The sequence below is a fragment of the Mucilaginibacter sp. P2_D11 genome, assembly GCF_056404435.1.
This window is the reverse complement of sequence record NZ_JBFUEA010000007.1, coordinates 1-115,343: the sequence shown is the minus strand read 5'-3', so window position 1 is coordinate 115,343 and position 115,343 is coordinate 1. Positions and strand designations below refer to the sequence as shown.

99 protein-coding genes and 6 tRNA genes (1 of these 105 running past the window's edge) are annotated in these 115,343 nt (G+C 46.7%); 48 read left to right on the top strand and 57 right to left on the bottom strand.

From position 1 onward, the window contains the following. From AC1DXC_RS12690 to AC1DXC_RS12670, 5 genes are all read right to left on the bottom strand, one after another. On the bottom strand, positions 1 to 78 hold the beginning of the coding sequence (locus AC1DXC_RS12690) for an alpha-amylase family glycosyl hydrolase (RefSeq protein ID WP_477459515.1). 1,293 nt of this gene lie to the left of the window's left edge; only the first 78 of its 1,371 coding nucleotides appear in the window; it begins with the start codon at positions 76 to 78; its stop codon lies beyond the left edge, outside the window. Between the two features lie 67 nt (positions 79 to 145). Further along, the gene (locus AC1DXC_RS12685) at positions 146 to 1,225 is read right to left on the bottom strand and encodes a SusE domain-containing protein (protein WP_477459514.1); all 1,080 of its coding nucleotides are present in this window, start codon (positions 1,223 to 1,225) and stop codon (positions 146 to 148) included. 15 nt (positions 1,226 to 1,240) lie between these two features. Continuing rightward, the gene (locus tag AC1DXC_RS12680) at positions 1,241 to 2,725 is read right to left on the bottom strand and encodes a RagB/SusD family nutrient uptake outer membrane protein (protein WP_477459513.1); all 1,485 of its coding nucleotides are present in this window, start codon (positions 2,723 to 2,725) and stop codon (positions 1,241 to 1,243) included. A gap of 7 nt (positions 2,726 to 2,732) precedes the next feature. Next, entirely contained in the window at positions 2,733 to 5,687 is a 2,955-nt protein-coding gene (locus AC1DXC_RS12675; RefSeq protein ID WP_477459512.1) for a SusC/RagA family TonB-linked outer membrane protein, read from the bottom strand. Between the two features lie 348 nt (positions 5,688 to 6,035). Beyond that, a complete protein-coding gene (locus AC1DXC_RS12670) occupies positions 6,036 to 7,769 on the bottom strand; it encodes a DUF6377 domain-containing protein (RefSeq protein ID WP_477459511.1) in 1,734 nt (577 codons plus the stop codon). 269 nt (positions 7,770 to 8,038) lie between these two features. Between AC1DXC_RS12670 and AC1DXC_RS12665 the strand changes: the two genes are divergently transcribed. The 5 genes from AC1DXC_RS12665 to AC1DXC_RS12645 all read left to right on the top strand — a co-directional run bounded on the left by AC1DXC_RS12665 (position 8,039) and on the right by AC1DXC_RS12645 (position 12,305). Further along, positions 8,039 to 8,971, top strand: a complete 933-nt coding sequence (locus tag AC1DXC_RS12665) for an outer membrane protein assembly factor BamD (RefSeq protein ID WP_477459510.1) — start codon at positions 8,039 to 8,041, stop codon at positions 8,969 to 8,971. A gap of 26 nt (positions 8,972 to 8,997) precedes the next feature. Next, positions 8,998 to 9,330, top strand: a complete 333-nt coding sequence (locus tag AC1DXC_RS12660) for a DNA-directed RNA polymerase subunit omega (RefSeq protein WP_477459509.1) — start codon at positions 8,998 to 9,000, stop codon at positions 9,328 to 9,330. A gap of 435 nt (positions 9,331 to 9,765) precedes the next feature. Continuing rightward, on the top strand, positions 9,766 to 10,968 hold the full coding sequence (gene coaBC / locus AC1DXC_RS12655) for a bifunctional phosphopantothenoylcysteine decarboxylase/phosphopantothenate--cysteine ligase CoaBC (protein ID WP_477459714.1): 1,203 nt from the start codon (positions 9,766 to 9,768) through the stop codon (positions 10,966 to 10,968). Continuing rightward, the gene (porD, locus tag AC1DXC_RS12650; protein WP_477459508.1) at positions 10,965 to 11,855 is read left to right on the top strand and encodes a type IX secretion system protein PorD; all 891 of its coding nucleotides are present in this window, start codon (positions 10,965 to 10,967) and stop codon (positions 11,853 to 11,855) included. The genes coaBC and porD overlap by 4 nt, the downstream gene beginning before the upstream one ends. 174 nt (positions 11,856 to 12,029) lie before the next feature. Next, on the top strand, positions 12,030 to 12,305 hold the full coding sequence (locus tag AC1DXC_RS12645) for a DUF4342 domain-containing protein (RefSeq protein WP_477459507.1): 276 nt from the start codon (positions 12,030 to 12,032) through the stop codon (positions 12,303 to 12,305). 173 nt (positions 12,306 to 12,478) lie between these two features. On the opposite strand, the gene AC1DXC_RS12640 is transcribed toward AC1DXC_RS12645, so the two are convergent. After that, positions 12,479 to 12,781, bottom strand: a complete 303-nt coding sequence (locus AC1DXC_RS12640) for a hypothetical protein (protein WP_477459506.1) — start codon at positions 12,779 to 12,781, stop codon at positions 12,479 to 12,481. Between the two features lie 179 nt (positions 12,782 to 12,960). Here AC1DXC_RS12640 and AC1DXC_RS12635 point away from each other — a divergent pair, with 179 nt between their 5' ends. Further along, positions 12,961 to 13,893, top strand: a complete 933-nt coding sequence (locus AC1DXC_RS12635) for a tetratricopeptide repeat protein (protein ID WP_477459505.1) — start codon at positions 12,961 to 12,963, stop codon at positions 13,891 to 13,893. 70 nt (positions 13,894 to 13,963) lie between these two features. Here AC1DXC_RS12635 and AC1DXC_RS12630 read toward each other — a convergent pair whose 3' ends face one another. From AC1DXC_RS12630 to AC1DXC_RS12615, 4 genes are all read right to left on the bottom strand, one after another. Then, entirely contained in the window at positions 13,964 to 14,389 is a 426-nt protein-coding gene (locus tag AC1DXC_RS12630; RefSeq protein WP_477459504.1) for an aspartyl protease family protein, read from the bottom strand. 130 nt (positions 14,390 to 14,519) lie between these two features. After that, positions 14,520 to 16,778: a translocation and assembly module lipoprotein TamL gene (gene tamL, locus AC1DXC_RS12625; protein WP_477459503.1), complete on the bottom strand. Its 2,259-nt coding sequence runs from the start codon at positions 16,776 to 16,778 to the stop codon at positions 14,520 to 14,522. Then, positions 16,775 to 21,898 carry a translocation/assembly module TamB domain-containing protein gene (locus AC1DXC_RS12620; protein ID WP_477459502.1) on the bottom strand — a complete coding sequence of 1,708 codons (5,124 nt, stop codon included), beginning with the start codon at positions 21,896 to 21,898 and terminating at the stop codon, positions 16,775 to 16,777. Before AC1DXC_RS12620 ends, tamL begins: the two co-directional genes overlap by 4 nt. A 156-nt stretch (positions 21,899 to 22,054) precedes the next feature. Continuing rightward, positions 22,055 to 22,681 carry a hypothetical protein gene (locus AC1DXC_RS12615; protein ID WP_477459501.1) on the bottom strand — a complete coding sequence of 209 codons (627 nt, stop codon included), beginning with the start codon at positions 22,679 to 22,681 and terminating at the stop codon, positions 22,055 to 22,057. A 106-nt stretch (positions 22,682 to 22,787) separates the two neighbouring features. Between AC1DXC_RS12615 and dnaE the strand changes: the two genes are divergently transcribed. Next, a complete protein-coding gene (dnaE, locus tag AC1DXC_RS12610; protein ID WP_477459500.1) occupies positions 22,788 to 26,378 on the top strand; it encodes a DNA polymerase III subunit alpha in 3,591 nt (1,196 codons plus the stop codon). 54 nt (positions 26,379 to 26,432) lie between these two features. Then, a complete protein-coding gene (locus AC1DXC_RS12605) occupies positions 26,433 to 26,840 on the top strand; it encodes an EthD family reductase (protein WP_477459499.1) in 408 nt (135 codons plus the stop codon). 26 nt (positions 26,841 to 26,866) lie between these two features. On the opposite strand, the gene AC1DXC_RS12600 is transcribed toward AC1DXC_RS12605, so the two are convergent. Beyond that, complete coding sequence (locus tag AC1DXC_RS12600; protein ID WP_477459498.1) at positions 26,867 to 27,343, bottom strand: winged helix-turn-helix transcriptional regulator; 477 nt, start codon at positions 27,341 to 27,343, stop codon at positions 26,867 to 26,869. A gap of 130 nt (positions 27,344 to 27,473) precedes the next feature. Between AC1DXC_RS12600 and AC1DXC_RS12595 the strand changes: the two genes are divergently transcribed. Then, positions 27,474 to 28,229: an SDR family oxidoreductase gene (locus AC1DXC_RS12595; protein ID WP_477459497.1), complete on the top strand. Its 756-nt coding sequence runs from the start codon at positions 27,474 to 27,476 to the stop codon at positions 28,227 to 28,229. Here the strand turns inward: AC1DXC_RS12595 and AC1DXC_RS12590 are convergent. Then, the gene (locus AC1DXC_RS12590) at positions 28,224 to 28,577 is read right to left on the bottom strand and encodes a hypothetical protein (protein ID WP_477459496.1); all 354 of its coding nucleotides are present in this window, start codon (positions 28,575 to 28,577) and stop codon (positions 28,224 to 28,226) included. The genes AC1DXC_RS12595 and AC1DXC_RS12590 overlap by 6 nt on opposite strands. Positions 28,578 to 28,759: 182 nt before the next feature. Between AC1DXC_RS12590 and trxA (AC1DXC_RS12585) the strand changes: the two genes are divergently transcribed. Continuing rightward, positions 28,760 to 29,080, top strand: a complete 321-nt coding sequence (gene trxA, locus AC1DXC_RS12585) for a thioredoxin (RefSeq protein WP_477459495.1) — start codon at positions 28,760 to 28,762, stop codon at positions 29,078 to 29,080. A gap of 103 nt (positions 29,081 to 29,183) precedes the next feature. Here the strand turns inward: trxA (AC1DXC_RS12585) and AC1DXC_RS12580 are convergent, their stop codons facing one another. The 3 genes from AC1DXC_RS12580 to AC1DXC_RS12570 form a co-directional block, all read right to left on the bottom strand. Beyond that, positions 29,184 to 29,888: a head GIN domain-containing protein gene (locus AC1DXC_RS12580; RefSeq protein WP_477459494.1), complete on the bottom strand. Its 705-nt coding sequence runs from the start codon at positions 29,886 to 29,888 to the stop codon at positions 29,184 to 29,186. 214 nt (positions 29,889 to 30,102) lie between these two features. Then, a complete protein-coding gene (locus AC1DXC_RS12575; protein ID WP_477459493.1) occupies positions 30,103 to 31,755 on the bottom strand; it encodes a M1 family metallopeptidase in 1,653 nt (550 codons plus the stop codon). A 179-nt stretch (positions 31,756 to 31,934) separates the two neighbouring features. Then, complete coding sequence (locus tag AC1DXC_RS12570) at positions 31,935 to 33,800, bottom strand: CocE/NonD family hydrolase (protein WP_477459492.1); 1,866 nt, start codon at positions 33,798 to 33,800, stop codon at positions 31,935 to 31,937. Positions 33,801 to 33,915: 115 nt separating this feature from the next. On the opposite strand from AC1DXC_RS12570, the gene AC1DXC_RS12565 reads away from it, so the two are divergent. Beyond that, entirely contained in the window at positions 33,916 to 34,488 is a 573-nt protein-coding gene (locus AC1DXC_RS12565) for an SMI1/KNR4 family protein (RefSeq protein WP_477459491.1), read from the top strand. Positions 34,489 to 35,081: 593 nt separating this feature from the next. Here AC1DXC_RS12565 and AC1DXC_RS12560 read toward each other — a convergent pair. From AC1DXC_RS12560 to AC1DXC_RS12540, 5 genes are all read right to left on the bottom strand, one after another. Next, on the bottom strand, positions 35,082 to 35,978 hold the full coding sequence (locus AC1DXC_RS12560; protein ID WP_477459490.1) for a LysR substrate-binding domain-containing protein: 897 nt from the start codon (positions 35,976 to 35,978) through the stop codon (positions 35,082 to 35,084). Continuing rightward, on the bottom strand, positions 35,975 to 36,766 hold the full coding sequence (locus tag AC1DXC_RS12555) for a hypothetical protein (RefSeq protein WP_477459489.1): 792 nt from the start codon (positions 36,764 to 36,766) through the stop codon (positions 35,975 to 35,977). Before AC1DXC_RS12555 ends, AC1DXC_RS12560 begins: the two co-directional genes overlap by 4 nt. Before the next feature lie 18 nt (positions 36,767 to 36,784). After that, entirely contained in the window at positions 36,785 to 37,030 is a 246-nt protein-coding gene (locus tag AC1DXC_RS12550; protein WP_477459488.1) for a type II toxin-antitoxin system HicA family toxin, read from the bottom strand. A gap of 14 nt (positions 37,031 to 37,044) precedes the next feature. After that, positions 37,045 to 37,251 carry a type II toxin-antitoxin system HicB family antitoxin gene (locus tag AC1DXC_RS12545; RefSeq protein WP_294948821.1) on the bottom strand — a complete coding sequence of 69 codons (207 nt, stop codon included), beginning with the start codon at positions 37,249 to 37,251 and terminating at the stop codon, positions 37,045 to 37,047. Positions 37,252 to 37,327: 76 nt separating this feature from the next. Next, positions 37,328 to 38,335, bottom strand: coding sequence for an aspartate-semialdehyde dehydrogenase (locus AC1DXC_RS12540; RefSeq protein WP_477459487.1), 1,008 nt, complete (start codon positions 38,333 to 38,335; stop codon positions 37,328 to 37,330). Positions 38,336 to 38,588: 253 nt separating this feature from the next. Here AC1DXC_RS12540 and AC1DXC_RS12535 point away from each other — a divergent pair, with 253 nt between their 5' ends. The 14 genes from AC1DXC_RS12535 to AC1DXC_RS12470 all read left to right on the top strand — a co-directional run bounded on the left by AC1DXC_RS12535 (position 38,589) and on the right by AC1DXC_RS12470 (position 49,483). After that, positions 38,589 to 39,539, top strand: coding sequence for an NAD-dependent epimerase/dehydratase family protein (locus AC1DXC_RS12535; RefSeq protein ID WP_477459486.1), 951 nt, complete (start codon positions 38,589 to 38,591; stop codon positions 39,537 to 39,539). An 89-nt stretch (positions 39,540 to 39,628) separates the two neighbouring features. Further along, positions 39,629 to 40,354, top strand: a complete 726-nt coding sequence (locus tag AC1DXC_RS12530; RefSeq protein ID WP_477459485.1) for a YebC/PmpR family DNA-binding transcriptional regulator — start codon at positions 39,629 to 39,631, stop codon at positions 40,352 to 40,354. A 154-nt stretch (positions 40,355 to 40,508) separates the two neighbouring features. Further along, positions 40,509 to 40,724 carry a DUF2442 domain-containing protein gene (locus AC1DXC_RS12525; protein WP_477459484.1) on the top strand — a complete coding sequence of 72 codons (216 nt, stop codon included), beginning with the start codon at positions 40,509 to 40,511 and terminating at the stop codon, positions 40,722 to 40,724. 82 nt (positions 40,725 to 40,806) lie between these two features. Beyond that, positions 40,807 to 41,853, top strand: a complete 1,047-nt coding sequence (locus tag AC1DXC_RS12520) for a hypothetical protein (RefSeq protein WP_477459483.1) — start codon at positions 40,807 to 40,809, stop codon at positions 41,851 to 41,853. Positions 41,854 to 41,887: 34 nt separating this feature from the next. Further along, a complete protein-coding gene (locus AC1DXC_RS12515; RefSeq protein ID WP_477459482.1) occupies positions 41,888 to 42,289 on the top strand; it encodes a hypothetical protein in 402 nt (133 codons plus the stop codon). Positions 42,290 to 42,394: 105 nt separating this feature from the next. Further along, complete coding sequence (locus tag AC1DXC_RS12510) at positions 42,395 to 42,904, top strand: phosphoribosyltransferase family protein (RefSeq protein WP_477459481.1); 510 nt, start codon at positions 42,395 to 42,397, stop codon at positions 42,902 to 42,904. A 17-nt stretch (positions 42,905 to 42,921) separates the two neighbouring features. Further along, positions 42,922 to 43,167: a hypothetical protein gene (locus AC1DXC_RS12505; protein WP_477459480.1), complete on the top strand. Its 246-nt coding sequence runs from the start codon at positions 42,922 to 42,924 to the stop codon at positions 43,165 to 43,167. A 389-nt stretch (positions 43,168 to 43,556) separates the two neighbouring features. Next, the gene (gene recJ, locus AC1DXC_RS12500; RefSeq protein WP_477459479.1) at positions 43,557 to 45,266 is read left to right on the top strand and encodes a single-stranded-DNA-specific exonuclease RecJ; all 1,710 of its coding nucleotides are present in this window, start codon (positions 43,557 to 43,559) and stop codon (positions 45,264 to 45,266) included. Between the two features lie 161 nt (positions 45,267 to 45,427). Further along, entirely contained in the window at positions 45,428 to 46,168 is a 741-nt protein-coding gene (gene lptB / locus AC1DXC_RS12495; RefSeq protein WP_477459478.1) for an LPS export ABC transporter ATP-binding protein, read from the top strand. Positions 46,169 to 46,267: 99 nt separating this feature from the next. After that, entirely contained in the window at positions 46,268 to 47,803 is a 1,536-nt protein-coding gene (locus tag AC1DXC_RS12490) for a GH3 auxin-responsive promoter family protein (RefSeq protein WP_477459477.1), read from the top strand. A 57-nt stretch (positions 47,804 to 47,860) separates the two neighbouring features. After that, positions 47,861 to 48,250, top strand: coding sequence for a hypothetical protein (locus AC1DXC_RS12485; protein WP_477459476.1), 390 nt, complete (start codon positions 47,861 to 47,863; stop codon positions 48,248 to 48,250). A 21-nt stretch (positions 48,251 to 48,271) separates the two neighbouring features. After that, entirely contained in the window at positions 48,272 to 48,655 is a 384-nt protein-coding gene (locus tag AC1DXC_RS12480; RefSeq protein ID WP_477459475.1) for a hypothetical protein, read from the top strand. A gap of 17 nt (positions 48,656 to 48,672) precedes the next feature. Then, positions 48,673 to 49,062 carry a hypothetical protein gene (locus AC1DXC_RS12475; RefSeq protein ID WP_477459474.1) on the top strand — a complete coding sequence of 130 codons (390 nt, stop codon included), beginning with the start codon at positions 48,673 to 48,675 and terminating at the stop codon, positions 49,060 to 49,062. 22 nt (positions 49,063 to 49,084) lie between these two features. Continuing rightward, positions 49,085 to 49,483, top strand: coding sequence for a hypothetical protein (locus tag AC1DXC_RS12470; RefSeq protein ID WP_477459473.1), 399 nt, complete (start codon positions 49,085 to 49,087; stop codon positions 49,481 to 49,483). Between the two features lie 8 nt (positions 49,484 to 49,491). Here the strand turns inward: AC1DXC_RS12470 and AC1DXC_RS12465 are convergent, their stop codons facing one another. Together AC1DXC_RS12465 and folP are read right to left on the bottom strand one after the other, a co-directional pair. Beyond that, a complete protein-coding gene (locus AC1DXC_RS12465; protein ID WP_477459472.1) occupies positions 49,492 to 49,971 on the bottom strand; it encodes an N-acetyltransferase family protein in 480 nt (159 codons plus the stop codon). Continuing rightward, on the bottom strand, positions 49,958 to 50,830 hold the full coding sequence (gene folP, locus AC1DXC_RS12460) for a dihydropteroate synthase (RefSeq protein ID WP_477459471.1): 873 nt from the start codon (positions 50,828 to 50,830) through the stop codon (positions 49,958 to 49,960). Before folP ends, AC1DXC_RS12465 begins: the two co-directional genes overlap by 14 nt. A gap of 200 nt (positions 50,831 to 51,030) precedes the next feature. Here folP and AC1DXC_RS12455 point away from each other — a divergent pair, with 200 nt between their 5' ends. Genes AC1DXC_RS12455 through AC1DXC_RS12445 form a run of 3 tightly spaced genes read left to right on the top strand, consistent with a single transcriptional unit; the run spans position 51,031 to position 53,173 of the window. Beyond that, positions 51,031 to 51,513, top strand: a complete 483-nt coding sequence (locus AC1DXC_RS12455; protein ID WP_477459713.1) for a DUF1599 domain-containing protein — start codon at positions 51,031 to 51,033, stop codon at positions 51,511 to 51,513. After that, complete coding sequence (locus AC1DXC_RS12450; RefSeq protein WP_477459470.1) at positions 51,510 to 52,664, top strand: BT_3928 family protein; 1,155 nt, start codon at positions 51,510 to 51,512, stop codon at positions 52,662 to 52,664. The genes AC1DXC_RS12455 and AC1DXC_RS12450 overlap by 4 nt, the downstream gene beginning before the upstream one ends. Further along, on the top strand, positions 52,661 to 53,173 hold the full coding sequence (locus AC1DXC_RS12445) for a shikimate kinase (RefSeq protein WP_477459469.1): 513 nt from the start codon (positions 52,661 to 52,663) through the stop codon (positions 53,171 to 53,173). Before AC1DXC_RS12450 ends, AC1DXC_RS12445 begins: the two co-directional genes overlap by 4 nt. Before the next feature lie 193 nt (positions 53,174 to 53,366). On the opposite strand, the gene gyrB is transcribed toward AC1DXC_RS12445, so the two are convergent. After that, entirely contained in the window at positions 53,367 to 55,325 is a 1,959-nt protein-coding gene (gyrB, locus tag AC1DXC_RS12440; protein WP_477459468.1) for a DNA topoisomerase (ATP-hydrolyzing) subunit B, read from the bottom strand. 319 nt (positions 55,326 to 55,644) lie between these two features. Here gyrB and AC1DXC_RS12435 point away from each other — a divergent pair, with 319 nt between their 5' ends. Both AC1DXC_RS12435 and AC1DXC_RS12430 read left to right on the top strand, forming a co-directional pair. Next, positions 55,645 to 56,241: an OmpH/Skp family outer membrane protein gene (locus AC1DXC_RS12435; RefSeq protein ID WP_477459467.1), complete on the top strand. Its 597-nt coding sequence runs from the start codon at positions 55,645 to 55,647 to the stop codon at positions 56,239 to 56,241. A gap of 120 nt (positions 56,242 to 56,361) precedes the next feature. After that, positions 56,362 to 56,832 (top strand): nucleoside deaminase, encoded by a 471-nt coding sequence (locus AC1DXC_RS12430; RefSeq protein WP_477459466.1) that lies wholly within the window; start codon positions 56,362 to 56,364, stop codon positions 56,830 to 56,832. A gap of 121 nt (positions 56,833 to 56,953) precedes the next feature. Here the strand turns inward: AC1DXC_RS12430 and kdsA are convergent, their stop codons facing one another. From kdsA to AC1DXC_RS12410, 4 genes are all read right to left on the bottom strand, one after another. After that, positions 56,954 to 57,733: a 3-deoxy-8-phosphooctulonate synthase gene (gene kdsA / locus AC1DXC_RS12425; protein WP_477459465.1), complete on the bottom strand. Its 780-nt coding sequence runs from the start codon at positions 57,731 to 57,733 to the stop codon at positions 56,954 to 56,956. Next, entirely contained in the window at positions 57,720 to 58,466 is a 747-nt protein-coding gene (kdsB, locus tag AC1DXC_RS12420; RefSeq protein ID WP_477459464.1) for a 3-deoxy-manno-octulosonate cytidylyltransferase, read from the bottom strand. The genes kdsA and kdsB overlap by 14 nt, the downstream gene beginning before the upstream one ends. Before the next feature lie 6 nt (positions 58,467 to 58,472). After that, positions 58,473 to 59,408 (bottom strand): KpsF/GutQ family sugar-phosphate isomerase, encoded by a 936-nt coding sequence (locus tag AC1DXC_RS12415; RefSeq protein WP_477459463.1) that lies wholly within the window; start codon positions 59,406 to 59,408, stop codon positions 58,473 to 58,475. Positions 59,409 to 59,685: 277 nt separating this feature from the next. Beyond that, positions 59,686 to 60,981: a nucleotide sugar dehydrogenase gene (locus AC1DXC_RS12410; protein ID WP_477459462.1), complete on the bottom strand. Its 1,296-nt coding sequence runs from the start codon at positions 60,979 to 60,981 to the stop codon at positions 59,686 to 59,688. 472 nt (positions 60,982 to 61,453) lie between these two features. Here AC1DXC_RS12410 and AC1DXC_RS12405 point away from each other — a divergent pair, with 472 nt between their 5' ends. The 3 genes from AC1DXC_RS12405 to AC1DXC_RS12395 all read left to right on the top strand — a co-directional run bounded on the left by AC1DXC_RS12405 (position 61,454) and on the right by AC1DXC_RS12395 (position 67,881). After that, entirely contained in the window at positions 61,454 to 62,326 is an 873-nt protein-coding gene (locus tag AC1DXC_RS12405) for an ABC transporter ATP-binding protein (RefSeq protein ID WP_477459461.1), read from the top strand. Between the two features lie 4 nt (positions 62,327 to 62,330). Then, positions 62,331 to 63,908 (top strand): hypothetical protein, encoded by a 1,578-nt coding sequence (locus AC1DXC_RS12400; RefSeq protein ID WP_477459460.1) that lies wholly within the window; start codon positions 62,331 to 62,333, stop codon positions 63,906 to 63,908. 292 nt (positions 63,909 to 64,200) lie between these two features. Then, the gene (locus AC1DXC_RS12395; RefSeq protein ID WP_477459459.1) at positions 64,201 to 67,881 is read left to right on the top strand and encodes an ABC transporter permease; all 3,681 of its coding nucleotides are present in this window, start codon (positions 64,201 to 64,203) and stop codon (positions 67,879 to 67,881) included. An 82-nt stretch (positions 67,882 to 67,963) separates the two neighbouring features. Here the strand turns inward: AC1DXC_RS12395 and AC1DXC_RS12390 are convergent, their stop codons facing one another. The 3 genes from AC1DXC_RS12390 to AC1DXC_RS12380 form a co-directional block, all read right to left on the bottom strand. Beyond that, positions 67,964 to 68,383 carry an RNA-binding S4 domain-containing protein gene (locus tag AC1DXC_RS12390; RefSeq protein ID WP_477459458.1) on the bottom strand — a complete coding sequence of 140 codons (420 nt, stop codon included), beginning with the start codon at positions 68,381 to 68,383 and terminating at the stop codon, positions 67,964 to 67,966. 13 nt (positions 68,384 to 68,396) lie between these two features. Continuing rightward, on the bottom strand, positions 68,397 to 68,906 hold the full coding sequence (locus AC1DXC_RS12385) for a hypothetical protein (RefSeq protein ID WP_477459457.1): 510 nt from the start codon (positions 68,904 to 68,906) through the stop codon (positions 68,397 to 68,399). 149 nt (positions 68,907 to 69,055) lie between these two features. Further along, positions 69,056 to 69,577, bottom strand: coding sequence for a hypothetical protein (locus tag AC1DXC_RS12380; protein WP_477459456.1), 522 nt, complete (start codon positions 69,575 to 69,577; stop codon positions 69,056 to 69,058). Between the two features lie 293 nt (positions 69,578 to 69,870). On the opposite strand from AC1DXC_RS12380, the gene AC1DXC_RS12375 reads away from it, so the two are divergent. From AC1DXC_RS12375 to miaA, 6 genes are all read left to right on the top strand, one after another. Then, positions 69,871 to 70,686, top strand: a complete 816-nt coding sequence (locus tag AC1DXC_RS12375; protein ID WP_477459455.1) for a 2,3,4,5-tetrahydropyridine-2,6-dicarboxylate N-succinyltransferase — start codon at positions 69,871 to 69,873, stop codon at positions 70,684 to 70,686. Positions 70,687 to 70,799: 113 nt separating this feature from the next. Next, positions 70,800 to 71,927: a glycosyltransferase family 4 protein gene (locus AC1DXC_RS12370; RefSeq protein ID WP_477459454.1), complete on the top strand. Its 1,128-nt coding sequence runs from the start codon at positions 70,800 to 70,802 to the stop codon at positions 71,925 to 71,927. Then, the gene (locus AC1DXC_RS12365) at positions 71,920 to 72,486 is read left to right on the top strand and encodes an L-threonylcarbamoyladenylate synthase (RefSeq protein ID WP_477459453.1); all 567 of its coding nucleotides are present in this window, start codon (positions 71,920 to 71,922) and stop codon (positions 72,484 to 72,486) included. Before AC1DXC_RS12370 ends, AC1DXC_RS12365 begins: the two co-directional genes overlap by 8 nt. A gap of 385 nt (positions 72,487 to 72,871) precedes the next feature. Beyond that, positions 72,872 to 74,284, top strand: coding sequence for a CCA tRNA nucleotidyltransferase (locus tag AC1DXC_RS12360; protein ID WP_477459452.1), 1,413 nt, complete (start codon positions 72,872 to 72,874; stop codon positions 74,282 to 74,284). A 36-nt stretch (positions 74,285 to 74,320) separates the two neighbouring features. Continuing rightward, the gene (locus tag AC1DXC_RS12355) at positions 74,321 to 74,977 is read left to right on the top strand and encodes an IS1096 element passenger TnpR family protein (protein WP_477459451.1); all 657 of its coding nucleotides are present in this window, start codon (positions 74,321 to 74,323) and stop codon (positions 74,975 to 74,977) included. A 121-nt stretch (positions 74,978 to 75,098) separates the two neighbouring features. Further along, positions 75,099 to 76,016: a tRNA (adenosine(37)-N6)-dimethylallyltransferase MiaA gene (gene miaA, locus AC1DXC_RS12350; RefSeq protein WP_477459450.1), complete on the top strand. Its 918-nt coding sequence runs from the start codon at positions 75,099 to 75,101 to the stop codon at positions 76,014 to 76,016. 138 nt (positions 76,017 to 76,154) lie between these two features. On the opposite strand, the gene rfbA is transcribed toward miaA, so the two are convergent. The 19 genes from rfbA to AC1DXC_RS12255 all read right to left on the bottom strand — a co-directional run bounded on the left by rfbA (position 76,155) and on the right by AC1DXC_RS12255 (position 93,891). After that, complete coding sequence (gene rfbA / locus AC1DXC_RS12345) at positions 76,155 to 77,015, bottom strand: glucose-1-phosphate thymidylyltransferase RfbA (RefSeq protein WP_477459449.1); 861 nt, start codon at positions 77,013 to 77,015, stop codon at positions 76,155 to 76,157. Positions 77,016 to 77,027: 12 nt separating this feature from the next. Continuing rightward, positions 77,028 to 77,891, bottom strand: a complete 864-nt coding sequence (gene rfbD / locus AC1DXC_RS12340) for a dTDP-4-dehydrorhamnose reductase (protein ID WP_477459448.1) — start codon at positions 77,889 to 77,891, stop codon at positions 77,028 to 77,030. A gap of 52 nt (positions 77,892 to 77,943) precedes the next feature. Continuing rightward, on the bottom strand, positions 77,944 to 78,879 hold the full coding sequence (locus AC1DXC_RS12335) for a GDP-L-fucose synthase family protein (protein WP_477459447.1): 936 nt from the start codon (positions 78,877 to 78,879) through the stop codon (positions 77,944 to 77,946). A 92-nt stretch (positions 78,880 to 78,971) separates the two neighbouring features. Beyond that, the gene (locus tag AC1DXC_RS12330) at positions 78,972 to 79,289 is read right to left on the bottom strand and encodes a DUF3467 domain-containing protein (protein WP_477459712.1); all 318 of its coding nucleotides are present in this window, start codon (positions 79,287 to 79,289) and stop codon (positions 78,972 to 78,974) included. Between the two features lie 69 nt (positions 79,290 to 79,358). Further along, on the bottom strand, positions 79,359 to 83,645 hold the full coding sequence (rpoC, locus tag AC1DXC_RS12325; RefSeq protein ID WP_477459446.1) for a DNA-directed RNA polymerase subunit beta': 4,287 nt from the start codon (positions 83,643 to 83,645) through the stop codon (positions 79,359 to 79,361). A gap of 119 nt (positions 83,646 to 83,764) precedes the next feature. Next, positions 83,765 to 87,568, bottom strand: coding sequence for a DNA-directed RNA polymerase subunit beta (gene rpoB / locus AC1DXC_RS12320; protein WP_477459445.1), 3,804 nt, complete (start codon positions 87,566 to 87,568; stop codon positions 83,765 to 83,767). A 219-nt stretch (positions 87,569 to 87,787) separates the two neighbouring features. Then, positions 87,788 to 88,171, bottom strand: coding sequence for a 50S ribosomal protein L7/L12 (rplL, locus tag AC1DXC_RS12315; RefSeq protein ID WP_073405423.1), 384 nt, complete (start codon positions 88,169 to 88,171; stop codon positions 87,788 to 87,790). Between the two features lie 61 nt (positions 88,172 to 88,232). Beyond that, positions 88,233 to 88,751: a 50S ribosomal protein L10 gene (gene rplJ, locus AC1DXC_RS12310; protein WP_477459444.1), complete on the bottom strand. Its 519-nt coding sequence runs from the start codon at positions 88,749 to 88,751 to the stop codon at positions 88,233 to 88,235. 2 nt (positions 88,752 to 88,753) lie between these two features. After that, a complete protein-coding gene (gene rplA, locus AC1DXC_RS12305) occupies positions 88,754 to 89,452 on the bottom strand; it encodes a 50S ribosomal protein L1 (RefSeq protein ID WP_133231749.1) in 699 nt (232 codons plus the stop codon). A gap of 103 nt (positions 89,453 to 89,555) precedes the next feature. Continuing rightward, positions 89,556 to 89,996, bottom strand: coding sequence for a 50S ribosomal protein L11 (gene rplK / locus AC1DXC_RS12300; protein ID WP_128531932.1), 441 nt, complete (start codon positions 89,994 to 89,996; stop codon positions 89,556 to 89,558). A gap of 204 nt (positions 89,997 to 90,200) precedes the next feature. Next, on the bottom strand, positions 90,201 to 90,743 hold the full coding sequence (gene nusG, locus AC1DXC_RS12295) for a transcription termination/antitermination protein NusG (RefSeq protein ID WP_133231747.1): 543 nt from the start codon (positions 90,741 to 90,743) through the stop codon (positions 90,201 to 90,203). Between the two features lie 14 nt (positions 90,744 to 90,757). Continuing rightward, positions 90,758 to 90,952: a preprotein translocase subunit SecE gene (gene secE, locus AC1DXC_RS12290; RefSeq protein WP_133231745.1), complete on the bottom strand. Its 195-nt coding sequence runs from the start codon at positions 90,950 to 90,952 to the stop codon at positions 90,758 to 90,760. 18 nt (positions 90,953 to 90,970) lie between these two features. After that, a tRNA-Trp gene (locus tag AC1DXC_RS12285) sits at positions 90,971 to 91,041 on the bottom strand. A gap of 127 nt (positions 91,042 to 91,168) precedes the next feature. Next, positions 91,169 to 92,356, bottom strand: a complete 1,188-nt coding sequence (gene tuf / locus AC1DXC_RS12280; protein ID WP_133231743.1) for an elongation factor Tu — start codon at positions 92,354 to 92,356, stop codon at positions 91,169 to 91,171. Between the two features lie 65 nt (positions 92,357 to 92,421). Further along, a tRNA-Thr gene (locus AC1DXC_RS12275) sits at positions 92,422 to 92,493 on the bottom strand. Between the two features lie 94 nt (positions 92,494 to 92,587). Next, positions 92,588 to 92,660: transfer RNA gene (locus AC1DXC_RS12270), tRNA-Gly, on the bottom strand. Positions 92,661 to 92,742: 82 nt separating this feature from the next. Then, positions 92,743 to 92,823 (bottom strand) — tRNA-Tyr (locus AC1DXC_RS12265). Between the two features lie 63 nt (positions 92,824 to 92,886). Further along, positions 92,887 to 92,959 (bottom strand) — tRNA-Thr (locus AC1DXC_RS12260). Positions 92,960 to 93,357: 398 nt separating this feature from the next. After that, positions 93,358 to 93,891, bottom strand: coding sequence for a DUF6886 family protein (locus AC1DXC_RS12255; RefSeq protein WP_477459443.1), 534 nt, complete (start codon positions 93,889 to 93,891; stop codon positions 93,358 to 93,360). A gap of 117 nt (positions 93,892 to 94,008) precedes the next feature. Here AC1DXC_RS12255 and AC1DXC_RS12250 point away from each other — a divergent pair, with 117 nt between their 5' ends. Together AC1DXC_RS12250 and AC1DXC_RS12245 are read left to right on the top strand one after the other, a co-directional pair. Then, the gene (locus AC1DXC_RS12250) at positions 94,009 to 94,674 is read left to right on the top strand and encodes a phosphatase PAP2 family protein (RefSeq protein WP_477459442.1); all 666 of its coding nucleotides are present in this window, start codon (positions 94,009 to 94,011) and stop codon (positions 94,672 to 94,674) included. A gap of 70 nt (positions 94,675 to 94,744) precedes the next feature. Continuing rightward, complete coding sequence (locus tag AC1DXC_RS12245; RefSeq protein ID WP_477459441.1) at positions 94,745 to 95,938, top strand: acetyltransferase domain-containing protein; 1,194 nt, start codon at positions 94,745 to 94,747, stop codon at positions 95,936 to 95,938. A 126-nt stretch (positions 95,939 to 96,064) separates the two neighbouring features. Here AC1DXC_RS12245 and trxA (AC1DXC_RS12240) read toward each other — a convergent pair whose 3' ends face one another. Further along, positions 96,065 to 96,364 carry a thioredoxin gene (gene trxA / locus AC1DXC_RS12240; RefSeq protein ID WP_477459440.1) on the bottom strand — a complete coding sequence of 100 codons (300 nt, stop codon included), beginning with the start codon at positions 96,362 to 96,364 and terminating at the stop codon, positions 96,065 to 96,067. 275 nt (positions 96,365 to 96,639) lie between these two features. Here trxA (AC1DXC_RS12240) and ispG point away from each other — a divergent pair, with 275 nt between their 5' ends. Together ispG and AC1DXC_RS12230 are read left to right on the top strand one after the other, a co-directional pair. Then, positions 96,640 to 98,766, top strand: a complete 2,127-nt coding sequence (ispG, locus tag AC1DXC_RS12235) for a (E)-4-hydroxy-3-methylbut-2-enyl-diphosphate synthase (protein ID WP_477459711.1) — start codon at positions 96,640 to 96,642, stop codon at positions 98,764 to 98,766. Further along, on the top strand, positions 98,756 to 99,250 hold the full coding sequence (locus tag AC1DXC_RS12230; RefSeq protein WP_477459439.1) for a hypothetical protein: 495 nt from the start codon (positions 98,756 to 98,758) through the stop codon (positions 99,248 to 99,250). The genes ispG and AC1DXC_RS12230 overlap by 11 nt, the downstream gene beginning before the upstream one ends. Positions 99,251 to 99,325: 75 nt before the next feature. Here the strand turns inward: AC1DXC_RS12230 and AC1DXC_RS12225 are convergent, their stop codons facing one another. Next, positions 99,326 to 99,790: a GNAT family N-acetyltransferase gene (locus AC1DXC_RS12225; RefSeq protein ID WP_477459438.1), complete on the bottom strand. Its 465-nt coding sequence runs from the start codon at positions 99,788 to 99,790 to the stop codon at positions 99,326 to 99,328. Between the two features lie 275 nt (positions 99,791 to 100,065). On the opposite strand from AC1DXC_RS12225, the gene AC1DXC_RS12220 reads away from it, so the two are divergent. Beyond that, positions 100,066 to 101,226, top strand: a complete 1,161-nt coding sequence (locus tag AC1DXC_RS12220; RefSeq protein ID WP_477459437.1) for a helix-turn-helix domain-containing protein — start codon at positions 100,066 to 100,068, stop codon at positions 101,224 to 101,226. Positions 101,227 to 101,467: 241 nt separating this feature from the next. After that, entirely contained in the window at positions 101,468 to 102,547 is a 1,080-nt protein-coding gene (locus tag AC1DXC_RS12215; protein ID WP_477459436.1) for a hypothetical protein, read from the top strand. A gap of 82 nt (positions 102,548 to 102,629) precedes the next feature. Here AC1DXC_RS12215 and AC1DXC_RS12210 read toward each other — a convergent pair whose 3' ends face one another. Then, the gene (locus tag AC1DXC_RS12210) at positions 102,630 to 103,169 is read right to left on the bottom strand and encodes a hypothetical protein (RefSeq protein WP_477459435.1); all 540 of its coding nucleotides are present in this window, start codon (positions 103,167 to 103,169) and stop codon (positions 102,630 to 102,632) included. Positions 103,170 to 103,386: 217 nt separating this feature from the next. Between AC1DXC_RS12210 and dnaK the strand changes: the two genes are divergently transcribed. Then, positions 103,387 to 105,282, top strand: a complete 1,896-nt coding sequence (gene dnaK / locus AC1DXC_RS12205; RefSeq protein WP_477459434.1) for a molecular chaperone DnaK — start codon at positions 103,387 to 103,389, stop codon at positions 105,280 to 105,282. A 373-nt stretch (positions 105,283 to 105,655) separates the two neighbouring features. Here the strand turns inward: dnaK and AC1DXC_RS12200 are convergent, their stop codons facing one another. After that, on the bottom strand, positions 105,656 to 108,043 hold the full coding sequence (locus AC1DXC_RS12200; RefSeq protein WP_477459433.1) for an outer membrane beta-barrel protein: 2,388 nt from the start codon (positions 108,041 to 108,043) through the stop codon (positions 105,656 to 105,658). A 264-nt stretch (positions 108,044 to 108,307) separates the two neighbouring features. Here AC1DXC_RS12200 and AC1DXC_RS12195 point away from each other — a divergent pair, with 264 nt between their 5' ends. After that, on the top strand, positions 108,308 to 109,096 hold the full coding sequence (locus AC1DXC_RS12195; RefSeq protein ID WP_477459432.1) for a DUF4261 domain-containing protein: 789 nt from the start codon (positions 108,308 to 108,310) through the stop codon (positions 109,094 to 109,096). Positions 109,097 to 109,110: 14 nt separating this feature from the next. Here the strand turns inward: AC1DXC_RS12195 and pth are convergent, their stop codons facing one another. The 4 genes from pth to AC1DXC_RS12175 all read right to left on the bottom strand — a co-directional run bounded on the left by pth (position 109,111) and on the right by AC1DXC_RS12175 (position 111,690). Then, complete coding sequence (gene pth / locus AC1DXC_RS12190) at positions 109,111 to 109,671, bottom strand: aminoacyl-tRNA hydrolase (protein ID WP_477459431.1); 561 nt, start codon at positions 109,669 to 109,671, stop codon at positions 109,111 to 109,113. Positions 109,672 to 109,805: 134 nt separating this feature from the next. Then, positions 109,806 to 110,390 carry a 50S ribosomal protein L25/general stress protein Ctc gene (locus AC1DXC_RS12185; RefSeq protein ID WP_477459430.1) on the bottom strand — a complete coding sequence of 195 codons (585 nt, stop codon included), beginning with the start codon at positions 110,388 to 110,390 and terminating at the stop codon, positions 109,806 to 109,808. Between the two features lie 135 nt (positions 110,391 to 110,525). Beyond that, complete coding sequence (locus tag AC1DXC_RS12180; protein ID WP_477459429.1) at positions 110,526 to 111,470, bottom strand: ribose-phosphate pyrophosphokinase; 945 nt, start codon at positions 111,468 to 111,470, stop codon at positions 110,526 to 110,528. 149 nt (positions 111,471 to 111,619) lie between these two features. Continuing rightward, positions 111,620 to 111,690 (bottom strand) — tRNA-Gln (locus AC1DXC_RS12175). A 214-nt stretch (positions 111,691 to 111,904) separates the two neighbouring features. Here AC1DXC_RS12175 and AC1DXC_RS12170 point away from each other — a divergent pair. Continuing rightward, complete coding sequence (locus tag AC1DXC_RS12170; protein ID WP_477459428.1) at positions 111,905 to 115,051, top strand: glycosyltransferase family 117 protein; 3,147 nt, start codon at positions 111,905 to 111,907, stop codon at positions 115,049 to 115,051. The last annotated feature ends 292 nt before the right edge of the window (positions 115,052 to 115,343 follow it).

Below are 115,343 nucleotides of genomic sequence, written 5' to 3'. Positions count from 1 at the left end.
AATGGCGGGGGTTTTATCATCCTTTTTGCAAAAGCTGAAAAAAGTAATAACAAACGCCAATAACGTATTAGTTATCATTTGTTTAATGTTATGGCTCATTTTTTGTTGGCTAATATCGGGCGGCAGCAAGCCGCCGCCCGATGCGTTAATTTTTCTTTAACTTGTAAGTGTAGTTGGTTGGGTCGTGCAGATCCAGCGTAATGGTGTAATTGCCGCTTGTTGGCACGCTCAGGTTATCTAAATCCCCATTGTAACCAAATACCGGGTTATCTGCGTAAACTAATTTGCCCTCGCCTTTAGTGATACCAAAATCTATCACCCACTGGTGGTTCGCCCTGAATTTGAAGGACCCGGTAGATAGCATATCGCAGGTAAGCGTCCACACTTGTTTGGCAGGATCGTAGCTCATATCCGTATCGCCGCCCCATCCGCCTGGCGTAGCATCGCCAATGATGCCCCATGTGGTAGGCACTGCGCTCCAGGTTTTAGCATTGAGGTTGATCGCAACCTGCACGTAGCCAGGACCCGGCGAAACCAGGCCACCGGCCAGGCCATCTTCGGTAATGGTGCCGCCGCCTGCATCGCCATAGTTAATATGGTCCCAATCGGGCGAGCTGGTGAATTTGAAGTAGTAGTTATCTGCCGTAGGCATGTACACGTAGCCTTCGTAAATCTTAGGCTTCAATGCTGCCGCCACCGGCGCCGTACCCGGCGACCAGCCCTGGTAAGCACCCGGTATGTACAGCACCGGTATAACAGGCGCTGCCGCATAAGGCGTTACGGCTACCACTACCGGTTTGGTAAAAGCATATTGGTCCTGGTAAGCGCGTACCCTGAAAACCAGCGTACCAGCTGCGCCCGTTGCCAGCCCTTTTGATATGGCCAGCGCATTAAGGTCCTTGCCTTTGTATGATTTGCTTAGCGCATCGTTACCGATGGTAATGTTGCTGGCGTTTGCCCAGGCTGCTGTACCTACGGTATCGGCGGGTACATCTACCTGTAATGTATAGGTAACCGATGCTTTGATGGGATAGGCAACGGCCGGCCACGACAGCGTGAGCACCGATGTGGTATCATTGGCGTTGGTGAGGGTTACTGCGCCGGTTGAGGCGGTAATCGACGAACCGAAGCCCACCGTTTGCAGCTTGGTGAGCACAGCATCTTTTTTGCAACCATATGCCAGGCAGCATAATATTGCTAATGAGAGATATATGAACTTTTTCATAATGGATATCATGGGTTAATAACCTGGATTTTGTTTCAACGATGGATTGGTGTTCAACGCCGAGGTAGGGATAGGGAACAGCTTGCGGAAATCGGCCACGGCAGGCACAAAGCCATGCGCCAGGGTAAACGTTCCGAACCTGATCATATCCTGCCTGCGGTGGCCTTCCCAGTTAAGCTCGAAGCCACGCTCGTTGTATATATCGGTAAGCGTTGGGTTTGCGCCTAAGGCACCTAAGCCTGCGCGCTGCCTCACCTGATCTACAAATGGCTTGGCCGCACCGGCATTACCCAAACGCACGTTGCATTCGGCCTGCATCAGCAATATATCGGCATAACGGTAAATAGGGAAATCGTTTGACGCGCCGCCGCCGTTCATAGGGGCAACAGGGTAAAACTTAAGGTCGCGTACGCCCTCGTTGGGTGCCGCGCCCGGATCATCCAAAGAGCTTACGGTTTCGCTGTAATTCACCCCGCCCGATTGCGCGCCTATCAGGAACTGCTTCTTGCGGATGTCGGCGTTGTCGTACCTATCGTAATACTCCTGCGGGATAATCGAACCGTTCCACCCGCTGTAACCGAAGGTTGCCTGGAAGTTAGGCCCGTTCAAACTGCGTATGCTGAGGATGTTGCGCGATACGATATCAACCGTTACGTAAATAGACAGGATGGTTTCGTCGGTAGGGTTTTGGTTGCCGAAAAGCTCGTAATACTGGTAACCCAGCGGACTAGCAGCGTTTGCACCACCCGGATGCAGCGAAAAACCGCCGGTTGCTATCTTGTTGCAGGCATTAAGGCAATCTTGCCAATGCGCGGTGCCCGTGTACACTTCGGCATTAAGGTAAACCTTTGCCAGCAGTGCGTAGCCCGCCCATTTATTGAACCTGCCGTAGTATTCGCCGCCTTTGGTTTCAGATAGCTTATCTATGTTCTCTGTAAGTTCCTTTACAACGAAGTTGTACACGTCGGCGCGACTGGCCTGCGGCAACTTATCTACTGTGATATTGTTATCGGTATAGAAAGGCACCGAGCCAAAATCGTCTATCAGCAAATAGTAGAAGAAAGCGCGCAGGGTTTTAGCTTCGGCAATTTTTGATGCGTCGGCGCCCGAGCTGGTCAATTGGTCTACCGCCAGGTTTGCGGTGTAGATAGATTTGTACAGCCAGTTCCAGGTGTTGCTGATGATGCCCATGTTGGGCAGCCATTGGCGCTGGTAAAGTATGGCAAAATCAAGCTGCCAATCGCCGGTGTTGCGGTGGGGTATCACCTGCTCATCGCTGCTCATGGCGTTAAGATCGTACCAGCCGTTATCCGCGCCGGCATAGCCCACGCCGCCCCAGTTGCCGCCTACTTGTGAATACACATTCGCCAGCGCAACATCGGCCCCCTTTGCAGAGCCATAGAACTCCCCTGCCGGGTATTTATCATACACCTTTTCATTAACCTTGGTGCAACCTGCGCCAAGGCCTATGATTAAAATGCTCGTTAATATTTTTTTCATGATCGTATTATTTTAAAACCACATTTAATCCAACAGAGAAAGTACGCGTACGCGGGTAAATACCGCCATCGTAGCCGGTGCCGTTACCGCCGCTCAGGTTTATCTCGGGGTCCACGCCGGTGTAGCCCGTTATCAAGGCCAGGTTTTGCCCGGTCAACGATACGCGCAGCGAACTGATGTATTTGTTGTTAGCCGTGTTGATGCTGTAACCGAACGAGAGGTTCTCGAAACGCAGGAACGCGCCGTTCTCTAACCACAAATCCGACCCGTATTGCGAGGTAAACAAGCCCAGCGGCACAGCACTCGCCAGCACGTTAGATTTTCCCAGGTTTTCGAAATAGCTGAAGCTTGGGCGTATGCCGTTGTAGATTTTGTTGCCGCCAGACCCTCTCCACACCATAGATGCATCGAAGTTTTTGTACCGGAAGCTTGGCGTAAATGCGTAGGTATAAGTAGGCATGGCCGAACCCTCAAACACTCTATCCGGGCTTTGGTTACCCTGATCGATGATGCCATCGCCGTTCTGGTCTACTACTGTTTCGGCGTTGGAGGCATCCTTACCTTTGTGCTGCAAAATGTAGTAGGTGCCAATCGGTTTGCCTTTGATGAGGTACGAATTGCCGCCCCAGCCCACGTAATCGGTATTCAACGGTACGCCGTTGATAGAGCCACTTAGGTTAAGCACCTTGTTTTTAATGTACGATGCGTTGCCCGCAAGCGTAAGCGTAGTAGTAGCGTTTTTGATGGCGGTGTAGCTTAAAGTAAGTTCTACACCGCGGTTTTGCAGGCTACCTACGTTGGCTGCGATGCTGCCATAAGGATATGGCGGCTGCGGAACAGCATAGTTGTATAACAGGTTGTCTGTTTTTGCGGTATAGGCATCAATAGTACCGCTCAGCCTGTCGTTCAGGATAGCGAAATCTATACCGATGTTAGCCTGCTTACGGGTTTCCCAACGCAAATCCGGGTTAGCATTCTGGCTGATGACGAAGTTGGTGATGCTTTGTCCTCCGAAGTACGTAACGCCCGAGTAGCCAACCAGTTGCAGCGAGTTTTGCGGGGCAAGGCCCTGTTGGTTACCGGTAACACCATAGCCGCCTCGCAGTTTCAATGAGCTGAACACGCGCTGGTTCTTCATGAAACCTTCCTGATCCAGCCGCCAGGCGATAGATGCCGATGGGAAGTTACCGAACTTGTGGTTAGCACCGAATACCGATGAACCATCCCGGCGGAAACTGGCTGTAAGCAAGTATTTATTAGCGAAAGAATAGTTTACGCGGCCCAGATATGATAGCAAACTACGGTCGTTTTTGTAGGATGAGAAATCGCCGGGGGTTACTTTACTCAGGTCACCTAATTGCAGGGCGTTATAGGTGGCGATGTCGTTGATAAAGCCTTTAGCCTGCGAGAAATTGCCGTTGTACGTTTGTATCTGGTACTCGTAAACCGCTATCGCATCTAAATGATGCTTGCCGAAATCTGTTTTGTAACTTAAGCTGATATCGCTCAGTTTCTCGTCCTGATGATAGTTGCTGATATTGGCAATACCCTGATTATCGATAGCTGTAGATACGGTAGACATGGCCGGCAAATAATAACCGGTGTTGCCATCTACCTTGCGCCAGTTGCCAAACCAACCTGCAGACAGGCCTTTGTATAGCTGCAAATCGGCACGTAAGCTACCGAACAGGCTGTTGGCCTTTACATCGTTCTTTACGGTTTGCGCCACCGCATAAGGGTTGATGTACTGAAAAACGTTAGGATCCGAATAATAGCTCCCATCGGCATTCAGTACGGGGTCGGTCGGCTTAGAAACGTACGCGTTGCTGATAAGGTTAGATGTAAACGCCGCACGGCCTATGCTTGGCGGGCTGTAGCGGGCGTTATCTATACCGCTGTTCAGGTTCATTGTCAACGTAAGCCTATCATCCAAAGCCTTTTGGGTAGCGGTTATCCTGCCGATATAGTTTTTGTAGTTGGAATTGATAACGATACCATTTTGCAAAATAGCCGTTAACGATGCACGGTAGTTGAAGCTGTTTGCCCCCCCGCCGAAGGCCAGCGTATGGTTTTGGGTGTAGCCGTTGCGGGTAAGCAGGCTAAACCAATCGGTATTAGAGCCGTGGTTGGCAGATGCCGGCACACCGTAATTCTGGGCCTGCTCCCACCACTGGTCGGCGTTCAGCAAATCCAGTTTCTTGCCGATTACGTCAACAGAAACGCTGGTAGAATACTCCACGGTAGATTTACCGTTGCGGTTCTTTTTGGTAGTAACAATGATAACACCCGGCGCACCACGTGAGCCGTAAATAGCTGTAGCAGAGGCATCTTTCAACACATCTACTGATTCTATTTCGCTTGGGGGCACTTGTTTGAACAGGTCCATATTACCCTGTACGCCGTCAATCACCACCAATGGGTCGTTCCCGCCGATAAGCGAAGTGGTACCACGGATGCGCACGCTCGGTGCTGTGCCGGGTTCGCTGCCCGTTTGGGTAACATTTACGCCTGCGGCTTTACCTGCCAGCTGCTGTAGCGGGTTGGTAATTGGCCCGGGGTTCAAGTCCTTGCTGCCGATGGTTGATACTGAACCTGTTAAGTCGGTTTTCTTCACCGTTCCGTACCCCACTACCACTACTTCGGCAAGCGAACGTTGGTTAGGTGCAAGGGCAACTTTAAGTGGCTGATTTGCAACCAGTACCCTTTCCGCAGCATCATAACCCAAAAAGTTGATGGTTACAGTAACCGTTTGCAGGTTGCTGTTGGCGATGCTGAAAGCGCCATTTTTATCGGCCGAAGTGGTTTGGCCGGTTTCTTTTACGGCCACGGTTGCGCCCGGTAAAGGCAGGTTATGCTCATCTACAACAGTGCCGCTGAAGCGCGCTTTCTGGGCAAAAGTTGTTAACGTGCAAATAAGGAACAGCACGGACAGGCCGTACTTAAATAAGTAAACTTTGTTCATAGAAAATTGGTTTTTTAATTGGTTTACCAGCCGACAGATCGCGTCGGTTTGGCTTGTCCAAAGATATAGGAGGGCTAAGGCTGTTGTTTACGTAGCCGGAGGGCTATATTAAAAATAATTGGTCAACGCTCTTTTTATAACGCTATAAATCAATTATTTAAAAGATAAAATCGCGTCAGAATATATAGAAAATCGCGATGCATGAAAAACCGGAAACCTGTGTTTTCCCGAGTTTTTTCGGTGTTTTTCTTTAAAAATCTGTGCTTTTAAAGGCTTTTTGAGCCTCGGAAAATGGCTTTTGGCGTGCGGGCGTCGCGGCTTCGGATGGAGAGGTGCCGGTGCCGGCAGTTAAATAAAATCGGGGACTTCTTTTACCGCCTTTATCAGCATGATGCGTTCCTCGAATTCTTCGTTGGGTACGAAGGAACGGTTCTTCACTTTGGTTTTGTAGGTGTAGATGGTGTTGAGCGAGTAGTTCAAAATTTTGGCGATGGTTTCGTTTTCGTCTATCCCCAAACGTATCAGGGCGAAAATGCGCAGCTCGGTGTTGAGCAAGTCGCCGTTGTGGAGATGCACCCGTTGATCGGCATGGAACAGGGCGTTGAAATCGTCAACGAAGTTGGGGAAGATATTGAGGAATACCTTATCAAAGCTATGCGAGAGGTTCTCGCGCTCGAAGTTAGTGTTGAGCTTATTGATAATCAGCGTAACCTCTTCGTACCGCTTCTCTTTCATGTTCTTATCGATGCTGCGTTTCAGCCTGTCGAGCTTTTCGATGTAATCTGAGTGGATATTGAAGAAGTAGCCGATGTACTCATCCTTAATCATGTTGGCCTCATCCAGCTTGGTGTTCATGCCTGATAAAGAGCGGTTTGTGGCATCGAGCACTTTGTTTACCTGCGTAAGCGAGTTGTTGGCCACGTTCAGTTCCTGGTTCTTGTTCACGATAACCTCATCGGCTATGCGCAGCTTTTTGAGCTGACGCACCGTGATAACGCTGAATATGATAACCACCACGATGAGCGATGTAATGATGGATGCGTATATGATGAGCGATTGCTTCTGCTTTTCTATTCCGTTTATCTTCTCCGTTTGGATAATGGGCATAATGCTGCTTATCTGCGCCTCGCGGTGGCGGGCACCGTAAAAGTTCGCATCATCTATCGCGCTGTTGATATAAGTAAAGGCCGTTTTAGCATCGCCCTGCTGGTAGTAGTATTCGGCCAGGTTGGTAAGGGCAACCGCCTCTTTGGTAGAATGGGTGTTATCGATGATGGCCGCCCGCATCAGGTTACTGAGGGCCAGTTGCGGTTTGTTGAGTTCCTTGTATATATAACTGAGGCAACTGAAGTTGATTGCACTATCCTGGTACGATTGCGGCATCCGCATTATTTTGGTGTAAGGCTCCAGCGCAAACTGGTAGCGACCGGTGCGCAAGGCCTTGAGCCCAATGGCCGATAGGTACTCATAGGTGCCGGGCCGGGTGGAGTTGATGATAGAATCGCAATAGGCAAGACCGATAGCACTGTACTTTTGGTAATAATCGTCTATCTTATCGTAATCGCCGAGGTCGAAATGGCTGCGGGCCTGCAGAAACAGGTATTCGTAACGCTGGGCAGCATCCAGTTGCTTTACTTCTACCCTGTTCAGGGTATCCAGCCCTTCTTTGAACATCCCGGCAGAAACCAGCACGAAGCTCATATTCACCTTAGCATAGTTTATTTTATTGGCATCTTTAAGTAGGTGGGCGCAGGTGTTTAGCCGCTGGCAGTATACATAGGCAGAATCGTGCACGAAGGATTTATAGGCATCGAACAAACGCTGGTAATTAACGTAGCGTGCGCTCAAATTGGTATAATCTTTTGCTAACTGCGTTTTTAAGGTTTGGATATGCCGCAATTTTGCCTGCTCGGTTTGGGGCTTATTTTCGATGGCACGGTTCAAAACCCGCTGCAGGCTGTCGATATCATCGGCGGCGCTTAGCTGTCCGGCAAAGCTCAGCCCAAACAACAGGCAGGCCGATACACAAAACCGACCTATGGCCCTACCCTTCCTAACTACTTGCTTGCCTGTACGCTGCATCCTTATGTTACTGTAAAACCAAAGTTAATAAATAAGATGAGAGTTCATCGTTGATGGTTTATGACCCCCCCAACCGTTAAAAGATGTTAAATACATGCGCCATATATGCAAGGAGCGGAAACGTCGTTATATATTCGTCCGTTAAAGCGGTTCCCCGGCCGTGCGCGGCAGCAACCCGCACAAGAAGAGGAATGGAGAACTTAAAAAGCAATCCCCGGGCTACTAAATAAATAATTGACTGATTTATAATATTCAACTATCTTTGCAAAATGTTTAAAAAGCAACTTCACTTTGTTTCGGGCGTAATGCTGTTATTACTTATTGCCCTTGGCAGTTGTAAAAGCAAGTACGAGAAACTAAAAGCGAGTAACGATAACGCCAAGAAATACTCCGAAGCGGTAAAGTTTTATAACAAAAAGGATTACAGCAAGGCCCTTGGCTTGTTTGAGGATCTGGTTACCATCTATCGTGGCCGTGCCGGCGCGGAAGACCTGTATTACTATTACGCTTACACCAACTATAAGCTGAAAGATTATACCTCGGCACGTTACCATTTTAAAACGTTTGCCGATACCTACCCTACCAGCCCACGTGCTGAAGAGTGCCGCTTTATTGCCGCGTATTGCTTCTACCTCGATTCGCCAATATACTCGCTGGATCAGGAAAACACTACCAAAGCCATCGAAAGCCTGCAGTTGTTCATTAACCTTTACCCTAAGAGCGACCGTGTTACCGAGGCAAGCAAGCTGATACAGAACCTGCGCGACAAGCTGGAACGCAAAGCTTACGAAAATGCTAAGCTTTACCTAACCATCGGAGATTTCCAGGCAGCAACTATAGCGTTCAACAACACCCTGCGCGATTACCCGGATACCAAATATGCCGAGGAACTTGAGTTTTTAACTATTAAAGCACAGTACGAATACGCTAAAGTGAGCAGCGAGCAACGCCAGGAAGAGCGTTTTGGCCTGGTAATAACTTATGCCGATCAGTTTACAGAAAAATACCCGGCCAGTAAATACTTAAAAGATGCTGCCGATTATAAAAAAGACAGCGAGCAAGGCATCGTAACTGCCAAAAGGATACTTGCCGAACTGGCGTTCAACCCAAAACTGGCCGCCAAAGTAGCTAATAAAGATACTACCGCCGGCTCGCAGCCGCCATCTATAAAAGATAGGGACAAGCAAAAAATACCGAATTAATACATAAAGAATTTTAAATAACAGATATGAGCACCACCAACACCACTAAGCCAGCTGTAGCCAGCAGCACCGTAACACGTGACCTGCGTGAACTGGATGTGAAAACCGACAATATTTATGAGTCGCTCGTAATTATGTCAAAAAGGGCAAACCAGATATCGAACAACATAAAGGAAGAATTACACCAGAAACTTTCTGAATTTGCATCGGCAAACGATAACCTGGAAGAAGTTTTCGAAAACCGCGAGCAGATAGAGATATCAAAATACTACGAAAAATTGCCTAAACCTACCCTGGTAGCCGTTCAGGAATTTTTGGAGGATAAGATATACTACCGTAACCCGGCAAAAGAAGTATAGTCGCCCCCGGTCTCCGCTGGTTAGCGGTAGCGCTTGGAAGCACGCAGATATTAAAAACTCCCTATGGGAGTTTTTTTGTTTACTTTTATTTTTTAATATCGGATGCTGAATGTCGGATAATGATTGCCGAAGTTAAGGCTTGAAGTGTTCGAAACCTTAAAGCTGATGTCCGCGCGGTGAGTCGACTCACCCCCCTCCCCCTCTCTGCTTCGCAAAGAAGGGGAGAAATTGGGGCTACTTTTGCTTCTTTCTTCACCCTCTTTGCGCAGCAGAGAGGGTCGACGCCCCGTGTATACGGGGCCGTCGGGGTGAGTAAAATATGCGTGCGACAAGAAACGAACTTTAAGTCTCCGAACACTTATGAAGCTAAACACTTCATTATTCGACATTCAGCATTCGGTGTTCGATATTACCCCCCCTTCGGGGCTTGCCATTATGCTTGAATCTAAAAAAATCATCCTCGCTGTTTGTGGCAGCATAGCAGCTTATAAAACGGCTACGCTGGTGCGCCTGCTGGTGAAAGCCGGGGCGCAGGTGCAGGTAGTGATGACGCCCGATGCCACCAACTTCATCACGCCGCTCACGCTCTCTACCCTATCAAAACGCCCCGTTTACAGCGAATACTTCAAACCCGAAACCGGCGAATGGAACAACCACGTGGAGCTTGGCCTTTGGGGCGATCTGATGATCATTGCCCCTGCCAGCGCCAACACCATGGCTAAAATGGCCGGCGGATTGGTAGATAACCTGCTTACCGCCGTTTACCTTTCGGCAAAATGCCCGGTGTACTTTGCCCCTGCTATGGATCTGGACATGTGGAAGCACGATGCCACCCAGGATAATATTGGCAGGATACAGGCATTCGGCAATATCCTCATCCCACCCGGCAGCGGCGAACTGGCCAGCGGCTTGCATGGCGAGGGTCGCATGGCAGAACCGGAAGAGATCGTAGCCTTTATAGAGGCCGACATCAAACAGAAACTTCCCTTAGTAAATAAAAGAGTTTTGGTTACAGCCGGCCCTACCTATGAGGCTATAGACCCCGTTCGCTTCATTGGCAACCACTCATCGGGCAAAATGGGCTTTGCCATTGCCGATGAATTGGCTGCGCTTGGTGCCGACGTTACCCTAATAGCAGGCCCGACAGCCCAGCAAAGCCGGCAGCGGGGCATAAAGCGCATAGATGTTACCAGCGCGGCAGATATGCTGAACGCATGCCTGGCGAACTTTGACCATATAGATGGCTGCATTATGAGCGCAGCCGTGGCCGACTACACGCCGCTGGAAGTAGCCGAACAAAAAATAAAGAAGCAGGATGGCGGGCTTAATATCGAACTGAAGAAGACTACCGACATCCTAAAAACCCTTGGCCAGCAAAAGCGCGCCGGGCAGGTGTTGGTTGGCTTTGCCCTGGAGACCAATAACGAGGAAGAGTATGCTATCGCAAAGCTGAAAAGCAAGAACCTGGATATGATTATCCTCAACTCCCTTAACGATGTCGGGGCTGGTTTTAAGGGCGACACCAACAAAATTACGATGATTGATAAGGCCCTGGTGAAAACCACCTTCGGCCTCAAAAATAAAAATGAGGTGGCAAAGGATATTTGTGCTAAATTTATCCAACTGCTAAAACCATGAAACGCTGCCTGCTCATCACCGCCCTTTTGTTCTGTTGCTGCCTCGCGCAGGCGCAGGATTTGAACGCGCGGGTAAAAATACTTACACCCAAGATACAGGTAAGCAACAAACGCGTTTTCAGCACGCTGGAAACTGCCATGAAAGATTTCCTCAACGGCCGCAAATGGGCCGCCGATGCCATTGCCCCAAACGAGCGTATCGATTGCAACTTTGTACTCAACATTACCAGTTGGGATGGCGGCAGCAATTTCAGCGGAGAGCTGCAGGTGCAATCATCGCGCCCCGTATATAACTCCAGCTATACCAGCACGCTGCTCAACATTAACGACAGAGACGTGGATTTTAGCTATACCGAGGGCCAAACCATCGATTACAGCGACCAGAATTTCCAGAACAATCTTAGCTCGGTAATGGCTTTTTACGCTTACGTCATCGTGGGCTTAGATTATGATTCCTTTTCGCGCTATGGTGGCAGCCAGTACTTCGCGCAGGCGCAAACCGTAGTTACCAATGCGCAAACCGCATCCTTTAAAGGCTGGAAAGCTTTCGACAGCAACCTTAACCGGTACTGGTTATCAGAGAACCTGAACAACAAGCTGTACAACGGCCTCCGCAGCTTTATATACGATTATCATCGCAACGGCCTGGATATGATGGCCAACAATGCTGTGCTGGCCCGCAAATCAATCAGTGCCATATTGCCGCAGCTTACACAGGTAGATCGTAAACGCATCGGCTCCTATTTCCCGCTGGCGTTTTTTACTGCTAAGGATGATGAGTTTGTTTCGATCTTTAGCAAAGCCTTTGGCCCCGAAAAGGCGCAGGCCATGAACATACTGCTGCAGGCCGACCCAAGCAACGGAAACAAGTACGAAACGTTGAAATAATTAGAGACAAGAGATAAGAATCAAGAGACAAGAATAGCAAATTTGTGAATCACAGTTTTCCTGTCTTGGTTCCTGGCTCTTGATTCTTGCTTCAATCTTCCGCTGTAACAATTCTGCTGCCCCCCAGTCCAATAATAAAAACGCAAAACATTTAAAACCAATTACCTATATATTATGGCAACAAAAGAATCATTCTCTATCAATGGAGAGAGCATCGTAAAAAAAGTAAAAGAATTAATAGCAGAAGGCAACGTAACCAAAATCACCATTACCGATAGCCATGGCAAAGAAATCATGAGCTTCCCGGTTAACTACGGCCTGGTTGGCCTGTTGGTAGCGCCAATTTTTGCAGCAGTAGGTGCAGCAGCGGCTTTGTTAACCGAGTGTACCATCACCGTAGAACGCAAAGGCGACGCGCCGGAGGAAAAGGAAGAGATTACTAAGTTTTAAGTAAAAGCCTGATAAGGCAACGTACTATAAACTATGTCATTGCGAGGAGCGGCGCGGGATAGTGTTGTAGGAGCGACGCGGCAACCTCATTGGATAAGCGCCAATGCTTTGCATGGCCGTTAAATGTCCTATGGGGTTGCCACGCTATCGCTCGCAATGACATTTCTTTAATTTTATAACACCTCCCCTTCAATCAAAACGATCTTCTCCACCGCCCTATCCTTCATTTCCATAAAAGCCAGGCGCTTCGGGTCGGTTTTATAGCCTTCGAAATCGGCTTTACTGCCGAAGGTTACCAGGTGGATTTCGTAGGGTAATGGCTCGTTACTTTCCACAAACGCACCTGCATCCGGCCTGATGCGGTACACCAGCACGCCATTATGATTTCTTAATAGCGGCAATACCTTATCCTCGAATGCATGGAACTCCTCCTCGCAGCCTGGTTTTATAAAAATGAGTTGGGTGTAATAAAGCATGGACAGGATTATAGTGGTTTTGGTTAGCAAAATAGGGAGAAAAAAACATCTATCAATGCTCTCTGCTGCAAGCGCCCCGGCTTGTGGGCCCTTTGCAAAGTTACGGCAATGTTTAGCGATTATACGAGTTGTTGTTTTCATAACCAAAAGCTATCTTTAAGCACCTTATCGCCCTCGAAATGAAGAAAACATTATTTATTGCCGTAATTACCCTCTGTTTAGTCGGAAAAAGCTTTGCGTGTTTGAACGGCGAGATGCTAAAGCTGTGGGATGGCAGCTTTTTGTATATGGATTATAACAATGCAACTCCGCAAGGCCATAATTTCAGAGAACGTAGCCGGGCAGATTTACAAAGAACAGTAGCAAGGCTCGATAGCCTGTACCGGATAAACGAAGATATCCGCATCCTATCAGACGAAGGGCTGGTGCTCATTGTACTTGGCGAATACAAAAAAGCAATCTCCCTTTATCAGGAAATTGAAATGACGGAACCCAACCGCTATTCAACAGCTTCTAATATAGGCACTGCATACGAACTGGACGGACAGAACAAAAAGGCTTTATTTTGGATAGAGAAAGCCCTTAGTCTTGATCCCCAATCGCACAATGGCTCGGAATGGATACACGTCAATATCCTAAAAGCCAAAATCAATGGCGAGCCGTTTACCAATTCTAAATTTTTGTTGAATACCGATTTTGGAACGGATAGCATACCCCGTACCGACCTGAGGTTGAAAGCACTGGACTCTTTGTCTTCGGCATTATACTACCAATTGAATGAACGGATTTCATTTGTAAAACCAAAGGATAAAATAGTAGGGCAACTGTTGTTTGATTTGGCCAACATTACCTTTTTACGGGGGCAATATCGTGTGGCGATAGCAGATTACGTGTTGGCGAGAGAATACGGTTACAGTGACGATAAACTGCTCAATTTGCGGTTGGCAACTTGTAACGCGTACAGCAAACAGTCAAAAAGCATATCCGTTCCCAATATTGTTTATAAGAAAAGCAATACGCGAACTTACGTTTACGCCGGCTTGGGGGCGGTGATTGGTATCATTCTGGCGTTCATTGTGTGGAAGAGAAAAGCGGCAGGTAACGTCGCTTAGTCGGGTTTTCGTCTTCCGAGATTCGTGCATACATACGGAGACCCAACGGAGTTTCTGGGAATTTGCAGCATCATTCCAGCACCAACACCTTTTTTCCAAAGTCTATCACTGCTTTGTGCATCACCAGAATATCGCTGCCGATAACGCCTAAAACTTCCGGGTGGCCCATTTGGCTGTAAGCGATATTAATGGTAGATAAATCAAGCACGGCAATCTCTATTTCGGGGATGAGCAAGCTGCCAATCCATAAATTATGGATGATAGCCGTGGCAGATTCCATACTGTTTGTACCCAACCCCGTAGACAAGCGCTCGCTCGCGGTTATGTCCGCATGTTCATTCGCAGCCAAAAGCAATTCCCGGTCGAATGCCGTACGGGATGCACCCGTATCTAAAACCACTTTAAATGGCTTGCCGAATAGCATAATATCAAGCAATGGATGGAAGCCATCGCCATGCAAGTCTATCATTTGCAAGGGCACAGTAATTTTGTTCATTGGTTCACTCGTTCATTAGTTCATTGGTTTGACGTGGCAAACCTTGGCAGGTTACAAACATAATTCCCTAATCCGTCATTCACTAATTCACTCCTTCACTCACTAATGAACCAGTGAACTAATGAACTAATTAAAAAGGGTAACCTATCGCAATGTTCAATATGGCTTTATTGAAATTTAAAGGCACGCTGCGGCTTCCGGTGCTGTTGATGTAGGGCGTCATTAGCGGGAAACCAAGGTCAGTACGCAATACCAACACGGTGGCATCGAACCTTAAGCCGAAGCCTGCATCTACCGCCATCTGGCTCAGGAAATTCGGCCCGAAGGTACCGCCCGCCTGGTGCGGCTTGGCGTTCCAAACGTTACCGGCATCGGCAAACAAGGCCCCGTAAACAATGCTGAAAAGCCGGGTGCGGTATTCCAGGTTGGCCTCCAACTTAATATCGCCCGACTGATCTGCAATGAAACCGCCATTAAGCGAACTTGCATCAACCGTGCCAGGCCCTATAGAGCGCGCCCTAAAGCCCCTGAGGCTGTTAGGCCCGCCGATGAAGAACTGCTGGTTGTATGGCAATATGGTAGAGTTGCCGTATGGCAGGCCCAGGCCCACCAATACCCTTGCGGCAATTTTGCTGCCCACGCCCAACTTGTGAAAGAAACGTACTTCGGTCTCCAATTTGGCATATTGGTTAAACGTGCTGCCCAGGAATTTTTTATCCTTACCGGCAAGCGTATCCGCACCTGTTAGCAAACCGTAGATGTTGTTAGATAAGCTGAGCTTGCCACGGTAGAAAAAGCTGTTGGTGCGGTAATCCTCGGTAGTATTATCGTAGGTATAGGCATAGCTTGGTCCCCAGGTAAACTGCGGATCTATCACGTGCTTAAGCGCGGGGTTGCGGTTTTTGGGGTTTCTGATGCTATCGGTGTAAAGCAGGCTTACGTTGCGGGGCTTTACATAGGTAATCTCCAGCAAATTAAGCTCATTCAGCTTATGCGGACTGGTTTTGAACTGGTACCCAAACGAACCGCTGAATGAATTGAGGGAGTATAATTTACTACGCACAACCGAAGTATAATTGAGCGTAAGTGTGGTACGCGGTATATACGCATTATCTGCCTTTAAGTTGAAGGGCCCGATGATGCGCGGCCAGGAAACCGAAGGTTGAATACCATACTGAAACACGTTGAAGCCACCGTTTTGCCCGCCTACCTGCACATCTGTACTGGCAAAAAGGGTAACAGCAAACAGCTCGCCGCCTTTAAAAGCGTTGCGGTTTTTCCAGCTGAGGTTTATTTGCGAGCCTGTGTAGCTGGCAGAAGTAGTGCGGCCCAATAACTCCAGCTGCAAGGATTTTCGCTTGTAGGGCGTAAGGAAGTAGTAAACATCCAGCTTTGGCGAATCGGGCGTTACATCCTCGAAACGGTTTTTAACATATTGGTAAGGCCCCAGGTTGATGAACCTGTTGAGCGAATTATTATGCGTTGTGCGGCTATAAGTATCGTTGGGATGCAGCAATACTGTGTTGGCAAATATGAATGGGCGCACGGATTTGCGCGGGTCTATGAGGTTGTACCAACGATAGGGCACCGCCTGGTCCAGCTTCAACGAGGTATCGCGTAGCGAGTAGTTAGGGTACACATAAATATTGCGAATGCTGTAGATTTCCCGGGCCCTTTCGGATGTGGTGGGCTTGATGCTCACGATAAGGTCTACCTGGTGATTGATGATGGTGCTATCTACCTTGATGATCAGCTGCTCGGGTGCGAAAAAGAAGAAGCCCTCCTCCTTTAAACGCGCATCAATGCGGATGCGCTCGGATTTGATTACATCCAGGTTGTACTTATCGCCTGCTTTCAATAACGTTTGTGCCATGGTTCCCCTTACGGCTGTATCCAGGCTATTATCAGTAGCTATGGGGAACGCTACATTGCGAATGGTGTATGCCGGCCCGGCAGTTACCGTAAACTCGGCTCTTGCTGTTTTGGGCTTGCCGATGGTATCGCCAATTACGGTCGACTGGAAATAGCCTTCGTTTTGCAGGCGGCTTTGCATAATGGTGCTGTTCTTCTCCAGGTTTACCTGGCTCACAAATACCGGCGGCTCGCCATACTTGCTGAAGAATTTTTGGATGAAGCCTTTGCGCGCCTTGGTTTTATAGTATAGCCACAGCTTTATGCGCAGGCCCAGCAGCTTTGCATTTGGCTGCGGGCGTATCAATGTCTTCATTTCGGCACTGATGGCTTTGGCATCTGCTTTTTTGATGTCTTTATCTGCCACTTTTACACTGCCGCCCGTGTACAGTTTCTCGCCTTTGGGCAAGTATTTGGTGGTACTGCAGGCACTTAGCAGTACGGTTACCAACAGCAAATATGTTATACGTTTTATCATTGTGTAGTTGTGGTCTGCGTTCTGGCCCTGTCTTCTTTATCTTTTTGCTGCGAGGCTTTGTCCTGCGCGTCTTTCAGTTTCTGCTCCTCGTTGTAGCGCTTGCGCATCTCTTTCTCGGCGTCCGTCCGTTTGCGGAAAATCTCGCGGAAGCGGTTATAATCTACCGTGAGCGAAAAGCCCAGCCCGGTTTCGATGATCTGCCCCTGTATCACCACGTACTCATCTTTACGGTAAGCCCGCAATGAGTAGCGGCCATCCTTGCTTAGTTTATAGTTAACAGACACATTGCCCGCTATGTTCGATGTTTTTTGCCCCTGCTGCGCCCCTTCCAAATTGAAGTTGTTGCCTACGGATACCGTAAGCCTGTCGTTGAGGAAACGCTTGGATACCCCTATGTTCAGGTCCGTTCGGTTCTGCGCCGTGCCCGAGGAATAATCCTGCCCGGAGGTTAAGCCGAAGTCAAGGTCTACGCCTGAGATGAGGCCACCGGCAAGGTTGTTCAACTGATCCGTAAGTAAGCTGCTTACGCTGCTGCGGATGGCTCCCTCAACCCCTGCGTTGCCACCCCGGCTTTGCAGCGGGTTATCGCCTATAAAGTGGCCAAGCACCAGTACGCCAAGCACTTGTTTGTTCAGTTCATTAGGATCTTGCCGTACCTGGTTAAGGCGGGTGTTTACCGTGCTGGTCACCTCGCCGGATACGTTGTAGTTGCTATCGGGCAGGGTGATATCGAAACTGATTTCGGGTTTCAGCAACTCGTTACGCAGGTTAAGGTCTACGTGAAAGGGTAGTTTTTGCTTGTACTGCGTGTTGTTGGCATCGCCAAGCTGACTGGCCACCAAATCTATAGGTGGCACGTTGGCTACGTAAATGGCCGTAAGGTCGATGTTGGCACTGGTTGGGTCGCCCGTCCATGTGATGGTACTACCCGGCTTAAAGTTGAATTTGCGGCTAACGGTTGCATATTGCAAATTGTACGAACCCTGGTTCACTACGTAGGTACCCGTAAGGTTGATTTTGCCGCTCGGGTCTATGCCCCCGTTAAGGTGGGCTTCGCCTTTGAGCTGCACTACGTCGCCGTTGCGTTCATCTATCACAATGGTGAAGTTTGCATTCTTATTTATGTTCACCGTGGCAGTAACGTCGAGGCCACGCAGTTCCGATTTCTTGAGCGAATCCAGCTGTTTGGCCAGCAGGATAGAATCCATCTTCGGTGCGCTTTGGTCTATAAACTCTACCACGCCTTCGCGGTCTTCGGCCGCCGGGTCGGCTGTAGGCAGTACGAAAACCATATCCGTTTTTTCGTTCACGGTGAGCGTGGCATCTACCACAGGTTTGGCCATATCGCCGCGTACCTTCACGTTGGCATCCATAAACAACTTGCCGTAAAACAGTTGGTTATCTGCCTTGGTAGAATTTATCATCCGAAAGTTATCCGCCCTGATATCCATGCCGAATTTGAAATCGGTATAGGTTTTGGTATAGATGGTACCGGTGATGATGGCCTTATTATTGGTAGAATCTACCAAAGTAAAATCGTTGAAGCGGATGCCCTCGTCATTAAACGTGATGCTCTCCTTGGGCATGGTAAAGTACGAATTGAGCATGGATACGTTGAATGCTACCTTATTGAAGTTGATATTCCCCCGTACCGCCGGTGCCGCCGTCGTCCCGGTTATTTTTAATGCGCCAGTAATATTGCCGCTGGAGTTGCGAATGGCGCCGAAACTGAACCCTTCGATGCTCTTCACACCCAGGTTCACGATGTTCAGGTTCAGGTCGAAACGGCCTTCAGGAGCGGTGTAATACATGCCGTTCAAATCTACCTGGTTTCCTTTGCCCGTGATGCTCATCTGCGCAGCATAGGCGTTAGCGGTTTGGTTGTTTACCTTGAGCGCGATGTTGCCTACGGTATCGCCTTTAAAGTTGAAATCGCTTACGTTGATGGCCGCTTCGAAAACGGGCGATTTTTGGAAGTTGCTCACCACCGCATTGCCGTTGATGGTACCGCCTACCAGCAAGGAATCCTGCTTGGCCATTTTGGTGATGGTCTCTATTTTGAAGTTCTTGAAGTCGACGTTAATAGGCGCATTGTATTGTCCCGATGGCGTATTAATACTCAGCACCTGGTTGCTGTTGGTAAGGCTGAAATTGCGCGCCAGGATGCCTTTGTTGCCGAATTCCAGCGCATTGTTGGGGTTAACGGCCCAGGCGGTATAATCCAACATTACGCCATCCTGCAAAAAGCTAAACTGGTATTCGTTTGGTATTACACTGAATACGCCGGCAACACGGTAACGCTCTTTTTTGGCAGCATCGCGCACCTGCAGGCTAATGCCCAGCTTGTTGTTCTGCGCCGAGCCGGTTACGCTGGTGTATAATAAATCTAACGATGAGCCCACCTTTATCTCATCTGCCGTAAGGCTGTAATTAAGGGCATTATTGCCGGTGTTAATAGCCAGTTTCATGTTGTTTACGGCATTGGTGCCGTAAATAACCTTCGGCATCGAGCCATTAACTACCAATTCGCCGGTTGTACTGTTGAAGCGGCCGTTTATCAATACCGGATCCAGCTGTTTGAGGTCGGGCGCGAATTTATCTATCAGCGGGGTTTTCACCAGCCGCGCATCAAACGTGAATTGCTGCGGCGAGTATTTGATTTTTGCTGCCGGTGTGCCGGTCACCAGGTTGGTATTGTAATATTTATTGATCACATCCAGCACCGCAGGGCCAACCTGCGTTAGCTTATACTTGCCGCCCATATGCGCATAAAATACAGGCGTTTTTAGGCGCAGGCTGCTGCTATCGGCATTGGCGGTAGATATCAGGCTAACGGTATCTAAATTAATGCGCTTGCCTGCATTGTTCACCAGCAATTCGGTAGCCATAATATTGGCGTTGAGGTAATCAGGATCGGCAGTGGGTACATCGGCCACTATCTTGCCGTGGAAACGCATTACATCTTTGGTAAAGCCCAGTTTCTGTAAGTCAATGCTGTCTACCATCAGTGTAGCGTTTACCGATGGGTATTTCTTGTTCATGTTGGCCTTGGCATCCAGGCTGAAATTGATGTTAGGATCGGCCATGCGGGCGTTGGCCACGTAGGCACCATTGCTGGCCGTGCCTTTCATTACCAAATTTTTATAGGTATAGCCCTTAACGTAAGCGCTGGCCACATTGCCGTTGAACTTGAGACTGGCGGTCTTCGGGTCGAGCCCCGCACCGCTAATGTTGGCGCTCATGGTAACCATGCCCACCATCTGGGGCTGCTTGGTCAACGCGCCCACATTAAGGTTATTGGCTTTTATATTGGCCGAATAAGTTTCGCTGCCTTTGCGCCTGCCGCTTTTTAATGCAGCCACCAAATCTACCGCGCCGTAACTGCTGCGCAATTTCATGTTTGTACTGAAGTTTTTCATGGTGCCTTTAAATGTACCCTTCAGGTTCATACTCTCGGGGATGCTCACCGTAGGCGGTATGGTGCCTTTTGGCGCCAGCCGTACGATATCGCCGCGACTGGTGCGAAAATCGTTTATTGTAAGGTCGAGATAAGCCTTATCCACATCGGGCAATCCTTTGGCAATAGCCGATGCCTTGATATAGGTGCTGCCAAAACCGCTTACTTCAATATTGGGTATGCGCAGGTTATCAACCGTGCCGGTAACGCGGCCGTTTATTTTAAGCACCGTATTGGGCGAGGATTTGAATGGCTCCATTGACGACATGGTAGGCATCAGCAGCAATATATCGCGCAGGCCCAATTTGCTGCCATCTAAATTGGCATTGATGCTTAGCTTGCCCAGGTTATTGGTGAGCGCATCGATGGAAGGGTAACCCACAATCAGTTCTTTTTGGATGACGGAGGTAGGTGTCTCGGCCAATAAATCTTTCAGGTAAGCACCTTTCGGCCCGTAGAAAAAGCTGGTGTGGAACTTATTCAGCTTCAGCCCGCTTTTCTCGTTGAACGTAACCGAATTAATCCTTCCCAACAGGCTATCAGGATGATAGGCCAGGTTTTCGATATCGGCATTCAGGTTCTTGATGCTCATGTGCGCAAAATCAATCCCGCGGGGTAAAGCTTTCTGCGCATCGTTATCGAATTTGATGTTATCGTTCACCAGGGTTATCCTGCCCAGGTTGGCAGTCCAGCCTTTGGCGGTTTGCCTTGCCGATACCAGGGTATCCAGTTTTTTGATGGCTTTATCTATAGCCTTAGCAACGGTTTTGGGTTTTTCGAATATCACGCCTGCATCTGTGTTGGTCAACTCTACGGTTTTAACGCCTATATGCTGGTTGCGCAGGTCAATCTTATCCATATTCACCAAAAACTTGCCCAGGTTTACCGAGGCCGCCATCTCGCCGCTGCGGTAATCAACCTTTACCTTATCTACGTTTATCTCACTCAGGGTCAGGTCCATATTCAATGGGGTGACGGCCGTATCAACCGCTGCGGCCTGCGCAATAGATGAACCCGCCGGCGTTTGGATGATTTTGGCGTTCACCCCGCTCAGGTTTATCTTGGGGATGGTGAACTTCATCTTATCCAGATCGAAATCTTTGATGCGGGTATCGAAATGGCCCAGCAGGAATTTAACATCGTTGCCTGTAGTGGCATCTTTATAGGATACGTTTATCCTGTCCAATATGATTTTGTCCAACGAGAACTTCATGGTAGAAGCCGTATCGGCTGGCTTCACCTCTTTTTTCTGCTCGCCTACGAATGCCTTGATGATGTAGTCGAAATTGAAGAGGCTATCCGGTCCGCGGCTTATCTTAGCGGTGATACCCTCCAGGTTTATTTCGTTTATCTCAACCTTATTTTGCAGCAGTTTAAGCAGAGTAATATCTACTTTCAGCTTATCGCCTGCTATCAGGGTGTCTTTTTTCTGGTCTTCGAAATAAACATCCTCCAGCACCAGCAATTTAGGCAGGCCCAGGCTAATGTGGCCTATTTCTACCTTGGTATGGATTTTATTCTGCAAAAAAGTAACCGCCTTGTCTTTTGCATAATTCTGCACGGCGGGTACCTGTATTAAAATAACTACAAGCAACACCAAAAAAATGATGCTGCCGATTATCCAAAGTATTGTTTTGAGGGCTATACGTCCAAATCGTTCCAAATCTGTAAAGGTTAGGGGTAATTATGGCCCGGTGCAAGTCATTTGCCAAGGCGTTCCCTGTATTTTGCCAACACGATTATAGCGAGAATGTTTTTTGCAAGCGGGTTTGATAGCTAAGAAAATGACTGATTTAACACTTGTAATGCAAAAAATAACTCAGTTGGAGAGATGCCAGCCCTTGCTCTTTAAAAATGCGGTGCATGATTTGCAAAATCCGGTCTCTTCATCTAAATAATTGCCGCCTTCGGCATCGCGCATAAAACAGGTTTTACTAGGGCAATGGGGCAATCCTTGCGTATGGGCTAACTCATGCAAAGCAAGCTTATAAAACTGGCTTGCGATTTTAGTTTTATGAAGACGATAGGTAGATATCACACAAGCGTTTCCCGGCTGAAAACCGAGGCCCATAACGCCCCAATCGACTATGTCACCATTTCGGGTACTGATGTCCTCGTTGGTTAGTCCGATGATAGCCGTATCGGCGTTGCCGAATTTAGCGAGATAACTGATGATAGAATCGGCCCGGTAGCGGTTCCTGGGTCTATAATAAGCGTTTAGGGGCAAAGCAATTGGGGGTTGTAATACCAATTGGGGATTTACTTTTAACAGTTTCTCACACACTATTTTTATATCCTCCGTTGATATACCCTTAAACGGTTGCACAACGAACACTCTATTTGCAGGCGGTAAATTTGGCTGACACCCTGCACCTGTTAATAACATCGCTATAGCAAAAACAAACAAAAATCCTGATCTGATTGGCGACAAGGGCACTATTTGCATCCGTGTTTTTTTGTGTTAAAGATAGCCGATGATTTTTCCACAAAACGGTATTTCGTATCGATTTTTGATAAATTTGTAATCTACACGATACGGAGAGAAAGATACCATGCCCGAATTTTCGCACTTACACGTACACACCCAATTTTCGTTGCTCGACGGCGCCGCCGATATAACCAAGTTATATAAAAAGGCCGCTGCCGATGGCATGAAAGCCCTGGCCATTACCGACCACGGGAACATGTTCGGCGCCTTCAAATTCGTGGCCGAGGCGGGAAAGCATGGCGTAAAACCGATAGTGGGCTGCGAGTTTTATGTGGTAGACGACCGGCATAAAAAGCAGTTTACCAAAGAGAAAAAGGATAAGCGTTACCATCAGCTGATGCTGGCCAAAAACGCCGAGGGTTATCAAAACCTGATTAAGTTATGCTCTTTAGGCTATATGGAGGGCCTTTACAGCAAATGGCCACGTATAGATAAGGAACTCATCTTAAAATACCATAAAGGCATCATCGCCACAACGTGCTGCCTGGGCGCATCCGTTCCGCAGGCTATTTTGCGCGATGGCGAGGCGGCTGCCGAGATTGAATTTAAATGGTGGTTAGATTTGTTCGGCGAAGATTTCTACATAGAAATGCAGCGCCACGATATCCCCGAGCAAAACACGGTAAACCTGGTGCTGGCCAAATTCGCCAAAAAATATAATGTAAAGGTAATCTGCTCCAACGATTCGCACTACGTGGATCAGCAGGACTCTAACGCGCACGATATTTTGCTTTGCGTAAACACCGGCGATTTGCAAAGCACCCCCATAGCGACCGACGAAGAGGGCGGCAAGGGCTACCGCTTCGGCTTTACCAACGATCAGTTTTATTTTAAGACTCAGGCCGAAATGGGCAAGCTGTTCCATGATATCCCCGAATCATTGGATAATACCCAGGAGATTGTAGATAAGGTGGATGTGCTGAAGCTGAAGCGCGACATCCTCCTCCCCAACTACGTTATCCCCCCCGAATTTAAGATACACAGCGACCTTACGCCCGATGCCGATACCCTTAACCAGTGGGAATACCTTAAACACCTTACCTTTTTAGGTGCCAAGGAACGTTATAAAGATATCAGCCCCGAGGCTGAGGAACGGATCAACTTCGAGCTGTTCACCATCCGCACCATGGGTTTTGCGGGGTACTTCCTTATTGTGGCAGACTTCATCAAAGCCGGGCGCGATATGGGCGTATTCATCGGTCCGGGCCGTGGTTCGGCCGCCGGTTCGGTAGTGGCTTATTGTACAGGTATCACCAATATCGACCCGCTGAAGTATAACCTCCTGTTCGAGCGTTTTTTGAACCCCGACAGGAAAAGCATGCCCGATATTGATACGGATTTCGACGATGCAGGCAGGCAAAGGGTTATCGATTATGTGGTTGATAAATACGGCAAGAACCAGGTGGCCCAAATTATCACCTACGGCTCTATGGCCGCCCGCACCAGCATACAGGATGTTGGCCGCGTGCTGGATATGCCACTTGCCGATGTGAACGCCCTGAAAAAGCTAGTGCCCGACACGCTGGGCATCAACCTTAAAACGGCCATAGAACAGGTGCCCGAGCTGCAGGCCATTTACAAATCAACCGAGCTTAAAGGCATCGTGCTCCGCGAAGCGGAGAAATTGGAGGGTTCGGTACGTAATACGGGCGTGCATGCGGCGGGTATCATCATTGCCCCTTACGATTTAACAGACATCGTTCCCGTTGCCACCGCCAAGGACTCTGACCTGCTGGTTACCCAGTACGATGGGCGCGTGATTGAAGATGCAGGCGTTATCAAGATGGACTTTTTGGGCCTTAAAACGCTCACCATTATCAAGGATGCCCTGCGCATGATCAAGCAGAACCATGATGTACATATCGATATCGATTATATACCGCTTGATGATGTTCAGACCTACGAACTTTACCAGCGCGGCGATACCAACGGTACTTTCCAGTTTGAAAGTGACGGCATGCAGATGTACCTGCGCGATCTGAAGCCCGATAAATTCGAGGATTTAATTGCCATGAACGCCCTGTACCGCCCGGGGCCGATAGAGTACATCCCTAACTTTATCAAGCGTAAGCATGGGCAGGAACCTATCGTTTTCGACCTGGCAGATATGGAAGAATACCTGGGCGAAACCTACGGTATCACGGTGTACCAGGAGCAGGTGATGCTTTTATCGCAAAAGCTCGCCGGCTTCAGCAAAGGCGATGCCGACGTTTTACGTAAGGCCATGGGTAAAAAGCAAATTGAGGTACTCAACAAAATGGAGTCTCAGTTTATGGATGGGGCCATTGCAAAAGGTCACCCTAAAGATAAGCTCACCAAAATATGGACGGATTGGAAAGCATTTGCCCAGTACGCGTTCAATAAATCGCACTCTACCTGCTATGCTTTCGTGGCATACCAAACGGCCTACTTAAAAGCGCATTACCCGGCAGAATACATGGCGGCAGTATTGAACAACCAAAACAACATGGAGAAGATTACCTTCTTTATGGAAGAATGCCGCCGCATGGGCGTGCAGGTTTTGGGGCCCGATATCAACGAAAGCGATATGGCCTTCGCCGCCAATAAAAAAGGCGTTATCCGCTTTGGAATGGCTGGCGTTAAGGGCGTGGGCGAAAAGGCCGTAGAAAGTATCATAGAAGAACGCAACGAGCGCGGCCCTTACACCAGCGTATATGATTTTGCGCAGCGAAGCAACACCCGATCGGTAAACCGTAAATCCTACGAAAACCTGGTTTATGGCGGGGCCTTCGATGGCTTTGGCCTTTGCCGGGCGCAGTTTTTTGCCAAGACGGAGAACGGTCTGCTTACGGGCATAGAACGCCTGATTAAATACGGTAACGACTACCAGAACACCAAAAACAGTTCGCAATCGTCGTTATTCGGTGGCGAGGTAGCATCGTATATCCCCGAGCCAGCCATGCCCGATGCAGAAGAATGGCCATTAATCGAGCGTTTGAAATATGAGAAAGATGTTATAGGCATCTACCTCACCGGCCACCCGCTTGATAACTATAAGCTGGAACTGGAGAAATATTGCAACACCACTTTAGCAGAGCTTAAGGTAGTGCAAAAGGCTCGTTCGGGCGAGGGCGGCGAAGAAATAATGGCCAAGTTTGCCGATCTGCGCAAGCGCGGCGAAATATGTATTGGCGGCCTGGTAGGCAACGTGCAGCATAAAACGACCAAAATGGGCAAACCCTTTGGCACCTTCGTGCTGGAAGACTACGATGAATCGTACGAGTTTGCGTTTTTTGGCGAGGATTACGTCAAATTCCGTAACCTGATGATGGATGGGTATTTCCTGCACATCAAAGGCAATATAGAAGAAAAATTCAGACAAAAAGATAACTGGGATTTGCGTGTAACTGTGATGAGCTTATTATCGGAGATGCGCGAGAAACTCACCAAATCCGTAACCGTAAGCCTGGATATAAACGCCGTGAACGACCAGGTGATAGCAAGCCTGTTACAGATGGTAGATACCAATAACCAGAAATACCCATCGCGCAGTTGCCTGCTCAAATTCAAGATAAACGACGGAGAGGAATCGATGTTTGTGAACCTGGCATCTAAAAGCCACAAAGTAAACCCTAGCGATGATTTGATGGCCGAGATATTAAGCCTGACGAGTATGAATGCGGTGCTGGCGTAGGACTTGGTAATGTGCAGGTTATCATTTAAATTCGGGCAACCAATTTAAATGATCATGAAAAAACAAACCGCCCTACTAATTTTAGCGTTAGTCTTAGTTTTTGGCTGCCTGTCTGTTAAACAAGCAGTTGCGCAATCCGTTAAAAAAGGCATGATAAAAGTAACTATACTTTACCCCAACGGCGAGGGCAAAACCTTTGATATGGATTATTACGCAACCAAGCACATCCCTATGGTAAAACGTCTGTTTGGCGATGACATGAAAGGCGCCACCATAGACAAAGGCATTGCGGGAAGTGCTCCCGGCGCGCCGGTACCATATTTGGCTATAGGCACACTATATTTCGACAACATAGCCGCTTTTCAAAACGGCATGAAAGCCTATGCACAAGAAATTCGCGCGGATATCCCCAAATATACCAACACTACGCCGATAATCCAGATAAGCGAGGTGGTTGAATAGTAGTCGAGAAAAACGGAACTGAGAAATTATAATTCCTTTAACAAATCGTCGAAATCTCTTGCCTCTACTTTTCCCGCTTTAACATCATTCAATTCTTTAACGGCATCCTGTAATTTTACCACTATTGCAGGCTCCCTAAACGTGTAGCAACTTTCATCCGCAACCTTTATGCTATCGCTGTTTACGGTTAAAAAGTGGGCGCCCCATTTTTCGAGGGCGTAGAATATCGAAGCGAGTTCTTTGCCTAAATCGGTAAAGGCGTATTCTACGCGCGCGGGTACTTCGGGGTAAACCTTACGGGTAAGTATCTTGTCTTCTTCCAACTCGTGTAGTTGCTGGGTAAGCATCTTCTCAGTCATGCCCTCAATGTTGCGGCGTATCTCGCTGTAGCGTTTCGGGCCATCTAAAAGCTGGTTCAGTATCTTCACTTTCCACTTGCCGCTTATCACACTCAGGGCAGCTTCCATACTGCAGGTGTACAGGGGATGTCTTTGTTTTGTCATATAAAAAATTGCGGATTGGCTTTAACGCAAATGCGCCCATAACCTACTAAAAGGTGCGTTCCGTACAAAATGGTGCATTCTTGACGGGGGCCTGCGCCCGCCGTACATTTGAGTCATCAAAACAAAGATAATGAAAAAGCTAAGCAATAAAATAGCAGTAATAACAGGCGGCAACAGTGGTATAGGCCTGGCCACCGCACAAGAATTTATAGCACAGGGCGCAAAGGTTATCATCACCGGCCGCAACCAAAAATCTATAGACGAGGCCATCGCTTTATTAGGCGATAACGCCTACGGCGTAATTGCCGATAGCGGCAACATGGCACAAATAAAAACCCTAAACGAGCAGGTTAAAGCCATCGCTCCTAACATCGATATCATCTTCGTGAATGCCGGCATTGGTAAATTCAACTCGGTTGAGGCGATGGAAGAAGAGATGTTCGATGATATCATGGATATCAACTTTAAAGGTGCCTATTTTACCTTGCAGCAGTTGCTGCCATTGGTAAACGAAGGCGGTTCTATCATCTTCAATACCTCTATCAATGCCCACATCGGCATGGCAGGTGCAAGCGTTTACGCAGCAAGCAAAGCAGCCTTGTTATCGTTGACTAAAAACCTGGCGGTAGAGTTATTACCACGCAAAATACGCGTGAACAGCGTAAGCCCCGGCCCGGTAGGCACGCCATTGCACAGCGCCGATAAACTGGGTATCACTGATGACCAGCTACAGCAAATGGGCGAAGGCATACTGAAACAAATCCCTATTGGCAGGTTCGGTACATCCGAAGAACTGGCCAAAGTGGTAACCTTCTTCGCCTCGGACGATTCCACCTTCCTGTTAGGCTCTGAACTGATTGCCGATGGCGGGATGTATAATTTATAAGTTGATTGGTTTGTTTGGGATAGTGGCCGGGGCATCAGCCTCGGCCGTTTTTTGCAGATAGCGGTTGATGAAATAGCAGATCATGGCAATTATAGGCGTGGTAACAATAGTGATGAATATACCGCAAAAAAGTGCAGCCATACCTGGCATGCCGCATATTCCCTCTCCATGCGCTTTTCGAGACATCGCATCCAAAATAATTTCCATGGCTATAAAAGAGCATATAATGCCTGCAAAAAGCGCAAACCCGAAAATGGCGAATAAGGGCAATTGTATCTTGCGCACCAGCCTTAATACCGAAAGGATAATCTGCAGAAAAGGTGCCACAAACAATAACAGGAACTCCATAACCAGCTTTTTAATTGATACCTTAAGTAGTAAAAAGGTAACCTTAAACCCACTGATTATTACACATCTGTCAATATTATCCACATTATCAATAGAATTGTCACATTGTCAGGCACCCACTTGTGGCAAGCTATTTGAATAGTATATATTTGTACACTAAAAATTTTAAATATAAAAATATCATGGCTTTAGAAATAACAGATGCAAACTTCGAAGAACTTGTTCTTAAATCAGATAAACCAGTACTTGTTGATTTTTGGGCAGAGTGGTGCGGTCCGTGTAGAATGGTTGGCCCTGTAGTAGAAGACATTGCTAAAGAATATGATGGCAAAGCCATTGTAGGTAAAGTAAACGTAGATAACAACCCAGGCATATCCATGAAGTACGGCATCCGCAACATCCCGGCTTTATTATTCTTTAAAGGCGGCGAAATTGTAGACAAACAAATTGGCGCTGTACCAAAATCAGTACTGACCGAAAAACTAGCTAAGCAATTAGTATAAGTTTATCTATCATATATAAAACACAAAAGGCTTCGGGTAAATCCGAAGCCTTTTGTGTTGAACTGTCTTTTCTCTTTCAGTCTTTTCTCTTTCGTCTGATAGGTTACATCCTACTTACGCTGCCGCTGCCGGCTTTTGAGGTATTGATGCTTTTAGGCGAACCCGTGTAGTGCACGTCGCCGCTGCCTACTACCGAGGCATCTAATCTATCAGAAACGTTTACGGTGGCATCGCCAGAGCCTGCTACGCTTACTTTAGTGTTGCCGGTAGTCATGCCCCGGGCGGTAAAATCGCCCGACCCTACTACGCTAACAGACGATACGTCGGCACTACCGCTGATGGTAATATCGCCCGAACCTGCAATGCTGCTGTCCAGATTCTTCACGTTCAGTTTACCGGTGATATCGCCGCTGCCCGATAATTTCAATTTCAACGAAGTTGCTTTCAGGCCTTCTTTAAAAAAGATATCGCCGCTCCCTGCAAGGGTAATAGCGTTAACGTCCCTAAGGGCTACGTAAATCACTACTTTTTTATCGTGCCAGCTCCAGCTGTTGTTGTCATCGCGCTTGGTGTAAATTTTTAAGGTGCCGCCCTCTACTTCGGTTACTATGCGGCCGATGATATCGGCAGGGGCGTCAACCTTTACCGATTCTGACGAACCCTGGGTGATGTACACATCGAAAGAGCCGGCTACGTTTACCGCGTTGAAGCCTGTTAAATGACGGTCTTCCGTATTATTTTTGGCAAATGCCGATGCGCTTATAACCACCATTACGGCAGCCAGTATAAAATTTTTTAATGATCTCATGTCTTTTAGTTTTTGTTCAATCTATCAGACGCACTTTGTTTTTGATAAGTTGCACCAATCAAAAAATATTTTTCACGGTGCCTAAAATTCACCGTAAAAAACCTTTGAAAATCTTCAAAAATCTGTGTTTTTCTGTGCTTTTTCCGGGGCGTTCTTTGGCTTTTTAAAATATTGATTATTGCCGTTTTTAAACCGGTAATTGGCACCTAAAAAATTAATCAACCAGCACCCCGATGTAATAATTAAAAGTGTCGGCCTCGATGTTGTCTTTTGCGGCACCGTCGATATTCACCGGTTTAAACCGGTCGGTCGGTGTAATGAATTTGTACTCGCCACCTTTTACCCTCACTTTTACCGGCATGTTGAAACCAGGAGTTTCGGCCACCCAGCGGGCCATCAGCTTGCCTTGTATGGTATCGAATTCGAGCACCGGCAGTTTTACATGCTTTAGGTACTGCTCAAACACCGGCGAAAGGTTTATACCGCTTTGGGCGTTGATGTAGCCCACCACATCATCATAGGTAACCGTTTTATGGTAAAAGGTTTTGTTGAGGCCGCGCAGGATGCTGCGCCATTTATCATCGTCGTTAATAATGGTGCGCACCATGTTGAGCAGGTTGCCGCCTTTGTAGTACATATCGCTGCTGCCCTCTTTGTTTACGCCGTAAGCACCTACAATCGGGCCATCGTTCTGGATGTTCATGCGGGTGCCGTGCACGTATTCCTGCCCGGCCTGTTTGCCGTAAAAGGTTTCGATGAACAATGATTCGCTGTAGTTGGTGAAGCTTTCGTGTATCCACATATCGCCCAGATCTTTACTGGTGATGTTGTTGCCGAACCATTCGTGCCCGCTCTCATGCACCACGATGAAATCCCACTTCAATCCCCAGCCTGTGCCCGATAGGTCGCGACCGAGGTAGCCGTTGCGGTATTTATTGCCGTAAGCCGTACCGCTCTGATGCTCCATGCCCAGGTGCGGCGTTTCTATCAGTTTATAGCCATCTTCATAAAAAGGGTAAGGACCAAACCAATGTTCGAAGGCTTTGAGCATGCGGGGGGCATCCAGTCCCCATTGTTTTTTGGCTTTCTCCAGGTTATAGCTCAGCGGCCAGAAATCCATCTCCAGTTTGCCTTTTTCGCCCTGGTAAACGCCGGTGTAGTGCGCATAATCGCCTATGTTGGCTTCCAGGTTGTAGTTATTGATGGGGTTGGCCACAAACCAATCGAAACGCGTGTAGCCGTCCTTTAGCTTGGTAACCTTGCGCAGGTGCCCGTTAGATACATCCTTTAAGCCGTTGGGGACGCTGATGCTTACCATGGCGCTATCTACCTCATCGTCCTGCACATCTTTGGTTGGCCACCAAACGCTGGCCCCCATGCCCTGGCAAGCGGTTGCCACGTGGGGTTTGCCTAAGGAGTCGGTAGCGTATTGCACGCCGCCATCCCATGGTGCGCGTTTGGCTATGGTTGGGTTGCCGCTATAGTAAACGGTAAACTCGTCCTTGCTGCCCTTACTGATGGTTTTGGGGAAGCTAAGGAACACGGCATTAAACTCGCGGGTATAACTAAGTTCCTGGCCTTTGTAAACCACCTTTTCAATTTTAAGGTTGTTCCAAAGGTCGAACTGTAGTTTGGTAAAATCTGCCGCAGCGGTAAACTTGAATTGCACGTTGCCACTGATGTATTTTTTATCGATATCGAACTTGATATCCAGATGGTAATAGTTGATATCGTAACAGGTACGCAGCGGCGTAGTGAGCGAACCGCGAAGGGTATCGGCACGGGTAAAGATTTCTTTTGGCGTGCCGAGTTGGGCATGGGCGTTGATGCTGGTTATTGCTAATAATGCCAGAAGACGTAATTTCATATTGTTTATTTATAAGTCATTATTTAAACTCCGTCATTGCGAGGTACGAAGCAATCCTCGGCAAGCAGAGCCGCTATGCATACGGCTTGTCCTCCGTAGAGATTGCTTCGTGCCTCGCAATGACGTTGTGATGATGTGTGGCGAAAAAAAAACATTCACCACTCACCATTCACCAACGCCTACTTCAGCACCTCCACATCAAAATAGCTATCGTTGAATATGGTTTCGGTAGCTTTTATGTAATCGCTATCATTGGCTTTGTAGGGGTTATCCAAAAATGTTTGCGGGTTACGGGCAAACAGCGGAAAGGCGGTGCTTTGCACCTGTATCATAATACGGTGGCCCTTTTTAAAGGTGTGCAGCACATCCTGTACGCGGAAATTGATATCCGTTTTCTGGCCTGCTACCAATGCCTCGGGTTTTTCGAAACTGTTGCGGAAACGGGCCGGCATCACCTCGCTGCGTACCATTTGCTGGTAGTTGTTCAGCGTGATGCTTTTGTTGGGCATGTAGGGATTGTTCGGCTCATCGGCAGGGTAAACATCAATCAGTTTCACAAAGAAATCAGCATCGGTGCCGGTGCTGGCCACTTTAAGGTGCGCCATTATCTCGCCACCCAGGGTAACGTCATCGGTCAACACATCCGTCTGGAAAACCAATACATCGGTACGGCGACCGGCAAAGCGCTGGTCCTCGCTCATATAATTATGCGGGGTAAAGCCTATGGTGGTTGGCAGGTCTTCGGTGTAAGGAACGGGTTTCAGCGGGTCGCTGATGTAGCTGGTTGAACCTGCAGTTGCCGGTTGCGAAGCGGCCAGTTTACCGTCGTTATTCAGGTAAAACTTTACATGCTCTGCGCCGGGCGATGGCCATTTATCGAACGTACGCCACTCGTTTTTGCCGGTATTGAACATATAGGCTTCGGGCAGGCCGCTGTTTTTATCGCCATTGCCTTTAAGGAAATGGTTGAAGAATTTCTGCTCGATGTTGCGTTGGTAGAAGGTAGCGATGCTATCGCCGAAGTAGATATTGCTGTGCATAGTGTGCCCCGTCTCGCGCGACCACCTGCCATGCCCGAAAGGCCCCATCACGATGGTGTTGTAACCATCCGGATTCTTCTGCTCGATGGCTTTGTAAATAGCCAGCGGACCGGTTAAATCTTCGGCATCAAACCAGCCGCCTACGGTCATTACCGCGGTTTTTGTTTTGCCGTAATGTTTTGGCAAGCCGCGTTGTTGCCAAAAAGCATCGTAGCTGGGGTGGTTGATGGTTTCCTGCCAGTAAAAATTGTCTTTATAGTATTTGTCGGCATTTTTTAGCGGCCCCATATCCAGCAAAAACTGGTAGCCATCTTTAGTGTGCGGGTTTATCATCTGGCTGTTATACCAGGGCGTTGCGGTAGTGTCCTTTTTTTGCACGCCGAACACCGGGTAGGTGAAGAAGTAGCTTTCTAAAAGCGCGCCGTTGTGATGAAAATCGTCGAAAAAGAAATCGGAGATTGGCGCCTGCGGCGATGATGCCTTCAGGGCCGGGTGGTTGCTCAGGATACCCGCAGCGGTATAAAAACCAGGGTAGCTGATGCCCCATTGCCCTACGCGGCCATTATTGCCGGGCAGGTTTTTGATGAGCCAGTCGATGGTGTCGTAAGTATCCGAGCCTTCATCCACGTCGGTTTTTTTCTTTTTGTTATCGATGACGGGTGTCATGTTAGTCCAGGTGCCTTCGCTTTTCCAGCGGCCACGAACGTCCTGATAAACGAAAATGTAGCCTTCCTGCATCATGTATTTTGAGGGACCCAATTGGCCGGCGTATTTTGTTTCGCCGTATGGCGCAACGCTGTAGCAGGTGCGCTGCATCATAATGGGGTATTTGTTGGCAGCAGAAGCGTCCTTAGGCGTGTAGATAGAGGTGAACAGCTTTACGCCATCGCGCATGGTGATGTACACATCTTTTTTGGTGTAATGCTCTTTTACATCGTAACTCTGCGCAAGGGCAGCGGTGCAGGCGGTAGCCAGCAGGAATAAAACGGTGAAGATTTTTCTCATGATTATCAGTATTAGCAGAGGCTAATTTAGCAAGTAAATCAACAATTTACTAACCGTGGCAGGGTTGTTACAAAAGGAGGTAATAATTAGTTATTTTGCATCAAAATACAAGCATATGGCCGGCAACAAAGTAGAAGAAATTATAGAGAAGTATTTGCAAAGAGAAGTTGAACGCGGGTTGAATCAACTTCCCGGGTCGATTGAGCCGGAAATGCTAGCACCCGGCCAGGAAACCAACCAGGAATGGAAAACATGGCTGCCAATTGCCAGTACGGTTACGGATAAAGAAGTTGCTGCACTTGAAGAAAAAATAGGGTGCAAACTCCCGGCTGCTTATGTGCGTTTTTTAAAATACAAGCACTTTTATGAGTTACATATCGGCGAGGCTGCTTTTTGCAGGCATCCCATCCAAACCTGGCAAAATTCATTGGAGAAAATGATATTTGATGGCTATCCACAGGAATATCTTTACGATATGGGCCTGATTCCCTTTGCCGATTGGAGCGATTGGGGATTGCTTTGCTTTGATACGAGGCGCAATTATTTTACCGCCGATTACCCAGTTGTTTTATGGGATCACGATGTAGCGGATTATTATACTGATTACAGTATGAACTTTAATATGGCTATAAAGAAATTGGATAAGGAGGATGAGAAAAGCTGGGCGCAGCAGGCGGACGAGGGATAGTATTGCCGAACCATCGTAGTCAAATCAGGTACCATTAGGCTTTGAACGTTTTGTGCTAAATGAAATCATCGACTGCTCATTGCCGCAGGGGCTATTACTTTTTTCGCAGTTGTTTATTTTTAAAGGTGCTCAAGAGGGCTTCGCCGTTTGCTGCGCCAAAAGTAACAAAAGCGCTTTCAGCAATCAGGCTTCTTTGCCGCACAGGCCTTTGCCCTGCAAACCAGGCAGAACCGCGGGCTGCAAAATCTTGCCCCGCTGGCGCGCCCCGCATGCCTCTCCCTTCTGCAAGTATTGCTATGCCCCTCCCGCCCACAGGCCACCATGTTCTGCCCGCTTTCACCCGAAGCTTAGCTGCTGAGAATTGTCTGAACTCGAATTTTAAAGAATTAACGAATTAACAGAATTGGCTATAAACCCTGCATTTTGCCCATTCCATAAATTCAGAAAATTCGGGTTCAGACAATTCTTCTTTGGAGCATGATTAGCTTGATGGAAGGATGAATTGATTTTGAAAAACAAGAAAGGAATCAAGAAATCCTTTAATCCCACGAATCATGGTTCAGACAATCAACGAAATCATTTAATCAGTAAAATCAGCGGTTAAACTTCGCCGCATAATTCATAAAATTACCCGTAAGCCCGTTATCTTCCGTGCCTTTACGGCGGATGAAGTAAAAATCGCGGGTTATGCTGAGACCCTCTATGGGTACCTCAACCAGGTCGCCTTCGGCTAACTGGCGAATGATGGAGGGGCGGGGCATAAAGCCGAGGCATTGGTCGGCCAGGAGGAAGTTCTTGAGTGCCTCTGTGCCACCGAGGCGTATTTTGATAGACAGGTCGGCGGGTTTGACATGCAACGCCGAGAGGGCCTTTAATAGGGCTGTTAAAGTACCCGAGCCCCGTTCCCTCACCGCAAGTGGCGTTTTTACGAATTGTTTCAGACTGAGCGATTTCCCCGCCAACGGACTTTTTGCCGAGCACACAGGTATCACCTCGTCGCTCATGAAATGGGTGTAGGTAACGGTAGTGAGCTTGGTTTCGGCCTCGATGATGCCGAGGTCAACCTCGTGCCGTAGCAGGGCATCCAGTATATATTCCGAGTTCCGGTTCACTAATTGCACGCCCACATTGGCGTATTCCTGCTGGAAGCCCGAGAGGATATACGGCAAAATGTATAAGGCGATGGTAGTGCTTGCCCCCAGGCGCAGGTGCCCTGCGGCATTGGCGGCGTTGCTGAGGATGGAGAGCTCATACTCGGCCTTACGCTCAATTTCGGTAGCCTGTTTCAGGTAATCGTTCAGTTTTATACCTGCGTCGGTAAGTGAAATGCTATTGCCTTTGCGCTCGAAAAGCGGCATCTTGTACTGGTCTTCCAGTGCTTTGATATGCTTGCTGATGGCCGGCTGGGTAATAAACAGCACCTGCGCCGCCTTAGAGAAACTAAGGTTGGCGGCAACTTCCATAAAAACGCGGTGACTGAAGGATATCATTTGGCTAAGATAACCTTTTCGAAATATTGCCCGTTGAATTTGTAGGTGATGATTTTCGCGGTGATGTTACCCTTTGTATCGACCAATGGCATACGAATGGTTTGTGTGACAGCATCAAAGGTAATGGTGGGCCGTTTTCCATAAGGGATATGAGCTATCGAACCAAAATCGTACTCGTACGAAATCTCATTCTTCAATCCCGAGCCTGTTTTGAGCAGCTTTACATTGGTATTTAGCTTACCATTTTCGATAGCAAATATTTTAATGCCCGTACCCGCATACCGCGATGATTCTATAATGCCCGTAATCCCAAGATAATACGTTTTGTTGACTGCTTTAAAGGTGTATAGGTTTGAATAAAAAGGCACGCCAGTCTCTTGGGAACTGACAAACAGTTCTGACTTTGTTGTATTTCCGGTTTTATACTGCATCAGGTTCTCAAATTCGCGCATGGTGCCGCCACCACCCATATCCCATGAATAAATTCTAAACAGTCCGTCGGAAGATGTGAAAATATCCAAACGCTCTTTTTTTAATGAAGCAAAGGATTGAGCAATTGTAGCCGGATATTTTTCTGTTGCTTGTTTTAGTTTCTCCCCAAAAACTTCGTTTGCGTTGTCGAGGGAATCGCTTGCGTTAACAGTCGTATCGCTTAGTCTTTGATCCCAATAGGCTATTTTCTCGAATGACTTGAGCAGGTCGGCTTCGGTAGATTGAGGTGTTTGGGCAAAAAGGGCTGCAGGTGCCAGGAAGCAGCTGATAAGCAGGAATAATTTAAGGGCTCTCATGTATGATAATCGAAATCGTTAAAGACTATTCAATAATTCATCTTTGCTAATTCTTAAATGTTCAGCAGCGTCGCTAATGATAGAATTCAATGTCCCTAAACGCAATGGATTGTGATTGGGTATGGTTAAATGATGTTCGCCAATATCTGAAACCCTGGTTACTCTAATATGGCTTCCTTTTTGGCGGGTAACCTTGTAGCCGTAGTTTGACAATAGTTTTATTAGCTGCTGGCCCGATAAATTACGGGGAAGTTTTGGAGACATTTGATACTAAAGAACTACACAGTGATAATTTCCTCTTTAACTAAATGCAAACGAATTATTTTGGGGATGTTTTCGTCGTCGAAATGGCACTGTACAGCCTCCCTGATGTTCGCCTTCAATTCGTCCATAGTATCACCTTCGGTAAATATAGATTCACCGATAGCCTTGGCAGTATAACCACCCTCTAAAGCCTCTTCCACCAGGAAAAATATTTCGTTCATATCCAAATTTAAGGATTTTATTTAACAAAAAAGCCGCGCAAATATTGCGCGGCTTTTAAAATCATTAAGGGGAAGCTTACACCTCCACAGCCTGCCCTATCAAATGCTTAGCCACCAGATACTCGGCAATCTGCACGGCGTTGGTTGCGGCGCCTTTGCGCAGGTTATCAGATACTATCCAGCAGTTTAGCGTATTCGGCTGGGTTTCGTCGCGGCGGATGCGGCCAACAAAAACTTCGTCTTTATCATGCGCGTCAAGCGGCATCGGATATTTCAGGTTCGCGATATCATCAGTTACTACAATGCCCGGCGATTTTGCAAGCAGTTCTTTCACTTCTTCTACATCGAAATCATTCAGGAACTCGATGTTAACCGACTCTGAGTGGCCACCCATTACCGGGATACGCACCGTAGTAGCGGTAACCTTGATGCTGGCATCGCCCATTATCTTAACGGTTTCTTTCACCATTTTCATTTCTTCTTTGGTGTAGCCGTTCTCAGTAAAAACGTCAATCTGCGGGATAACATTCAGGTCGATAGTGTACGGGTATGCCTTTGGCCCATCGATACCTTTACGCTCGTTAAACAACTGGTCAACCGCTTTTACGCCGGTACCGGTTACCGATTGGTAGGTAGAAACCACCACGCGTTTTATTTTATATTTATCGTGCAGGGGCTTTAAGGCCACTACCATTTGTATGGTTGAGCAATTAGGGTTGGCGATGATTTTGTCATCGGCAGTAAGCACATCTGCATTCACTTCGGGCACAATTAACTTCTTGCTTGGGTCCATACGCCAGGCCGATGAGTTATCTATCACGGTTGTGCCAACTTCGGCAAACATAGGGGCCTGCTCCAGGGAAGCACTGCCACCCGCGCTAAACAGGGCAACATCGGGCCTTTGCTTTATCGCATCCTCAACAGAAACCACCTTATACTGCTTACCCTTAAAAGTAATTTCTTTACCAATACTTTTAGCGGAAGCTACGGGGAATAATTCTGTAACGGGGAAGTTGCGCTCCTCAAGGATCTGCAACATTTTAGTGCCTACCAGCCCGGTGGCACCTACTACTGCGACTTTCATTTTGTGTGTTATGTATGTATAATTAAACTAAACTCCAAATATGCGATTTTTTTTGCGAATGTCTACTAAACTAGTATGCGAAATATTGTCTGAACTCGGATTTTAACGAATTAAAGGAATGAGCAGAAATAAAAATGGCACATCGCTTCGGGCTTTATTCCGTCACTTCTAAAAATTCCCCCAAATTCGAGTCCAGACAATAAATTCGAGTTCACCCAAAAAAATTTACCTTTGTACCCAAACCTGCATCTGCATGAGCGAAAAGATTTTAGTGATAGGCGCCAACGGACAAATTGGTACCGAACTGGTTACTGCTTTGAGGAATATACACGGGGCCGAGAACGTGATAGCATCGGATATCAACAACCCCAACTATGCTATCCGCAACAGCGGTCCGTTCGAGTTTGCCAACGTGCTGGATAAAGATAACCTGCACCATATATTCGAGAAACACCGCCCTACGCAAGTGTACCTGCTGGCGGCCATCCTTTCTGCCGTAGGCGAGCAAAAACCACGTATGGCCTGGGATTTGAACATGACCGGCCTTTTGCATATTCTTGATTTTGCCGTAGAGTTTAAAGTTGCGAAGGTTTTCTGGCCCAGTTCTATAGCCGTTTTCGGCCCGCACTCGCCACAATATAATACGCCGCAATACTGCATAATGGACCCTAACACGGTTTACGGTTTCAGCAAACTGGCCGGCGAGCGCTGGTGCGAATATTACTATACAAAATACGGGCTGGATGTGCGCAGCCTTCGTTACCCGGGCTTGATAGGCTGGCGTGCCAACCCGGGCGGTGGCACTACCGATTACGCCGTTCACATCTTCCACGAGGCATTAAAAAAAGGCAATTACCAAAGCTTTTTGAAAGAAGGCACCGCCCTGCCCATGATGTATATGGATGATGCCATACGCGCTACCATTACCTTAATGGATGCACCGGCCGAACAAATAAAAATACGCAGCAGCTATAACCTGGCGGGCATCAGCTTTACGCCCGAACAATTGGGAGATGAAATTAAAAAGCATTTGCCTAATTTCGAATTGAATTATGCAGATAGCGACCCGCGCCAGGCCATTGCCGATAGCTGGCCAAAATCGATAAACGATAGCCAGGCAACCGAAGATTGGGGCTGGCAAATAGAGTACGACCTTGGTAAAATGACCAGCGACATGCTCGAGAATTTAAAGAAAGTAATATAAAACGTAGATAAGAATAAAAGTCACGGTATTAGCTAGATAGCATCGGTGAAATCGGTGAAATCAAAATAAATCGGTGTAATCACAAAAAAATGGGAAGAGCATTCGAATTCCGTAAGGAAAGGAAATTTAAGCGCTGGGCCAAAATGGCGGTGCAGTTTACGCGTTTGGGTAAAGAAATTGTAATGGCGGTTAAAGCCGGTGGCGGCGACCCGCACACCAACTCGCGCCTGCGCACGGCCATCCAAAACTCAAAGGCCGTTAACATGCCGAAGGACCGTGTGGAAGCAGCCATAAAACGCGCTACCAGTCGCGACGAGAAAGATTACGAAGAACTGGTGTACGAGGGTTATGCGCAACACGGCGTAGCTATATTGGTAGAAACCGCTACCGATAACATCAACCGTACCGTGGCTAACGTACGTAGCTACTTTACTAAATACGGCGGCACGCTGGGCAAAACCGGTTCGCTGGATTTTATTTTCAGCCGTAAATCGGTTTTCACTTTCGACCCGGGCGACCGCGACCTGGAAGAACTGGAATTTGAATTGATTGATGCCGGTTTAGAAGACCTGTTTGTAGATGCAGACGAAGAAGGAAATGAAATTGCCGTATTGCACGCCGCTTACGAAGATTTCGGCAAGATGCAAAAAGCGCTGGAAGCCTTAGGCATCGAAACCAAATCGGCCAAACTGGAGCGTGTTGCGCAATCAAACATCGCTGTAACCGAGGAGCAATCCGTAGATGTATTTAAAATAATAGACCGCCTGGAGGAAGACGACGACGTGCAGGCCGTGTACCATAATATGGCGGAGTAATTTTGATTTCGGATTTCGGATTTTCGATTTCGGATTCTATTTTACCCCCGCGTCATTGCGAGGAACGAAGCAATCTCCCGATTAGCATATCCACAATGCAAAGCTTAGAGATTGCTTCGTTCCTCGCAATGACGAGTTTATTAAATTTAAAACAATGCCCCTAACATCAACCCGCAAACAAGAACAAAAAGTAAAGGTAACCTTTGCCAATGGTTTACTTTTTGTGGAGAAAGTAGATGGCAAACAACAGGCTTTCCCGCTGGAATGGTTCCCCAGGTTACTGAACGCTACCGACGAGGAGCGTGAAGATTGGGAGCAAACAGCAACAGGGATACGGTTTAATAAACTGGGGGTTGACGTTGCGATATAGATATGAGATGTTAGATATGAGATTTGAGATTAAGAGGCGACTGTCTCACATCTCAAATCTCATATCTCAAATCTAAAAAACCATGACTTTCGAAGAGTTTTTTCAGAAAAAGAGGATAGACCTTACCCGCCTGCAAGCGGGCGAGCCAGCCTTGTTTTTTGAATTTAAAACCCATTTCGAGCAAATGGGCGAGAAAAGTTTCGACCATACCAAAAAATACTGGTTCAATAAGTTACGTCTGCAATACCACCTGGCAGCCGAACAAAAGCCTGAGAAGGTACACGTAGAAAACCGCCTGGCCGAGCAAACCATTGTGGAAACGCTTACAGAAAGTATTCGCGCGCCATCGCCAAAAGTTGGCTTTAAGCCGAGGTTTAATTCCGGCGTTGCGAATGGGGAGAACGGCACACCGGAAGCTTTGGTTCCCGATGTTCCGGCAGAAATCCCGGCAGAGCCCACAGCACCAAAACCCGCCTTTAAGCCGCGCTTTAACCCAAAAATGGTTGCGCCAAAGGAAGCTGAAAGCGAAAAGCCGAAAGCCGAAAGCACGGAAGAAACACCTGCCGTTCCTGCTACGGAAACTACTACACCAAAGCCCGGCTTCAAACCACGCTTCAATATGAAGATGGCACCAAAACCTGCCGAGCCCGTTGAGGATAAAATTGAAGAGTCTGCCCAGGCAGATGCACAGCCGACAGTTACGGAAACACCTCCTACCCCTGCTGAAACAACTGCACCAAAACCCGGCTTCAAACCACGCTTCAATATGAAGATGGCACCGAAACCTGCCGAGCCCCTTGAGGATAAAGCAGAAGTACCCGCACAACCTGAAGCACTGCAGCCTATTGAAGAAACACCTGCCGCTCCTGCTGAAGCAACTGCACCAAAACCAGGCTTCAAACCGCGCTTCAATATGAAAATGGTAGCGCCAAAACCTGCGGACGCAGAACAACCGAAAGGAGACGATGCCGCACCATCTGCTGAACCCGCGCCTACTGCAACAATTGAAGTTAAGGCAGAAATACCTGTAACGCCGGATGCGCCTGCGGAGGAACCTACGCCCAAACCTGTCGGCTTTAAGCCCCGCTTCAACGCCGCCAAAATGAAGCCCAAACCACCGCAGGAATAATTAATTATTTTAGAACCCATAGTACCCAATATATATGGACCCCGAAGAATTGCTGAACGAAAACGGCACAGAACCCAATAAACCCAAAAAGGAAAGCCCCCTGGTAAGCCTCGAACGCGACCTTAAATTCTTCAACGAATCTATCCGGGAGGTAGCCGTTGAAATTATGCTCGAAGGTTTATCTATGCACCCCATATTCGTTGCCCATCAGCATGAGCTGAAACTCGGCGAAGTAATCCTCGACCGCAACGAACTCAACACCGAATGGAGTATCCACGCATCAACCATCGAAGAATTTACCGAGCGCGGCATTATCAAAACAGAGCTGAAAGAACGCTTCCTTGGCACTTACAAAAACCCGCACGATTTTATGTGCCTGTTTGTGGTAGTGCCCGAAGGGGCTAACTTTGTATATTATCCTTACATCAAAAGTTGAAACGTTGTAAGGTTGAAATGTTGTAAAGTTGTTACCTTTATATCTGTTATAGTCGACAAGGAACATTTCAACCTTCCAACTTTACAACCTTCCAACAACAAAACCATGCCCGATAAAAAACTCCTGATATTAAACAGTACGCAAATACAGCAAAAGATTGATCGTATTGCTTACCAGATACTGGAAGATAATTTCGACGAAACGGAGATACTTATCGCCGGCATACTGCCCCGCGGCAACCATGTGGCCAGGCGGTTGAAGGCTGTGCTGGATGAGATAGCGCCGTTTACTACCTCTCTGCTTACTATCGAACTGGAAAAGGACAGCACCAGCCTGAGCGCGCGCATCAATTTCGACGTGGAGGAATGCAGTAACAAGGTAATTATTTTGGTTGATGATGTGTTGAACAGCGGCAAAACCCTGGCCTATGGCTTCGGCGTTTTCCTGGATGTGCCCCTCAAAAAACTCCGCACCGTGGTATTGGTAGATCGTAACCACAAAAGCTTCCCCGTTGCTACCGATTATGCCGGCATGGCCCTTTCTACCGTTATCAAAGAACACGTTAACGTGGTTTTGGATGTGGAAGGTGAGGAAGATGCGGTTTATTTGGTGTAGAATAATTAAATTTGTGTATGTCAGCAGCAGAAGTACAAGAAACCAAAACGAGTTTGATAGCCTGGATAGAGCAGCTATCCGATTTGGAGATGCTTTCTATGTTGGAGGGCTTAAAGAATGCCAAGATAGAAGATGCAGGAAAAGATTGGTGGGATGAACTTAGCCCCGCCCAAATAGAAAATATAAACGCAGGCTTAGCGGAAGCCGAAAGCGGCAACGTAATGTCATCCAAAGAATTTTGGTCGAAGCTGAAAGATGCCTGAAGTTTTCTATGCGCCAAGAGCCCTACGCAACGCTGCCGAAATAAAAAATTATATCCTATACTATTTTACGCAGCGTGAGGTCAACAATTTTTCAAGGTTATTAAATAGGTTTGAACAGAACGTTAGCTTCTTTCCGTTACTTTATCGAAAAGCAGCAGGAACTCCAAAGTACATCGTGCCGTTTTGAGTAAGCAACTTTCAGTTTTCTATATCCTGAAAAACGGTCAAATTACGGTAATCGCCATAATGGATAACAGGATGAGCGAAACTAAATGGCCATAGGCCTCGACATCTCAACCTATTAATTCCCCCGCCGTAATCTCCGCTTCTTCCCGCTCTTGCGCTCTCTTTTTCCTATCTTTACACCCTAAAAAATCTACAAAATATCTATGTCCAAACGGTGGGTGATAAAAGATGCAGCTGATGCAGATGTGGTGAAGGCGCTTGCCGAAGAGCTTAACATCAGCACCGTATTAGCCAATATGCTGGCCCGGCGCGGTATAAGCAATTTCGACGAAGCTAAACTCTTCTTCCGCCCCAGCGTGCTCCACCTGCACGACCCTTTCCTGATGCAGGATATGGAAAAAGCTATCGACCGCATAGATGCCGCCATCGCCCAAAATGAAAAGGTGATGGTTTATGGCGATTACGATGTGGATGGCACTACCGCCGTGGCCCTGGTGTACAGTTTCTTTAAAAACCACCACGCCAACATCGAATATTACATCCCCGATAGGTATAAAGAAGGCTACGGCATCTCAACAGCAGGAATAGATTACGCGGCGGCCAATGGCATCACGCTCATCATCGCGCTGGACTGCGGGATCAAATCAGTCGATAAAATTGCTTACGCCAATACCCTCGGTGTAGATTTCATCATCTGCGATCACCACTTGCCCGGTGAAGAATTGCCCGCCGCCGTTGCCATCCTCGACCCTAAACGCGCCGATTGCCAATACCCATACAAAGAACTTTCCGGCTGCGGCATAGGCCTTAAGCTAGCCCAGGCCTACGTTGAAAAACACGATTTACCTTTCGAAGAAGTAAGTGCCTATTTCGATCTGGCATGCATCAGTATAGCTTGCGACATCGTGCACATCACCGGCGAGAACCGCGTGCTGGCCCACTTAGGCCTGCAAATGATAAATGAGAATCCCTGCATCGGCGTAAAAATGCTGATGGAAGTAGCTGGTCGTAAAGGCCCATACACCATAAGCGATGTGGTATTTTTATTGGGCCCGCGCATTAATGCCGCCGGGCGCATCAACGATGCCAAAGATGCCGTACAGCTATTAATTGCCTGCCACGAAGACGATGCCAAAGAAAAAGGCCTGCTCATTAACGAGCGTAACCAGGAGCGCAAGGAATACGATGTACAAATTACCGAAGAGGCCTTGAGCCTGATAGATAATGACGAGGTACTTATCGGCCGTAAGTCTACCGTGGTATTCAACGAGCGTTGGCACAAAGGCGTTATCGGCATCGTAGCGTCGCGCCTTACCGAAAAATATTACCGCCCCACCGTGGTGCTCACCCGCAGCAACGGGCATGTGGCAGGTTCGGCACGATCTGTACTGGGGTACGATTTGTACGAGGCCCTTTGCGGCTGCAGCGATTTGTTGTTGCAGTTTGGTGGGCATAAGTATGCCGCCGGGCTTACCATGCAGCCCGAGCAAGTGCCAGCGTTCATACAACGGTTTGAGGAAGTGGTGAGCAGCACCATTACCGATGAGCAATTGATACAGCAGGTGCTGATAGATGCGGAGCTGCAGTTGAACGATATCGAACCGAAATTCTTCCGAATATTGAACCAGTTTGCACCCTTCGGACCGGAGAACATGGCACCGGTATTCCTGAGCAAAAATGTGTATGTTAGCGGCAACGCGGGCCTGGTAGGCGGCAACCATGTAAAAATGAGCGTAATGCAGCCAGGCTCGGCGGCGTTCAGCTGCATAGCCTTTAACCATGCCGAATACCTGCCGCAGTTAAAACCCGGCGTACCATTCGATATTTGCTACGCTATAGAAGAAAACGTGTGGCGCGAGCAAAGGACGATACAGTTGAATATAAAAGGGATAAGGTTGGAGAGTGGTGATTAGTGAGCAGAGAGTGGTGAGCGGTTAAAACCCAATGTCACGCGTCATTGCGAGGCACGAAGCAATCTCCCGATAGGACAAGCGGTCATGCATAGCTTAGAGATTGCTTCGTTCCTCGCAATGACGAGGATAGTTTTCCGTTATAGCGGTAATAATTTAGAAATATGATTCTTCGGGCAGAAAATTTAGTAAAGAAATATAAGCAGCGCAGCGTTGTGAACGATGTAACATTTAACGTAGCGCAGGGCGAGATAGTAGGCCTGCTTGGGCCGAATGGTGCCGGCAAAACCACCTCTTTTTACATGATTGTAGGGCTGGTAAAACCCAATGAAGGCCAGATTTATCTAGACGATGAAGAGATAACCGGCGACCCCATGTATCGCCGCGCACAAAAAGGCATAGGCTACCTGGCACAGGAAGCATCGATTTTCCGCAAGCTTTCGGTAGAAGATAACATCAAAGCCGTGCTGGAGATGGGCAAGATGCCTAAGGATAAGCAACGCGACAAACTGGAAGAACTGATAGACGAATTTAGCCTGCACAAGGTGCGCAGGAACCGCGGCGACCTGCTTAGCGGTGGCGAGCGCCGCCGTACAGAGATTGCCCGCGCCCTGGCTGCCGAACCCAACTTCATCCTGCTGGATGAGCCCTTCGCCGGCGTAGACCCTATCGCCGTAGAAGAGATACAAGCCATGGTAGCCAAGTTAAGGCATCGCAACATTGGCATATTGATAACCGACCATAACGTACAGGAGACCCTCTCAATAACCGACAGAGCGTACCTGCTTTTCGAGGGCAAGATACTGGAATCGGGCGTACCCGAAGTACTGGCTGCCAACGAGATGGTGCGTAAAGTTTACCTCGGTGCTAATTTTGTATTGAAAAGAAAAACCTTTGCTCAATAATTTTCTTTAGTTTTAATCTGCATTTCTATCCGCAAGTTCTATTCGCAATAATGTGACTGGATAGCGGGATGTAATTAAACGCAACCAATTGTCCAATTTATGGCCATTATAAACTCTGTTTTTACCTGGTTCATGAAAAAGCGTATCCACCAGATAGAGCTTTTTATGAAATATCCGAACGAAGTGCAGGAAGAATGGTTTGAGCAACTTGTGGCCGGTGCAGAAAATACCGAATGGGGCAAACAGCACCACTACAAAAGCATCGAGAACCTGGCCGATTTTAAGCGGCAGGTGCCTATCCAAAATTACGATACGCTGAAACCCTATATCGAGCGGATGCTGAAGGGCGAGCAAAACGTACTATGGCCATCTGAGATACGCTGGTTTGCCAAATCATCGGGCACCACCAGCGATCGCAGCAAGTTTATCCCCGTAAGCGAGGAATCGTTGGAAGAATGCCATTTTAAAGGTGGCAAGGATATGCTTACCATATACTTCAACAACCGCCCCAACGCCCGCATTTTCACCGGCAAAAGTTTAACCCTTGGCGGCAGCCACCAAATAGGTCAGCTAAATGCCGATACTTCTTTCGGCGATCTATCAGCGGTAATCATGAAAAATCTGCCCCTTTGGGCCGAGTTTTACCGCACCCCGCATTTGGATATCGCCCTGTTGGAAAACTTTGAAGAGAAGATTGAGAAGATGGCGCACGCTACCAAGGATGTAAATGTAACCAGCATCAGCGGCGTGCCCACCTGGAACATATTGCTGTTTAAGCGCATCCTGGAGATTACGGGCAAAAGCAACCTGTTGGAGGTATGGCCCAACCTGGAGCTTTACTTTCATGGCGCGGTAAACTTTACGCCCTACCGCGAGCAGTTCAGGAAGTTGATACCCAACACGGATATGTACTACCTGGAAACCTACAATGCATCAGAGGGTTTCTTTGGCATACAAGATCTGGAAGAGCCCGGCGATATGCTGCTGATGCTGGATTATGGCATCTTCTACGAATTTATGCCGCTGGAATACCTGCACCATGAAGACCCCAAAACCCTTACGCTTGATGAGGTAGAGTTGGATAAGAACTACGCGCTTATCATCAGTACCAATGCCGGTCTTTGGCGGTATTTAATCGGCGATACCGTAAAATTCACCTCGCTTGCGCCCTATCGCATCGCCATTACCGGCCGCACCAAGCATTTTATAAACGCTTTTGGCGAAGAACTCATCATAGACAACGCCGAACGCGCCCTGGCCGAAGCCTGCTCGCTGACAGGTGCCATCATCCGTGATTATACCGCCGCACCGGTGTACTTTAATGGCGACCAATGCGGCGCGCACGAGTGGCTGATCGAATTCGAGAAGAAACCAGCTGAATTCGAGCGTTTTGTAGACTTGCTAGACCTAACCCTCCGCCGTATAAACTCCGATTACGATGCCAAACGTTTTAAAGATATGGCCCTGCGCCGCCCCCAGGTGCGCAAGGTTGCCGAAGGTACATTCTTCAATTGGATGAAATTGAAAGGCAAAATTGGCGGGCAGCACAAAGTACCCCGCCTTGCCAACAACCGAGAGTACATCGATTCGATATTGAAAATGTTGGATGGTGTAGTAGTGCCTTCTAAAAATTAAACACCTGTTGTAGCGTTTACCAAGAAACGCCCGTAATAGTAATAAAACCAATTGCTTATGAAGAGGGCTTTACTGTTGATTGCTATTGCCACCACATTATCCGCCTGCGAAAAGGAAGGTGCGGTTAACGCCAGCGTATTTGGCAAATACGAATTGCGGGCAAGCTATGGCGGCTTCAGCTATCATTACGATAAATTCCCGGCCGGAAACGGCCGTATCTTCCAGTTTAAAAGCGACAGTACCTATATACGATATGCCGACGGCGCCGTTGTCGCCAGTGGCGTTTACCATATTAAGATCACCGGTGCCGAAAACGGCGCCAGGTACGGCTCAATGGCTTTCGATAACCCGGATTACCCCGAGGCTTTCAGAATAAAAGGCGATACTATTACCATTGGTACTACTATAACCGATGGCATTGCTGCTGATTACGTTAAACTAAAGTAGTAGACTAAAGCAAAACAGGATATGAAAAAAGCATTGTTTTTTATTGCGCTGGTAGCCGTTTTGGCGTCGTGCAAAAAGGAAAAAACAGCCCCGGCTTATAGCATCGTTGGGAAATGGGAGCTGCGTCACAGCACAGGAGGCGGCCTGCCGGCTACACCCGCAGGTAATGGAAATGTTTATGAGTTTAAGGCCGATAGTACTTTTGCGAGATACGTTAACAACGCCGTTTCCGCCACCGGCCAATACCATGTCCAAATCTCCGACAGGACAAGCGCCAGCACTTACGGCAGGATAGTGCTTACCAGCGATAGCTATTCAGATTCGTTTAAATTGACCAGTGATACGCTTATTTTGGGGGTAGCCAGCCCTACCGGTATCTCTCATGTTTACGTTAAGTTAAATTAACCTGTAAAGTTTTTACGATGAAAAAGGGGTTGTTATTTATTGCTGTATTGATTTGCATGCTAGCCTGCAAAAAAGAAGGGAACCCTAAAGTCAACTCCGGGCTTTTTGGCAAGTGGGAACTGGCTTGGGTAAGTGGCGGCTTGCGCCCCTCGGTTCGCGTTACAAACAGCGGAAATATGTACCAATTCAACAGCGACAGCACCTACATAAAATATCTTGATAATAAAGTAGTCGCCAGCGGCAAATTCAGCATTAGGATTATTGAAACACAAGATACCGTAAAGTTCGGTACCGTTACGCTCACCAACCCCGATTACCATGATGCTTGGGCAGAAACGCCTAATACAATAACCATCGGCACGTCGGCTTTTGATGGGCCATCCTACGAGTACCATAGAGTGAAATAGTATAACCCTTCAATAAATCATCATGAAGAATTTCCTGTACATACTAACGGCTATTGCAGTTTTTGCATCCTGTAAAAAAGCAGACTTGCCGGTTACATCTACCGGTTACAACGGCACCTTTGAGTTACGTGCCAGATATGGCGGCATTGCCGGCATTAGCGAAAAATATCCGGCGGGTAACCAAAGCCTCCTACAGCTGAATGCCGATAGCACTTATAAAATGTTTGTGAAAGGGGCGCAGACCTCGGCGGGGAAATTCAGGATAACAAAAAATGCCTTTATTTATGGCAATATTGTTTACGACAGGATTTATTTCGATGCTGATACTTACGGCACAGAAGCAAAGTTACACGGCGATACGCTTACCTTGGGTACCGATATTACAGACAATATCGCCGCGGATTACAAAAGGATAAAATAAAGCCCTTTTTACACCTCGTCGATATTTCCCCAAAATATCCAATGCTGGTTAAGGTAGTCGCCGCCATGCTTAAGATAAAAGTATTGGTAAGGGTTGCCGGGTGATACCCCTACGCACAAGCTACCCGCTCCAAGTTTTTTTAGCCATTCAAGCGCAGCGTTGAAAAGGTTAAGCCCGATACCCATCCGCTGGTATTGTTTCAAAACATACAAGGATTGTATTTCAGCATCCATATCATACCTGGTGGTGAGGTGTACAGCTATATAACCTATCATCTCATCATCGGCAATCACCTTAAATACGACGCGTTCTGGCCGGGCGCTTACCGGCGACTGCTCCGCAAAATAAGTCTTCCAACGGTACTCGCGGGTAGGGTAATCTATGTCAACATCTTCAACCAAATCAGGAAATGATTGCAGTTTACTTGCTATCTCCACGCTGGTAATTTGGGGGATATCCGCTTCGCTGGCTGTCTCAATCCGTATCATTCCAATCTCCGTTACAGGCGTACCATATTTTTACTGCTTCTACTGCTTCCTTTACATCGTGCACACGCAATATGTTTGCGCCTTTGGTAAGGGCGATGGTGTTTAAGGCAGTGGTGCCGTTCAACGCATCCTCGGCAGTGCTACCCAGCAAGCCGTATATCATCCGCTTGCGCGAGATACCTGCCAGCACCGGCAACTGAAGCCTTTCGAATTGCTGCATGCAGCCCATCAGTTCGTAGCCCTGTTCCGCAGTTTTGGCAAAGCCGAAGCCAGGATCGAGGATGATATCGTGCAGGCCCAATTGCCTCAAATGGTATATTTTCTTCACGAAGTAATCGTACACTTCGGCAAAAACATCATCGTATTGGGCCTGCCGCACCATGGTTTGCGGCGTGCCTTTCATGTGCATCAATATATAAGGCACCTGGAGGCGGGCCACCGTGGCAAACATATCAGCATCCAGGCTGCCGCCCGATATATCGTTGATGATATGCGCGCCCGCTTTTACAGCCGCTTCGGCTATGCTTGCGCGGAAAGTATCGACGGACATAATAGCCTCCGGAAAATCTCTTGCAATGGCTTCAACAGCAGGCAATAACCTTTCTGTTTCTTCCTCAACCGAAATATCTACTGCCCCCGGGCGGGATGAGTATGCCCCCAAATCAAGGAACGTAGCGCCATCGGCCAGCATTTTTTTGGCCTGCTGCAGCACCGACGTGGTATCGGTCACCCTGCTGCCTGCAAAAAACGAATCGGGCGTGATGTTGATAATGCCCATCACTTTCGGAGTTGATAAGTCTATCAATTTGCCACCGGCGTTCAGGCTTAATTTTTTCTGAAAAAATGTATCTTTAGCCACTGGATTTGTTGGAAGGTTGAAATGTTTTAAAGTTGTAAAGTTAATCGACTTTGCCAGTACTCTCTGCGTTAAATACAAACATTTCAACCTTACAACATTCCAACTTTAAAACGTCTTGGCAAAATTTCAACTTTACAACACTCTTGAGCAACACCGCAACCGAATATAAAGCCGTTATTGACCTGTGCAAGGGCCTTTTTATGAAAAAGACCCGCGATTACGGCACCGCCTGGCGCATTTTAAGGCCTTCATCCATCACCGACCAGATATTCATCAAGGCGCAGCGCATCCGCACGCTCGAAGAAAAGAAGGTATCTAAAGTAGGCGACGATATCACCGGCGAATACATCGGCATTGTAAATTATTGCCTCATTGCCATGATGCAACTGGATAGTACCGACGAAACACCCTACGAATTATCGCCCGAACATGTAGAGCGATTATTCGATGAGAAAGCAAAAGAAACGGAGGAACTAATGTTTGCCAAGAACCACGATTACGGCGAGGCCTGGCGCGATATGCGCATCAGCAGCCTTACCGATCTGATACTGATGAAGATACTCCGCGTAAAGCAAATCGAAGATAACCAGGGCCAAACGCTGGCATCCGAGGGCGTAAAAGCCAACTACCAGGATATGCTGAATTACTCGGTTTTTGCACTGATAAAATTGGGAGCAGCATGAAAAACGGGTTGATATGGTTATGCCGGATAGCCGTAGGTTTGCTGTTCATCTTCTCCGGTCTGATAAAAGCCAACGACCCATTGGGCTTCTCCTATAAGCTGGAAGAATACTTCGAGGTGTTCCACCTTACATCATTAAACGGATTTGCGCTCAGCGCAGCCATCATCCTTTGCGCGCTGGAAATGCTGCTGGGTTTCGCACTACTGGTTGGCACTCGCGCCGTTACGGTTGTTTGGGGCTTGTTATTGCTTATCGTATTCTTCGGTTTTCTTACCTTTTACTCGGCCTACTTTAAGGTAGTACAAACCTGCGGTTGCTTTGGCGATGCCATCCCGCTTACGCCATGGCAATCGTTCAGCAAGGATATGGTTTTGCTGGCATTGGTGCTGGTGCTATTCTTAAACCGCAAAGCTATCCGCCCGATGGTAAACGCCAAAACCGGCGATAAGCTGCTGATTGGTGCCGCCATAATCTCAATAGGTTTTGGCTTATACACCTACAACTTCTTGCCGATAATAGACTTTTTGCCGTATAAAATAGGCGCGAATATTCTGGAAGAGATGCAAACGCCGCCAAACGCGCCTGCCGATGTTTACGAGATAATCTATCACCTCAAAAACAAAAAGACCGGCGAGACTAAGTTAATGACCGATAAAGAATACCTTAAAACTCCAGCCATCTGGAAAGATACCAACTGGGAAATAGGACCCAACCCCGAAAACAGGTTGATTAGTAAAGGCTTCGAACCAAAGATACGCGACCTAAACATGCAGGATGCTCAGGGAACTAACTACAACAAGGAATTGCTTTCCAACCCGTTTTATAGCCTCCTCATCGTAGCCGATAAGCTTGATGAGACCAACCTGGAGGCCATCGGCCGCATCAATGCACTGGCCGCCAACCTGCATCAAAACTATAATACGCGTACCATACTTCTCAGCTCAACCCCGCCGCAAAGCGCAGAAGCATTTGCCAAAAAGAACAGCCTGGTGAGCGAATTATTTTATGCCGATGGCGTTCCGTTGAAGAGCATGGTACGCGCCAACCCGGGTATTATCCTGTTAAAAAACGGCACAGTAATAAACAAATGGCATTACCACAACCTGCCCACCTACGAAAACCTGAACAAGGAATATTTTAGCAAGCAATGAACCGCGTATTTTTAATAGGATTTATGGGCTGCGGCAAAACCAGCTGGGGCAAAAAACTGGCAGCGGGTTTAGGTTATGCCTTTATAGATTTGGACCACGTATTGGAAGCCCAAGTAGGCTGCACCATTGCCGAATACTTTGCCAGTCATGGCGAAGAAGCCTTCCGTAAGCTGGAATCGGAAGTGCTAAAACAAACCGAGTACCCCGAAAACGTTATCGTATCTACAGGCGGCGGCCTCCCCTGCTTTTTCGATCATATGGATTGGATGAACAGCCACGGGCAAACGCTCTATATACAACTATCGCCGCGCGGACTGGCTTCGCGTTTGGAGAACGCCAAAACACCCCGCCCTGTACTGCAGGGCAAAAAAGGCGAAGAACTGGTAGCCTTTATCGAACACAAATTGGCCGAGCGCGAAAGCTTTTACTTGCAAGCCACGCACCACGTGGATGGTATAGATATGAGTGTAGAAAACCTGATCAAAACAGTCGGACTGGACGTGAAGTAAGGTTGTCTGAACTCGAATCTTAAGGAATTTATTGAATTGACAGAATTATGCTGGATTAATTACTAATTCTGCGCATTCCGAAAATTCCCTAAAATTCGAGTTCAGACAAAGTTCAGACCACAAAAAAGCCCCGCTCTTCTCAAAGCGGGGCCGAATATTAAAGGCATTTGCACATCTGTAATCTGCACATCTACTACGTGTCTATACGTGCGTATTTGGCGTTGCGTTCTATAAATTCACGGCGGGGGGCAACCTCATCACCCATCAGCATGCTGAAGGTATGGTCGCACTCGGCGGCGTTTTCTATGCTTACTTTTTTGAGGGTACGGTTAGCCGGGTTCATGGTGGTATCCCATAGCTGCTCGGCGTTCATCTCGCCCAAACCTTTATAACGTTGTACGTGTACGCTATCTTCTTTACCGGCACCTTTAAGGCGCTGGATGGCGGTATCACGCTGCTCGTCAGTCCAGCAGTATTCAAACTCCTTACCTTTTTTTACCTGGTAAAGCGGCGGCGAAGCAATGTATATGTAGCCGTACTCTATCAGCTCCTTCATATAACGGAAGAAGAAAGTCAGGATCAGCGTGGTAATGTGCGACCCATCCACGTCCGCATCCGTCATCACTACAATTTTATGGTAGCGCAGCTTGGCAATGTTCAATGCCTTAGCATCCTCGGGTGTACCAATGCTTACACCCAAGCCGGTGAACATATTCTTTATTTCCTCATTCTCGTAAATTTTGTGCTCCATGGCTTTCTCCACGTTCAGTATCTTACCACGCAATGGTAATATCGCCTGGAACTCGCGGTTACGGCCCTGTTTAGCGGTACCACCCGCCGAGTCGCCCTCTACCAGATATAGTTCGCACAATGCAGGGTCGTTATTGGCGCAATCGGATAATTTACCCGGCAAGCCAGATCCGCTCATTACGCTCTTGCGCTGTACCATTTCGCGCGCCTTACGGGCAGCGGCACGGGCAGTTGCAGCAAGGATAACCTTCTGCACAATCATCTTGGCTTCCCTTGGGTTTTCCTCGAGATAGTTGCCCAAAATTTCGCCTACGGCAACGTTAACGGCACCACTCACCTCGCTGTTACCCAACTTGGTTTTGGTTTGCCCCTCAAACTGAGGTTCCTGTACTTTTACCGAAATAACGGCGGTTAACCCCTCGCGGAAGTCATCACCTGTAATTTCGATTTTCATGTTTTTTAGCAATCCCGATTTGTCGGCATATGATTTCAACGTACGGGTAAGCCCCATCCTGAAGCCGGCCACGTGCGTACCACCCTCAATGGTATTGATGTTGTTTACATACGAGTGCACATTTTCGGTATAGGTATCGTTATACTGAAAAGCCAGTTCAACCGGGATGCCTTGTTTAATACCTTCCAGGTAAATAGGATCCGGGATGATGGCCACACGGGTTCCATCCAGGTATTTCACAAACTCCCTAAGGCCGCCTTGAGAGTAAAACTCTTCGCTTACAAAAGTCCCATCGTCGTTGGTCTCACGCTCGTCCGTAAGCGTTAAACGGATGCCTTTATTCAAGAAAGCCAGCTCGCGTAAACGGGTAGCTAAAGTGTCGAACTTATACTCGGTGGTCAGCGTGAATATTTCTGCATCCGGTTGGAAGGTTTGGGTGGTACCTGTCCTATCAGATACGCCGATTTCCTTAACCGGGAACAGCGGCTTACCACGTTCATACTCTTGCGTAAATATTTTGCCTTCGCGATAAACAACCGTTTTTACGTGTACCGATAATGCGTTAACGCAACTTACGCCCACACCGTGCAAACCGCCGGAAACCTTGTAGGTGTCCTTATCGAATTTACCGCCGGCGTGCAGCACGGTCATTACGATTTCCAGTGCCGATTTTTGCTCCTTGGTGTTGATACCCGTTGGGATACCGCGGCCATTATCAACAACTGTAATAGAATTGCCTTTGTGAATAGTAACGTTGATGGTATCGCAATACCCGGCAAGCGCCTCATCTATGGAGTTATCAACCACCTCGTAAACCAGGTGGTGAAGACCCTTAACACCCGTATCGCCTATGTACATCGAGGGCCTTTTGCGTACAGCCTCTAAACCTTCTAAAACCTGTATATTATCTGCTGAATAATTCGATTTATCCTCTTTTTCTTCGCTCATAATTTATCTAAAACAATAACCACTCCGGGTGGAGTTTTAACAAGCAAAAATACGAATTTTGCAGCACATATACACTATTCATAGTGTCCAAAAAGGTGCCCGCATTATGTTTTTTTTCAACATATCCCCCTCTTTACCTGCATATCAATGTCGTTTACATAAGCTGCTTAGAAGCCTCGCCTAAAGAAGTCTGCACATCTGTAATTTGCACGTCTGTAATCTGTACCTGCACATTTCCCCATCTGCCTATTTGCATATCCTGCATTAGGAAACTTGTTGCGAAAGTTTATCTTTGTCAAAATTTTTTTAGATAAACAGAATGAAAATCAAGGCTTCTATTGTTACGAAATCAGTTTTAGTTATTGCCATTGCCGCAGGATTAGCTGCTTGCAATCAAAATAAAACCGCTGATAAACCCGCTACTGCCCCCGCTTCTACAGTGACCGGAACCCCCGAAATTGTTTACATCAACCAGGATTCGTTGGTTAGCCAATACGAGTACATCAAAGACATGAACAAGCGCCTGGAAGAAAAAGGCAAAGCGGCCAATAACGAGGTACAATCGGTCGGACAGGCTTTCCAACGCCGGTATGCCGATTACCAGAAAAGCGCAGCAACTATGCCTGCCGATCAACGTGCCGCTATTGAGCAGCAATTGCAGAAAAAAAATCAGGAGTTTCAGCAATTGCAGCAAAACGCCAGTGCACAAGTGCAACAAGAGCAACTGACCGAAACCAACGCACTTTACGAGAAACTGGTAGCGTTTACCAAAACTTACGCTAAAGAAAAAGGCTATAAAATGGTGCTTACTTTCCAAAAAGGAAACACTACCGTTTTATTTGGTGACGAAAGCCTGGATGTAACCAAAGACGTTATCAAAAGGCTGAACGAAGCTTACGCTAAAGACAAGAAATAAGATGTGCAGATTTCGGATGTGTCCCGAATGTTCGGGATGCAGATGAAATGGAACAAATAATATAAAAACAAAACCCCGGCCATTGGTTGGGGTTTTTTGATTTATAGAGAACGCAAGAATATGAAACACGAGGAGTTTATGCAGATGGCTATCGACCTGTCGGAATACAACGTAAAGCAGGGATTGGGTGGCCCCTTTGGTGCAGTGGTGGTAAAGGATGGTATGGTGATAGCCCGCAGTGCCAATAAGGTGGTGCCCACTAACGACCCGACTGCCCATGCCGAGGTATCGGCCATACGCCTGGCCTGCCAGGAGCTGGGGACATTTAATTTAGAAGGCTGCGAAATATATACCAGCTGCGAGCCCTGCCCTATGTGCCTCGGTGCCATTTATTGGGCGCGAATCAGCAAAATATATTACGCCAATAGCAAAGCCGATGCAGCAGCCATAGGTTTTGACGACCATTTTATTTATGATGAACTGGATTTGCCGATGGAGAAACGCAGGATGCCCTTTGTGCAGTTGATGCGCAAAGAAGCCCAAAGTGCGTTTAAGCTTTGGGAGAGTATGGAGGGTAAGACGGAGTATTAGGACTTTTCTTCCTCAACGTCATTGCGAGGCACGAAGCAATCTCCCGATAAGCAGGTCGGATTTGCATAGCGGCTCTTCATGCGTAGAGATTGCTTCGTGCCTCGAAATGACGCGGGATAAATTAACTTATCAAGGATTTGATCAACTCTTCCAAATCCGTTAAATAAAGCATGTTCGGGCCATCGCTAAGGGCGTGGTCGGGATCTGGGTGAGTTTCGATGAAGTAGCCGCTTGCGCCGAAAGCACGGGCTGCGCGGGCCATATTGGGCACAAATTTGCGGTCGCCACCGGTTTTGCCGCCTGCGCCGCCTGGGCGTTGTACCGAGTGGGTGCAGTCCATACAAACGGGGTAACCAAAGGCCGTCATATCGGCAATGTTGCGGAAATCTACAACCAAATTATTATAGCCGAACGAGTTGCCGCGCTCGGTGAGGATAATCTGCTCGTTACCCGCCTCTTTCACTTTCTGCGCCGGGTAAAACATATCCTGCCCGGATAGAAACTGGGCTTTTTTAACGTTTACCACCTTGCCGGTTTGCGCGGCGGCTACCAGCAAATCTGTTTGGCGGCAAAGGAATGCCGGTATCTGCAATATATCTACCACCTGGGCCGCTATGGCTGCCTGGTAAGGTTCGTGTATATCGGTAGTAACCTCCAGCCCGAATTTCTCTTTCACGTTGTTCAGCATCTCTAGTCCTTTTTCTATACCTGGACCACGATAAGCGCTGATGCTGGTGCGGTTGGCTTTATCAAACGAGGATTTGAATACCACGGTAACGGGGTATTTAGCTTTTATCTCTGCCACCTTATCGGCAACGGTGTAAAGCAGTTCCTGGTTTTCCATAACGCAGGGGCCAACAATAAAAAAGGGCTTTTCGGTAATATTTTTATATAGTGCCATTGTTCTCTATTTTTTTTCGTGCATGCTCAAGGTCCTCCGGGGTATCTATCCCTTTTTCGAAACCTGCAACTTCTATCATTTTAATTTTATAACCATTTTCCAGCGCGCGCAGCTGCTCCAGTTTTTCTGATCCTTCTAAAAAAGACGGCGGCAATTGGATAAACTTAGCCAAAAACTCCGCCCGGTAAGCGTACACACCCATATGTTTTTTGTACAGCGAGGCGTCGGCTTCTTCTAAAACCTTATCGCGCGAGTACGGTATCCTGAACCTCGAAAAATACAGCGCGTAGCCATTAACATCCGTCACCACTTTTACCAGGTTGGGGTTATGTAGTTCGTCCAACGTTTCTACAGGGGCGCAAACGCTGGCCATTTGGGCATCGCTTTGCTGCAGGGCGGCGATCAGCCGGTCTATAATATCGGCATCGAAGAATGGCTCATCACCCTGTACATTCACCACGATATCGCAGGGGATGCGCTGCACAACCTCGGCAATACGGTCGGTACCGCTGGGGTGTTCTTCTTTGGTCATGATTACGTTTGGCGTAAACTGTTTGCACAGGTTAAACACCAACTGGCTATCGGCGGCTATCCAAACTTCCTGGTGCAACTTGGCCTTGATGCAGGCCTCGTACACACGTTGTATCACGGGTTTGCCGCCCAAATCCAGCAGTACCTTATCGGGCAGGCGGGTTGATTTCAGGCGGGCGGGTATTACGATTATCGCTTTCATATCGCCTTATGCCTGGTTGAATATTTGGTAAACGCCGGTTATTTTGCCTTCGTTATTTTGCACCAACAGGGTTGTTATTTTACGTTCCAGCATAATGGCTTCGGCATCATAGACTAGCGTATCCGCCCCCACAGTAATAGGGTTCGGGTTCATGATATCCGACACGGGCAATTGGTTTATATCGGCATGCTTTAACAAACCACGGCGCAGGTCGCCATCTGTTATTACACCGATAACTTTTTCGGCAGAGCCTAATACCACCATGCCAAGCTTCCCTTCCGACATGCGGATGATCAGCTGGGTAAAATTGGCATCGGGCTCCAAAAACGGCAGGGCATCGGTACGCATCAGGTCCTTCACCCTCACTAAAAGCTTCCTGCCCAAGCGGCCGCCGGGGTGGAAACGCGCAAAATCATCGGGACTAAAATCCCTTGCGGTCATCAGCGCAACGGCCAAAGCATCGCCCATTACCAGGGTTGCGGTGGTTGATGATGTGGGTGCCAGTTCCAGCGGACAGGCCTCTTGCTTGATCCCCACATTTAAGTGGTAAGTGGCGTTTTTTGCCAGCGTAGAATTTGGGTTGCCGGTAATAGCTATGGATAAATTCTTGTGCCATTTCAAAAAAGGCACAAGCTTCAGTACTTCTTCTGTTTCGCCGGAGTAGGACAGGATGAGGATAATATCATGTTCGCCTACCATGCCCAAATCGCCATGGAAGGCCTCGGCAGGGTGCATAAAAAAGCTTTGGGTGCCGGTGCTGGTAAGCGTAGCGGAGATCTTTTTGCCGATATGCCCGCTCTTGCCCATGCCGCAAACCACCAGTTTGCCTTTACTTCGCAGGATAGCTTCCACCGCTTGCGAAAACTGTTCATCAATCATCGATGCTACGTGCTGCAGCGACTCAATTTCGATATCAAATACTTTTTGGGCGATACTCTTCATTAGCTAAAAAGCGCGGGTATAATTTCGTGCAATAATACTCAAAAAACAAACATCAGCAGTGCAGTAAGCCGGCGCATGTCAATCAAGTGTTCCACTATACGTGTTGAACGCCCTATTTTTTCATCTATTTAATTACCAGCACTTTACTAAATTAAGCGGAACACTTTGGAACACCCCTATTCTTTATATAAAATCCATAACACACTTACCACCAACCGCTTAAATAAAATAGCAAAAAATGGTTAAAGCGCAATGAAACACTTACACTTCATCATAATCATAACCTCGCATCCACAATACCCCGCGGCAAAACCGATTTGGTATCATATATCACACTCGTTTCGCCATTAATTATTACCGAGTAATCCAGGGCCAAAAACTCATTGTGTGCTACGGCTAAAATAATAGCATCGTATTTTTTATCGATGGACGCAGTTAGTTCTATCTGGTACTCCTGCTGCACCTTCTCTGCATCGGCCCATGGATCGTACACATCTACGTTCAGTCCAAAGGCTTTCAGTTCGGTATAAATATCAACCACCTTGCTATTGCGCACATCGGCACAGTTTTCTTTAAAAGTGATGCCCAGCACCAGCGCGTTGATGTTGCCTATATCGTGCCCCTTTGCAACAAGCAGTTTAATTACTTTACCGGCGACAAAACTGCCCATCTCGTCGTTTACGCGGCGGCCGGAGAGGATCACCTGCGGCTGGTAGCCCAATGCTTCGGCCTTATGCGCCAGATAGTATGGGTCTACCCCTATGCAATGCCCACCAACCAGGCCGGGTTTGTACCTCAAAAAATTCCATTTGGTACCTGCGGCATCCAGCACGTCATTGGTGTCGATGCCCATCCTGTCGAATATCAACGCCAGTTCGTTCACGAACGAGATATTCACGTCGCGCTGGGCGTTCTCAATCGCTTTGGAGGCCTCTGCCACCTTTATGCTCGGCGCCTTATGCGTGCCTGCTGTAATGATGGAGGCGTACAAGGCATCTACCCTATCGGCAACTTCGGGCGTGGAGCCGCTGGTTACTTTCCTAATTTTGGCCAGCGTATTTACCTTATCGCCGGGGTTGATGCGCTCCGGCGAGTAGCCCACAAAGAAGCCCTCGTTATATTTTAAGCCCGAGGCTTGCTCCAGTACCGGTACGCAATCCTCCTCGGTACAGCCGGGGTACACGGTAGATTCGTATATGATTAAATCGCCGTTTTTCATCAATTTTCCGAGCATTTCGGAAGCTTTTAACAGCGGACCGAGATCGGGTGCTTTAAACTGATCTATTGGCGTTGGTACGGTGACGATGTAGGTATTGCAGCTACGCAATTCTTCGGTATCAGATGAGAACTTTAAGCCTGCATCGGCGGAATGTTTAAGCACCTGTTGCAGGTCGTCGATGTTCGCTTCGTGGGTGCGGTCGGTGCCCAGGCTAAGTTCAAGTATGCGCTGCTGGTCGATGTCGAAACCTAATACGTTATATTTCTTGGCGAATTCTATGGCCAATGGTAAGCCCACGTAGCCTAAACCTATTATGGCAATTTTATGTTCCTTGCCCGGGTAGCTTTCTTTCATGTAGGTGATTTAACGCATCCCGGCGCATTTTGTGCGCGGGAGTGGTATAAAAAGCGAAAATAAGGATTATTTGTGTTTGCCCTTGTGGTTAATTTTACCGCAAAGCACGCAAAGAAAAAACGCAAAGGGCACAAAGATTTAAATGGCGATTAATTCACGCAAAAGCGCTAAGCCGCAAAGAAATTAATTTAGTTGATAGCTGATAAAACTATTGTCGCAATTGCCAGTAACGGACTATAACAAATCTTTGTGATTCTTTGCGCTAATCAGCAAGTAAATCTTTGCGTTCTTTGCGGTTAAATAAACCACATGCTCTACTCTTCCTCCGGCTCTCGAAAAAGTTAAATGATGCCTGCGCCTGCTAATTCGAAATGATTCCCGAATGAGGCAATCAATGCTACCGGCGTTTATTTTCCGCTTCATGTAACATGACAGGGCACGCCTAAGTCATAGCAGCGTTCATTTTCAAACTATGGCATTAGAAATTAAGGGGCTTACCAAGCAATATAACGCAACTAAAACCGGGTTATCAGATTATTCCATCACTATTGATAAGGGCATATTAGGTTTACTTGGCCCTAATGGCGCCGGTAAATCAACCTTGATGAAGATAATTGCCACCATTAGCCAGCCTACCAGCGGCACTATATTTTTAGATGGGGTAGATATTGTGAGCAACCCCAACTTCATCCGTAAAGTATTGGGCTACCTGCCTCAGGATTTTGGCGTTTACCCCAATTTAAATGCCTATGAATTTTTAGAATATATTGCAGCCATGAAAGGCGTGGGCGGCAAGGATCTGCGCCGGCGCATTGATATGCTGCTGGAAGGTGTTAACCTGACAGCCGATGCCAAAAAGCCTATCGGCACCTACTCCGGCGGCATGAAACAACGCGTTGGCATTGCGCAGGCCCTCCTTAACGACCCTAAGGTGCTCATATTTGACGAGCCCACGGTAGGCCTCGATCCGGAAGAGCGGGTTAGATTCAGGCAACTCATCAGCGAGATGGCTGATGATTGTATCATTATCCTTTCATCGCACATCGTATCAGACATTGAAACTATTGCCGATGAAGTAGCCATTATGCAAAGCGGCAAACTTATTACCAAAGGTTACCAGCACGATATTATTGAACAGGCCAGGGGACGAATATTTGAAGTGCTTTTAGAGAGTAGCGAAGTAGCAGCATTTAAAACAAAGTACAAGGTTATTGATACCAGCCGCCAAAAAGACCGTACCAGGGTACGATACATTAGCACCGATCAGAATAACGTTGCTGCATCCAGGCCTGTGGACGCAGGTTTAGAAGATGCCTACTTATTGTTAACGCAACATAACGCTTAAGCCGATGCAATACATTTACAGCATTGTAAAGGCCGATTACCTGCAGCGTACCCGCAGCTATGCCTTTTTACTTACACTGGCTATTACCATTTATGTGGCTTACCTGTTTGTGCCGCCCGTAAGCGCTTCGTACACAACTTTGAGCGCTGTTGGGTTCAAAAGTGTTTATAACGCCGCATGGGTTGGTTATATATCAGCCACCATGACCGCTGTAATGCTATCATTTTACGGTTTCCTGCTGGTAAATAACAGCATTAAAAGAGATATCGATACCGAAGTAGGTTTAATTATTGCTGCCACGCCTATTTCTAATTTCAGCTACCTGCTGGCCAAACAACTGAGCAACTTTGTTGTGCTTTGTACCATTGCCGTTTGCACATTTGCGGTAAGCATACTCATGTTCTTCGCGCGCGGGGCCGGGTATCCGCTTGTTCTGGCTCACTTTATACTACCGTATTTGCTTTTTGTATTGCCGGCCATGTTCCTGGTAGCTGCATTAGCGGTAGTGGCCGAAGTGTTTTTAGGGAAGCGCAGCATACTGCAATTTATCATATACTTCTTCCTTTGCGGGGCTGCGCTTTCTTCTCTTAATACCAAAAGCGCAGAGCCTCCCAGCGGCTTTTTGGATCCTTTTGGTTTAAGCCTGGTTACAGGCAGTATTAAAAGCGAGATAAACACCCGGTTCCATCAGCATATAGAACAAGTATCATTCGGATTTATATTTAGCAAGCGCCGACCCTTTCAGTTAATCACCTGGAACGGCATCAACTGGACCGCTCTATTTATTTTTAGCCGCTTGCTGTGGATGAGTTTTGCGGTAGCACTGGTTTACCTTTCCTCCTTCTTTTTTCACCGGTTTGATTTTAAGAAAGCAGCCGGCAAAAAGAAAAAGCGGGCAGCGGTAATGCCGGATGATGAAGGATTCGCCGTTATTCCGGCTGGTATAAGCAGTGCTTTGTTGCCACCGGTAGTTTTTAATTACAGCATAGTGCCCTTTATCAAAACCGAGTTGTTATTGCTCATAAGGCAAGGAAACAAATGGTTATGGTTGCCTAGTATAGGCCTAAGCCTAAGTATGCTTTTTGCGCCATTACCTATAGCGTCTTTGTACCTGCTCCCGGCTTTGTGGTTTTTACAGGTAACCCGCTGGTCGGAATTGGTGACGAAGGAAAAGACCAACCGGCTTCATTATTTCACTTACGCATCTTACAAGCCCTTACAACGAATGTTACCCGCTCAAATAATAGCCGGTTTCTTGTTAGCTATGGCACTGGCGTTCCCACTGGTGTTGCGATACGTTATAGTGATGGATGGCATATCAATCATCAACACGATCATTGGGGCCTTATTTGTGGTGTCGCTGGCCGTGTGCACGGGTATTTTGAGTGGCGGCAAAAAATTGTTCGAGGTTATCTTTTTCCTGCTCACCTATACCCTTGTGAATAGCTTGGCATTGGCCGACTACATGGGCAGTTTACCGCAGCACCACACCCTGGCTTTCACCGGCATTCTTTCAGCCATTATTTTGGCCTTATTGCTGATTAGCTTTTCGGCGAGGAAGTACCAGGCAGGGCATTTGTAAGGTACTTATCCCTCTTTCCCCTCCTCCGGCTTCTCGAAAAGATCATCCTTCAGTTCGTCCGTTTCGCGGCGGTCGCGTTTGGTGGGGCGGCCGGTACCATCTCACTTGCAAGGCTGTTACTGGTGCCTCGCCGGGTTCGTGCTTAAGTATATCAAGCCACCAAATGCGCCTAACTTTACCTAAAAAGATTTGGTCATCAGCCCTCCAAAACCGCACGCCTTATCGTTCGGTTTTGTTACAATAAAAATCACACCCACCCAGGCAATATATTAATTTACAGTAATTTATAACTTTGGAACAGCAATTGACGTTTTTGACTTACTTGAATCCATACATATTCCATATAAACCTGTACGACCTACTGTTCCTCGGAACAATTTTTACCGGGCTTACTTTTGCCCTGCAATTATTGTTTGCCAACAGGCCGGGGCGAAACGCAAACCTTTTCGCCGGCCTGGCCTTGCTCATTGTCGTTATGCATTTGGTTTGGGTGCTATGTATAGATATCGGTTTAAGCACCTACTTCCGCCAATGGAGCCGGCTTCCGCTAAACTATTTGTCGGCCCTCGGCCCCATGATCTATTTTTGGGTACGCAAAATGACCTCGCCTGGGTACAAATCCGGGCAGAAGGATTTATTGCATTTGAGCCCCTTACTGCTGCAAGTCGGCATTTGGGCATTGGCGGTGAAAGAAAGCATAGCAACAGGCGCAGCCACCTATGATACCCGCATCTTTGGGCTGTTGAATCCGGCCTTGCAGTTACTGATATTTTTTTCGGTTATCATATATCTATACTGCGCTCATAGGCTTATAAAAACCTACTATCAACAACTAAAATTTAACGGGGGCGATCGGTACCGCAACAAGCTACGGTGGCTGCATCGCTTGATAAGGGGCTTCGGCATCATATGGTTGCTATGGGTACCTTACGCCATTGCTTCCTTTTATCATCGCAGCCCCCTTGCCGTGCATGCTTACTACATCTTAAACCTGCTATTGGCAATAATGATGATCCGGATAGCCGTTGCCGCATTTTTAAAACCGGAAATTGTGGTATCTGCCCAGGCAGCCCAGGTAGCAAAACCAACCATCCCGGCAGATTTGAAGCAAAAAGGCATCCGGCTAAAAAATGCCATGGAAGCCAGGGGGCTTTACCGGGACGCCGATTTAAGTTTAAGTTCGCTCGCCGTGTCGCTGGATATAAATGCGCACGATCTGTCCCGAACCATCAACGTAGCCCTCAAAAAGAATTTCAATGATTTCGTTAATGAATATCGCATTATAGAGGTTACCCGTAAAATGCAGGACCCGGCTCACGACCACCTAACGCTGCTGGGCATAGCGTTCGAGTCGGGGTTTAATTCAAAAACTACCTTTAACCGCACATTTAAACAAATGACCGGTAAAAGCCCTGCGGAATACAAATCTGAACTGAAAAAAGAGCGACCATATTATAATTCGGAGCGACACCCGGCAGCTGCGAGGGTAATTTCGTATCGTAAAACCACGCCAATGTGGGCAAACGAGAAATTAAACCGCAGTTATATGTTCAAAAATTATTTCAAGATCGCCTGGCGCAACGTCATGCGCAATAAAAGCTATGCTACAATCAATGTTACCGGCCTGGCTATAGGTATCGCAGCATGCCTGCTCATTTTCCTGATAGTGCAATTCGAAACAAGTTTCGATAACTTCCATGCTAATAAAGACAACATATACCGCGTGCTTACAGTAAACAGCGGCCCTGATGGAACAAACGCCAACGCCGGGACGCCAATGCCGTTAACCGAGGGCTTGAAGCTAGACTTCCCGCAAATAAAGCAGGTGTCGAACATCATGCTGAACGACGGTGCACATTATTCTGCTGGAGGGAGCGATGGGAGCGCTGTAAAGAAATTCAAGGAGGATGTTTCTTATTATGCCGACCCTGCATTCTTCGGGATATTTGATTTTAAGTGGCTTGCCGGAGATAAAAACACTGCTTTAGCAGAGCCGAATACGATAGTGCTATCCCGTGATGAAGCCGACAAGTTCTTTGGCGATTGGCACACAGCGATGGGGAAAATAGTGCGGCACGATAACAAACGCGATCTTAAAGTGACCGGCATCATTGAGAATACGCCGGCAAATACCGACTTCCCGATGAAAGTGGCCGTATCATGGTTGACGCTTATTGGGAAAGGAGGCGATTTTACCAACAATGCAAAAGACTGGATAAGCACCTTCAGCGACAAGAATTGCTATATTATTTTACCGGCAGGCACGGATGTGAAACGGTTTAACACCAACCTTGCAGCATTCGCAAAAAAGCATGTACCCCCGCCCTACAACAAAAACCAGGTCTTTCAATTACAGGCACTGAAAGATATGCATTATAACACCGCGGTAGGTGTTTACGGCCGTCACCCCTTTGGTAAGGAGCTCATCAATGTAATCAGTTTGATTGGCTTGTTCCTGCTGATTATCGCCTGCGTTAATTTTATCAACCTGGCCACCGCACAGGCCGTAAACCGATCGAAAGAGGTTGGCATCCGCAAGGTTTTGGGCAGCAACCGCTACCAATTGCTGCTGCAATTCATCAGCGAGACATTGATCATAACGTTATTTGCCGTTATATTTGCTTCCATAATTTCATGGCTTACGTTGCCTTTGTTGAATAACCTGCTGGAAATACAGCTGAGCGGCGGTTTCCTGGCAGACCCATTAGTGATCTCATTTTTAGCCACTGTACTTACTGGGGTTACCTTACTGGCGGGTTTTTACCCGGCCCTCGTACTATCCGGGTTTAACCCAATCGAGGCTTTAAAAAACAAAATCAAAGCCGGAAGCTCGAGCGGGATATCCCTGCGTAGGGTATTGGTGGTAACACAATTCTGTATAGCGCAGTTCCTGGTTATCGGTACCCTGGTATTGATATACCAGATGAATTACTTTAAAAACAAATCGCTCGGGTTTAATAAAGATGCAGTGATTACTGTGCCTGTCCCGGCAGACAGCATTAGCCGGACAAGGATAAATGCGCTGAAAGATGAGCTTCTACAGCAACCGGGGATAAAAGATATAAGCGTTAGCTTATACGGCCCGGCTGACAACGGCGGTTGGTTTAGCGACTTTAGGGTTGACAATGCAGCGAAGCCTGTCGATTTTAACGCGAGCCTGAAATGGGCCGACCCGGAATATTTCAAATTATACGGTATGCAATTTGTAGCAGGGGGGCCATACGCTAAAACGGATACTATATCAGGGTATGTTGTTAATGAAACTTTAATACATAAACTGGGCATTACCGACCCCAGACAAGCTATCGGCAAATACATTATGTTATGGGACGACCAGAAAAAGAAGGCGCAGATAACAGGTGTGGTGAAGGATTTCCATTCGGAATCGTTGCGATATGCCATCCCGCCTGTATTGATGGCTCCATGGAAAATCTATTATCAAAAGTTAAATATCAAAGTGCAACCCACTAATTTAAGCCAAACGCTGGCGAGCGTGGCAGGTTTATGGAACAAAACCTACCCGGAGGGCGTATATGAATACCAATTCCTGGATAAAACGGTTGCTGATTTTTATAAAAACGAGGACCAACTATCCACACTCTATAAAGTATTTGCCGGTATAGCCATATTTATATCCTGCCTTGGCTTGTACGGCCTGGTATCATTTATGGCTTTACAGCGTATTAAGGAAGTGGGCATACGTAAAACGCTGGGCGCATCTGTGGGGAACATCGTTTACTTGTTTTCGAAGGAATTTACAGTGCTTATTGTAGTTGCATTTGTGATATCAGCTCCCCTGGGTTACTATTTCATGGATCAATGGCTGCAGGATTTTACTTATAAGATTACCATCGGTCCCGAAATATTTATCGTAGCGATACTTACATCTGTAGCAATAGCCTGGGCAAGCGTAGGATACAAGGCGATAAAAGCATCACTGGCTGATCCTACAAAGAGCTTGAGGAGCGAATAATTTTGTTGGCGGGAACATTTTGAGATAATAAGATTTGGCAACTTTTTGAAAGTTGTCAAATCTTAAGGGGGTTTATTAGCACTTAGTTCTCTTTCGTTTCCTCCTCCGGCTTCTCGAAAAAATTATCCTTCAGGTCGTCGGTTTCGCGGCGGTCGCGTTTGGTGGGGCGGCCGGTACCCCGGTCGCGTTTCAGCACCGGCGCATGGAACATCGATTTGAAGGCTGTAGTTTGTTCTACCGGGGTAATATCCTGGTAGTAATCCACGGCTTTTTTGGCATCTACCCGGTTCTCTAATAAACCGGCTACTAATATCACTTTACGGTCGGGGCCTTTAGATATCTGGTAGGTTTCGCCGGTCTTCACCTCGTGCGATGGTTTGATATTGGTCCCGTTCAGCTTTACTCGGCCCGCCTTGCAGGCATCAGAAGCCAGCGTACGTGTTTTAAACATGCGGATAGCCCACAGGTATTTATCAATTCTCAGTTTTTCCTTTTCGGGCATAATACATCAATTCTTACTCCGGCGAATATTCAGAGATGATGAAATGATTAAACAATACATTTTTGCTGGTATGTTCATTTAAATACAAACAGTATAACGTAACCTTATCCCCGTTTTTTAGATCCTTTTGAAATTCGTCTATCAATTTTTTTTGAATAGGCATCCAAATTTCCTCGTTGCCTACCTTGATGAGTACGGCAGAGTCGAACAGATCTTCTGCTGTAGCATTGATGCTTAATGTTTTAAAAACTCTATTTACAGAATTCATGCTGTCGGCACTAACCGGCTGCACCTTCCCCATAAAAACACCTGTAAACCTGTATTTATCTTTCCGGACATAATACGGTGCTATATTGGGATGATGCTCGACGCTATCAGCGTACTGGCGCTCTTGTTTCAAAACTGATGTAATATCCGTTGCGGGGTAATTAGTGTTCCATTGTGCCCAGTGTTCGGCAGCTGTTTGTGCGTTTGCTGCCAGGGTAAAGCATACTAATATTATCGCTAAGCACCATTTCTTCATGTTGATATTCATATAATAGTTTCTTCGATGTTGTTATCGCACAGTATTGAACGAAATAATCTCAAACAAATCTGCCCAACAAATCCATCCGTCAAAAATACTCATCAATTCTTAGTATTTCTTTTTCGGGCATAATAATTTGCTAAGTACTAATATTCCTCTTTCCCGGGTATGAACTCGGAGATGAGGAAGTTGTTGAACAATTTATTTTTAATGGTATGTTCATTCAGGAACGCGCAGTATAACGTTAATCTGCCGCCTTTTGCAACCTCTTTGCGCAATTGCGGCAATAAATGTTTCTGTATAGGCATCCATATTTGCTGTAGGCCTACTTTCATCAATACTACCGAATCTACAAGGGTTGCTACCTGATTAGGATCTCTCTGGTTAAGGGTAAAAACCCGTTGCATCGACTGCATCGCTTCCACATCAACCGGTTGCGCTTTCCCTAAAAAGGTTGCTTTAAAACGATAACTTGCCATCCTGACGTAATAAGGCGCTATTTTCGGATTTTTTTCCACGCTTGCCGCGTATTGTCGCTCTACTTTCAAAAGAGCGGCTATATCTTGCTTTGGATAGTTCTTATTCCAGGTTTTCCAGATATCTTCATCGGTTTGCGCATTTGCAAAGTATGTTAGGCAGGTAAATATGATTGAAAAGTATAATTTCATTTATTAAGATGATAGAGAGGCTGTATCAAAATAAAACCCAAGATTGAACAACAAAATAAAAACTGGCCGAAACACTTCCTTGTGACCTTTGTGCAAAAATCTTAGCGCCCTTTGTGTTTAATTTTACCACAAAGATTCACAAAGGGAGGAACACAAAGAGCACAAAGCTGATTTTATTCGAATAATTTTCTAAATAACCTTATGATACAGCCTTAGAAGCCTGGCAAGTACAATTATCTCAAACAAATCTCCCCAAAAATCCTTTAATTTGGCAAAATTTATTTCGTTACTAAATGATCGATCTTAAAAAAATGATTGAAGATGCCTGGGAAGACAGGAACCTTCTGAATTACAGCGAATATACCAATGCCATTGAAACCGTTATCGAACGCCTGGATAAAGGGGAGATACGCGTTGCTGAACCTATTGGCAACCGCTGGCATACTAACGACTGGATAAAGAAAGCCGTTATTCTATACTTCCCTACCCGGGAGATGAAAGAAATTAAAACAGGCCCATTCGTTTTCCACGACAAAATGGCCCTGAAGACTAACTATAAAGAACTTGGCGTGCGCGTAGTGCCGCATGGTATCGCCCGTTACGGTGCGTACCTGGCCAAAGGCGTTATCATGATGCCATCGTACGTAAACATTGGCGCATATGTAGATGAAGGCACCATGGTTGATACCTGGGCAACCGTAGGTTCGTGTGCGCAGATAGGCAAGCATGTGCACCTGAGCGGTGGCGTAGGCATAGGCGGCGTGCTGGAGCCTGTGCAGGCTGCTCCGGTTATCATCGAAGACAACTGTTTCCTGGGTTCGCGCGCAATCGTAGTAGAAGGCGTGCATGTAGAGCGCGAAGCGGTTTTAGGCGCTAACGTAGTTTTGACTGCATCTACCAAAATCATCGACGTTACCGGCCGCGAGCCGATTGAATATAAAGGCCGCGTGCCCGCCCGCTCGGTAGTAATACCAGGCACTTATGCCAAAAAATTCCCAGCCGGCGAATACAATGTGCCTTGCGCATTGATTATCGGCACCCGTAAAGAATCTACCGACAAAAAGACATCATTGAATGATGCTTTGCGGGAGAATAATGTAGCGGTGTAATTAGATTTGAGATGTGAGATATGAGATTTGAGACCGAAATTGTGTTAAACAGAAGTGAGGTGGGAGATATGCAGAAGCTATCTCATATCTCACATCTCACATCTCACATCTAAATGAGAATTGGATACGATGCCAAACGTGCTTTTTTGAACAACACCGGCCTCGGCAATTTTAGCCGCTGGCTCATCAAAACCACGGCACAGCACTATCCTAATAATACCTACCTGCTTTACACGCCAAAACTTAAACCCAATAAATGGCGCAATTTTTTCGATAGCTTCCCCAACATTAAAATCATCACCCCTGCTGGCAAGTACCTCACTGCTTTGTGGCGCAGTAAAGGCGTGGTAAGCGATTTAAAAAAAGACGGGGTGGACATTTACCATGGCCTCAGTTACGAGCTTCCGATGGGCATCCGCAATACAGGCATCAAAACCGTGGTTACTATACACGATCTTATCTTCCTGCGTTTCCCGCAATATTATGGCTGGATCAACCGCTTCATCTACACCGCCAAAACCAAACGCGCCTGCAAAACGGCGGATAAAGTAGTGGCGATAAGCGAGCGGACTAAAGAGGACCTGGTAGAACTATTGCACATCGACCCCAAAAAAATAGAAGTGATTTATCAGGGCTGCGCGCCGGAGTTCAGCGTAAAGCAGCCCGAAGCGCAAATAATCCTCGCGAAGCAGAAATACAGCCTGCCAAACGAATTCATTCTGAACGTTGGCACCATTGAGGAGCGCAAGAACCTGATGCTGCTGGCAAAAGCATTGCCCCATTTAAAAACAAATATACCGGTAGTGGTGGTTGGCAAACCAACGGCTTATCTGGATGAAGTGAAAGCATTCCTCACAGCAAATAATTTAGCGGAGCGGATGCTTTTCAGGCACGATGTTAGCTTCGACGATTTGCCTGCGGCTTACCAATCGGCGAGCTTGTTTGTTTACCCTTCGCGGTACGAGGGCTTCGGCATACCGGTTTTAGAGGCATTGGTGTCCGCTGTTCCCGTAATTGCTGCTACAGGCTCCTGTCTGGAGGAAGCAGGGGGGCCATGCAGTCGTTACGTTAGTCCCGATGATGAAAAGGAGCTGGCGGAGCAAATCGACGAGGTATTATCCAACGATGAATCGCGACAGCAGATGATAAGCGAAGGCCTCCATTATGCACAACGCTTTCAAGACCGTACCTTAGCGGCGCAAATGATGAATATATACCAAACACTACACGCCCATGCTTAAGGACGAAGTAAACAAGGCATTGCAGGTGCTGCAGGATGGCGGCATCATCCTTTACCCTACCGATACCATCTGGGGAATCGGCTGCGATGCTACTAACACCGAGGCTGTAAAAAAAATCTTCGCCCTTAAACAGCGCGAAGAAAGCAAAAGCATGATTATTTTGGTAGATACCGATAACAAGCTGCAAAGTTATATCAGCGAGGTGCCCGAGATTGCTTACCAACTGATAGAATTTGCCGAGAACCCGCTTACGCTGGTGATGCCCGGCGCAAAAAACCTCTCCCCGGCCCTTATTGCCGAAGACGGCAGCGTGGGCATACGGGTAACAAACCACCCTTTTTGCCAGCAACTGATACAGCGGCTGCGCAAACCCATCGTATCCACATCGGCCAATATCAGCGGGCAGCCTTCGCCGGAATACTTCGGCAAGATTAGTCCTGATGTTATCAACGGCGTTGATTACGTGGTAGATATCGACCAACATAGCATGGAGAAAAAAGCTCCATCCACCATCATGAGGTTGGCCCCTAACGGCAGTTTTGAATTTATTCGCCGTTAATTTTAATATGATTAAATTTGTGGCGTTTGCCTAAAAGGCTGTATCAAAACAAAAAGCCTGATTGAACAACAAATAAAAATTTGGCCTGTGCATTTCTTTGTAAACTTTGTGGTGAAAATTTTACCGCAAAGAACGCAAAGGAAGATACGCAAAGAGGCACAAAGCTTTGCTATGGGTATAAATTACTTATTAAGTTACGTTTGTAAAACGTACAGGCATTTTGGGTTATGTTTATCTGATGGCCTGTTTACAAAGCTTTGTGGTCTCTGCGCTAATGAAGCTGCAAATCTTTGCGCGCTTTGCGGTAAAAAAACCGCAAGTAACACAAAGCCAATTTATATTGATTGTTTTTGAAAAAGGCCTATCATGTGGCCTTTGTATTTTTATGAAACAACACCTGCAACATCCGGTATTTAGTGTTATCTCCAGCATTGCTGCGGCGCATGATGTGCAGGCCTTCGCCATTGGCGGGTACGTGCGCGATATTTTCCTCAACCGCCCCTCAAAAGATATCGATATTGTTGTGATAGGCAACGGCATCGCCTTTGCCGAGGCGGTTGCCGCTCAGCTCAACGTAAAGGTATCGGTGTTCAAGAATTTCGGCACGGCTATGCTGCGCTACCAGGATGTGGAGGTAGAATTCGTGGGAGCACGCAAAGAAAGCTACCGCTCCGAATCGCGCAAGCCCATCGTAGAGAACGGCACCTTAGAAGACGACCAGAAACGCCGCGATTTTACCATCAACGCGCTGGCCATAACTTTAAACAAAGAGGAGTATGGCGTATTGGTAGATCCCTTTGGCGGCATAGCCGATATGGAACGGAAGCTCATCCGCACCCCGCTAAACCCGGTAGAAACTTTTTCAGACGACCCGCTTCGCATGATGCGCGCCATCCGCTTTGCATCGCAACTGAATTTCCGGATTGATGAAGAGGCCATCGCCGCTATCAAAAGCAACCTGCACCGTATCAAAATTGTATCGCAGGAACGGATTACCGACGAACTGAATAAGATTATCCTCTCGGCAAAGCCGTCCATTGGCTTCAATTATTTGTTCGATACGGGCCTGCTGCATATCATTTTCCCGCAGATGACCGCGCTTTACGGTGTGGAGATCATCAACGGCAAAGGCCATAAAGATAATTTTTACCACACCCTGCAGGTGCTGGATAATATCTGTGAAACCACTGATGACCTTTGGCTGCGCTGGGCGGCTATATTGCACGATATTGCCAAGCCGCCAACCAAGCGCTTCGAACCGGCCCACGGGTGGACTTTCCACGGGCACGAGGACAAAGGCGCGCGCATGGTGCCCAAGATATTCGCACAGCTGAAGCTGCCGCTGAACGAGAAGATGAAATTTGTGCAGAAACTGGTGCAGCTGCATTTGAGGCCAATTGTATTGTCGCAATCTATCGTTACCGATTCGGCTGTAAGGCGGTTGTTGTTCGAAGCCGGGGAAGACATAGAGGCCCTGATGCTGTTGTGTAAAGCAGACGTAACTACCAAAAACGAGTACAAGGTTAAAAAGTATCGTAACAATTTCGAGCTGGTTTTGCAGAAATTGAAGGATGTGGAGGAGCGTGATAATATCCGAAACTGGCAGCCGCCGGTAACGGGACTGGATATTATGCAGCTTTTTGGCATAAAAGAGGGTCGCGAAGTGGGTATTATCAAAAATAAGATACGCGAAGCCATACTTGAGGGCGAAATACCCAACAATCGCGAGGCTGCATTGAATTTTACTATAGAAAAAGGCGCCGAAATTGGCTTGAAAGTTGTGGAAAGCACAAATTGATTTAAAACTTATTATTTTTGACAAAAATTACTACAAATGGCATTATACAGGTTCAGGGTTACTTTTGAGGATTACGATGATGTAAGCAGGGATATTGACGTTAAATCGAACCAAACGTTTGAGGATTTGCACCGCGCTATACACCAGAGTACCGGATACAATGCCGAGTATCCTTCGTCGTTCTACATCAGCAACGATCAATGGATGAAGGGCGAAGAGATAACCTACCTGCCCAACCAAAAAAGGATAGACCGCAAGATACCGCTGATGGACAAGATAAAGCTGAGCAGCTATATCGACGATCCGCACCAGAAATTCTATTACACCTTCAATTTCGACCGCCCCTTCGATTTCCACGTGGAATTGAAGCAGATTATATTGAATGACACGCCCGGCGCTACTTATCCCTTAGTAGTACGCAGCGTTGGCGAAGCGCCAAAACAGTTTGGCAATGCATTCAATTCTGCTGCGGCCGCTACTGCAGCAACTGCGCCTGATGAGGATCTGGATTTCCTGAACGAGATGTTGTACAACCCGGAAGATGCTGAAGATTTTTCTGAAGTAACTGATACCGGTATTGACGACCCCGAAGAAGAAAAGAAAGAAGATGACGAGGAAGAAGACGTATTCGGCTTCGGCGATGACGACGGCTTCGACGACGACGACAAGCCGGGCCGTAGCGACGATTACTAGTATTATTGAATATCGAATGATGAATTTTGAACCCCGAATTTCGAAGTGCAAAATTCATCATTCCTACCCCTTCGAAATTCATTATTCGGCGTTCGGTGTTCGATATTTCCTCAACTAAATCATGAGCACCACCTCTCCCACCCTCATCGTAATTGCCGGGCCTACAGCATCGGGCAAAACTGCGGCGGCTATCCAATTGGCGCAGCATTTTAATACGGCTGTGGTATCTGCCGATTCGAGGCAGTTTTTCAGGGAGATGTCCATCGGTACAGCCAAGCCCACTGCAGAGGAGCTTGCCGCTGCCCCTCATTATTTTATCAACTCACATTCTATTACAGAAAGTTTTTCCGTTGGCGATTTCGAGCGCGAGGGGCTGGCGTTATTGGAGCAACTTTTTCAGCAGCACCCCGTTGTTATACTTGCAGGAGGCTCAGGCCTGTACATCAAGGCCATTTGCGAGGGCTTCGACGATTTGCCGGTTGCCGATACCGCCATACGCGACAGGCTGAACAACGAGCTGGCCGAAAAGGGCATCGAAGTACTACAGGAGCGGCTAAAACTGGCAGACCCGGTGTATTACAACGAGGTCGACATCAGCAACCCACAGCGCATCATACGGGCCCTAGAGGTTTACGAAAGTTCGGGCCGGCCGTTCTCATCTTATCGCACAGCAAAAATCAATAAACGCACCTTTAACATCATCAAACTTGGGCTGGATTGGCCGAGGGAAGTTTTGTACGACCGCATCAACCGTCGCGTAGATTTGATGGTGGCCGATGGTTTGGTGGATGAAGTGAAATCGCTGCTGCCATACCGGCACCTGAATGCGTTGAATACTGTTGGCTACAGCGAGATATTCGATTACCTCGACGGGAATACCGATTTGCCCGATGCGATTGCGCAAATAAAACAAAACACCCGCCGCTTTGCCAAAAGGCAAATGACCTGGTTCAGGAAAGATAAAGAGATTGTTTGGGTGGACGCCCAAGAAGAAAATCTAACAGAGACAATGTTAAAGACTATCGCCGAGAAGCTTTAATCATAAAAAAAACCACGTCATGCTGAATTTATTTCAGCACCCCATTGGACAGGTAGCCAACTTGCAAAGCCGCTAAGCATCGTGGCAACTTTTATGATGGGGTGTTGAAACAAGTTCAACATGACGATTGGTTAGCTATTAGTCCAGCAAGCTCTGCAAATAAGCCCCGTAGCCGCTTTTGATGTATTTCTGTACTAATACTTTCAATTGCTCATCATCAATAAAGCCCATCAGGTAGGCAACCTCTTCAATGCATCCTATCTTGCGCGACTGGCGTTTTTCTATCACGCGGACAAACTCCGTAGCATCGCTCAATGAATCGAAGGTACCGGTATCCAGCCAGGCGGTGCCGCGGTCCATTACGCCAACTTTTAGGTTACCTTGCTCCAGGTAAACACGGTTTACATCGGTAATTTCGTATTCGCCGCGCGGCGATAGTTTTATGTTCTTGGCTATCTCTACCACGCTGTTATCATAAAAATACAAGCCCGGCACGGCGTATTTGGATTTTGGTTTTACCGGTTTTTCTTCGATAGACACCGCGCGGAATTCAGAATCGAATTCCACAACGCCATAGCGTTCAGGGTCGGCAACCGGGTAGGCAAATACGGCCGCGCCTTCCACATCATTAAAACTTTGTATCAGCCTGCTGAAACCCGATCCATAGAATATATTATCGCCCAATACCAGGGCAACTTTATCTATCCCAATAAAATCTGCACCTATCACAAAAGCCTGCGCAAGGCCGTTTGGCGTTTCTTGTATGGCGTACTGGAATTTGCAGCCCAACTCTTCGCCTGTGCCCAATAAACGCACAAACCCGGGGTTATCTTCGGCGGTAGTAATGATGAGTATCTCGCTGATTCCGGCCAGCATCAACACCGATAGCGGATAGTAAATCATCGGCTTATCATAAATAGGCATCAGTTGCTTACTTATGGCCTTGGTAATGGGATAGAGCCTGGTGCCCGATCCGCCTGCTAAAATGATACCCTTCATGTGATGATGTGTTTAGTTTTGTTGTTTTATTTTGCTTATACAAACTTTCAGGCTATCTCTCCAATATGGAATTTCGATGCCAAATGTTCTCTTTATTTTGGTTTTATCCATTACCGAATACGGTGGCCTGGTGGCCTTTGTAGGGTAATCGCTGGTGGGGATAGGTATAACTTTTACATCCGTTCCAGAAATATCGAATATCGCTTTAGAAAAATCATACCAGGAAGCGATGCCTTCGTTGCTGTAATGATAAATGCCGTAAGCCGTGCTGCCCGATTGTATGATAGTGATGATGCAATCCGCTAAATCTACACCGTAGGTGGGCGTACCAGCCTGGTCGGCAATGATTTTCAGCTCGGGGCGTTCGGAGCCCAGCCTTAGCATGGTTTTAACGTAATTATTAGCAAATTCCGAATACAACCAGGCCGTGCGTACAATAAAGTATTCATTTACAAGCGCCGGTATCACCTTCTCTCCATCCAGCTTAGTTTGGCCGTAAACGCTGATGGGCAGCGTTTCATCCTCCTCGTTAAGCGGCGAAGATAAATCGCCTTTGAATACAAAATCGGTGGAAACCTGTACCAGGGTGGTGCCGTGCATGCCGCACAATTTGGCTATGTTTTCAACGCCTGTCTTGTTTATCTTTTCGGCAAGTTCTGTTTCGTCTTCTGCCTTATCCACCGCAGTGTAAGCTGCACAATTTACGGCGTAAGCGGGTTTATATTTAGCGAACAGTTTACCTAAGCCCTCTACATCTAAAATATTTGCTTCGGTTTCATCCGGAAAAATAAAAAAATCGAGGTTTTTATCTGCTGCAAGCTTTTTGAAACATTGCCCTAACTGGCCCGAAGCGCCGAAGATGATGGTTTTACTCATTTGTATCAGTTTCTGTTAACGGTGTGCTAACACTTTTGGGAATTATATTGTTCTATCGTTCTACGTGTTTTATTAAAAAATCCTGGTACGCAAGGCGGATGCCGTCTTCCAGCTTGGTAGAATACTTCCAGCCTTTTTCGGCCAGTTTGGTAACGTCCATCAGTTTGCGTGGTGTACCATCGGGTTTGCTCGTGTCAAAATCGATATTACCCTCGTAGCCAACTACCTTTTTTATCAGCAGCGCTAAGTCCTTAATGCTTATTTCGGTACCGCTGCCAATGTTTACCAGGCCTGGTTCGTCGTAATTCTGCATCAGGTAGTAACAAGCTTCGGCCAAATCATCGGCAAATAAAAACTCGCGAAGCGGCGAGCCTGTACCCCAAATAGTAACCGTGGGCAAACCCTGTTCCTTAGCCTCATGGAACCTGCGTATCATGGCCGGCAGTACGTGCGAGTTCTGCGGGTGATAGTTATCGTTATAGCCATACATGTTGGTAGGCATTACCGATATAAAGTTGCAGCCATATTGCGCACGGTAAGCATCGCACATTTTTATGCCGGCTATTTTGGCTATTGCATATGGCTCGTTGGTCGGCTCTAGCGTACCGGTAAGCAGGTAATCCTCTTTCAAAGGCTGGGGGGCCAGTTTTGGATAGATGCAACTCGAACCCAGGAACATCAGCTTTTTTACGCCGTTTAAGTAAGCGTTATGGATGACATTGTTTTGTATCTGCAGATTCTCGTACAAAAAATCGGCACGGTAGGTGTTATTTGCCACAATACCGCCAACTTTTGCAGCCGCCAAAAACACGTAATCGGGTTTGGCCTCGGCAAAAAAAGCGGTGACCTGTTGCTGGTCGCGCAGGTCAACCTCGCCAGAACCACGTAAGATAAAATTAGTAAATCCCTCTGCTTCCAGCTTGCGAAGAATGGCAGAACCCACCATCCCACGATGCCCGGCAATATATATCTTTGAATCTTTTTCCATTAATTAGTCGATAGTCGATGGACCATAGTCCATAGTTAGAAACAATGCCCGTTCGACCATGGACTATTGACCATGGGCTATGGACTTAAAAACTACGCCTGCCCTATCGGCCCACCAAATGTGATGGGGAAAGCGCCGCCTGTAGGGTCGTTGCCTATTTTGATGCGGCCGTTTACAGCCTCGTATTTCTCTACATTGTCTTCCAGCGCGGTAAGTAGCCTTTTGGCGTGCTCGGGCGTTAATATAATGCGCGATTTTACTTTGGCCTTGGGGATGCCCGGCATCACGCGAATAAAATCGAGCACGAACTCTGAACTGGAGTGAGTAATGATGGCAAGGTTAGCATAAACACCTTCGGCAATCTCTTCAGACAGCTCGATGTTTATCTGGGTTTCGTTTTGTTCTTCCATGGTACCAAAAATAGCAAAGCCTGCTGTTTTCACGGCAGGCTTTGCAAAAGTATTTGAAAAAAAATCTGATTAAGCTTCTACTTCTTCAGTTTTTGAAGCCATCAGGCGATCGAATTCTTCCTGAGAACCTACACGGATATTTTCGTATTCGCGCAAGCCTGTACCGGATGGAATTAAGTGACCAACGATAACGTTTTCTTTCAGGCCAAGCATGTTGTCTTTTTTACCTGCAATGGCTGCTTCGTTCAGTACCTTGGTGGTTTCCTGGAACGATGCTGCTGAGATGAACGATTTGGTACCCAACGATGCCCTGGTGATACCTTGCAGCATCGGGCTCGAAGTTGCAGCAATTGCATCCCTTACCTCAACTAATCTCGCATCCTTACGTTTCAGGATAGAGTTTTCGTCGCGTAGTTTCCTTAAAGATACAATTTGACCTACTTTTAAGTTAGTTGAATCACCGGCTTCGGTAACAACCTTCTTGTCGAACATCTCGTCGTTCTCTATCATGAAATCCCAGCTGTCAACAGCTTCTCTTTCAAGGAAACGGGTATCGCCTGCATCTTCAATAGCAACTTTCTGCATCATCTGGTGAACGATAACCTCAAAGTGCTTATCGTTTATCTTCACACCCTGTAAGCGGTAAACCTCTTGTATACCGTTAACCAGGTACTCCTGCACGGCCGCAGGGCCTTTAATTGCAAGGATATCTGCCGGAGAGATAGAACCATCAGACAATGGCATACCTGCTTTAACAAAGTCGTTATCCTGTACAAGGATGTGTTTAGACAATGGCACCAGATATTTTTTCACCTGGCCATCTTTACTTTCGATGGTGATTTCGCGGTTACCACGTTTCACGCCACCTAAAGTTACCACACCGTCAATCTCGGTTACTACCGCAGGGTTTGATGGGTTACGTGCTTCGAACAGCTCGGTTACACGTGGCAAACCACCTGTAATATCTCGCGTTTTACCGGTTGAACGAGGAATCTTAGCAATAACTTGTCCGGTTTGTAGTTTCTCACCTTCTTCAACAGAAATGTGGGCACCTACCGGGATGTTGTATCCTTTAATGATGTTACCTTTTGTATCGGCTATCTGGATAACAGGGTTTTTTGTTTTATCCCTTGTATCGATAATAACCTTCTCGCGGTGACCGGTTTGCTCATCGCTTTCTTCGCGGAAGGTGATGCCTTCTAATACTGCTTCGAAAGTGGTGATACCCGCAAACTCTGATATGATAACCGCATTGTACGGATCCCATGAACAGATACGGTCGCCTTTGGCAATCTTGGCACCATCTTTCACATACAGGTATGAACCGTATGGGATGTTGTTGGTAACGATAACCTTGTTGGTACCCGGCTCGATGATGCGGAACTCGCCCGAACGGCCCAATACTACATCAACGTTTTCTTCGTCGGTTTTGTAAGTAACGGTACGTACGTTTTCGAATTCGATCACACCTTCGAACTTCGCGTTGATTTGCGATTCTGCCGCGATGTTTGATGCGGTACCACCCACGTGGAATGTACGCAGCGTTAACTGTGTACCCGGCTCACCTATCGACTGTGCTGCAATTACGCCCACTGCCTCGCCTTTTTGCACGCGTTTACCGCTTGCAAGGTTACGGCCGTAGCATAAAGTACAAACACCTCTGCGGCTTTCGCAAGTCAATACCGAACGAATTTCGATACCCTCCAACGGTGAGTTCTCTATTTTCTTGGCTATTTCTTCGGTAATATCATGGCCTGCAGAAACGATAAGATCGTTGGTGATAGGGTCATGCACATCATGAAGCGTTGTACGGCCCAAAATACGATCGTATAAAGGCTCAACGATATCCTCGTTATCTTTTAATGCGGTTGTGTAGATACCTCTTAAAGTACCGCAATCAACCATACCAACGATCATATCCTGTGCAACATCATGCAACCTACGGGTTAAGTAACCAGCATCCGCTGTTTTCAACGCCGTATCCGCCAAACCTTTACGGGCACCGTGGGTAGAGATAAAGTACTCTAATACCGACAGGCCTTCTTTAAAGTTAGACAAGATCGGGTTTTCGATAATCTCACCACCCGAACCTGATTTTTGAGGTTTCGCCATCAAACCACGCATACCTGCAAGCTGACGGATCTGCTCTTTAGAACCACGCGCACCAGAGTCAAGCATCATGTAAACAGAGTTGAAACCCTGGTTATCGTTGCTCAGGATGTTCATCACATTCGCAGTTAAGCGATTGTTGATACGTGTCCAGATATCGATGATTTGGTTGTAACGCTCGTTGTTGGTAATGAAACCCATGTTATAGTTACCCATAACATCTTCTACTTCTTTAGAAGCCTGGGCAATCAATGTAACCTTTTCTTCAGGAATGTTAATATCCTTCAGGTTAAATGATAAACCACCCTGGAATGCCATCTTAAAGCCTAATTCTTTGATATCATCAAGGAATTGTGCTGCGCGGGCCATACCGGTCATCTTAACAACCTCGCCAATAATATCACGAAGTGATTTCTTGGTTAGCAGTTCGTTAATGTAGCCAACTTCTTCGGGCACATGCTGGTTAAATAACACGCGGCCTACAGTAGTTTCAATTATTTTAGAAACGATGATACCATCGCGTTCTTTAATCCTTCCCTTAACCTTGATAAAGGCGTGCAGGTCTATCTTCCTTTCGTTGTAAGCGATAATTACCTCTTCGGCAGAATAGAAAGTTAAGCCTTGTCCTTTTACAACGCGTCCTTCATCTGTTTTACGGCCTTTGGTTATGTAGTACAAACCAAGCACCATGTCCTGAGAAGGTACTGTAATTGGCGTACCGTTGGCAGGGTTTAAGATGTTGTGCGATGCAAGCATCAATACCTGGGCTTCCAAAATTGCTGCGTTACCTAGTGGTACGTGCACAGCCATCTGGTCACCGTCAAAATCCGCGTTGAAGGCGGTACAGGTAAGCGGGTGCAATTGTATAGCCTTGCCCTCAACCAGTTTAGGTTGGAACGCCTGGATACCCAACCTGTGCAACGTAGGCGCACGGTTTAGTAATACAGGATGGCCTTTTAATACGTTTTCCAAAATATCCCAAACTAATGGGTCTTTACGGTCAACTATTTTCTTCGCAGATTTTACCGTTTTAACCACACCACGCTCAATCATCTTACGGATGATAAATGGTTTGAATAATTCGGCAGCCATATCTTTTGGCAAACCGCACTCGTGCAGCTTTAAGTTAGGGCCTACAACAATTACCGAACGCGCCGAGTAATCCACACGTTTACCCAATAAGTTCTGGCGGAAACGGCCTTGCTTACCTTTCAGGATATCCGAAAGTGATTTCAATGCACGGTTACCTTCAGTTTTTACTGCGTTTACTTTACGTGAGTTATCGAACAACGAATCCACAGCTTCCTGTAGCATACGTTTTTCGTTACGTAAAATTACTTCCGGTGCTTTTATCTCGATCAAACGTTTTAAACGGTTGTTACGGATAATTACGCGGCGGTAAAGGTCGTTCAAATCCGAAGTTGCGAAACGGCCACCTTCCAGTGGTACCAATGGGCGCAGCTCTGGCGGTATAACCGGAACGATTTTTACGATCATCCACTCAGGGTTGTTTTCAATCCTGGTTTTTGCATCGCGGAAAGCCTCAACCACCTGCAAACGTTTCAAAGCTTCGTTTTTACGTTGCTGCGAAGTTTCGTTTGCTGCCTGGTGGCGCAGGTTATATGATAACTGGTCAAGATCAAGGCGTTTAAGCAAATCTTCTAATGCTTCGGCACCCATCTTGGCCACAAATTTCTGTGGATCTTTGTCGTCCAGGTATTGGTTTTCCTTTGGCAGGGTATCCAATATATCCAGGTATTCTTCTTCTGTCAGGAAATCCATGCGGGATATACCATCAGATTCTTTGATACCCGGCTGTATAACTACATAACGTTCGTAGTAAATGATTAAATCAAGGCGTTTGGTTGGTAAGCCCAGCAGGTAGCCAATTTTGTTTGGCAACGAGCGGAAGTACCAGATATGCGCAACAGGCACCACCAGGTTGATGTGGCCCATACGCTCGCGGCGTACCTTCTTTTCGGTTACTTCAACACCGCAACGGTCGCAAACGATACCTTTGTAACGGATACGTTTGTATTTACCGCAATGGCATTCGTAATCTTTTACCGGACCGAATATACGCTCGCAGAACAAACCATCGCGCTCAGGCTTGTAAGTCCTGTAGTTGATGGTTTCCGGTTTTAAAACTTCACCGCTCGAACGCTCCAGAATAGATTCCGGGGAAGCTAAGCTGATCGTAATTGTGGTGAAATTACTTTTGATTTTATTATCCTTTTTGTAAGACATAGTCTCCTTTGTTTTTAATGTTGTTGAAGAGTTGGAACGTTGCAAAGTTGAAATGTTGTAAGGTTGGAATGCTTGGGGTTAACCTTTCAACATTCAAACCTTACAACTTTACAACAATCTTATTCCAACGTGATATCCAAACCTAAACCTCTTAATTCATGAACCAATACGTTGAATGATTCCGGAACTGATGGTGTTGGCAGGTTTTCACCTTTAACAATAGCTTCGTATGTTTTGGCACGGCCGATAACATCATCCGATTTAACGGTCAATATCTCCTGCAGGATGTTAGATGCACCGAATGCTTCGAGTGCCCAAACCTCCATCTCACCAAAACGCTGACCACCAAACTGTGCTTTACCACCCAATGGTTGTTGTGTGATAAGAGAGTACGGCCCGATAGAACGTGCGTGCATCTTATCATCAACCATGTGACCCAGTTTAAGCATGTAGATGATACCTACGGTAGTTTGCTGATCGAAACGGTCGCCGGTTAAGCCATTGTACAGGTAAGTACGGCCAGATTCTGGCAAGCCTGCTTTCGCAACCCACTCTTCTACTTCGTGGTGGCTGGCACCATCGAATATAGGGGTAGCGAATTTAACGCCCAGCTCTTTACCTGCCCAACCTAATACGGTTTCGTAGATCTGGCCCAGGTTCATACGCGAAGGTACGCCCAGTGGGTTCAGTACGATATCAACCGGTGTGCCATCTTCCAAGAACGGCATATCCTCGTCACGTACGATACGTGCAACGATACCCTTGTTACCGTGGCGACCCGCCATTTTATCGCCCACTTTAAGCTTACGCTTCTTGGCAATGTAAACCTTAGCCATCTGTACAATGCCCGATGGCAGCTCGTCGCCCACGCTGATCGCGAATTTATCGCGGCGATATGCGCCAAGCTCTTCGTTTACCTTGATGTTGTAGTTGTGGAGCAAAGTTTTTATCTGCTCGTTCTTATCATCATCAGTGGTCCACTTAGTTGGGTTTATGTTCTCGTAGTGCAGTTCGGTAAGTATCTTCTGGGTGAATTTAACGCCCTTGGCTACATACAGCTCTTTGTAAACGTTGTAAACGCCTTGCGAAGTTTTACCGTTAACAATCTCGAACAACTTGTCTATCAAAGTATTCTTAAGCTCTTTTACGGCTTTATCGTGTTTAACGTCAAGCTTTTCAATCTGTGCTTTTTCTTCGGCCTTGGTGGTCTTTTTAGCACGGCTGAACAGTTTGGTATCGATAACCACACCGGCAATTGATGGCGGTGTTTTTAACGATGCATCCTTAACGTCGCCTGCTTTATCACCAAATATGGCGCGAAGCAATTTTTCTTCCGGTGATGGGTCCGATTCGCCTTTAGGGGTAATCTTACCAATCAGGATGTCGCCTTCTTTAACCTCGGCGCCAACGCGGATGATACCGTCTTCGTCCAGATCCTTGGTAGCTTCTTCAGAAACGTTAGGGATATCCGGTGTCAACTCTTCTTCACCACGTTTGGTATCGCGTACTTCAAGCTCAAACTCTTCAACGTGCAACGATGTAAAGATATCCTGAGAAACAACGCGCTCAGATATTACAATCGCATCCTCAAAGTTGTAACCCTGCCAAGGCATGAAAGCCACTTTAAGGTTACGGCCCAATGCAAGCTCGCCATTTTGTGTAGCGTAGCCCTCGCAAAGCACTTCGCCTTTTGTAACCCTTTGGCCTTTCTTAACGATTGGTTTAAGGTTGATGGTGGTGCTTTGGTTGGTCTTTTTGAACTTGGTTAAGATATAGCTCTTCGTATCGCCTTCGAAAGAGATCAAACGATCCATTTCGTCGCGGTCGTATTTAATTTTTATTTCGTTAGCATCAACATACTCTACCACGCCATCGCCTTCGGCGTTGATGAGGGTACGAGAGTCTTTTGCCACACGGCCTTCCAAACCTGTACCTACTATCGGCGCTTCGGGGCGCAACAATGGTACAGCCTGGCGTTGCATGTTCGAACCCATCAGGGCACGGTTAGCATCATCATGCTCCAGGAACGGGATCAGCGATGCCGCGATAGAAGTGATCTGGTTTGGCGCAATGTCCATCAAATCCAACCTTTCCGGCTCGATAATAGGGAAGTCACCTTCGAAACGTGCTTTTACTTTTGGTAAGGCAAATACACCTTTGTCATCGTAATGCGCGTTGGCCTGGCCAATAGTTTTACCGTCTTCATCTTCTGCAGACAAGTAGATAACCGGCTCGTTAACCTGTACTTTACCTTCAACCACACGTTTGTACGGGGTTTCAATAAAGCCTAAGTTGTTGATTTTGGCATGCACGCAAAGCGATGAAATCAAACCGATGTTCGGGCCTTCCGGAGTTTCGATGGTACACAACCTACCGTAGTGGGTGTAGTGTACGTCACGAACTTCGAAACCGGCGCGCTCACGTGACAGACCGCCGGGCCCAAGGGCTGACAGACGACGCTTGTGCGTGATCTCTGCCAGTGGGTTGGTTTGGTCCATAAACTGCGATAACTGGTTTGTTCCGAAGAACGAGTTGATTACCGATGAAAGAGTACGTGCGTTGATCAGGTCGGTTGGTGTGAACACCTCGTTATCACGAATGTTCATACGCTCACGTATAGTACGTGCCATACGTGCCAAACCAACACCAAACTGTGCATAAAGCTGCTCGCCAACAGTACGAACACGACGGTTGCTCAAGTGATCAATATCATCCACCTCGGCTTTCGAGTTGATTAATTTGATCAGGTATTTAACAATCGCGATGATATCCTGCTTGGTTAAAACCTTAGTTTCATCAGAGGTGTTCAGCTTTAATTTACGGTTGATGCGGTAACGGCCCACATCGCCCAGGTCATATCTTTTATCAGAGAAGAACAAGCGATCGATGATACCACGTGCAGTTTCCTCATCAGGTGGTTCGGCGTTACGCAACTGGCGATAGATGTGCTCCACCGCTTCTTTCTCCGAGTTCGAAGTATCTTTTTGTAAGGTATTGTATATAATAGTATAGTCACCGCTGGTGGCAGCATCTTCCTTGTTCAGGATGATGGTCTTAACACCGGCATCGATGATCATATCAATATGGTCGTCTTCCAAAACGGTTTCGCGCTCAAGGATGATCTCGTTACGGTCGATAGATACCACTTCACCGGTATCCTCATCCACGAAATCTTCTACCCATTTTTTAAGCACCCTTGCGGCAAGCTTACGGCCAATGAATTTCTTCAAGCCGCTTTTGCTTACTTTTACCTCGTCGGCCAGTTCAAACAATTCTAATATATCTTTATCAGAATCGTAACCGATGGCGCGAAGCAGCGTAGTAACCGGGAATTTCTTTTTACGGTCAATGTAGGCATACATCACGTTGTTAACGTCTGTAGCAAACTCAATCCACGATCCTTTGAAAGGGATAACACGGGCCGAGTATAATTTTGTACCGTTGGTGTGGCGGCTTTGGCCGAAGAACACACCTGGTGAACGGTGCAATTGCGATACAATTACACGCTCAGCGCCATTGATAACGAAGGTACCTTTAGGTGTCATATAAGGGATGGTACCCAAATAAACATCCTGTACAATCGTTTCAAAATCTTCGTGCTCGGCATCGTTACATGACAAGCGAAGTTTTGCTTTTAATGGCACACTGTAAGTTAAACCGCGCTCAATACACTCGCGTATATCGTAACGTGGCGGGTCAATAAAGTAATCAAGAAACTCCAAAACGAAGATGTTCCTTGAATCTGATATTGGAAAGTTTTCGGCAAATACTTTAAACAACCCTTCTTTGTAGCGGTTGTCTGACGTGGTTTCCAATTGAAAAAATTCCTGGAAAGACTGTAACTGCACATCCAGGAAATCGGGGTAATCAAGTACCTTTCTGCTGGTTGCAAAGTTTACTCTTTGGTTATTATTGTTTGCCAAGGTATTATAATTTTAGTTTATAAACACTTTAGGTGTGAGATACTAGACCTGCCTGCCGGCAGGCAGGTATGAGATTTGAGACCACCTTGTCTATTGACGATGTTTGACGACGTTAGGATAAAAATCTAACGTCTCATATCTCACATCTCAAATCCCTTTAAACAGCAATAGACCCCGTCCAAAATGGACGGAGTCTGATGCTATTTTGTGTGGGCTAAATTATTTAACCTCAACTACAGCTCCGGCTTCCTCTAATTGTTTTTTCAGAGATTCAGCTTCTTCTTTAGTTACGCCGGTTTTTACCTCTTTAGGTGCGCCGTCAACTAAGTCTTTAGCTTCTTTCAAGCCAAGGCCTGTAAGGTCTTTTACTAATTTAACAACTGCTAATTTAGCGCCACCTGCTTCTTTCAGGATAACGTCAAACGCAGTTTGTACTGCTTCAGCAGCAGGAGCATCATCGCCACCTGCAGGAGCAGCAGCAACTGCAACAGCAGCAGCAGCAGGCTCAATGCCATACTCATCTTTCAAGATCTGAGCTAATTCGTTTACTTCTTTTACTGTTAAGTTTACCAACTGTTCAGCAAACGCTTTTAAATCCGCCATTTTATTTTAATTTTTTACTTTAATGCTTTTTGTTTATTTCGAACTTTTAATGAGGCGTTCGTTAACCTCTTTCTTGTAATGTTTTCACTAAGCCTGCAATAGTATTTCCGCCTGATTGTAATGCAGAAATAACGTTTTTGGCTGGTGATTGCAGTAAGCCTACTATCTCGCCTATCAGTTGTTCCTTTGATTTTAGTTTGGTCAAAGTATCTAACTGGTTATCGCCAACAAATATTGCTGAATCGATGTACGCTGCTTTAAGGATTGGTTTCTCGCCTTTTTTCCTCAATTGTTTGATCAGCTTTGCCGGGGCAGTTGCCGATTTTGAGAAAAAGATTGATGATGAACCTTTCAACACATCGTATATCGGGCTAAAATCGCCACCGGCAGCTTCCATCGCTTTTTTAATCAAGCTGTTTTTTGCTACCTTCATGGTGATATCTGCCTCGAAGCATTGGCGACGGATATTGTTAACTTTTGCAACTGTAAGATCAGACGTATCAGTAATATAGAAATTACCATACTCTTTCATCTGCTCGCTTAGAGCAACGACAAGGTCGTATTTTTCTTCTTTATTCATGATTAAATTCCCGTTACTGATTTAGTTTCAACTGTTATACCCGGCGACATTGTTGAAGAGATGTGAATGCTCTTAAAATATGTTCCTTTTGCTGCTGATGGTTTTAATTTAGAGATGGTTTGCAATACTTCTAATGCATTCTCGTAAATTTTATCGGCAGGGAAAGACGCTTTTCCTATCGAGGTATGGATGATACCGGTTTTATCAACCTTGAAATCGATCTTACCAGCTTTTACCTCGGTTACAGCTTTACCAACTTCTGGTGTTACTGTACCCGATTTAGGGTTAGGCATTAAGTTACGCGGACCGAGGATACGACCCAAACGACCAACTTTAGCCATAACGCTAGGCATAGTTATGATAATATCAACATCAGTCCATCCGCCTTCGATCTTGGCAATATATTCATCCAAACCTACGTAATCTGCACCTGCGTCTTTAGCTTCTTGTTCCTTATCAGGAGTACAAAGAACTAATACACGTACAGTTTTACCGGTTCCATGAGGTAAGGTTGCAATACCACGCACCATTTGATTGGCTTTACGCGGATCTACGCCTAAACGCACATCGATATCAACAGATGAATCAAACTTGGTTAAGGTTAATTCCTTTACCAAAGCTGATGCTGCTTCTAATGAGTACGATTTGTTCGCCTCAATTTTGGATAGTGCCGCTTTTTGATTTTTTGTTAATCTAGCCACTGTCTTAAACTGATTTGTATTAATTAATAATTTTGACCTTAGATTTGAGATGTTAAATAGGAGCTTTGAAACCCTTACCCTGCTTCCCCAATCCTTAGATCATTTAGTTCCAGGGAGCCGTACCTGATACGGTGATTCCCATACTGCGGGCAGTACCTGCCACCATTTTCATGGCTGATTCTACTGTAAATGCATTCAAGTCAACCATTTTATCCTTGGCGATAGTTTCAACCTGTTCCCAATTTACATTGGCAACTTTTTTACGGTTGGGCTCTGCCGAACCACTCTTTAAGCCTGTTGCTTCTAAAAGCTGTATAGCTACCGGAGGGGTTTTGATGATAAATTCGAAAGACTTGTCGACATAAACAGTAATAAGCACCGGTAACACTTTCCCAGCTTTATCCTGGGTACGTGCGTTGAACTGCTTGCAAAACTCCATAATGTTCACACCTTTTGCACCCAATGCTGGGCCAATTGGTGGAGATGGGTTTGCAGCGCCGCCCTTTACCTGAAGCTTTACCATCGCACCGACTTCTTTTGCCATTTTACTTTGATTTAATTATAACTCAATGTTAGTAAGTGGAAGCTAAGTAACATTTAAGACGTTTGTAGATTTGAGATGTTAGATATGAGACTTGAGACTCATACCAGGTTATTCAAACCTTTATATTTTATGATTATTGTTTAGGTTGATCAATTTGACTTGGCGATGTTTCTCACATCTCAAATCTCACATCTCCTATCTAAACTATTCTTTCTCTACCTGCATGTAATTCAATTCAAGCGGCGTACGGCGCCCGAATATCTTTACCATTACTTTCAGTTTCTTCTTTTCCTCGTTCACTTCTTCTATCACACCGCTGAAACCGTTGAAAGGGCCGTCCATTACCTTTACGTTTTCGCCAACGTAATATGGCACGTTCATGGTTTCGCCCTGTGCGGTCATCTCGTCAACCTTGCCTAAAATGCGGTTAACTTCGGCCTGGCGAAGTGGGATAGCGTTACCTGCCTTATCACCAAGGAAACCAATTACGCTGTTAATGTTTTTGATGATGTGTTCCAACTCGCCATCAAGCGCGGCCTCCATCAATACGTATCCCGGGAAATAGTTGCGTTCTTTAGCAATCTTCTTCCCATCGCGCATTTGGTAATATTTCTCGGTAGGGATCAGTACCTGCGGTATAAGATGAGTTATGCCTAAGCGGTTTACTTCGGCATCGATATATTGCTTTACCTTTTTTTCTTTACCGCTGATAGCCCTAACTACGTACCACTTTAATTGATCGCTCATCTATAATATATAATTTAGGCTACTGATGTATAGAATGTTTTTAGCAGGTACCCAATAATTTGGTCCATACCAAAAATAACCATGGCTATGATAATAGCGGCAACCAATACCAGTACGGCACTGTTTTGCAACTCCCTCCAGGTTGGCCAGGTTACTTTCTCGGTCAACTCGATGTATGATTCTTTTATATACTCAGCTACGCCAGCCATATTTATTGATACTTAAAGCACGGGAACAAGGATTCGAACCCTGATCAAAGGTTTTGGAGACCTCTATTCTACCGTTGAACTATTCCCGTGTATTATTAAACCTCTTGTTTAGGGAGATTTGTTATGTTACTTATATTGTGAATAAAGTACCGAAGCGAAAGCTCCGGTACTTTACACAAAAATTAACCGTTTTGCTACCCATTTAAGGGTAAGAAATTATTTTAAAATTTCAGTTACCTGGCCGGCACCTACTGTTCTGCCACCTTCACGGATAGCGAAACGTAAGCCTTTTTCCATTGCGATTGCGTTGATCAGCTTTACAGTGATGGTAACGTTATCGCCAGGCATAACCATTTCTACACCTTCTGCCAGGCTGATTTCGCCTGTAACGTCTGTTGTGCGGAAATAGAACTGAGGACGGTATTTGTTGAAGAAAGGCGTGTGACGGCCACCTTCAGCTTTTGATAATACGTAAACTTCTGCTTTGAAATCTGTGTGTGGTTTTACTGAACCTGGTTTGCAGATAACCATACCGCGACGGATATCGGTTTTCTCAATACCACGTAACAATAAACCTACGTTGTCACCAGCTTCGCCACGGTCAAGGATCTTGCGGAACATTTCCACACCTGTAACTGTAGATTTTAAGTTTTCGGCACCCATACCCAGGATGTCTACTTGCTCGCCAGAGTTGATAACACCACGCTCGATACGACCAGTTGCAACAGTACCACGACCAGTGATCGAGAATACGTCTTCAACAGGCATAAGAAACGGAAGATCTGTCAAACGCGGAGGGATAGGGATGTAGCTATCTACAGCATCCATCAACTCCATAATTTTGCCAACCCATTGTGGATCGCCATTCAGGCCGCCTAAGGCAGAGCCCTGGATAACCGGGATATCATCACCTGGGAAATCGTAGAACGATAATAGTTCGCGGATTTCCATTTCTACTAATTCTAACAATTCTGGATCATCAACCATATCCACTTTGTTCATGAATACAACCAATGAAGGTACACCTACCTGACGAGCCAAAAGGATGTGCTCGCGAGTTTGTGGCATAGGACCATCAGTAGCAGCTACAACAATGATTGCACCGTCCATCTGAGCAGCACCTGTAACCATGTTTTTCACATAATCCGCGTGACCCGGGCAGTCAACGTGAGCGTAGTGACGGTTTGCAGTTGAGTACTCAACGTGCGCAGTGTTGATTGTGATACCACGCTCTTTTTCTTCAGGAGCTGAGTCAATTGAATCAAATGAACGAGCTTCTGATAAACCTGCATCAGCTAATACTTTAGTGATAGCTGCAGTAAGGGTTGTTTTGCCGTGGTCAACGTGACCGATAGTACCGATGTTTAAGTGCGGTTTACTGCGGTCAAATTTTTCTTTTGCCATGATTTATATTTGTTTGTAGGTTAATTTATACTTTAAAACGTATTATACTTATTATTAATATAATGAGCCAACAATGGGATTTGAACCCATGACCTCTTCCTTACCAAGGAAGTGCTCTACCCCTGAGCTACGTCGGCTTTTTTGTTCATTGGTTCAATTGTTCAGTAGTTCATTGGTCTTTTCCGGCTGTCACTAATGAACAAATGAACCAACCCACTAATGAACCAACCGAGCGGAAGACGAGGTTCGAACTCGCGACCTATAGCTTGGAAGGCTATCGCTCTACCAACTGAGCTACTTCCGCAATTTTTCAAAATCTAAAAGCTAAACTCTAAACCCTAAAACAAATTTTAGAATTTAGAATTTAGCACTTTAGGCATTTAAAGTGGGGGGAGAAGGATTCGAACCTTCGTAGCCGAAGCAGCGGATTTACAGTCCGCCCCATTTGACCGCTCTGGTATCCCCCCGTTGTTGATTTCGGATCTGCCATGCTCAATTGGAAGCTAAGCATCACATCTCCGAAATAACAGAGCCTCCTATCGGGATCGAACCAATGACCTACTGATTACAAGTCAGTCGCTCTACCAGCTGAGCTAAGGAGGCTTAATTGTTACCAATTTGCAGTACTCACATTTAGCTTTCCCAAAATCGGCGGCAATTAATATTGCGCTATTTTTTTTATTTTAAAGAACCTTTCCGCTTGCGGCGAGGAGCATGTTAATGACCTCTCTGAAACGGATTGCAAATCTACAAAAATTTAAAGCCGTGCAAAATTATTTTTCAAAAAAAATCAAGGGGTGCTAAAGCAGCATAATTCGGCTGATTTTGTGCGGAAAATGGGCCTTCCTGCCTTGTGTACAGGTGCGCAGGGGTATCATTATCACTGTCAAAACGTTAAGTTTTATGCACGGCCGTTCCCCGGGGATACCATCGGGAGCCTGCTTGTTTATCGAATTTAGCAAGTTTCGCGCTACTCTGGCGACGTAAATTCTGCAAACAGGTTATATGCCTTTTGCGTTTCGCATCCTGATGAGCGAGAAATTCAAGGTAGATTTACTTAAGCCCGCCGCCACATCAATAAGAGACGGGGTAAACTTCAGCTCCACATCGCGCTTCAGCAGTTCTTCTATTATATTGGCAACCCTTTGTTCGGCAACGGGCTTTTCGGGCTCATATGATATGTGATAACCGGCGCATGCATCAAGCAGCGTAAAATTATCCGGCGCAAATTCATAGCAGGTTAAAACGGTATCGCATATTTGCTTATACCATCCGCTCTCTACTATTATAATATAGGTGGCAGCCGATGTACCCAGGAAACGATCCCTATCGGCCTGGCTGGTATCATCGCCTGCATAAAAGGTAACCCGTGGGCAATTGCGCGGCAGCAGGTAATTATGCAGCAACTTGCCACTAATGGCAAATACTACGTCGCCGGTAATGGCTGCGAAATAAGATGGTGAGGGCCTTGGCACGAAAAGCTTGATGCCTGCCTCTTCACTCACATGAAATATGCCTTCCGCCGGTTGCTGCACAAAAAAGGTTTTGTTTGCTGCTAATTTATACGCTATTATTGAATAAATAACCGAAAAGTTAAAACCCGGTACTACGTATCAGGTTAAATAATATAAAACAGCTACGGAGAATCATAGATGAACAAACGCAGGCAACACATATTGTTTTTGGTATTGGCTATCATCAGCATCGGCTTTATTGTGCTTACCATTTTGGTGATGCTGCACCCAACATCGTTTATCGATATCGAATTCTCGGAAGAGATACAGGAGCATCAGAATAAATTTCTGGATACGGCCATGTACCTCATCAGCTGCCCCGGCTTTATGCCGGAATCGCCCATCATGATTGTTTGTACCAGCCTGTTGCTTTTTATTTTTAAGTTTAAAAAGGCCGCGGTATATATATTGTTTACCATGGTAGCCGGCCTGGTAAGTACTATTGTAAAAGTATTGGTAAACCGCCCCCGCCCTACCGACGACCTGGTGCGGGTGGTGCTTAAAACTACCCAGCAGAGTTTCCCCAGCGGGCATGTACTCTTCTATGTGGTATTCTTCGGTTTCGTGGTGATGCTGATGTACCAGTTAGAAGGCATTGCCAAATGGGCAAGGGTAATGGTAGCGCTAATAAGCCTTTTTATGATATTTACCATCCCCTTCTCGCGCATTTACCTGGGTGCGCATTGGTTTACCGATGTAACCGGTGGTTTCCTCCTCGGCCTGCTATGTCTCTACCTGCTATCGTGGCTGTACCTGCGCAAACCGGCAAAAAAAGACGAGGCGCCCGTGGCAGAGAAGCAATAATTTCCGGGTATCCTGTTTGTTATTTCGGCAAGAATAATTGTATCTTCAAAGCTCAAAACCTTTATATACAATGACAACCGTTGCCGCTCCCCAAAAAACAAGGATACAATCTATTGACATACTGCGGGGAGCAATTATGCTGATTATGGCGCTGGACCATGTGCGCGATTACTTTCAAATTGGCGCACTCACCAGCGACCCTACCAACATGGCTACCACAACCCCAGCCCTGTTTTTCACCCGGTGGATAACGCATTTCTGCGCGCCAACATTTGTGTTCCTCAGTGGCATATCGGCTTACCTGGCCGGTACGCGCCGTACAAAAAAGCAGTTCAGCGGTTTTTTGATGAAAAGAGGATTATGGCTTATTGTAGTAGAACTATTACTGATAACGCTGGCCCTTACGTTGAACCCGCTTTATAACGTGCTTGTATTGCAGGTGATATGGGTGATAGGGCTTAGTATGATATTCCTGGGATTGCTGATATGGCTGCCGAAATGGATTACGGTTAGCCTAGCCGTTCTGCTGTTCTTCGGGCATAATATACTCGACAGCATGGTGCTGCCCCAAACAGGCGCATCATCGGTATTGTTAAAGGTTTTCCTTACTGCCAGGGGCACCGTACTGCCGCTTGATGCAAGCCATTTTGTTTTTGTATTGTACGCCGTACTACCATGGACGGGCGTAATGCTGATGGGGTATCTTTTCGGGCCGCTTTACAACGCCACCTTCGATGCTGCCAAACGCAAGCGATTATTATTAACGGCTTCTGCCACGGCGTTTGTGCTATTCGTGGTGCTGCGCTATACCAACATCTACGGCGACCCTGCCCCCTGGGCCCTGCAAAAAAACAGCACCTACACCTTCCTTTCGTTTTTAAACGTAAGCAAGTATCCGCCATCGTTGATGTACACGTGCATGACGCTATCGGTATCCCTGCTGGTGCTCGCCCTTACCGAAAGGGGCAAAGGCAAAGTAGCCGCGTTTTTTACCACCTACGGCAACGTGCCTTTCTTTTATTACATGCTGCATTTTTACCTAATCAGGCTCCTAACGGTTATCTTGTTTTTTGCACAGGGGTATAAACCCTCGCAAATTATTACGCCCAACATCCCCTTTCTTTTTACGCCGCCGGGCTTTGGTTACAGTTTGGGCGGAGCATATATCATATGGCTGCTTGTTATTTTAACGCTGTATTTCCCGTGCAGGTGGTACAGCCAATACAAAAAAACACATAGCCAATGGTGGCTGAGTTATTTGTAGACACGATTTAAGGGTTGAGGGATTAACAGGATTGTCTGAATCAGAATTTACAGAATTTGAGAATTTACAGAATTTCGAAAACTGCTCGTGTGCATTTTCTAATATGTCATGTCTCAAATCTCAAATCTACTTAATAAACTGCTGTATCACCTGTTGCAGCTGGCTTGCCGGTATTACGCCGCTTTGGCGCCATTTGCTTTCGCCGTTTTGGAAAACCATTAGCGTGGGTACGCTTTGCACATGGTAAGCGCTGGCGGCCGAAGGGTTTTTGTCGATATCTATCTTGAGGATGGTTACTTTATCGCCCAGGGCATCTTTTACCTGTTTCAGTATCGGCGGCATCATTTTACAGGGGCCGCACCACTCGGCGCTAAAATCAATCAAAACGGGTATTTCTGATGCGATGATGTCCTTAAAATTTGCCATGGCCTTATCTGTTTATGTAATAATAACGGATGAGCAGGTAAAACGTTTCGTTCAATGGAGGTTTTGCAGGAGATTTTACGTGCCACTGAGATATTATTATATCCGGGCCGCGATGGTTCACGAGCGTCACGGATATTTGCACCTCCCAACTTCTCCAACCTTTTTAACCCTTTTAACTTCTCTACCCCCTTTTTAACTTTTCTAACTATTCTCAACCATTCTAACTACTTCCAACTTTATCCTTAAATTTGCAGCTTATTAATACCACCCTGCAAATGAATGCTGATGCCGTAAAAATGCTGCAAGGCCGTTACTGTAATTCGTTGACTGACTACTCACGTTTTGTTACCCGCGAGGTTTTTATTGGCGATGTGCCTATGGGCGGCAACAACCCTATCCGCATCCAAAGCATGACCACTACCGATACCATGGATACCATTGGTACAGTAGAGCAAACCATCCGCATGGTTGATGCCGGCTGCGAATATGTGCGTATCACCGCGCCCAGCATCAAAGAAGCAAACAATCTCGCCGAAATAAAAAAACAACTGCGCCAGCGCGGCTACACCGTGCCGTTGGTTGCCGATATACATTTTACGCCAAACGCTGCCGAAGTGGCTGCCCGCATAGTAGAAAAGGTGCGCGTAAACCCCGGCAACTACGCCGATAAAAAAAAATTCGATCAGTTAGATTATACTGATGCCCAGTACCGCGGCGAACTGGAGCGCATCTTTCAGAAGTTTACCCCTCTGGTAAGAATTTGTAAAGAGTACGGTACTGCCATGCGCATCGGCACTAACCACGGCTCGTTGAGCGACCGTATCATGAGCCGCTACGGCGATACACCGCAGGGCATGGTAGAGAGCGCTATGGAGTTCATCCGCATGTGTGAAACGCTGGGTTATTACAGCCTGGTGGTATCAATGAAGAGCAGCAACCCTCAGGTAATGGTGCAAGCCTACCGCCTGCTGGTACAAACCATGGTGGCCGAAGGCATGAATTACCCGTTGCACCTGGGCGTAACCGAAGCCGGCGACGGAGAAGACGGCCGCATCAAATCTGCTGTAGGCATTGGTACCTTATTGGAAGATGGCCTTGGCGATACCGTCCGCGTATCCCTTACCGAAGAACCCGAGGCAGAAGCACCTGTTGCCATTGCGCTGGTAAACAGATATTTGAAAAGGAGTCAAGAACCGAGAATCAAGAACCAAGAGAGCGAATCAAATATCTCCTCCCCTTTGGAGGGCGCCGGGTTGAGCCTACACAATCCCTACGAATACAAAAAACGCGAAACCTACGAGGCCAATGCCTTTATAGGCGGGCACATGGTGCCAAGAGTGGTGGTTGATATTTCACAAGCCAACCTGAAGGACCCTGCCGTGATGAATGCGGCTGGTTACCTGTATTCGCCCCTGCTGGATAAATACAACATGGCCGAGCAATCGGTAGATTTTGTTTACCTGGGCGATAGCCTTCCATCATTTAACCTGCCCGGCAACTTAAAACAGCTTTACAATTACATTGCCTGGCAAAAACTGGCTGATAAAACGCTTTGCCATCCGGTGTTTACGTTAGAGGAATATATTGCTGAGGGTGCAGACCGTACTTCTGCGCTAAATCTCGTGAGGATAACCAACGCCGATCTTGATTCGGAAGCGTTCGGTTTACTGCAAATGGATAAAAGCCTGGTATTTGTGTTGGAAACCAACCAACTCCACGGCATGGCAGATCAGCGCTCATTTTTCCTGAAACTGGAAGAATTTGGTTTGGATGTGCCTGTGATTGTAAAACGGAGTTACAGTTTTGAGTCCGAAAGTCGGCAGTCCGAAAGCCCGGAAGACGGGAAACCAATTGATTCCGGTCTCACATCTCATATCTCACATCTCATATCTAATCAAGATTCCGGTCTCATATCTCATATCTCAAATCTCACATCTAACCTACAGCTTTACGCTGCTACCGACCTGGGCGCTTTATTGGTTGATGGTTTTGGCGATGGGATTTGGATAGATGCGCCGCAGATAGAAACCTCGGTGATTACTTCCACAGCTTTTGGGATATTGCAGGCCACCCGTTCGCGCATCTCCAAAACAGAATACATCAGTTGCCCAAGCTGCGGGCGCACCTTGTTTGATTTGATGGTGACTACCCAAATGATCCGCAGCCGCACCAGTCACTTAAAAGGTTTGAAGATTGGCATCATGGGCTGCATTGTAAACGGGCCTGGCGAAATGGCCGATGCCGATTATGGCTATGTTGGCTCGGGTACAGATAAGGTTACCCTCTATCGCGGTAAAGAGGCAGTGAAGAAAAACATCAACTCCGCCAATGCGCTTGATGAATTGGTCGGTATCATTAAGGATGATGGTAACTGGATAGAACCTGTAGAATATGCTAAGTAAAAAGTTAGCTCTTCTTCTACTGGTAATCGTAACAGGTTTTAAAAGCTTTGGGCAAGACAGCAATTTTGATAAAGGACTGATGGCCTTTGACGCTAAAAATTTTAACGAAGCCCTTATTAAATTAAAACCCTACGCCGAAAAAGGCAACTGCCTTGCGCAGTTTGCCGTCGGATTTTCATTAATGTATAACGGTGCGGATTCGCATGATTCCACCGCGCGCCATTGGCTTAAGTTGGCTGCCGAGCAGAAACAACCTAACGCGATGGGGCCATTAGCTGTAAATTATTTTGGATCAGACGCGGATCAGGCGAATGTGAACGCTTACTTATGGGCAATGCTCGCGGCAGAATATGACCCTCGGCAACAAGCCACCACCGCCCGGGTTTTAATAAAAAGTTATTTATCGCCCGGTGAATTAAAGAAGGCCGAAAGCCTGATAAAAGCTTACCTCGACAAGTGGAAAGAAACGCCCAACTGTAGATAGACTTTTCGTCCGGCAAGCCAGTTTCATGTAGTAAATAAGCACCCCGCTTTGCAGGCAGGATGCTTAAGTACTCAACTAAGGTCTCCGCAGATAAAATGCCGGCCGGTTGTCCCTTACGCCGTTTTCAACAAATCCGGCTTTTGCCAGTATCCGTTTAGAGGGCGCGTTCCAATCGTCCGTGCTGGCCCATATCACTTTTACGTCCGGGTTTTCAAAGCCCCATTCGCATATGCGTTTTAAGCCCTCGGTGCCGTAGCCTTTGCCTTGCTCATTACGGTCGATTGAGTAGCCGGTGATAGATTCGCCTTTTTCATCGGGCCAACCCAGGCCGAAGCCGCCGATGCTGGTATTGGTGTCTTTACGCACCGCCTCCCAAATGCTGTACCATATCCATTTATCAGGATTAGCAAGTGTTTTGGGGATGCACCAGTTCTCGATGGCGTCGGCAAGTTCGTCTTGCCAAATCTGGTCTACAAGCATATTTGATGGATTAAGGCCCATAGATAGTTCCATTTTTTCGCGGCTTTCTTGTAATAACAAAAGCTGCGTGTGTGTTAACGGTATTAATTTTAACCGTTCGGATTCGATAAAAAACATTGTTTTGGTTTAAATTATATAACAAAAGAAATTCAGTCCACCGGCAATTGGTGGTTAAAAGCAGCCTTTAGAATGGCTGAATGTTATACAATTCCAGGCAGTGTAATTAGCCTGTTTGGTGCGTTAAGTAACAGCGGCGGTAATTTTTGTTATCCAAATATAGTGTTTTGTAATTTTCAAATTATCTTATTTTCAAATTGAAATCCTAATTTTAAGGCATGAGTACTGAGCTTATCTTAAACATCATCACCTGCAATTGCTTTTTTTTGATGGCTTTTGTGGCCTGGTTCAATCCGCATAAGGTAAACGTGGCGGCCAACCGTTGGCTGGGGCTGTTTTTTGCTGCGGTAGGCTGCATGGTTTGTAATGTGGTGCTCTACGATGCCAGGTTGGATGCTACATACCCACGCATTATCGGCTTTAACGAATTATCCCGCTTCGCGCTGGCACCCGCCTTGTATCTCAGCATCGTTCAGTTCACCACGCCGGGCAGCAAGTTTAAAGCAAAGGATTACCTGCATTTTATACCTTTCGCCATCTTCTTTTTGTATATGGTGCCGGTTTTGTATTTCCCCGATCACCAGTTGATAGGCGGGCGCTTCAGCTTGCCGCCGAAGCTGAACTTTGTGATTGGCTTTTTGGTGCGCTGGTCTATCAATGTGCAATTGCTTGTATATTGGGTACTGGCCTTTAATACTTTGCGCAAACATCAAAAGCACTTGTTGCTTATTGCTTCCGATACGGTACCCGTAAACCTTAGCTGGCTCAAATACCTGCTGCTGAGCGTAGGTGGGATGCTGGCATTATTTTTCGCATCCATTTTCTTTGGGATACACATACGATCGGTTTTTATTGCCGCAGGCTACCTGCTTGGCGGCCTCGCCATATTCTACTACTCGCTGGCACAAAAAGAGGTGTTCCCCTTTGAAGTGGCAGAACTGACGGCCCTCAACGAAGTTATCGTGGAAGTTGATGCACAGGTAAAACCCATCAAACAACGCCTTACAGAAGAACAGTCCCTGGAGATGCGCACCAAACTCGAAAGCCTGATGACGGCCGAAAAGCTTTACCTCGATAACGAACTCAGTCTGCCTCACCTCGCCGAAGCCACGGGTGTGTCTGTACACGATCTGTCTTACCTGCTAAACGAGAAGATAGGGCTCAACTTTTTCCAGTTTGTGAACGCTTACCGGGTAGAGGAGGCTAAACAAATTATGCTATCGGATAAATATAAGCACCTCAATATGCTGGGTATTGCTTATAGTGCGGGTTTTAGTTCTAAAACCACATTTAATACAGTGTTTAAAGCGCAGATGGGGATGTCGCCGAGTGGGTTTATAAATCAGCATAAGGCGGCTACGGCTTCTTTGCAATCCTGAAAAGCGGGATATTTCCGGTTCCCCTCCTGGGAGGGGGCGTGCCGGATTGTGCGGTGGCAGGGGTGGGTTTCACCACAATGCTGACTAACACACCCCTCCACCCCTCTCAAGAGGGGAATCGCGCAGCCCCCCCTCGCTTGACTTGAAAATTATCCCATCAAACACGTTCCGTTGGATAATCCCGAACGACAGGCATTGCCCATCTGCCTAACATTGTGCCAACTAAATAACACAATGTATTATGGAACGTAAACCTTTCTCTCCGCTCGCCCTTGCGGCTTTTATTGCTGCCTTTTTAGGCTTTATGGTTTTTGCCCGCGCTATCCGTGTTGCCCTTGGCGAAAATATACCGCCGGTGTTGCTTTATGGCGTTACGGCAGGGTATTTCCTTGCCATCTGCTGTTTAATATTTGTTTGGAAAAGCAAAGCCGCAAAGGGCACTATCGATGTTACTAACTACACCGCCTTTTGGCAAAATGCTGTGCGTTATACCCTCGCGCTGGACATGGTGATGTTTGGCGGACAGAAGCTTTGCCACCTGCAATTTTACGTGCCGCTGGGCATGCTGGATGACCCTTTTACCGCCATCCCCAATGAAATGCTGATGTGGGCATTTATGGGGCGCTATCATTCTATGGTGGATATTATCGCCTGTATCGAAATCTTGGGCGGAGTGCTTTTGCTATTCCGCAAAACCCGGTTGGTGGGCGCATTTGTATTGCTGCCCATGCTGCTGAATATTATGTTGCTGGATTTTTATTACCTGAACCTGCTGGTGCAGGTATATGTGGTACTGGAAGTATTCGCCGTAATATACCTCATCCTGCTGGAGTACCGCCGCCTGGTTGATTTCTTCCTCGTTTCAAAAGGCAATTCGCCCTTGTACAATTTTCGAAGCAAGGGTATGGGTTATGCAGTAAAGGCATCAGCTATTATTATCCCGGCGATTGCCCTCGCTGTACACCAATACCCAACCAATTACACCGAAATAACCGGTAAATACGAAGTGAAGCGTGTATTCATCAACAATACCGACCAAACCCAGGCGCCCTGCCGCGACAGCGTGCTCACTCATATATTTATCGACCGCTTCGACCTGGTTTTGGGTTATCCCGATTACCGCAACAAAGTAATTGGCAGGTACAAATACAACCCGCAAACCAAACAAATTACCGTAAAATTCCAATACCCGGAGACCATGAAAGACTCGCTTACCGCCACCATCACTCCCGGCACCGGCGAAATGAAAACAGTCGTTGGAAAAATAGGTGGTAAGACATTGAAGATTGAAATGGAAAGGGTGGCGCCGGTGAATAATTAATTGGATTTGAAAATTTGAGAATGAGATAATTTGAAAATGCGGGAGCTCCATTTTCAAATCTTCAAATTATCTCATTTTCAAATTAATCGCTGGTTATGATAGCCCTCGCGATGAGCTGCCATTTGCCGTCTTTAAATTCGCAGAGCAGCATGTCGGTACGCTCGCAATTAACGCCGCATGTAACGTACTCACCAATGATGATACGTGTTCCCATCTTGTTCAGGAATATAGGATTAGAAAAAGTGAATACCTTTTGATGCTTAGCTATGAGCTCCCTTGCCCGTTTGCTGTAGTTATTGGTAAAGTCGACCTTTAGTTTACAGTAACGCCAATCAGTCTGCATCATCATCGGCGCATCTTTATAAGTTTCTAATTCTACTTCATTAAGATGATTAGTTATAGATTTCGGCAGCCCACCATACTTGCTTTTATGTATAACACCTGTGGGCAAATTGTATTGCTTTTTATAAAACACAGCGTCATTTGTTTTAGTATGCAAATAAGTGATACGGTCTTTTTCTATCAGCCATTTTAAAAGCGATGTTTCCTGCGCCCTGCCCGGCGGCTGGGCGGAAGCGGTAACGGCAACCATCAACATCAATAAAACCAGCGCATTTTTCATTCCACAATATATGCATTCAGAAATCCATCTGCACATCTAAAATCTGCACATCTGCACATCCGTATTCTGCCAACCTGTCACCACAAAGTAATCCACCCTGCCGCTGTGTAAGTATTCTGCCAATTACATACAATTTTCTCTGCCATTTAAGTATTGGCACAACCCTTGTTAAATAGCGTTGGTAAGCAATACTTAATAAAGAAAAAAATCAATCAATATGTCTAAAATAATTGGAATCGACTTAGGAACAACAAACTCCTGCGTTGCTGTAATGGAAGGCAACGAGCCTGTTGTTATAGCCAATAGCGAGGGTAAACGTACTACGCCGTCAGTAGTAGCTTTTGTGAACGATGGCGAACGTAAAGTTGGCGATCCGGCAAAACGCCAGGCTATCACCAACCCAACAAAAACTATTTCTTCTATCAAACGCTTCATGGGCAACCAGTTTAATGAGGTTACCAAAGAAGCTGATCGTATGCCATACAAAGTGGTTAAAGGTGACAACAACACCCCACGTGTAGAAATTGGCGACCGTAAATATACGCCACAAGAGCTTTCGGCCATGATCCTTCAGAAAATGAAGAAAACTGCCGAAGATTTCTTAGGCCACGAAGTTACTGAAGCGGTTATCACCGTTCCGGCTTATTTTAACGATGCACAACGCCAGGCAACTAAAGAAGCCGGTGAAATTGCAGGTTTAAAAGTTCGCCGTATCATTAACGAGCCTACTGCTGCTGCCCTTGCCTACGGTTTGGACAAAGCACACAAGGATATGAAAATTGCCGTATTTGATTGCGGTGGTGGTACACATGACGTTTCTATCCTGGAATTAGGTGATGGCGTGTTCGAAGTAAAATCTACCGATGGTGATACACACTTAGGTGGTGACGACTTTGACCAGGTAATTATCGACTGGATGGCAGACGAATTTAAAAGCGACGAAGGTGTTGACCTGCGTAAAGACCCAATGGCTCTGCAACGCTTAAAAGAATCTGCTGAGAAAGCAAAAATTGAGTTATCAAGCTCAACTCAAACAGAAATTAACCTGCCATACATCACCGCAGGTGCCGAAGGCCCTAAGCACTTAGTTAAAACTTTAACCCGTGCTAAATTTGAGCAATTGGCCGATAGCCTGATCAAACGTACTATCGATCCTTGCCGTACTGCTTTGAAAAACGCAGGTTACAGCACTTCAGATATCGACGAAGTTATTTTGGTAGGTGGTTCTACACGTATCCCTGCTATACAAGATGCCGTTCAAAAATTCTTCGGTAAAGCGCCTTCAAAAGGTGTTAACCCTGATGAAGTTGTTGCTATTGGTGCTGCTATACAAGGTGGTGTATTAACCGGCGAGGTTAAAGATGTGTTGCTGTTAGATGTTACCCCATTATCATTGGGTATCGAAACTATGGGTGGTGTAATGACCAAACTAATCGAATCGAACACAACTATCCCAACCAAAAAATCAGAGACCTTCTCAACTGCATCTGATAACCAGCCATCTGTTGAGATCCACATATTACAGGGCGAGCGCCCAATGGCACAGGGTAACCGTACCATCGGCCGTTTCCACCTGGATGGTTTGCCACCTGCGCCTCGTGGCGTACCACAGGTAGAAGTAACTTTCGATATCGATGCTAACGGTATATTGCATGTATCTGCAAAAGATAAAGCAACCGGCAAAGAGCAAAAAATCCGTATCGAAGCTTCTTCGGGTTTAACTGATGCAGAGATCAAAAAGATGAAGGATGAAGCAGAAGCAAATGCAGATTCTGACAAAAAGGCAAAAGAAGAAGTTGAAAAACTGAACAGTGCCGATGCGTTGATCTTCTCTACAGAAAAACAACTGAAAGAGTACGGAGATAAGATCCCTGCCGATAAAAAAGGCGCTATCGAAGCCGGCTTAGAGAAACTGAAAGCAGCTTATTCAGCTAAAGACCTTGCAGCTATTGAGCCTGCACAGGAAGAACTGAACGCAGCATGGACAGCAGCCAGCGAGGATATGTACAAAGCATCTGCCGATGGTGGCCAACAGCCACAAGGCGATGCCGGCCAGCCACAAGCTGAAAATGCCGACAACGTAACTGATGTTGATTTTGAAGAAGTGAAGTAATTCGCTTCGGATAAGTATCCAAATAAAAACCCCGGTTGAGCAATCAATCGGGGTTTTGTTTTTTAAAAGCCCCGCCTTCATGCTGAAAATATGCGTCGGAGTAAACCTAATTCCCTCTTTTGGAGCATAGCCGCCTACTTGTCGCTCGTATATTTAACTCACCCCGACGGCCCGCATGCGCGTGCGTCGACCCTCTCTGCTTCGCAAAGAGGGTGAGGAGATAGAAAGAGGATGAAGGAAAGTATAGCCCCCAATGTCTCCCCTTCTTTGCGCAGCAGAGAGGGGGCGGGGGGTGAGTCGACTCGCGACGCGGACATACAGCTATGTTTTGAAACATACAAACCCGTTGCTAAGAATTTTTTTACGGCGGATTTTAATTCCTTCCTCCCCCGCTGGTATCATCATTATTGATGCCGCGCTGGTTCTTTTTAAGGCTGCTGTTCAACTTACCGAATTTATAATTGAAGCCAATACCGAAGGTGCGGAATATCTGATAGTTGTAGGATGTATTGATAAAATCCTGCGTGCGGGTAGAGAAATCCAACTTGATGAATCGCTTGAACGGCCCTTGGGTGTACACGAATATGCTGGCCCTTTTGTTGAACAGCTCTTTAGATGCATTGGCACTGTAACCCAGGTAATAGTTATCGGTACCCTGCAGCAACACATAGCGGCTATCGAAACCTATGTTGACGCCGATGCGGTACCCATCATCAAATTTATAGCTGCTATTGGTAAATACATGGCCCTGGTAGCCCCGGTTTTTAAACAACTGGTTGTTGTAAAAACCCTCCAGCCAAACGCGCAACAGTTCGGCATTTATGTTCACGTTCAGCTTCTTGGTGATAGGGTAGTTCAGGTTCAGATCCAGTCCTAACTGCTTGTTTTTGCCCACGTTGGCGTAGGTGGTGGTGGTAACCGTACCGTTTACGCTGGCTAATTGCTGTATGGTATTATCAGCGAAGGAATAGCTGGTACTGATGTTTACCGAGCCCTTGGCGAAGTTGCCATAGCTCAGCTCGAAGTTGTTGTTAACAGCGGGGACAAGCGCCGGGTTACCGGTAGTGATGTAGTTGGGGTTGCTCCTATCAACAAAAGGATTCAATTGAAAAATGCCCGGGCGTTGGATGCGCTGGGTAAAGCCAAAAGTAATGCTGCTATTTTTGAGGCTGCGCTGTATAGATAACGAGGGTACTACGTTGGTGAAGTTTTGATCGAGGCTGGTACCGGTAGACGAGAAGTTGGCATCTATATTGGTCCGCTCGTAGCGCACGCCACCTTTAACGGTAAATTTGGTCAACTTTAAAGTGTAGGAGTTGTACAGGCTGTACACATCCTGGCGGTAATCGAAAACGTTGTCCTGCGCGGCATCGGGCAGGTATTGCTGGGTGGCAGCATCGTACACATCGGTATGGAAATCGCTGAAGTTGTTGCGATCGATCAATTTACCGCCGGCTTCAAAGGTCACTACTTTAAATGGCTGTATATAATCAAGCTGAGTAGTGTGCTCCTTCGCGCCCGAGCTGTTGAACTGGCGGTAATCTGAAGTATTGCCGGGACTTACGGTGTTGAGCGTGCTGTTACGGTTATCGCTGAATTTGTATGATGCCGTGAGCAGCCTTTCTTTATTCCCCTTAAAACCCAACTGGTAGTTCAGGCCGAAATCTTTGCCCTCGAATTTCCCGTTGCCCACATTGATGGTGGTAAAATCAGTTTCAGTGCCGTTATCGGTTTGTAGGGTAATCTGGTTGCTTCCGGTTGTATTGGCGTTGCGATAGTAGTTGAAAGAGCCGGTAAGCAGGTTAAGACTGTCTGCCTCGAAGCTTAGTTCTGTACTCACATAGTTATTAGTGCCGCTATTAAAGCGGCTCCCGTTTTGTATGATGGAGGATGGTTGCTGCAAAAAGTCGGTTTGGTTGAAGTAGGCGGTGCTGCGTTGCGGGCGCTTGCCTGTGCCGCCAAAACCACTCAGGCCGAATTTGCCTTGTTTTACCGTAAAATTCAGGTTGGCACGCGGACCGTATTCGGAATTATAGTTTGAGTTTATGCCTACATTGTAACCCTGGTCGGCATTCTTTTTGGTGATGATATTGATGATACCCGCAAGGCCCTCCGCATCGTACTTGGCAGGTGGGGTGGTAATAACTTCTATCTTCACGATGTTGGCGCCGGGCATGGCCTTTAGGATATCCGACGGATTGCGCGCCATAATGGCCGACTCCTTGCCGTTCAATAATATTTTGTAATTGCCGCTTCCGCGCAGCTTGATGGCATCGTTAGCATCTACCGAAAGCAGGGGCACCTTGCGTATCATATCCAGCGCGGTAAGGGTTTTGCTTTCCGGGTCGGCCAGCACGTCGTAGCTCAGGCGGTCAACTTCCTGCCTCATCAGCGGCTTTGCGGCCGTTACCGTTACTTCGTTCAACTGGCTGCTTGATGGTGATACCAGCAATCGGCCTAAATCGACGGTTGTGCCTTTCAATTCAATCGCTTTTGTTTTATACCCTACGGAAATCAAGGAAAGCCTGTAGGTTTTCGGCGCGAGGCCGGTAAGCTCGAAAGAGCCATCATCTTTACTAAGGCTGCTTTTTACGGGGGCGTTGGTGGCAATATCGCTTATGGCAACGGTAACGTAGCTAAGCGGCTTGTTAGCGGCAGAATCTATTACAATGCCCTTAATACTGATAGTGGGCTGATTGGTTTGCGCGAAAGCCATCACGCTTAGGAAACAGCCGAACGCTGCCAGTAAAAGTTTTTTCATGTAATAGTGTAATAGTTGCTGAAAAGACGCACAAAAATACGGTTCTGTTGCAGTGGGAAAGGCGTTTTTATGCATTTTTAACTAAACTATTAGGTAACAAAAGTATTACGAATGCGAGGGCTTACCCCGTTAGGGGTTACCGCTTTGTAGAAAAAAGCCAAACAGAGAAATTGCGCCGTAGGTGCACGCCTAATGCCGGTCAAAAAAATCGCCGACGTAAAACAATATTATAGTATCTTTCGGTCATAAACACCATAAGGGAATATGGGCCTATTCGATTTTTTTAAGAAAACACAAGAACCAAAAAGCCAGGAAAGTAAAATTTTGCTGGCAATGCCTATTTTCAACAACGGTGATAGCTTTGACGTTGACAAGATTATAGCACATTTTGAATCGCACTGGGGGATAAAACCTCTGGATAAAGAAGGCAATAACGAAGTTGCTTCATTTAAAATAGATGGGGAAACTTTAGCACTTGCCGAGATGCAGGTACAAATTCCCCGGGCCGATATAGAAGGAACTGCGCAATATGCATACAATTGGCCAAAGGCCTTAGATGACCTAAAACATCATACCGGCCATGCATTTGCAACGCTGATGGCGGGGCAAAAAAGCAGGCGTGAAAGATGTGAAATTTTAAGCAAGGTTTTATACTCTATTTTTAAAACGTCTGATGCTATTGGCGTCTACTTGGGAAGCGAATCGTTACTCATCCCCAAAAAACAGTATATAGACAGTATGGATTTACTCGAAAACGGAGATTTCCCGGTTTCGTTGTGGGTATATATTGGGTTAAGAAAACTGGAAACCGGTAACTGTGCCTACACTTACGGCCTTAAAGAGTTTAATAAGCAGGAGATAGAAATCGTCAATTCAAAACTTAGTTTAGAAGACTTGTACGAGTTTCTATTGAACATTTGCGCTTACATCATTACAAGCGACGTTACATTAAAAAGCGGCGAAACAATCGGCCTGTCGCAAGAGCAAAAAATCCCTGTAATGATTTCAAAAGGCAGGTTTGTTGAGGGAGAATCTATTAAGCTCACATTATAAACCTTCGCAACGGTTTACTTATTAAACTTCGTCATCGTCAGTTCCGTGCCTATGGTGCAGAAGCTTTTTACCATTTCGATGGAGCGGTCTATCAGCGCGGGGAGTTCCGGCAGTTCGTCTTTATCGAAACCGCTCAGTACGTAATCAACCTGACGGCCTTTGGGGTAATTATCACCAACGCCGAAACGCAGGCGGGCGTATTCGTTATTGCCAAGGGTAGCTTCTATGTGCTTTAGCCCGTTGTGCCCGGCCGCACTACCTTTCGGTTTAAGGCGCAGCGTGCCCAATGGCAGGGCAATATCATCTACAATCACCAATACATTTTCTACCGGCACCTTCAGCTCCTTCATCCAATGGTTAAGGGCCTTGCCGCTAAGGTTCATGTAGGTAGTAGGTTTAATGAGGTGCAACATCCGGCCTTTATAGGGCACCTCGGCATAATAAGCATGGCGCATGCTATAAAACTTTTCCTTCTCCTGCTTCACCAGCTCATCAAGCACCATAAAACCGATGTTATGCCTGGTATCAGCATACTCTGGCCCGATGTTCCCTAAACCTACTATTAGATATTTCATTTGGTGAGTGGTGATTAGTGAATGGAGATTGGTTGCATTTTTAAATTTATAACAAAAATAGCGATGGGTTTAAAACCCATCGCTATGATCTGTGTAATCGGTGTAATCACACGATAATCGGTGAAATCACCAAATTATTTTTTACCTGAAGCAGCTTCTTGTTCTGCCTGGCGCAATGCACGTGAGGTAGTTACCGATACGATGGTATCTTCCTGTGCGTTGGTGATGGTTAAGTTTGGCAAAGAGATTTCGCTAACTTTTACCGATTTACCAACTTCAAGCGCGCTGATGCTCACTTCGATGTTATCTAAGTGGTCTTTAGGCAAAGCTTTAACACGCAGTTTACGCAGTTTCTGTACCAGTTTACCACCCACCTTTACACCCGGAGAAGTACCTGTCAATTTCACAGGGATCTCGATGGTCACAGGTTTTTTCTCGTCTAACAACAAGAAATCGATGTGGATAAGCTGTTCCGTCAACGGATGGAACTGTGTATCCTTAATAATAGCTTGTGATGTAACACCAGCAACAGTAATGTCGATGAAATGAACAACCGGAGTGTAAATTACGGCTCTCAAATCAGCTGCGGACACAGAAAAGTGGGTCTGAGTAGCACCACCGTAAAGCACTGCAGGCACCAAACCTTGGTAGCGCAGCTCTTTTGCGTCACGTTTCCCTACGTTCTCCCTTGGAGAACCGCTAATAGCAATTGATTTCATTATTTATTTATTTATTTGTTAGTTCATGGTTCATAGATGATAGTTCATAGCATCTAACTTCCCCACAAAATTTTTAATCTCTTTATTGTTCAAAGGCTCCGGCTATGAACCATCACCTATAAACTATCAACCACTTTAATCTACCTTAAACAACTGGCTTATCGAGCCGTGTTCGTTTACGTTGCTTATCGCTTTCGCAAACAGGTCGGCAGTGGTAAGTACCCTTATTTTAGGGCTGCTGTGTTTCAACGGTATGGTATCGGTCACAATCAGCTCGGTTAATGCCGAAGCTTCTATCGTTTCGTACGCCTTGCCCGATAATACCGGGTGGGTACAAACCGCGCGTACGCTGCGTGCGCCGCGTTCCATAATCAGGCCGGCTGCTTTTGCAAGCGTACCTGCCGTATCGCATATATCATCTATCAGTACAATGTCCTGATCGGTCACATCACCTATAATGGTCATGCTCTCAATTTCGTTGGCGCGTTTACGGCGTTTATCGCAAATTACCACTTCAGCATTAAAGAACTTGGCAAAGCTGCGTGCCCTGTAACTGCCGCCCATATCAGGCGAAGCGATGGTGAGGTTACCCAAGCCAAGGCTTTTAATGTAAGGCACAAATATGATCGATGCATCCAGGTGATCTACCGGTACATCAAAAAATGCCTGTATCTGCGCAGCGTGCAAATCCATCGTCATGATTCGGTTGATGCCCGCTGCTACTAATAAGTTCGCAACCAGTTTTGAGCCGATGGCCACACGTGGCTTATCTTTCCTATCCTGCCGGGCCAAACCGAAGTAAGGGATAACCGCAATGATATAATGGGCAGATGCACGGCGGGCGGCATCAATCATCATCAGCAGTTCCATTAGGTTATCAGTAGGCTGGTGGGTGCTTTGTATCAAAAACACATCGCAACCGCGGATACTCTCGTTAAAATGCGGTTGAAACTCGCCATCGCTGAAACGCGAAAGCACTACGTCGCCAAGTTCCTGGCCATAAGATGCAGCAATATGTTTCGACAGATCCAGCGAACCGGAACCTGCAAATAGCTTAACGGTATTAAACTGTAAAGGCATCTTTTGATTTTGGATGTCGGATGTTCGATTTCGGATTTCACTCCTCATCTATACCCGGTAAACTTAGCAACCTGTATAAAAAACTTCGGATTTCTAATTTCCAATACGGTTAATCCGAAATTGAAAATCCGAAATCCGAACTCTTATTGTTGCCCGACCAGGATTCGAACCTAGACAAACGGTACCAAAAACCGTCGTACTACCATTATACTATCAGGCAATCTCCTGCGTTGCGTTATCCGCCCCGAAAAGGAATGCAAATATAGGACGATTTTTTGGAACTCAAAAGCAAAAGTTAAAAAAGTGTTTTAAACCGTTTAACGCACACTCGCCCATACGTTAAAAAGTGTTAATCGACAGCTTTTTCGCTTAAAAGCATAATTCTTTTGCTAATTTCGACTCTTTAAAAACCTGCATACACAGCATAACACGCTATGAACTATAATAAATACAATAACATTTTTGGTTGGGCAACCTTCCTTATCGCATCCATCACCTACATTTTAACGCTCGAACCCTCTACCAGTTTCTGGGATTGCGGCGAATTCATCGCCTGTATTTACCGCCTGCAGGTGGCCCACCAACCCGGTGCGCCGCTGTTTACCATGATTGGCAAAGTTTTCTCGCTGCTTTCTCTGGGCGATAGGAACCGGGTAGCGTATTTCACCAATATGTCGTCGGCATTGGCCAGCGGGGCAACTATCCTGTTCCTTTTTTGGACCATCACCGCACTCGCCAAAAAGATGCTGGTAAAAGCCGGCGAAGAGATAAGCAACACCAACCTTATCCTTATCATGGGTTCGGGCACGGTTGGCGCACTAGCCTACGCTTTTTCGGATACCTTCTGGTTCTCGGCTGTAGAATCGGAAGTGTATGCGCAATCTTCTCTTTGTACGGCAATCGTTTTCTGGGCCATATTGAAATGGGAGGCCCACGCCGATGAGCCACGGGCAGATAAATGGATCGTATTTATAGCCTACGTAATGGGTCTTTCTATCGGTATCCACTTATTAAACTTACTGGTTATCCCGGCTATCGCTTTGATTATTTACTTTAAACGTGCTAAAAACGTAAGCACCGCAGGCACCATCTTAACATTCATTTTAGGCGTTGTTACCGTAGCTGTTATCCTTTGGGGCGTTATACAGTTTACGGTTAAAGGAGCGGCCTTCTCCGATCTGCTTTTCGTAAACACCCTTGGTATGGGTTTCGGTAGCGGGGCCATCGTGTTTTTCGTGCTGGTAATCGTAGCCCTGGCAGCGGGGATTTATTACACTATAAAACCAACAAACGCATTCCTTTTTATATCGGCGGGCGCATTTGTGGTATTGCTTACCATGAGTGCCGGAATATGGGGCTTTATAGGCTCTGCGATTGTGCTGGCTGTTTTGGAATATGCGCTGAACGTACGCCAAAAACTTGCCGCCCTAAACCGGGTTTTGATATGCGCCGTGTTTATCCTGTTCGGCTATAGCTCATTCGTAATGATCATTATCCGCGCTAAGGCCGGCACCAACCTCAACAACAGCGACCCTGAAGATGCCTTCGCGCTGAACAGCTACCTTAACCGCGATCAATATGGCGACACGCCATTGATGTACGGTGAGTTCTTCGATTCGGAATTGACAAGCCAGAAACCGGGTGCTATACTTTACCGCCGCGGCGACACCAAGTACGAACAGGCCGGCACAAAAATCATTTCAGAATACGACCGCAACACCCTGTTCCCGCGTATGTTTAGCCAGAAGCCTAACCACCCGCAATTTTACCGCGAATGGACCCACCTTGACGCGCAGGAACACCCCACCATGGGCACCAACCTCAGCTTTTTCCTTAGCTGGCAAGTAAGCCAAATGTACACCCGCTATTTCTTGTGGAACTTCGTAGGCCGCGCAAACGACCTGGATGGACAAAACAACACGATAGATGGCAGCTGGATAAGCGGCCTCGACTTCGGCAAGCATCTGCCTGCATCGGTAACCAAAAGCAACGCATACAACCGCCTATATTTTCTGCCGCTGATTATTGGCCTGCTGGGCATGGTGTACCACTTTAAACGCAACCAGCGCGATGCCGGCGTGGTAGTAGTGTTGTTCTTTTTCACGGGCCTGGCCATAGTGCTTTATCTTAACCAGGACCCGCTACAGCCGCGCGAACGTGATTACGCCTACGCAGGCTCCTTTTATGCCTTTGCCATATGGATAGGGCTCGGCGTGCTGATGATTGCCGAAGTCCTTAGTAAAAAACTAAATGCCAAAACAGGCGCTATAGTAGCCAGCCTGGCATGCTTGCTGGCCGCGCCGGTGCTGATGGCCAACCAGGAATGGGACGACCATGACCGTTCTACCAAGCTCACCCCGCACGATATGGCTTATGATTACCTTAACTCCTGCGCGCCCAATGCTATTTTATTCTGCTTTGCCGATAACGATACCTACCCGCTTTGGTACATACAAGAAGTTGAAGGTGTTCGCCCTGATGTGCGTATCGTAAACCTAAGCCTGCTGGGTACCGACTGGTATATCCGCCAGATGAAACAGAAGATGAACGAATCCGACCCGCTGCCGCTCACCATGAGCAACGATAAATTCAAGATGGGCGTGCGCGACGTGATTTATTACGACGACGCTAAACTACCCGGAGCATCCGAACTTAAAGAGGTATTCGATTTCATTACCTCTGATAACCAAAGCAACCAGGTACAATACAACGACGGCCAATGGGGCAATTACCTGCCAACCAAAAACCTGAAGCTAACCGTAAATGCCGATGAAGCTATCAAAAACGGCGTGGTGCCTGCGGCTCTTAAAGACCGTATCCCCGCCCAACTCGATTTTACCTATCCGGGCAAATACGTGACCAAAGACAACCTGGCCATTATGGATATACTGGCGCACAACAACTGGAAACGCCCGATATACTTTACCGTAACCGCCGGCAACGAAAACATGCTTGGCCTGGATAAATACATGTACAACGAGGGTTTTGCTTACCGCCTGCTGCCGCTTAAGCCCGATAGCACCGTTTCGCCGTTGGAGGCTACCAACACGCTGGTAATGTACAACAACGTGGTAAACAAATTCAGGTACGGCCAACTCAAGACCGCCAAAAACCTCGATAATACCTCAACCACTTTGTTTTACCCGGTAATAACACGCATGTTCGTAAGCCTTACCGATGCTTTGGTAAAAGAGGGACATATAGACCTGGCTAAAAGCACGCTGAAGAAATTCCAGGATAATTTGCCCGATGATATGTCGTCGCCTGAGATAGCTATACGCAAGTATTACCTGGCGCAAAGCGCCTATGCCGTTGGCGATGCAACCCTGGGCAATAAGCTTACACAATTGGTTTACGATTACGTGGTAGATCAATTGGCCTACAATTACATCGTTTACCAAAAAGATGCAAACGACGTGGATGTGCATGCTGTACAGCTTTCGTTATCATTGCTTAACAGCATAAAAAGCTTAGCCACCGGCGTAAACCAGCCGGGCTGGGCCAAAAAAGCCGAAACACAGTTAAATGATTATGGCAGCAAATTCTCGGCCTTGATGCCACAAGGGCAAGGGCAGCAATAACCAGCCGCCTTTCTATATAAAAAACAAAAACGCCTCGCCAAACGGGAGGGCACTGAAAAAGTCCTTTTAGAAAAAGAGGTGTAAAAAAGGAGCAGGAAGGATTGTCTTTCTGCTCCTTTTTTTGTATTTTAAAGGTGTATTAGAACGCCTTTCAGATGTTAGCTCAACAACAAAAGATCCAATTTAGCGCGTTTTCGGGATTGTATGATTTGATCGTACCCAAAGACAATCTTCTTCGCAAGATCAATGAACTGATAGATTTTACTTTTATCCTTGAAGAGCTGGTTGACAA

What these genes read in the sequence shown, in the direction of transcription:
- AC1DXC_RS12250 (WP_477459442.1), top strand. Translation starts at nt 94,009, where the DNA reads ATGAACAAACGCAGGCAACACATATTGTTTTTGGTATTGGCTATCATC.
- AC1DXC_RS12365 (WP_477459453.1), top strand. Translation starts at nt 71,920, where the DNA reads ATGCTTAAGGACGAAGTAAACAAGGCATTGCAGGTGCTGCAGGATGGC.
- AC1DXC_RS12220 (WP_477459437.1), top strand. Translation starts at nt 100,066, where the DNA reads ATGAGTACTGAGCTTATCTTAAACATCATCACCTGCAATTGCTTTTTT.
- AC1DXC_RS12380 (WP_477459456.1), bottom strand. Translation starts at nt 69,577, where the DNA reads ATGAAATTATACTTTTCAATCATATTTACCTGCCTAACATACTTTGCA.
- AC1DXC_RS12675 (WP_477459512.1), bottom strand. Translation starts at nt 5,687, where the DNA reads ATGAACAAAGTTTACTTATTTAAGTACGGCCTGTCCGTGCTGTTCCTT.
- AC1DXC_RS12210 (WP_477459435.1), bottom strand. Translation starts at nt 103,169, where the DNA reads ATGAAAAATGCGCTGGTTTTATTGATGTTGATGGTTGCCGTTACCGCT.
- AC1DXC_RS12520 (WP_477459483.1), top strand. Translation starts at nt 40,807, where the DNA reads ATGACTTTCGAAGAGTTTTTTCAGAAAAAGAGGATAGACCTTACCCGC.
- AC1DXC_RS12330 (WP_477459712.1), bottom strand. Translation starts at nt 79,289, where the DNA reads ATGGAAGAACAAAACGAAACCCAGATAAACATCGAGCTGTCTGAAGAG.
- AC1DXC_RS12580 (WP_477459494.1), bottom strand. Translation starts at nt 29,888, where the DNA reads ATGAGATCATTAAAAAATTTTATACTGGCTGCCGTAATGGTGGTTATA.
- AC1DXC_RS12515 (WP_477459482.1), top strand. Translation starts at nt 41,888, where the DNA reads ATGGACCCCGAAGAATTGCTGAACGAAAACGGCACAGAACCCAATAAA.
- AC1DXC_RS12415 (WP_477459463.1), bottom strand. Translation starts at nt 59,408, where the DNA reads ATGAAGAGTATCGCCCAAAAAGTATTTGATATCGAAATTGAGTCGCTG.
- AC1DXC_RS12215 (WP_477459436.1), top strand. Translation starts at nt 101,468, where the DNA reads ATGGAACGTAAACCTTTCTCTCCGCTCGCCCTTGCGGCTTTTATTGCT.
- AC1DXC_RS12555 (WP_477459489.1), bottom strand. Translation starts at nt 36,766, where the DNA reads ATGAGAGCCCTTAAATTATTCCTGCTTATCAGCTGCTTCCTGGCACCT.
- AC1DXC_RS12390 (WP_477459458.1), bottom strand. Translation starts at nt 68,383, where the DNA reads ATGCCCGAAAAGGAAAAACTGAGAATTGATAAATACCTGTGGGCTATC.
- rplK (WP_128531932.1), bottom strand. Translation starts at nt 89,996, where the DNA reads ATGGCAAAAGAAGTCGGTGCGATGGTAAAGCTTCAGGTAAAGGGCGGC.
- AC1DXC_RS12685 (WP_477459514.1), bottom strand. Translation starts at nt 1,225, where the DNA reads ATGAAAAAGTTCATATATCTCTCATTAGCAATATTATGCTGCCTGGCA.
- AC1DXC_RS12355 (WP_477459451.1), top strand. Translation starts at nt 74,321, where the DNA reads ATGGCATTATACAGGTTCAGGGTTACTTTTGAGGATTACGATGATGTA.
- AC1DXC_RS12595 (WP_477459497.1), top strand. Translation starts at nt 27,474, where the DNA reads ATGAAAAAGCTAAGCAATAAAATAGCAGTAATAACAGGCGGCAACAGT.
- AC1DXC_RS12360 (WP_477459452.1), top strand. Translation starts at nt 72,872, where the DNA reads ATGAAACAACACCTGCAACATCCGGTATTTAGTGTTATCTCCAGCATT.
- AC1DXC_RS12615 (WP_477459501.1), bottom strand. Translation starts at nt 22,681, where the DNA reads ATGCAAATAGTGCCCTTGTCGCCAATCAGATCAGGATTTTTGTTTGTT.
- AC1DXC_RS12665 (WP_477459510.1), top strand. Translation starts at nt 8,039, where the DNA reads ATGTTTAAAAAGCAACTTCACTTTGTTTCGGGCGTAATGCTGTTATTA.
- AC1DXC_RS12470 (WP_477459473.1), top strand. Translation starts at nt 49,085, where the DNA reads ATGAAGAATTTCCTGTACATACTAACGGCTATTGCAGTTTTTGCATCC.
- AC1DXC_RS12400 (WP_477459460.1), top strand. Translation starts at nt 62,331, where the DNA reads ATGCAATACATTTACAGCATTGTAAAGGCCGATTACCTGCAGCGTACC.
- AC1DXC_RS12605 (WP_477459499.1), top strand. Translation starts at nt 26,433, where the DNA reads ATGAAAAAACAAACCGCCCTACTAATTTTAGCGTTAGTCTTAGTTTTT.
- AC1DXC_RS12535 (WP_477459486.1), top strand. Translation starts at nt 38,589, where the DNA reads ATGAGCGAAAAGATTTTAGTGATAGGCGCCAACGGACAAATTGGTACC.
- AC1DXC_RS12230 (WP_477459439.1), top strand. Translation starts at nt 98,756, where the DNA reads ATGCTAAGTAAAAAGTTAGCTCTTCTTCTACTGGTAATCGTAACAGGT.
- nusG (WP_133231747.1), bottom strand. Translation starts at nt 90,743, where the DNA reads ATGAGCGATCAATTAAAGTGGTACGTAGTTAGGGCTATCAGCGGTAAA.
- AC1DXC_RS12565 (WP_477459491.1), top strand. Translation starts at nt 33,916, where the DNA reads ATGGCCGGCAACAAAGTAGAAGAAATTATAGAGAAGTATTTGCAAAGA.
- tamL (WP_477459503.1), bottom strand. Translation starts at nt 16,778, where the DNA reads ATGATAAAACGTATAACATATTTGCTGTTGGTAACCGTACTGCTAAGT.
- kdsB (WP_477459464.1), bottom strand. Translation starts at nt 58,466, where the DNA reads ATGAAAGCGATAATCGTAATACCCGCCCGCCTGAAATCAACCCGCCTG.
- gyrB (WP_477459468.1), bottom strand. Translation starts at nt 55,325, where the DNA reads ATGAGCGAAGAAAAAGAGGATAAATCGAATTATTCAGCAGATAATATA.
- porD (WP_477459508.1), top strand. Translation starts at nt 10,965, where the DNA reads ATGAAACGCTGCCTGCTCATCACCGCCCTTTTGTTCTGTTGCTGCCTC.
- AC1DXC_RS12385 (WP_477459457.1), bottom strand. Translation starts at nt 68,906, where the DNA reads ATGAAGAAATGGTGCTTAGCGATAATATTAGTATGCTTTACCCTGGCA.
- dnaE (WP_477459500.1), top strand. Translation starts at nt 22,788, where the DNA reads ATGCCCGAATTTTCGCACTTACACGTACACACCCAATTTTCGTTGCTC.
- AC1DXC_RS12570 (WP_477459492.1), bottom strand. Translation starts at nt 33,800, where the DNA reads ATGAGAAAAATCTTCACCGTTTTATTCCTGCTGGCTACCGCCTGCACC.
- rfbA (WP_477459449.1), bottom strand. Translation starts at nt 77,015, where the DNA reads ATGAAGGGTATCATTTTAGCAGGCGGATCGGGCACCAGGCTCTATCCC.
- secE (WP_133231745.1), bottom strand. Translation starts at nt 90,952, where the DNA reads ATGGCTGGCGTAGCTGAGTATATAAAAGAATCATACATCGAGTTGACC.
- AC1DXC_RS12640 (WP_477459506.1), bottom strand. Translation starts at nt 12,781, where the DNA reads ATGCTTTATTACACCCAACTCATTTTTATAAAACCAGGCTGCGAGGAG.
- AC1DXC_RS12180 (WP_477459429.1), bottom strand. Translation starts at nt 111,470, where the DNA reads ATGCCTTTACAGTTTAATACCGTTAAGCTATTTGCAGGTTCCGGTTCG.
- AC1DXC_RS12505 (WP_477459480.1), top strand. Translation starts at nt 42,922, where the DNA reads ATGTCAGCAGCAGAAGTACAAGAAACCAAAACGAGTTTGATAGCCTGG.
- AC1DXC_RS12450 (WP_477459470.1), top strand. Translation starts at nt 51,510, where the DNA reads ATGAAAAACGGGTTGATATGGTTATGCCGGATAGCCGTAGGTTTGCTG.
- ispG (WP_477459711.1), top strand. Translation starts at nt 96,640, where the DNA reads ATGAATGCTGATGCCGTAAAAATGCTGCAAGGCCGTTACTGTAATTCG.
- AC1DXC_RS12430 (WP_477459466.1), top strand. Translation starts at nt 56,362, where the DNA reads ATGAAACACGAGGAGTTTATGCAGATGGCTATCGACCTGTCGGAATAC.
- AC1DXC_RS12510 (WP_477459481.1), top strand. Translation starts at nt 42,395, where the DNA reads ATGCCCGATAAAAAACTCCTGATATTAAACAGTACGCAAATACAGCAA.
- AC1DXC_RS12405 (WP_477459461.1), top strand. Translation starts at nt 61,454, where the DNA reads ATGGCATTAGAAATTAAGGGGCTTACCAAGCAATATAACGCAACTAAA.
- coaBC (WP_477459714.1), top strand. Translation starts at nt 9,766, where the DNA reads ATGCTTGAATCTAAAAAAATCATCCTCGCTGTTTGTGGCAGCATAGCA.
- AC1DXC_RS12530 (WP_477459485.1), top strand. Translation starts at nt 39,629, where the DNA reads ATGGGAAGAGCATTCGAATTCCGTAAGGAAAGGAAATTTAAGCGCTGG.
- AC1DXC_RS12435 (WP_477459467.1), top strand. Translation starts at nt 55,645, where the DNA reads ATGAAAATCAAGGCTTCTATTGTTACGAAATCAGTTTTAGTTATTGCC.
- trxA (WP_477459495.1), top strand. Translation starts at nt 28,760, where the DNA reads ATGGCTTTAGAAATAACAGATGCAAACTTCGAAGAACTTGTTCTTAAA.
- AC1DXC_RS12480 (WP_477459475.1), top strand. Translation starts at nt 48,272, where the DNA reads ATGAAAAAAGCATTGTTTTTTATTGCGCTGGTAGCCGTTTTGGCGTCG.
- AC1DXC_RS12370 (WP_477459454.1), top strand. Translation starts at nt 70,800, where the DNA reads ATGAGAATTGGATACGATGCCAAACGTGCTTTTTTGAACAACACCGGC.
- rplJ (WP_477459444.1), bottom strand. Translation starts at nt 88,751, where the DNA reads ATGAATAAAGAAGAAAAATACGACCTTGTCGTTGCTCTAAGCGAGCAG.
- AC1DXC_RS12545 (WP_294948821.1), bottom strand. Translation starts at nt 37,251, where the DNA reads ATGAACGAAATATTTTTCCTGGTGGAAGAGGCTTTAGAGGGTGGTTAT.
- AC1DXC_RS12410 (WP_477459462.1), bottom strand. Translation starts at nt 60,981, where the DNA reads ATGAAAGAAAGCTACCCGGGCAAGGAACATAAAATTGCCATAATAGGT.
- AC1DXC_RS12590 (WP_477459496.1), bottom strand. Translation starts at nt 28,577, where the DNA reads ATGGAGTTCCTGTTATTGTTTGTGGCACCTTTTCTGCAGATTATCCTT.
- AC1DXC_RS12195 (WP_477459432.1), top strand. Translation starts at nt 108,308, where the DNA reads ATGGGCCTATTCGATTTTTTTAAGAAAACACAAGAACCAAAAAGCCAG.
- AC1DXC_RS12560 (WP_477459490.1), bottom strand. Translation starts at nt 35,978, where the DNA reads ATGATATCCTTCAGTCACCGCGTTTTTATGGAAGTTGCCGCCAACCTT.
- miaA (WP_477459450.1), top strand. Translation starts at nt 75,099, where the DNA reads ATGAGCACCACCTCTCCCACCCTCATCGTAATTGCCGGGCCTACAGCA.
- AC1DXC_RS12170 (WP_477459428.1), top strand. Translation starts at nt 111,905, where the DNA reads ATGAACTATAATAAATACAATAACATTTTTGGTTGGGCAACCTTCCTT.
- AC1DXC_RS12540 (WP_477459487.1), bottom strand. Translation starts at nt 38,335, where the DNA reads ATGAAAGTCGCAGTAGTAGGTGCCACCGGGCTGGTAGGCACTAAAATG.
- kdsA (WP_477459465.1), bottom strand. Translation starts at nt 57,733, where the DNA reads ATGGCACTATATAAAAATATTACCGAAAAGCCCTTTTTTATTGTTGGC.
- tuf (WP_133231743.1), bottom strand. Translation starts at nt 92,356, where the DNA reads ATGGCAAAAGAAAAATTTGACCGCAGTAAACCGCACTTAAACATCGGT.
- AC1DXC_RS12185 (WP_477459430.1), bottom strand. Translation starts at nt 110,390, where the DNA reads ATGAAATCAATTGCTATTAGCGGTTCTCCAAGGGAGAACGTAGGGAAA.
- AC1DXC_RS12445 (WP_477459469.1), top strand. Translation starts at nt 52,661, where the DNA reads ATGAACCGCGTATTTTTAATAGGATTTATGGGCTGCGGCAAAACCAGC.
- AC1DXC_RS12455 (WP_477459713.1), top strand. Translation starts at nt 51,031, where the DNA reads ATGAAAAAGACCCGCGATTACGGCACCGCCTGGCGCATTTTAAGGCCT.
- AC1DXC_RS12575 (WP_477459493.1), bottom strand. Translation starts at nt 31,755, where the DNA reads ATGAAATTACGTCTTCTGGCATTATTAGCAATAACCAGCATCAACGCC.
- recJ (WP_477459479.1), top strand. Translation starts at nt 43,557, where the DNA reads ATGTCCAAACGGTGGGTGATAAAAGATGCAGCTGATGCAGATGTGGTG.
- AC1DXC_RS12200 (WP_477459433.1), bottom strand. Translation starts at nt 108,043, where the DNA reads ATGAAAAAACTTTTACTGGCAGCGTTCGGCTGTTTCCTAAGCGTGATG.
- AC1DXC_RS12630 (WP_477459504.1), bottom strand. Translation starts at nt 14,389, where the DNA reads ATGAACAAAATTACTGTGCCCTTGCAAATGATAGACTTGCATGGCGAT.
- rplL (WP_073405423.1), bottom strand. Translation starts at nt 88,171, where the DNA reads ATGGCGGATTTAAAAGCGTTTGCTGAACAGTTGGTAAACTTAACAGTA.
- pth (WP_477459431.1), bottom strand. Translation starts at nt 109,671, where the DNA reads ATGAAATATCTAATAGTAGGTTTAGGGAACATCGGGCCAGAGTATGCT.
- AC1DXC_RS12335 (WP_477459447.1), bottom strand. Translation starts at nt 78,879, where the DNA reads ATGGAAAAAGATTCAAAGATATATATTGCCGGGCATCGTGGGATGGTG.
- AC1DXC_RS12465 (WP_477459472.1), bottom strand. Translation starts at nt 49,971, where the DNA reads ATGATACGGATTGAGACAGCCAGCGAAGCGGATATCCCCCAAATTACC.
- AC1DXC_RS12600 (WP_477459498.1), bottom strand. Translation starts at nt 27,343, where the DNA reads ATGACAAAACAAAGACATCCCCTGTACACCTGCAGTATGGAAGCTGCC.
- AC1DXC_RS12660 (WP_477459509.1), top strand. Translation starts at nt 8,998, where the DNA reads ATGAGCACCACCAACACCACTAAGCCAGCTGTAGCCAGCAGCACCGTA.
- dnaK (WP_477459434.1), top strand. Translation starts at nt 103,387, where the DNA reads ATGTCTAAAATAATTGGAATCGACTTAGGAACAACAAACTCCTGCGTT.
- trxA (WP_477459440.1), bottom strand. Translation starts at nt 96,364, where the DNA reads ATGGCAAATTTTAAGGACATCATCGCATCAGAAATACCCGTTTTGATT.
- AC1DXC_RS12485 (WP_477459476.1), top strand. Translation starts at nt 47,861, where the DNA reads ATGAAGAGGGCTTTACTGTTGATTGCTATTGCCACCACATTATCCGCC.
- AC1DXC_RS12645 (WP_477459507.1), top strand. Translation starts at nt 12,030, where the DNA reads ATGGCAACAAAAGAATCATTCTCTATCAATGGAGAGAGCATCGTAAAA.
- AC1DXC_RS12375 (WP_477459455.1), top strand. Translation starts at nt 69,871, where the DNA reads ATGATCGATCTTAAAAAAATGATTGAAGATGCCTGGGAAGACAGGAAC.
- AC1DXC_RS12525 (WP_477459484.1), top strand. Translation starts at nt 40,509, where the DNA reads ATGCCCCTAACATCAACCCGCAAACAAGAACAAAAAGTAAAGGTAACC.
- AC1DXC_RS12475 (WP_477459474.1), top strand. Translation starts at nt 48,673, where the DNA reads ATGAAAAAGGGGTTGTTATTTATTGCTGTATTGATTTGCATGCTAGCC.
- AC1DXC_RS12670 (WP_477459511.1), bottom strand. Translation starts at nt 7,769, where the DNA reads ATGCAGCGTACAGGCAAGCAAGTAGTTAGGAAGGGTAGGGCCATAGGT.
- lptB (WP_477459478.1), top strand. Translation starts at nt 45,428, where the DNA reads ATGATTCTTCGGGCAGAAAATTTAGTAAAGAAATATAAGCAGCGCAGC.
- AC1DXC_RS12680 (WP_477459513.1), bottom strand. Translation starts at nt 2,725, where the DNA reads ATGAAAAAAATATTAACGAGCATTTTAATCATAGGCCTTGGCGCAGGT.
- AC1DXC_RS12490 (WP_477459477.1), top strand. Translation starts at nt 46,268, where the DNA reads ATGGCCATTATAAACTCTGTTTTTACCTGGTTCATGAAAAAGCGTATC.
- AC1DXC_RS12245 (WP_477459441.1), top strand. Translation starts at nt 94,745, where the DNA reads ATGACAACCGTTGCCGCTCCCCAAAAAACAAGGATACAATCTATTGAC.
- rfbD (WP_477459448.1), bottom strand. Translation starts at nt 77,891, where the DNA reads ATGAGTAAAACCATCATCTTCGGCGCTTCGGGCCAGTTAGGGCAATGT.
- rpoC (WP_477459446.1), bottom strand. Translation starts at nt 83,645, where the DNA reads ATGTCTTACAAAAAGGATAATAAAATCAAAAGTAATTTCACCACAATT.
- AC1DXC_RS12635 (WP_477459505.1), top strand. Translation starts at nt 12,961, where the DNA reads ATGAAGAAAACATTATTTATTGCCGTAATTACCCTCTGTTTAGTCGGA.
- AC1DXC_RS12550 (WP_477459488.1), bottom strand. Translation starts at nt 37,030, where the DNA reads ATGTCTCCAAAACTTCCCCGTAATTTATCGGGCCAGCAGCTAATAAAA.